The organism is Wolbachia endosymbiont of Dirofilaria (Dirofilaria) immitis (genome assembly GCF_013365455.1).
In the GTDB taxonomy this organism is placed as follows: Bacteria; Pseudomonadota; Alphaproteobacteria; order Rickettsiales; family Anaplasmataceae; genus Wolbachia.
The window spans coordinates 749,729-865,071 of sequence record NZ_CP046578.1; the positions used below are offsets into that span (position 1 = coordinate 749,729).

The following is a 115,343-nucleotide window of genomic DNA, read 5'->3' on the forward strand; positions in this document are numbered from 1 at the left end:
TAACCCAACCTCTATATATTTTTCTAAAAAAGAAAAATATTGCAGCTATAGCAAGTAAAATTGTGCTACATATAATGATTTGCCCAAATGACATTTTTGTACTCAGCTTATTGAAAGAGCCATCTATAATCATAGCCTAACTATAGAAACTTCACAATTTTTTGTAGGAAAAATGATACCAGAAAGTAACATTGAACTTCAAAAATAATACAAGTATCCAAGCAAACAAACTTGTATTTGATAAGATTTACTCCTATACTTTAAAATGCCGCTGCAACAAATATGAATTGCTATAAAACTCATACGTGCGATGAATTAAGGAAAGGCGATATAGAAAAGGAAGTCACTCTTTCTGGATGGCTGTACCATAAGCGTGACCATGGTAATCTAATCTTTATTGACTTGAGAGACTTTTATGGAATTACTCAGTTAGTATTTAATAATGACAAAGACTTTTTTGATGAAATTTCAAATTTAAAATCAGAGAGTGTAATTACTGTCACAGGAATAGTAAAAGCTAGAACTAAAGATACAGTAAATAGCTCTATCCCTACAGGAGAAATTGAGGTTATAGTTATTAATTTGCACATTGAATCGGAAGTCAAATTTCATTGTGATGAAGAAATAGCAAAAGAAGAAAAAAGCATATTAGCAAGTATTTCTGGCAAGCAAGAATACTCAGAAAATATGAGGTTAAAATATCGGTTTCTTGATTTAAGGCGAGAAAAAGTTCGTAATAATATTATTTTACGCTCACAAATCATTGCAGAACTCCGCAGACTCATGATAGAACAAGGTTTTTTAGAAATCCAAACTCCAATACTTACTGCTTCATCTCCTGAAGGAGCACGTGATTATTTAGTACCAAGCAGACTAAACCCCGGTAAATTCTATGCATTACCACAAGCTCCACAAATTTTCAAGCAATTACTAATGGTGTCAGGGTTCGATAAATATTTTCAAATTGCACCATGTTTCCGTGATGAAGATACAAGGTCAGATCGCTCTCCTGGAGAATTTTACCAGCTAGATCTTGAAATGTCTTTTGTGACTCAGGAAGATATATTTCAGGTCATTGAAACTACTTTATATAAAGTGTTCACTAAATTCTCTTGCAAGTCAGTTGACAAAAATTTCCCACGCCTCACATATAAAGAGGCAATGCTTAAATATGGATCTGATAAGCCAGATCTACGCAATCCATTATCAATTAGTGATGTTACAGAAGTTTTCCGTGATTCAGGGTTCAATATCTTCAAAAGCAATATTCAACAAGGCATGGTAGTCAGAGCTATTCCCGCTCCTAAAACAGCAAGAAAGCCACGGAGCTTTTTTGATAAAAAGATAGAGCATGCGCAAAAAGAATTCGGAGCTAAAGGTCTTGGGTATATAACGTTTGATAAAGATGGTACTATAAAGGGACCAATCGCTAAATTCTTTAATGATAATAAGCTAAATCATATAAGAGAAGTAACAAATATAAAGCCTGGAGATAGCATATTCTTTGCTTCTGACAAAGAAAATGAAGCAGCAGTAATTGCAGGAAAAGTACGTACCCTTTTAGGATCAGAATTAGGCCTAATAGATAAAAATGTTTTCAAATTCTGTTGGGTTATTGATTTTCCATATTTTATGTATGACAATAAAAATAAAAAAATCAACTTCTTTCATAATCCATTTTCTATGCCGCATGGTGGCTTGAAAGATCTGGAGGAAAAAAATCCATTATATATTCTTGCTTACCAATATGATCTAGTTTGTAATGGAATAGAATTATCAAGCGGAGCGATTCGCAATAATAAGCTAGATGTTATGTATAAAGCTTTTGCTATTTCAGGCTATAGTAAAGAAGAAGTAGATACAAAATTTAGTGCACTTGTGCGTGCATTTAGATTTGGGGTACCACCTCATGGTGGGATAGCACCAGGAGTTGATAGAATGGTCATGCTGCTTGCTGACGAGCCAAATATTCGTGAAGTAACCTGTTTCCCTATGAACCAACAAGGCGAAGATGTTTTAATGGGTGCTCCTTCTAAGATAAAAAGTGGACATTTACGTGAATTATTCTTGCAAGTTATTGATTGACAGCACCGCAGATTATATTAAACTGAAAAAGTGTGAATAATATCCAAAAAGCAATAATATCAGGTATAATCTGCAATATGATTATATGGTATGAATTGACTCTATTTGGAGTTTTGACACACATAATAAGTGATGTTCTCTTTTCATCAGAAAGTAGTGAATACGTAAAAAAAATTAAATTTCTTGGCAGTTTTGCAATTGGATTTGGATTCAGGCCACTTGGAGCATTTGTTTTTGGCTATATTGGAGATAAGTACGGCAGGAGAAAAATTTTACTGGCTTCTGTAATATTAGCCTCAATATCATCTACTGCAATCGCAGTGATACCCAGCGCCAAAAAAATAGGAATATTTTCTCCCATATTACTTCTGTTTTGCAGAATAATACAAGGAATGGCAACAGGTGGAGAAACAAGTATAAATTCAGCATTTCTAATAGAGCACTCAAGCGATAAAAAAAATCTAGGTTTTTTAGGTAGCATGAAGGCTTTCAGTGGCGCACTTGGTTCCATTACATGCTTTGTAATGATAGCTATTTGTAAAAAGCTTACAGGTGAAAATTATGAAGTTTGGGGTTGGAGATTGCTCTTCTACTTCTCCTCTATTATGGGTATAATAGGTTTTCTAATAAGATATATAATAGAGGAAAGCTTAGCATATAAAATGCACAGCCGAAATAAAGGCTTATTTCATTCACCATTTCTAGAATTGCTCAAGAAATATAAAAGAGCATTTATGATAGCAATTGGGCTTGGCATTGCTCAGAATGCAATTGTTTATTCAACAATCATGTTTTATAACATATCTGTAAAAGAGATTATCCTATCAGGCATCGATATCAAAAACGTAGTAAGGATCATGGTCGAAATTACATTTGGAGTGTCTGCAGTGTTGCTTGCAACACTATCTGATAAAGTTGGAAGAAAGAATGTGATGATTCCTACATTAATAATTTTAGCTTGTGTCAGTTTACTAGTCTTTCCGCTATTATCATACAATAATCACTACATTGTAATGCTCACTTTTCTGTTGATAAGCATACCAATAGGTGCATCTTTTGGAATATATAATTCTCTTATTTGTGAATTATTCCCAACAAAGGTTAGATGTACTGGTTTTAGTTTAGCTCACAACGTATCTGCAGGAGTCTTCGGCGGCATTTCTCCATCTATATGTATGTGGCTTATAGAAAAAACTGAAACAAAATTTGCATCAGGCATCTATCTTACTGCCTGCGCATTAATTAGCCTAGTATCTATACTTCAAATCAAAGACAAAGATAAAAAAGTCGATTGGTAAAATCTTTCTTTTGACAAGGTTTTTCATATTTTAACCACACTCTAGCTGCCATATACCCGGTTACAGCGCTGTGCCAATTCTATAATTTTATTGGCACAATGAAAATTGTTTTACTAACTTAAGTAAAAATCATTAAATAGTTTTAGTAGACAACAAGTTTTGCTATTTAGCAACCAGAACTAAAAAATATTGATTCCCCTCTTGTTTAGGAGCTAATTCTACTTTAGCAATATCTCCAGTATCTCTAATCAACCGTTCTAATTTCTCCAGACCAACTTCAGTGTTTATTAGCTCTCTACCTCTAAACTTCATTGTAATTTTGATCCTGTGTCCATGTGTAAGAAAATCTCTTGCTTGACGTAATTTTGTTTCATAGTCATGATCGCTAATATTAGGGCCCAGCTTAATTTCTTTTATAGCTAATATCTTCTGTTTCTTTTTTGCTTCACTTGCTTTCTTTTTTGCATTATACCTTTGCTTACTGTAATCTAAGATTTTACATACTGGAGGAGCTGAATCAGGAACAATTTCTACTAAATCTAAACTGACATTCTGTGCAGACTCCAAAGCTTGTTCTATTGCCATGATTCCAACCATATTGCCATTCTGATCAACCAGACGTACCTCTTTAGCCGTAATAAACTTATTAATCCTGTTTTTTTTAATTTGCAAACTTTAACTCCCTTAACCCAAGTTAATACCTTTTAGTAGAAGCTCAGCAGCTTTTTCATAAGAAAAAGACTCTTGCCTCTCTGACCCTAAATTTCTCACTGACACAGTTTTACTTGCAACCTCATTCTTGCCTATAATCCATAATATAGGCACCTTGTTCAAACTATGCAAGCGTATTTTATGACTAATTTTTTCACTAGTTAAATTCATTTTAACCCTAACACCTTGTTTTTTTAAAACGCCGCTAATTTCTGTAGCATAGTTGTCAACTTCATTTGTGACGGTTAGAATAGCAAGTTGCGTTGGAGCAAGCCATAATGGAAATTTTCCTGCATAGTGCTCTATTAGAACCCCAATAAAACGTTCAAAAGTTCCAAGAATTGCTCTGTGCAACATAACAGGATGATGCTTTTGCCCGTCTGTTCCTATATAAAAGGCTCCAAGACGTTCTGGTAAAATAAAATCCACTTGCAGCGTTCCACACTGCCAATTTCTACCTATTGCATCTTTTAGAGCAAACTCTAACTTTGGGCCATAAAATGCACCTTCACCTGGGTTGATTTCATAACTTAAACCTGTTTTCTTGACAGCTTCGAGCAGAGCTTTTTCAGCCCTATTCCACACTTCATCACTTCCTGCTCTAATATTAGGACGGTCTGAGAATTTTACAGAAACTTCGTTGAATCCAAGCTCTGAGTATACTTCCTTCAAAAGATCACAAAATTTTACAGTTTCAGAATTGACTTGTTCTTCCATACAAAAAATGTGCGCATCATCTTGTGTAAACCCACGCACTCGCATCAGCCCATGCAATGAACCTGAGCTTTCATTCCTATGACACGTACCAAACTCCGCTATACGTATTGGTAAATCACGATAGCTTCTAGTGCAAGAGTTAAAAATCTGTACATGACAAGGACAACTCATGGGTTTTATCGCTAGTTTTTCATTCTTAAGCCCATCAACAACAAACATACTTTCACGAAACTTATCCCAATGCCCAGATTTTTCCCATAGTCCCCTACCTACTAGAACAGGAGTCCTTACTTCAAAATAACCATTATCTACTAATTTTTTTCTTATATAAGACTCAAGAATGTTATATAAGATATACCCTTGTTCATGCCAAAAAATTTGCCCTACAGCTTCCTCTTGAATATGAAATAAGTCCATGTCTTTAGCGATTTTACGATGGTCGCGTTTTTCTGCTTCTTCTAGACATTCAAGATAAGTATTTAATTCATTCTTATTTCTCCACGCAGTACCATATATTCGTTGCAACATCGGACCATTGGAATCACCACGCCAGTATGCTCCTGCAACTTTCATAAGTTTAAATGCTCGAACTCTACCAGTTGAAGGAGAGTGTGGACCACGGCATAAGTCAACAAAACCTCCTTGCCTATAAATAGTTAGATCTTCATTTTCTGGTATGCAAGAAATAATATCAATCTTATATTTTTCGCCTATACTACTAAAAAAATCAATTGCTTGCTCACGAGCCCAGACTTCTCGGAAAAATCTATAATTACTTTTTATAATTCCTTTCATTTTTTCTTCTATTATGGTAAGATCATCCATAGTAAAAGTATGATCCGTAGCAAAATCATAGTAGAAGCCATCTTTAATTATTGGACCAATAGTAACTTGAGTATTAGGAAAAAGTTCCTTCACCGCTTGAGCCATTATATGAGCAGCATCATGCCTTATTATATCTAGAGCTACCTCATCACCGAACTGTATTACCTCTATCTCCGTACCAGATTCAATTTCACGTGAAAGGTCACACAACTCACCATTTATCCTTAAAGCAATAGCTTCTTTCAAAACATCTAGTTGCAATAGATCAAAAATAGTAACTATATTACTATATTTTTCTACTTTTTCTCCAGGTGAAAAGGTAATCTTTATCATCAATTTTAATAATAAGGCTTATTCTTTTTTAACCTAACTTCAATTGCTTTTTCCCAAATCTCACCATTACGCAATAATTTCTCCTTATTATATATTAGTTCCTTTTTTGTTTCTGTTGCAAATTCAAAATTAGGACCCTCAACAATTGCATCAACTGGACATGCCTCTTGGCAAAGCCCACAATATATACACTTTGTCATATCAATATCATAACGTGTAGTGTAACGGCTACCATCCTCTCTTTCTTCCGCTTCAATAACTATTGCTTGAGCAGGACAGATAACTTCACATAACTTACAAGCTATACACCGCTCTTTACCATTTGAATACCTGCGCAATGCATGTTCACCACGAAACCTTGGACTCAGATGGCCTTTCTCCATAGGATACCTTAGCGTAACCTTCGGCTTAAACATATACTTCAATGTAACAGCAAACCCCTTAATTAATTCTACAAAGAACCAATACCAGACTAATTTTTTGAACATAAAACATCCAAGACTTATGCAAGTGATTATAAATCATATTATCAGTTTTCAAAAGGCCTTTTTTCCTGTATCAACTGTGAATTACATTCGAATCAATGACCTTCATTCCTACTACATTATACCCTGAGTCAACATGCAGAATTTCCCCAGTGGTACCACTACTTAAGTCACTCAGTAAGTACAATGCTGCTTTCCCAACATCCTCTATTGTAGTGTTACGTCTCAATGGAGAATTGCTTCTGTTCCATTTCGATATGAAACAGAAATTGCTTACCCCAGAAGATGCTAAAGTTCTGATTGGACCAGCAGAAATAGCGTTGACCCTAATGTTCTGTGGTCCTAAATCACATGCTAGATACCTCACACTTGCCTCAAGTGCTGCTTTACACAAGCCCATGACATTATAATTTGGTATAACTTTTTCAGCACCATAGTAAGATAAAGTAAGTAGACTACCGACATTTGGCATCATTTTTTCAGCTCTTTGCGCCAAAGCAGTAAAAGAATAGCACGATATATGCATTGCATTAAGGAAGTTGCTTAATGAAGTATTAACATACTTACTATTTAATTCACTTTTATCAGAAAATGCAATTGCATGTACCAAAAAATCAAGAGTGCCCCACTTTTTTTTTATTACTTCGAAAACACTATCTATAGTTCCTTCATTTGTAACATCACAACTCAGTACTAACTCTACATTTAGTTCAGTTGCTATCGGTAATAATCTCTCCTTTATCGTTTCATTTTGGTAGGTAATTGCAAGTCCTGCTCCGTGCTCTGATAGGGTTTTTGCTATGCCATAAGCTATTGATCTCTTATTTATTATTCCAGTTATTAACCCCCTTTTGCCTTTTAATAAAGTCGTTGTCATAGAACCATTTATTTTTTATAATTTGGAATACTAATTAAGCAAAGTCAAGGTGTTAACTATGTCCAAAAATAACTTCTGAAGCCAAAGTGATACACCAAATCTTATAGTTAGATATGAGTTTTCAGTAAAAAATGAAAAGACAAAAGCTTCAAGTTTTCCTTAGGTTATACAAAAATAATAAACCCCTTTATTTAGAACTGAAGTTTTGCTATCTTCACATTTTAATAATTTAAAATTAATGAATATAAACAAAAACGAATTTTTATTCCTTCCACTCGGAGGAGTAGGCAGAATTGGAATGAACGTTAGCCTATATCACTGCCAAGGAAAGTGGATCATGATTGATCTTGGTATTGGTTTTGCTGATGACGAAACTATGCCAGGTATTGAACTGCTCATTGCTGACATAAGCTTCATTTCTCAAAGAAAAAATGACTTACTTGGAATAATAATCACACATGCACATGAAGACCACTGTGGTGCAGTGCCTTATTTATGGAAAGAATTACAATGTCCTATATATGCAACAAATTTTACAGTTAACTTCCTCAAGGAGAAACTAAAGGAGTTTCAATTAGAAAGTATGGTGCCTGTGAAAGAAGTAGACATAAACGGTAGCATAAATTTAGGTCCTTTCATTGTTGAGTTTATCAATGTAACTCATTCAATCCCTGAGGCACATTCAATATTAATTAGCACTAGCATAGGTAGTGTGTTCCATACTGGCGATTGGAAATTTGACCCAAAACCTATTATTGGATTAACCTCTAATATAGGTCGTTTAAAAGAAATTGGCAATAAAGGTAATTTACTTGCGGCAATTTGTGATTCAACAAACATATTGAGTAGACGTGATCCTGAATCAGAAGGTAAAATTTATAATAATATTTACAACATAACAAGGCAGTCTAAAAAGTTGGTAGTCGTATCGCTCTTCGCTTCAAATGTGGCGCGAATTGAAACAATAAGCCAGGTTGCAAAGTCACTAGATAGAAAAGTGGTTTTGCTTGGTAGATCTTTGTGGAGAATAGTAAAAGTTGCACAAGACAGTGGTTATTTAATCGATTCTGTTCACTTTTTCGAAGCAAAAGACGTGGTAGATTCGCCAAGAGAAAAGCTATTATTAATTTGCACTGGCTGTCAAGGCGAACCAACGTCAGCAACTTCAAAACTTGCCTATAAGAGGCATCATGTATTTAAAATGCAACATGGTGATACAATGATCCTTTCATCAAAAATCATTCCTGGAAATGAAACTCGTACACATAATATGCTCAATGCTTTTATTGAGATGGGCGTAGAAGTTATTACTGAAAAAACAGAGGACATCCATGCTTCTGGACATCCAATGAAAGCAGAACTAAGGGAAATGTACTCTTTAATAAAACCTAAAATATCTATTCCAGTCCATGGCGAGTATATTCATACTCACGCACACGCAAAATTTGCTAAGGAGTGTGGTGTAGAAAAAGCAATAATGATTGCACCAGGTGATATTGTTAATTTAGAGAATGGAGAAAAAATTGATTCAATTGATGTCGATTACTTCGGCATTGATGGTACATTGCTACGTTATCCAGAGAGCAGTGTTATAAAAATGCGTAAGAGAATGAGGGATGCAGGAGCTATTATAGTAACAGCAGTCGTTAACAGGAAAAATAGATTGCTAGTTAAACCAAAAGTATTTGCACCTGGTATCTTCGAAGCAACAGAAGATGCAGCTATCATACAAAGAATCATAAAAGCAGTTGAGTTAGCATTTAGCTTGCAATCAACAAGAAAAATAAGAAGTAAGATTGAGAGTTCAATATTTTCTATCTTAAAAGAATACTTACTGAAAAGACCTATAATTAAAGTACAAATAGAACAGGTATAAAATATAAATGAAGTAACTTGTTCAGAGCTAATATCACTTCTTTCGTTATTTTTTGCCTTATCTCACTAAAACTACTTTGCATAGATATGAGAAAAGCAATGTTAGTAGCCATAAGCCTATTGTATCTAAGTATACATTTAACAAGTCTAAAAAGTGAGCTAAGCGAAAATATTGCAAAAACAGCTGAGATAAATTTATCTAACTATAGCTTACTTCATTATGTAGCACATGATACAGAAACTTGAAACTATGCTATCCAAGCCTTAAAAAGATAAGGCACCAGTCACAAATCTTACAATCAGTTTAAGCTAACAAGATAGAATCTTAGAATCATCATTTCATTTGTTTGACACTACCATAAAAAGAAGCTGTTTATTCAGTCAGTTATTTTTCCAGCAAAAAAAACAGGAGAAAAATCAGTCATCTAATTTCAGACATAACATATGATAAACTAAAGCGAGAGGCACTTCAATATAAAGATAATGCACATATTGCTGAAGAAAAAGATAGTGATTATAGATCAATACGTAAAATAACCTATGAATCAAAATGAAAGTAATATAAAATACTTAACAAATAGCGGTAAATTTGTAAGATATCTAGATTTTCGCTAAATAGAATAGTTAAATACGTTTAGTAATTATTCCTGTTCTGAGATTTCTTTCTAATAGTAAATCTACTTTAATCCCCCCATTCATTTTGATGGCAAAACTAATCACCTTTAAGATTTAAGCAGTAAGCATACAAAAAAAATTACTAGAAATTTAGCTATAAATACTTCTCCTTACTTTTATCTAGACCAGAAATATGGCCTTCAGTTCTAATGTAAGTGGAAGTCAACAATTATATATCATCAATTTTACTAAAAAAGTAAAAAACCGAGGAGAATTAGTTTGGCAACGAGAAATACACTATACCTGCTTAGTCTTCAAAAGGAGATTTTGTAGCCTTTACAAAAATTCAATCAGGATTTCACATAGGGATTATAAAGCCATATACAAAAAAAGAACACCTTCTTTAGAAAAGAGATAAAATTGAACCCACAGACAGCATAGCTACCAAACAACAGAGTGATTATTTTATAAGGATAGAATCACTTAAGCACAAGCTTATAATTTAGTAAAAAAAATCTCAAAATAATTTTTATACTACAAATGCCTATAAATCAGATTGGCCTTATTTAAAACTACCAATTGCTGATTCAGCCTTTCCTGAAAAGGAGAGGATGACGGTAATAATAAAGAGTAATGCAGACAATATTAGCCATTTACTCTTATTTCACCTGCAAGTTGATATATAACGAGCATATAACTCTTTCCCACTTTCCAACTTAAAGGTATATAAACTTGTATTTACAGTATTATCATATCTAGTATTTATAGTGCGTGATTCAACTTCTGCAGTTAGGCACTTGCAAAAAATACAGTAGCTAACACGCTAAGCATTAGCTGTTGTCCTATAATTAGGAAGAATCAGCAGGCAGCAGTAATCATCAATATAATTAAAGATTAACCTCATAAGCATAGCCAATTTTTAGCAAATCTTTCAATGATAAAATAGTACTCTTATATCCTAACCACTAGCTTTAATACAACTCTTACTCTCATTAAAAAAACTACACCCATGAGACCAGGACAATGAGCAATAATAAAAACCTTTCACTGGTTTAATTAAAATTTACAGACTCACTTTAATTTTTATTGTAAGTTTTTACAGAGTATGTATCCTTAGCAAATTAGTAACAATAAAATATATTCTATACAGTAACTTTATCAAATCAATAAGCAAACGTAAAATATCTTCGTTTTAGCATTATTGATTCACTTAGAGTTTTAAATAGTCATGTTGAAAGAACAAGACAAAATATTTACGAACTTAAATGGCAAAGAAACTCCACTGCTCGAAGATGCAAAAAAACGTGGCAGTTGGCAGAAAACAAAAGCACTATTAGATTTAGGATCTGAAAAGATCATCGATGAAATAAAAAAATCTGGCTTGAGGGGACGAGGAGGTGCAGGTTTTCCGACTGGCCTTAAGTGGAGCTTTATGCTAAAAAAGCCTTCAAAAGAACAACCAGTATATCTAGTAGTCAACGCAGATGAATCAGAACCTGGTACATGCAAAGACAGAGGTATATTGAGATATGAGCCACATAAATTACTTGAAGGAATTCTCCTAGCTGGCAAAGCGATCAACGCATCAGCTGCATATATCTATATCAGAGGTGAATTTTACAACGAGTATTTAGTTTTAAAAAAAGCACTTGAGGAAGCTTATAAAGAAGGCTTAATTGGGAAAAATGCCTGCAAATCAGGTTATGATCTTGATATATTTATCCATAGGGGTGCAGGAGCCTACATATGCGGGGAAGAAACAGCTCAGCTTGAATCAATCGAAGGGAAAAAAGGCTTCCCTCGTATAAAGCCTCCATTTCCTGCAGGTATTGGACTTTTTGGCTGCCCAACTACAATAAACAACGTTGAAACTATAGCTATGGTTCCAGATATTTTGCGTCGAGGAGGAGGGTGGTTTATGTCTCTTGGTAAGCCAAATAATACCGGCACTAAGATCTTTAGTATTTCAGGACATGTAAATAATCCATGCAATGTTGAAGAAGAGCTCGGAATTCCACTACGTGAACTAATTGAAAGATACGCAGGCGGAGTGCAAGGAGGTTGGGATAATTTACTTGCTGTAATACCTGGTGGATCTTCAATGCCATTAATTCCAAAATCTATATGTGACACTGTTGAAATGGATTTTGATTCATTAAGAGCTGTACAGTCAGGGCTTGGAACTGCTGCTGTAATAGTGATGGACAAATCAACTGACATAATAGCTGCAATAGAGAGATTATCGCACTTCTATATGCACGAATCATGTGGGCAATGTACACCATGTCGTGAAGGTACTGGATGGATATGGAGAATTATGAAAAGGATGGTAACAGGAGAGATCAAACCTGGTGAAATAGATAAGCTACTCGATCTTACAACTCAAATAGAAGGGCATACAATTTGTGCATTAGGTGACGCTGCAGCTTGGCCAGTTCAAGGACTAATAAGACATTTCCGTCATTTAATTGAAGGAAGAGCAAAATTAGCAGATGTTATATAAGAACGTTGTAGCTACAGGAATAAATTAAGCACAAAAACTATTCAGTAAACTTTACTCTTATAAGTCAAATGATAAAAGTGTAACATAGTTAGCGTTTTATATTCTACTCTTTGTGCTACATGTATTCCATGTCTCTACTAATTTATCTAGAGAGCTTCCCAGGTTTTTTAGACTAAAGCACACCTATAAGTCATTTAAGGCAGCGTAAAATATCAACTTACAAGATTTTGAAAGAGAGCAAAGGTAACTACCTATAAAGTTTCTTTTAATTTCTTTTCTTATTTAGTAAATCTTTCAAATATAAAGCAACCAGTATACAAACATTTGTTTTTATAACAAGTAGCATCATTCCAGCACATGATGTTGAAGTCTAGTCTTTATCATGCATCATGCAGACACCTAGTTAAAACTAAGTTTCCTAGATTTTAGTGTCGGACTGCTCGAGGTGATATCCTCCAGACAAGTTCAAACCACAATATTTGTATGGTTATACTAGGATAACACAAAAGAAGAAACACTAGACGACCTTACACCTTTTGCCTCAAATTCACACAAATCATAGATTATGCACGTTGCACACGATGGTTTTTGTGCTTTGCAAGTATATCTACCGTGCAAAACTAGCCAACGATGAGCATAGAATAGGTATTTCTTTGGAACTCTATTTAAAAGGGATTGCTCTGTTTTAAATACATCTTTTTCTTTCACAAGTCCAACCCTATTGCTTACTCTAAAAACGTGAGTGTCAACCGCCAATGTTGGAATGCCAAGTTCCAAATTCAAGAATACATTAGCACTCTTTCTTCCTACTCCTGGCAAGGACATCAAGTCGTTGAAATTTATAGGAACTTTACCATTGTAACGCTCAACTAATATTTCACTAAGCTTAACTATGTTTTTTGCTTTAGAGTTATGTAAACCAATGCTACTTATGCGTTTCTTTAGTTCATTTTGCCCAAGAATTAGCATTTTCTCTGGCGTATCAGCAATACTAAACAGCTCCTTTGTGATTTTATTAACACTTACATCAGTTGCACGTGCCGACAAAATTATTGCAGCCAGTAATGTAAAACGATTAGTATAATTTAGTTCTACCTTCGGCGTAGGATTTAATTGCCTAAACCTTTCAAATATCAATTCTACTTTTCTAAAATCCATCCATATAGCTAAAAGCTTATACTACACTGATCATTATATAAATTCAATTCCCTGCAACCTAGATTGCTGTTCAGTGTTAACACTGAACAGCACAATTTTTATTTTACCAAAATTCCTTTCAGGAATTCACTCTAGCCACCTCCACAAAATACCTTCTAACAATAAGTATAATAATACCTCATTAATAGTTTCCGCGTGAATCATACTATTTTAATAAATTAATTCCTTTGTACTCTATCTTTTGAATCTCCTCCTAGCAAATCTTTTGCATATTTTTCAACATATACTCCCCAATCTTTTAAGAAAACATAAGAAGCCAGAATTCAGAACTTCAATAAATATCGTCATTGCCATACAAATTAAAGAGCTAAGTATACTTATACCTACAATAATCTACTAGTAATAAAATTCTCTATAAGTAGACAAACAGAAAAAGCAATGAGAGAATAGTTAAGAAAGAGTTTGCTACCTAGTCCAATATAGTTCATTTTACCCTTGAATGCATCAATAAAAATTTCACAATTTTCATACCTTTTCATAAACAAATCAGAGACTTTTTTTAATAAAAACATTAAAACCCCGAATAAATAGTAAAGTATTCTTACATTTCACGAGTTTTAATACTAATGCTCTCTACCTCTCATTAGACTTTAAACTTTCTCTTAGAGGAAAACAATACAATCAAATAATTATATGCCTAGCCTTGCCTGATACTAATTTAACTCTTGTGTCAACTTTCTAACTTCTATCACTTTCTTAAAATAACCCTAAGCCCGGACCTTACGAAAACTTCTCTATTTAATTAACAAATCAATTACATTTTTTCAAGTCCTTTCAACAAGATGTCTTTACTTTTTTAACGCATACATCAATTTTATACGATTTTTTCCAGCCACTTCCTTTCCAGTAATACTCAATTTCTCAAATAGCTTCTCCTCATAATGAAATTATAATAAAATTCACGCATTGCTATTGCTAAACCCCTCTTACTTTCAGTATTAATACTAACTTTAACGCAAGGGAACCAATAACTCTAAAAGCCTAATGCACCTCTTCAGCTTTTGATAAGCTTTATAAATTCAATCAAATCTATCCTTATCCCTGCTGCACCAGAGTAATTATAATAACTGATTCTTTATGTTACTTTATAAAAACTACTAAGAACTTAATAATTCCTACCTACAACTTGTCTAGCTTTTACTCTCGACACATTAAACAAAACATTAACTCCATAAACCTCTAGGTAATTAACTTAAACTGTCAATCTATCAGTACACCCTTATAGAATATAGCACTTAAACAGCACACAAGCGGTAAACAATAATTAAACAAAAAAACCTTCTTTCCTATCATATAAATACAACTTATCCATTCTTACTACGTCAAAGCTGTTTTCTTCAAGTCTAATTAATAAATTATTTATGTCGCCGTTTGTAATAGTCCTTCTTTCATTATTCACAATAAACCTACAAGTCACTTGATCACTTAAAGACTTTGAACTTCCCGGCCAGATTGCAAGTCCTTTTGAATATATTGCTATAACCTTTAGATTACTTAATTCAAATAATTTTATTAATCGATCAAAATCTGCTGATTTATCCCAGGCAAGTGTTATATCGCTACCAACTAATTCCCTAACTTTGTAATTCTGTTCATAATAATCTTGCGTCTCGCTCGCTTTACTATTATCTGAATCGCTGCTGACCATAAACTCAGGCAATGTGTTAGGCTTTCTTCCTAAATTACCTACAATAGCTTCTGCAAATTCTTTTGTACCAACTTTCTGTTTACTTTTCTCCCTCTTATACAAATCAACAGTATGTATTCCATCTTCTAAGGTCCTCAACCACGCATCGTAAATCAGTTTTGCAGTATCAACTTGACTTATGTAAATTAGCATATTCACTGCAGCATTTAAAAGTCCAGAAGGATTAGCTATATTCTTTCCTGCAATATCAGGAGCAGAGCCATGAATTGCTTCAAACATTGCATATTCACTACCTATATTACTACTTGCAACTAATCCAATAGAACCTGAAATTTGTGCCACTATATCTGATAATATATCGCCATATAAGTTTCCAGTTACTATAACATCAAAATTCTCAGGTTCCGTAGCAACACGTGCCATTCCAATATCAACTATATAATGTTCTGCTTTTATATCTTGGTACTTCTTTGCAATGCGATCAAATGCTGCACGGAAAGTGCCGTCAGTCATTTTCATTATATTGTCTTTAGTCAAGCAAGTCACTTTCTTTCTATTGTGCTTTTTTGCATACTCAAAAGCATATTTACATATCTTCTCTGAGCCGGATCTAGTAACAATTTTAGTGCACTGGTAAGAGTCACCAGTAAGTCTGTACTCTATTCCCGTATAAACGTCTTCTTCATTTTCGCGTATTATAATAATATCAAACTTACCAAATTTATTTTCTATAATAGGATGATACGAAATGCATGGCCTGACGTTTGCATATAGTCCAAGACTTCTTCTGAGTGCAACGTTTAAGCTTTTATGTCCTTTACCTTGAGGAGTTGTTATCGGAGACTTAAGTAATATCTTTGTTCCTTTAATAGATTCCCAGCCACTTGGAGAAATTCCGTGAGACCATTTTTTATTATAAACAAGCTTTCCTATTTCAATAATATTCACTGAGATCTTTGCTCCTGCTTCACATAATATCAACAGCACTGCTTCCATAATTTCTGGCCCGATACCATCACCATATGCAACTGTAATTGGTGTTGACATAACTTTCCTAATACTAAATGATTCAATGTTAATCTAAATAACAGAGCAGCACAAGTGGTCAATGTTATCCAGATTAGCAATACAATACCTTATATTACTCAATTATGTCTTTATATTGTACAATTACGTTACAAAGGTAAGAAGTGGATACTGAAATGAATGTTAAAATCATGTAGGTTTTTAAGGAGAAATTATAGAAAATACCTAACTTAACAACAAAAAACCCTTCAGAAAGATAAACAACTAGCAAAAAATACCACTTATAGCTTACACAGCAAGCATAACATTAATATTAACATATTTAAACGCTAATGGCAACAAAACTTAGCCCCCCTTAAGGGAGAAAACTATTGTGTTGGTACGGATATCAAAAAACACTACTCTAATGCCTAATATAAACACCAACAGGATATCCTTTCCCTAAGGAAAGCATTTAGACTATTTTAGCTTTCTGTCTCACCTGCACTACCATGGTTATACTCTTCTATATCTTCATAACTAAGCCAATTTTATTTTTGCCTACATTATCTAACCAATACAAACAAACATTCTATAATAAATTCACAAATATAGTAGTGATAAATTACAAAACCTAGTAAATACTTTATATATCGTAAAAAAGTGTTAATTTTAGTTAATAATATTTCTATCATTGCATAAAATATGCCAAATTAATATTTACAAATTTACGATATGGTAAATATAGTCCAGAAAAGTCAAGTTCACTGATTACATATCAAAATGGTACTAACTTAGAGCTCCGATGCTATAACCACATTATCTACATATTAGTCTGTGCCACGATTTTATTAAGGTTTTCTGCTAACTATACTGAGACAGAAACCTCAGGGTATAAGAAGCCTTTGATAATGTTACTAAGTATAAAAGCTAACTAAAATAATAAAGATTATTAAATAATCAAGAGAAAAGTGATAAGTTTAATATCAAAGTTGTGCAAAATTCCAACAAGAGTTTTATTATATGCTCTATTTTAGAAAGGACAAAAGGCTCCTTAAAGCTTAGAGATACCGAAAAGCAGTTATTTTTTTAACTAAGCTACTGTAAAATCCACATATCATAAAAATGCTTTAATCAGAATTAGAAACACTTATTACTCTAATAAAGAAAATACTTCAGGCAACTTTTATACACTATAAATTTTTTTGACGACAATTTTATAACACAATCCTGATCTAGGGCTAAGTAAAATGTTGAAATTACATGATGTACACAAAAACTGTGCCCTTCTATTAGGAGAAGATATTTAGGTTAGACTCACATAAAAAAGAAGGTTATACAAAGGTTAAGGAAGTATATGTCAACATTGATAGCTGCAATTTCTTCTGACCAAGACAATATTTTTATATATCTATAATCTAGCTATTACTCTAGGCAAGCTTTCAGATTTTTAAAATACCACAACATCCTACTTATAGCCTTTGAATACGGTAGCAAATCTAAAAAAATACAAGTGTGAGATACCACACACTTAATATAGAGGCAAAAACAAATTTATAAAGCTTTATATAGTACTTAACAATTCCATAAACCTTACATTATCTCAGCCATTCTAGCCAAAACATCATAAACTTAAAAAAAAGTAAATTATTATAAAGCAGTATATCTCTAAAAATACAATACAGCTAAAGTATAGCCAACAGATATTAAAAGCAACTTATCAACCTAAGTTACCAAATATGACAACAAGACAACTATAAAACCTATTCTAGGTTTCTTTAATAAATTAGACAAACTATTTTCATCTATTAAAAGGGAAAATACCTGCAGAAAATACTGAGATGCAATTTACAGATAATCAACATAATTATGCTAAAACAGATGGCTTTATAGATAATAATCAACTAACAGTGCTACTCTAATAACAAAGAGCTTAGATATATACCCAAGCAAACCTTGCTACAAAACAAGAAACAAAAAAAATAAAATGACAAGCCCATTTATGAGAAAAATAAATTTTTTCAAAGATAATAAACACAATTATGAAAAATAGATCCTTCCAAAAAAAGGTAACAATTTACCTAATAGCAATTATTACCCTATATAGAAAATGTGCAACATAATAAAGCCTATATATGAGCGCGGAAGAGTGTAAACATAGAAAAGATTAATTATTAATCAAAGCAAAAGTTCTATCTGCATATACTAAAGTAAACCTCACTGTGAAAAGATCGAAAAGGAAAATAAAATCTATAACAACTAATTTTGACACTTACCACGAATTGATAAAGGATAGAAAAAACAAATAAATATAAGTCATAAACTAATATAATAACAGGTCAAAAAGAGAAGTTGCAGACCAACACTAAAAAAACTGTTACACTATAATATAAAAGAGTAAAACAGAAAATATAAACAAGACTATATAACTTCAACACAAAAATGGAACAATTAAGAGTAGCTGTTTTTTATTAAGCAGAAATTAAAAAATGCAAGTCATTATAATAAAACATATTTACAAAGCAAATACTTTTGGTAAGTAAATGAACCTTGCATTTTATTTAGTTATTGATATTCTGAGTATAAAGAAGCCGGGGCATAGCGCAGTCTGGTAGCGCATTTGGTTTGGGACCAAAGGGTCGGGAGTTCAAATCTCTCTGCCCCGACTCTCTATACTAATTTTTGAACACCCCCAAAAGCTCTGTCAAGAGATTACCTTAATTAGGTACACACCACACCTTTTATTATATATTCATATTAGGTCAACGACTCATGATTGCCCACTAACACATATTTCATGGCATATGTTCCTAAATAATTTTACAAGATATTGACCATTAGATAACATAATCAAAACTTTTTCTTAATATTCACTATGGTTAGAGCTGTACAAATTAAAAGAACTGGAGGAATAGAAGTATTAGAATTCATTGATATAAACATAGATGATCCAAAGGATGAAGAAGCTTTAGTGCGCCACACAGCTATTGGTTTAAATCGCTATGACCTAGAACATAGAAAAGGAATTCGCAAAACTAAAAACTTGCCTTCGATACTTGGAGTAGAAGCAGTTGGGGTTGTTGAAAAGCTTGGTAAAAAAATAAGTAATGGTTTACAGATTGGAGATAGAGTTGGATACTGTACAGCCCCAATAGGGGCATATTGCGAAAGACGCATCATACACCAAAAATATTTGATAAAGATTCCAGACAAAATACCAGACGAAATCGTAGCTGCAGTGCTATTCAAAGGTATGACAGCTCACTATTTAGTTAACCAATCTTATAAAATAAAACCTGGTGCTGTTGTGCTTGTACATGGAGCTAATGGTGGGATAGGACAGATATTATGCCAATGGGCAAGTGATAAAAAAGGAATAGTAATAGGTTCCGTAAGCTCTGACGAAAAAATGAAGATAGCTTTACAGAATGGTTGCACATACGCGATAAATTACCATGATGAAAACTTCGTTTTCAAGATTATGAAGATTACACAAAATAAAGGAGTGGGTGCAGTATATGATCCTATAGGCTATGCTACAAGCAAGCTTTCTTTCAAATCTTTAGGAAAGTTTGGCATATATGTTTCCTACGGACAGATATCAGGCAACTTTTCTATTAGCTTTTCTTTACTCAGTTCACGTTCATTATTTGCCACAGGAACATCAATATATCATTATAAGCACAATAGATTTACACTACTACTCACTGCAATGGAAATCTTTGAGATGATAAGAAAAAAACTTTTGACTGTAAGGATTAACAGAAAATACAAATTTGATGAAATAATAGAAGCTCATCTTGATATGGAAAATAGAAAAGTCAGTGGATTAAATATTATAAAACTCCCTTAAGGGAAGAGATCCTATTTCAGCAATAGGCAATACTACTCTTAATTACCTCAACATTCTCTCTTGGCAGTTCCTTAATGAATCGAGAGGTATACATTGATTGCCATTGATTGTTCATTTCCCTTCTGCCTGCGCATGAAATAATTAACTTTTCTTTTGCTCTAGTTATTCCGACATATGCAAGCCTTCTCTCTTCCTCTAAAGCTCTGCCACTCTCATCTTTAAAGGATTTTTGATGTGGAAACAATCCTTCTTCCCATCCAGGTAAAAACACACACGGAAATTCAAGCCCTTTAGCTGCATGAAGAGTCATAACGTATACAGTATCGTCGCTATTCATGTTATCCACTTCCATTACTAAGCTTATATGTTCCAAGAAAGCTGTGATATTGTCAAACTTTTTTAAAGATGAAATAAGTTCTCTAACATTTTCTACCCGTGTTAAGCCTATCACTTCCTCATTTTCAAGCATTTTCATATATCCTGATTGATTTACCACAATTTTAGCAAATTTATCCAGTGGCTTTACGCTTACTATTTCTTTCCAAGCTTCAATTCTACTTAAAAAATCATTGAGTGAAAACTTAATCCTTCCAGTTACTTGATTGCCATCTACTAGTGCTCTTGCTGCCTCAAAAAAAGAAGTTTTGTTATCTTGAGCAATCGTATATATTTTTTTTAGAGTCATAGCTCCTATGCTCCGCTTTGGTCGGTTCACGATCCTTTCAAAAGCTAAGTCATCGTTGGTATTCATAACAAGTCTTAAATATGCAATTATATCTCTGACTTCTTGGCGTTCATAGAATTTTACGCCGCTTATAATCTTGTAGGGAATTGAATATTTCATAAAATACTCTTCTAGAACTCTAGTTTGAAAAACAGCCCTTACTAACACCGCAATGTCACTAAATCTATATTTGTTGAGCTTCAATATCCACTCACTTATAAACCTTGCTTCAGCTTTACCATCCCACAATTTTATCAGATTTACCTTTTCCCCTTTAGCGTTTACTGTCCATAACTTTTTCTCTAAGCGGGCTTTATTATGATTAATAATATATGATGCAGTTGCAAGTATGTGGGATGTAGATCTATAGTTACACTCTAATTTGACGGTTTTCACATTTTCAAAATCGTTAAAAAACTTCAAAATATTTCCAACTTCTGCACCACGCCAACTGTATATTGACTGATCATCATCTCCTACACAACAAATATTTGAATGCCCCTTTGCTAGGCACTTTAGCCAAATATATTGTATTGCATTCGTATCTTGATACTCATCCACCACAATATACCTGAACTTATTTTGGTAGTAGAACAAAGTTTCAGCATTTTGATTGAAAAGTTGTATATTGTACAATAGTAAATCACCAAAATCAACAGAGTTAAGAAACTTCAACCTTTCTTGATATTGGTTATAAACTTTAAGTGCAGTCACATACAAAGGCCTGAACGATTGAATATTCCCCACTTCAGATGGCAACAAACACTTCTCTTTCCATTGCTGAATAATACCCATAACAGCCCTACATTTCTCTAATAAGCAGTCATGATTCATCTCATTAATGATATTTTTTATTATCTGTAATTGATCATCCGTACCAATGATTGTAAAATTGGAGTTCAAACCCACAATCTCAGCATGACGGCGCAAAATTTTCGCTGCAATTGTATGAAAGGTACCAAGCCATGGTATATTTACACCCGTAAGTTCAAGTACTCTTGATACCATTTCACTTGCAGCTTTGTTTGTGAATGTAACCGCTAATATCCCATTAGAACTAGCGTAGCCACTTCTAATTATATGTGCTATCCTTGAAGTAATGGTTCTCGTTTTCCCAGTCCCAGCTCCCGCCAATATCAAAACCGGCCCATTTACATTAGTTACAGCTAATTGTTGCTCAGTATTCAGTAGTGAGAAATAATCTTCCATTTACAGCTCTATAGATTACAACTCCATAAAGTTAAAACTATAATCCAGATATTGCAAAGGTTTTATTGGATATAATGGTAAAAACATACTATTTTCAATCAGTATATAACGAAATATTAGCTATTTTTATTCAGTGGCATCAAATATTTGTTGAGATCAGTAACTAATCTAAACTAAAACTTTCGTTTATCAGGTAGCAAGTAAAGCTTTGAATGAGTTGAATGTATGGTTTAATTTTAGCATTCCTATTTCTCCAACTTTAACAGGAAGCTCTGAGATATAGTATCAGTTATGCACTGTAGGCCTTCTAGTGAGATTTTCACATATTTTTCAACTCCGCTCTAATATCATAATACACAAGCTTTTTCTTTAAATTCTCTCTATGATCTATCTAAACTAGCTAATATATACTGAAGTAAATTGCTTTGCAAGCTTCCTCTGATGGCGCATTGACAACTTTTCTAACAAGGCGCTATCTCATAGTATTACAGCTTCTTCAAAAACCATATATAATATAGCTTTATAGCTACATTAACTACTAATATATACCATAGGTAAAAACTAAATTATTACAATAAATCAACCTTACCATTTGTATCATATAAAATTTTTGTTTTAAACTTGTTTTAGGTAATAAAAATTATTAAAGAACATCGATAATGATACTATTGTATCTATGCCATAGTGGGATTGGTAGGACTCGAACCTACGACCAATTCGTTATGAGCGAACTGCTCTAACCAACTGAGCTACAATCCCTTCCATTAGGGTATGATAATACACATAAAAACAAATTTGTCATTAGCTTATTTTACTATCAACCCAACTTGATAAATCATTTACTATACCAATTTTACGTGCAATTTCCCTACCATCTTGAAATATGATCAAAGTAGGTATAGATTGAATTCCACATTCGCTTGGAACCTCAGTTCCTTCACTTACATTGAACTTGCAGATTTTGATCTCACCTTTTTTATCTTGAGCCAATTGCTCAATATATGGCATTAAACTTTTACACGGTCTACACCACTCTGCCCAAAAATCTACTAATACAAACCCCTTATAGTCAATGACTTCAGACTTAAAATTCCGATCATCTATTGATTTAATACCACCACCCATAAAACACTTAACTTAACTAAAATAGTTATAACATACTTACCAGTAACTAATCAATTAAATTCTTCTAAGTAGCCTGAAAAATTGTTATAAAGTCTGCATAAAGACATAAAGAAAAAAACATTACACCTGATGACTAAAAATATCTATATTCTCCCATCCCATTAGATCTAATCTAACACGAACAGGAAGAAATTCAAAGCACTTTTGTGCCAATTCTTTTCTGTTTTCACGCTCCAGCATTGAATCTAGCTTTTCCTTTATTTTATGGAGATATAAAATATCAGACGCGGCGTAACTTTTTTGTTTATCTGTTAAACTTTCATTCCCCCAATCAGAAGATTGTTGTTGCTTATTTAACTTGATATCAAGCAGCTCCAAGCATAACTCCTTTAAACTGTGGTTGTCTGTATAAGTGCGAACTAAACGTGAAGCTATTTTTGTACAATAGCATGGCAGTGCCCAGATTCCTAAATAGTAGCGTATTATGCTAACATCAAACCGTGCAAAGTGAAATATTTTAGTTATATTTTCATCACTCAATATTTTTTTTAAATTTGGAGCTGTATAACCATTTTTAAATTGAATCAAGTGAGCACTCCCATCATCAAAAGAGAGCTGCACAAGGCATAACCTATCCCTGCCATGAAGTAGCCCCATTGCCTCTGTGTCAACAGCTATAGACCTTATGTTGCCTGGTACTAAGCTAGTCGGTAAGTCATCCTCATATACAAATATCCTCATAAGGCTTTGCAGAATACTGAAAGATCAATAATAATTGAAAGTGAGTTTTAAGTACACAAATATATAGATACAGTTCTTAAATTTTTAGGACGCATAGGGTTTACAAATTGTTGTATGTACCTATAATTTAAGATCAGATTAACCGCGGAAGTAGTTCAGTTGGTAGAACGCAACCTTGCCAAGGTTGAGGCCGAGGGTTCGAGCCCCTTCTCCCGCTCTTTACCTTAAAATTACTTAATCAAAAATCCCTCAATTTCTCTTACCTTAAAAACTATTTGTTCACTTTAGCACCCTATACAAACTAGAGTATTTAGCATCCCATGTTGAAACTTTTTGTACTATATACAATTTCATATTTTTATAAAACTTCCGTATTTTTGCCTACAAAAGCTAAAATGTATCCATAAGGCACTCATGGTAGCAAAAAACGCTAAATAAACAAGAAAGTATTTGAATACTAGCTGCTCTAGATCTCCTTTGCCTTTTTTAGCTTAGCAATTTTTTAAAGTACTTATAGCTCAAAATAACTACTCAAACTATCAACAACCATCACTCTGTTATGTACTAATGGCTGAGAGATAGCATTAATGAACTGCAGCATGCCAAATAGAGAAATCTAAATAAGCTTTCAATTAATAACAGCCAAAGCCCTTTCCGAAATATCAATTTCTTCTATATCTATAACTTTATTACCTTTATCAAACAAAATCTGCAGAGATTTACTACTATACTTTCTTCTTCCTAAGAAATTAGATTGTTTTATTTTATACGAGATATAATACCAAACATTTTCATCAAACTGAGATATTAATGTTGGTGCTCCCAAAGTATGAAGCACTTTTTCTTTATCATCACCTGTTTTTATCTTGCTCCATAACTCAACACTAATACCTGGAGCTCCATGATTATAAACGGTATGTGTGCAGTTTGTTAAAAATAATAGAGCTAAGGATATCAATACTCGCATCTCTTTGATAAACCACTGTGAGAGTACAATACATTAGTAAACTACTTATAGTCAAATTTTACAAAAGTTAAATTGACTGATCTTTGGTATTGCTTAATATAATATTTACTTTAAGAAAATAATTAGGTGCCCTATGTCATTGCTAAAATCAGATCCAATATATAAGCCCTTTAATTACCCCTGGGCATATGATGCTTGGCTACAGCAGCAAAGGATACATTGGATACCTGAAGAAGTTTCACTTGCTGATGATGTAAAGGATTGGAAAACTAAGCTTTCAGGTATAGAAAAAAACCTGCTAACTCAGATTTTCAGATTCTTCACCCAAGCAGATATTGAAGTAAACAACTGCTACATGAGGCATTACACAAATATATTTAAACCAACAGAAATATGCATGATGCTTGCAAGCTTTTCCAACATGGAAACTATACATATTGCAGCCTATTCATACCTTCTAGATACAATTGGTATGCCAGAAAGTGAGTACCAAGCATTTTTAAAATATGATGCTACAAGAAAGAAGTATGAGTACATGCTGGAGTTTGAAGAGAGTAAAAAACACGATAAAAAACATGTAGCTAAAACTCTAGCAGTGTTTGGTGCGTTTACTGAGGGACTACAGTTATTTGCATCTTTTGCAATTCTTCTTAATTTTCAACGCTTTGGAAAAATGAAAGGTATGGGACAAATAATCTCCTGGTCAGTACGCGACGAAACTTTACACACTAACTCAATTATTAATTTATTTAATACTTTTATTAAAGAAAATAATGAAATTTGGAATGAAGAGTTTAAAGAGGAACTATATTCTGCATGCCGCACTATTGTTAAACTTGAAGACGAATTTATAAAGCTTGCTTTTGATTTAGGAGACGTTGAAGGATTATCTGCAGAGGAAGTGCGCAATTATATACGCTACATAGCAAACAGAAGATTAACACAGTTGAATTTGAAACCTATATATGATATTAGTAATAATCCTCTCCCGTGGCTTGATGAAATACTAAATGGTGTAGAACATACAAACTTCTTTGAAAACAGAGTAACAGAATACAGCCGTGCAGCAACTCAAGGTACATGGGAAGAAGCTTTCGCTGAAAACGATACTAACAATAAAGAGAGCTAATCAGCTTCCTTGTGCACTATCTCCCGTCATTCAAGTAGCTTTTTATATTTGTATTTAAAATTAATGAAGCATCATTATCAAAACAACTAGTCTCATAGAATAAGTGATTTATATTTTATTTATAACATATAAATCACTTATATAAACTCTAGAATACAAAATAAACTTTTAGAAAACCGTAAGTATAAAAAGGAGCATAAGTATCATTTGCTTAGATTATTTAATGACGGTAAAAATAGTAGCAACAATAGAAGCTAGCTATACTAAGTATTTTAATAGATCTTATGCTGAGCATCGCAACTTATTCCCTTTGACAATAAGTATAATTACCAGCCACATCTCTGTAATACTATTAATTGTAAATTTCACCACAATTCTTCCCCTACCAGAGATCTAAACGATCATAATATAAGCAAATTATTAAAAGCAATTATGTACTCAAGCAGGCTATTTATCATAAACATTGCACTGGAATCGGTTTTATCATATTATTACATATGATATTATCTCATAATTAAATTAAATTCTTTACTAACCTCATTGTAGCATGATACCATAATTAGGATCACTACAGAAGTAAAAAAATATATCTAACAAACCAATCACAAAGAAAGAAAGAAAGAAAGAAAGAGAGAATCTAAGCCTTCTCGACAAGGTAAAACAAGAACACCTATTGAATGAAAAGTTAAGTGAAACCAGCCATAGTAATATAAAAGACAAGCAAATCCAAGCTCCTAATTTACTAGAGTAATCGCGCCATGGCAGTGCTTATATTTTTTTCCTGAGTTACAAGGACATTTATCGTTTCTTGAGACTTTAGGAAAGTTGTTTCTTTTAGTAAAATATAATCTGTTGCCTATTTCTTGGTTATCTGATAACTTAAAATACGCCAGGCGATGAACAGTAAGCTCCTTCCATTTTTTAAGCATCGACTCAAATATCAAAAAAGCTTCACGTTTAAATTCATTCAATGGATCCTTCTGTCCCATGGCACGTAAATTTATGCTTTGTCTTAAGCTTTCTAAAATTGAAAGGTGTTCTCTCCATAGATGATCAAGTGTTATGACCATCACTTGCTTCACTACCTTATTCCATAAATCTGTAGTATACTGACTATTAAAATACTCCTCTTTTTCAGTAAAAAACTTTCGCATCTTATCATTTATATAACCCAATGCTTCTTGTTTATTCAAAAATTCTGCTAAAGCTTCTTTATTAAGTGCCATCCCATACCTTGTACAGAATTCTTTGACAATATCATCAATATAATCCTCATAATAACCACTTTGCACCACACTTTCTATTACTTCCTTATTCACTTCACTATATACTTCAAATAAATCATTAATTTCATTACCTAAGATATGATTTCTCTGTTCAAAAATAACTTTACGTTGATTATTAATCACATCATCAAACCTAAGCAGAGATTTTCGCACATCATAGTTTCGAGCTTCAACTTTTTTCTGTGCTTTCTCAAGCGCCTTATTGAGCCACGGATGATGAATCGCTTCGTTGTTTTTCAGCCCTATCCTTTGTAAAAAGCTTCTCACCCTATTAGAACCAAATATTCTCATTAAATCATCTTCAAGCGACAAAAAGAACTTAGAAAGTCCAGGATCACCTTGACGGCCAGAGCGACCACGTAATTGATCATCTATTCTCCTACTTTCATGCCTCTCGGTTCCAATGACACATAAACCACCAGCTTTTATAGCAATTTCCCTATCTTTTTTTACTCTTTCAACTATCTCTTGATATTTTTTTTCTCTTTCATCAGCATCTTTTACTTTTTTCAACTCCACTTTTGCTATCATTTCAACATTTCTGCCAAGCTGAATATCAGTTCCACGTCCTGCCATGTTAGTTGCTATAGTAATACTACCTGGTGCTCCAGCTTGTGCTATTATGTATGCCTCTTGTTCATGGTAGCGAGCATTCAATACTGAATGCTTAAGAGAGTGACTTCGCAAAAGCGCAGAAAGCTTCTCAGAATTTTCAATGCTTACTGTACCGACAAGGACTGGTTGAAGACGCTTATGGCATTCCTCTATAAATTTTAATACAGCATTAAACTTTTCTTTTTCTGTGCCATAAATCTCATCATCAGCATCTATTCTCTTTACAGGCACATTAGTTGGAACTTTTACTACATTTAGCCTATATATATCACGAAATTCTTCTGCCTCTGCTGCTGCTGTTCCAGTCATACCAGAGAGTTTATTGTACATACGAAAATAATTCTGAAATGTGACTGATGCTAAAGTTTGGTTCTCATGCTGAACCTCAAGATTTTCCTTCGCCTCAAGTGCTTGGTGAAGACCATCAGAATACCTTCTACCCTCTATGATACGTCCAGTAAACTCATCGATAATCACTACCTTGCCATCCTTTATTATATAATCTTTATCAACAGTAAACAGCTCATGCGCACGCAATGCTTGATCCACATAATGAGTCATTATCATATTATTGGTATCATATAGTGAAGAATTCTCAGGAATGAGATTATATGATTTAAGTAGCTCTTCTACTCGTGAAATACCATCTTCAGTAAGGAATACTGCTCTACCCTTTTTATCTACCTCATAATCAGAACTAACTAACTTAGTAACTATTTTATCTATGCGCTTATATATCTGATTGTTTTCTTCAACTGGACCAGAAATAATAAGCGGAGTCCGTGCTTCATCGATTAATATGGAATCTACTTCATCTACTATTGCATAATTGAAACCTCTATGAACCATATCCTCTTGAGAAAATTTCATATTGTCCCGAAGGTAATCGAAAGCAAGCTCATTGTTCGTTGAATACACAATATCTGCACCATAAGCTTCTTTCCTCTCTGCATCTGTTAAACCATTTATAATAAATGCAACAGAGACACCAAGAGAATTATATAACTTACTCATCCATTCTGCATCACGTTTTGCAAGGTAGTCGTTAACAGTTACAACATGTACACCTTTCCCCTCCAAAGAATTAAGGTATGCAGCTAAAGTTGCAACAAGTGTCTTTCCCTCTCCTGTTTTCATCTCTGATATCATACCATTATGAAGGACCATTCCACCAATTAGCTGAACATCAAAGTGCCTCATATTAAGAAACCTACGAGAGGCTTCACGTACAACTGCAAAAGCAGGCACAAGAAGATTATTTAATGTTTTTCCATTCTTTAATTCTCGTTTAAACTCTTTAGTCTTACCAGCAAGTTCCTCATCAGATAAGCTCCTCATTTTCAGCTCTAGTGCATTTACTTGTTGAACAATCTTTTTAAAAGAATTCATTAGCTTCCTGTTCGTCATCCTCCTTACAAAAAGGAGAGACAACATCAAAATGAAGAACATAATAATAGCTATTAAAATTACAGTAAAACTTGACATAAATTTAAGCAACATCTCATTTAATTATGAGATTATATTACCAAACACAGCCTACAGCAATGATATATTAGATTTAGAAACATTTACTTATATATTAAGATAATAAACAAAAATGTACTCACCAATTCTTTTTTTTTGAAATTTATTTACTAACATATAAAGAATCTGTTGTATTATCTTAGATATCTAATAATCTTTAATTCTTAAATAAAGTTTTTCATAGAATATAAGTAGAAATAACAATCTGAAAACTTAATAATCCTACATTTAAATAAAGAAGAGAATTGACTTAGGCCCAAAAACTAAAGACTACAATATGCATTGTGTCTCAAAAAATACTACTTTTGAAGATTCATTTGCTGATAGAAGTAATAGAAAGCTGCAAAAAGAAATTTTTGGCCAAGCAAAACCTGAACGTAAGAACAATAATGTTACACTTGCTATTTATATTAACATCAACGCGAATTTTCAAAAAGGTACAAAAAAGTAAGGAAGCATGATGAAATAGAAAATTTCCTACTTAAACTAAGGTTTATAGTCAATCAACACAATCATTTAGGATGATTATATCTTCTTATTAAGAAAGAAATAGAGAACATAGTTAAAATATCAGACAAAAGACATTTTTTTTACATAGTTTTTAACTCCACACTCAGAAAAGTAGAAAAGTAACAGTAAAAACGTAGGTGGCAAAGTTTTCTTATCTAACAAGAAAAGACAATCATCTAAAGAAAATTATAGAACACTTTTATAGTCTCAAACATAAAAAAATCTAGATGAATTTTGGCAAACCTCCATCTAAAGTTAGAATCCTGTTCAAAGTAAATTCTAAAAATATAAAGGAACCATTGACTATACACAACTCAAGCAGATTATTGATAAAAACGTTAAGTTATTTACCCTTAATTTTAGCATAAGCAAATACCCGTATAAAGAAGCTCATATATAAATATACCAAATTGTTTAAAATACTTCTACTTAGTGCTAATAGAAAAAGATCATCTTGGAGATTTATTAAATAAATCGATGATAGACACTCTGATTTTAGGTGATCTGAGAAAGCAAAAACGTCAATTTGAAACAGCTTCTCTAATTAAAAAGAAATAACATAAACCTAGATCATTTTGAAGTTGTTAAACCATCCACAAATTTCAGTACCGTTTACTGTTTTCTGGATAGTTTTCAAAAAGCAAAAGAACCATTTAAATGAGACTTACCTATTCTCAAAAAGCATCATATAGCTAACCACCCAGGAAGTCATTAAACTATTGATAAAACTAGATGACATTTAGTTTTTTAGCAATAATGAATTAACAAGAACTCATTGTATTATACTCCTAAAATTAATCTATTAGGATCTTCTATATAATTTTTTATTTTAACAAGAAAAGTTACTGCTCCTTTACCGTCAACTATTTTGTGATCGTAAGAAAGAGCAATATACATTGTAGGCCTAATTTCAATTGAGTTGCCTACAGCAACTGGCTTGTTCTGTATCGAATGCATTCCAAGTATTCCAGATTGTGGAGGATTTATTATTGGAGTGGAAAAAAGAGAACCGTACACTCCACCGTTTGAGATGGTGAATGTTGCACCTTCCATCTCCGATACTTGCAACTTACCTTCTCTGGCTCTTTTGCTAAGAGCAGCCAAAGCTAATTCGATTTCCGCAAATGATATCTGATCAGCACTTCGAATAACTGGCACAACAAGACCCTTATCAGTGCCAACAGCAACGCCTATGTCATAGTAATGTTTATATACAATTTCATCACCTGAAATTTCAGCGTTAACTTCAGGAATTTCTTTTAAAGCTTGTACTGCTGCTTTTATAAAAAAGGGCATAAAACCTAACTTTATTCCATATTTCTTTTCGAAAGTTTCCTTATATTTTGCTCTCAGATTTACTACACTTTGCATATCAACCTCATTAAATGTAGTCAGTATCGCAGCAGTGTTTTGTGAAGCCTTTAAACGAGCAGCAATTATTTGCCTTATTCTACTCATTTTTACTCGTTTTTCTCTTTGCTTTTCACTTGCTAAACTTTTTGGCAGTTCATACATTACAGGCTGTTTTATTTTGCTCATATAGTCATCCACATCTGCTTTCGTTATTCTGCCTCCCATTCCAGTCCCTTTGATACTCCCAGTACTGATTGCATTCTCTCCCATAATTTTATAAGCTGATGGAGCGTCTTTTCTAATAGAGGTTTTACCTTGATCTTCTTGTTGTACCTCTATCACAGAAAGCTTCGCTAACAATTGACCTGGACTTATTACATCATCTTCTTTTACAAGAAATTCAGTTATTTGCCCTGAAGCTTCTGCAGTTAATTCAAGTGCTGCTTTGTCAGTTTCAACTTCAAAGATTAAGTCATCTACCTCTACTGTTTCACCAATACCTTTCTTTATTTTGACTATACCTTCCGTGACCGATTCGCCACCAAGAGTTTCCGGCGCTCTGATTTCTATAATTTTACCCATAAAACAACCTTCCACAAAAACTTGCTATAATTTTATACATAAAAAGAAGCATACAATAAACTAATAAATTTATTTAAGATTAAAAAGAAGCCTATTACAACTTGCTTTTTACTAGTTTAGCCCATGTATGTCAATCTCACTTACAAAGACTACTCTCGGAAGAAAAAAGATCCTCTACAACTTTTAAGCAAACTTCTTCACTCAGAATTGACAATTCTACCCTTACTCACCGCCAACATTAAACACTGAGTTTTGTAAGCTTTCCTAAGTAACATATATAAAAAACATTACCTCTTGCATAGTCCAACCATATGTTATAGATCCATTGATTTGCACTAAGACATAACAAAACTCTTCTTCAAAATCAGCTATTAAATGGATAAATATAAAAAGATCTTTGATCTCCAAAGCGCCAATAGACAAGTACATACACAGTTACTCGTTCCAGGTAAGATAAAAATCCAATGAGTGCAGACTAGTTTCTTTTACCTAGCTCTTTGTTAATAACATAATTCTTAGCTAAGACCTTCTGAAAGCCCATAGTAAACTCATACTCCCAGCTTAAAATTAGGTGAATTAGAGGAAAGAAGCTATTACTTTTTAGTAAAGAATCTACTGCTATATAATCTACAAGGGCTACACAGAATGTATTTCTCCAAATTATACAATATCTTAACCGTAAAAATAATTTTACTATATAATGTTTTAAATGTTTTAAAGCTTAAGCTTTATGTTACTATAAATATAGATTTTAAAATTACAGATAATATGATAAACATTAACACGAAGAAACAAATAACAGGAGTTTTCATATATATTACTGGTCTTTTAGGTAGTGGAAGGCTTTCTACAGCAATAGAATTATCTAACACAATAGACGCACTGATTGTAAACAACAACCTCTCTAATAGTACTCAAGTTCATTCCATATACAATAATATCTTTGAATACGACCAAGTCCCTGAAAAAGTACAAGATAAAATATACAATATTGTACAAATTATGCTTCAGGTAATAGAAGCTTATCCAATTCATTCAAAAAATTATATATTTATTGATGAATTGATGGAAAATAGTGAATACAACACAAGAATATATAACTCAGTAGTAGAACTTAGTAAAAAAATAAACACAAGAATTCTTCCTGTAGTACTTAAGTGTGATTTACATACACTACAAAAGCGCATTAGATCAAAAAGGCAAAGGGAAAATAAAAAAGTAATCAACATAAACATAAGTAATATTATAAAAAAATTTAGAACTCATAATTTGTTTATACCACCTAATGCTATAGAGATAGAGAATTCAAATATGAGTATAAAAGAAGTAACTAAGGAAATAACATGTCAGGTATACAAACTTAGCCAAATTGATAGGATTTACGTCAAAGGCTAACTTATAATAAATGCATTACATATCAAAGCTCATTTTAATAGATAGCCTTAACTTCACCTAATTTCTGTTTATTTTCTAGTCTGTAATGGGCTAATAGCCCTGCATGACTAGCATTTAATACAGGTAAATTGCAATCCATACACGTAATGCAGTCATCGTTTACCATCCCAGCACCTTGATCTAAATATTGGAATTTAGCAATATCATGTACTACAATTGGGTATGACAGTGGCAATAGATTGAAACTAAATAATTGTGTATAAACCCCTTGAGCATTTTTAATTATAGCTCTAATGTTTTTTTTGCTATTTGCACAAAGCAATGATATTGCGTATGCCTGAACTTCCAGTGTACTAACTCCATATAATGGTTTATCTGTAACGAGATTTATGCCTTTCGCAGCTGATATACCAACTCTAATTCCAGTAAAACTTCCAGGCCCAACCACTACTACTAAATGATCTATCTTATCGTAGTTATAGTTATGTTTACTGAATAGAGAATCTAAAACTTGAAAAAACGACTCTGCGTGATTGTTGCTAGTGGAATTGTGTTCTACTAAACACTTACCATTATGATCAATTATCGCTATCGAACTATCAGAACCTACAGTATCGATTGCTAAAATAGACATTATTTAAGTTTACCATAGAGCTTCATAAATATCAAAGTAAAGGCACAGTTACCTATAACATAAGCTAAAGTTAACATTAAATCAAACGTTACATATAATGCAGTGATTAATGAGAGCATTTCTTGGGAGTATTCAAAACTCTTCTCAAGAATAGATAACATTACTATATTCCTCCTGCCGTAGCTGCAAAATAGTGAACTTAAACAATAAAAAAGCAACTATCCCACCAGGTAAAAACAGTAGTCGTCAGTATAACAGATAATACTATATTAGGCTGCTTTACGTCTTTTACTTCCTGTAGAGGTAAGTAGTACAGCTACATTACTAAATACCATACTCATTAAATAATAAATGCCTGGCATCATATTGCCTATACTAGTTACCTAACTTATAATCTTGAATGAAGCTGCTGTTTCATACAAGAAAAAATATAGAAATAAGTCACAGATGTTATAATAAAAAAAATTATCAAGTAATCCTTGAATGTTATAGGTAAAGTCTGATCACGCTACCTTTTAAAGGAGCAATGTTTTTTATACAGCACATTCTATATTAAATAAGCATTCTAGAGGATAAAAACACTCAATCAAACAAGCTATTAAACTTAAAGCTAGATTTAATAAGAAAATCGTTATAACAAGTAACAACATGAACCTTATAGCCGACTGCCTAAGACAGACTATCAGCACTACAAACATCAACGTAAAAGCAACAAAAATTATAAACAGCAAGACTAACCATTATAATATTCTCTGATATAACAATATTTTCAAAAGTATAATACAGTTAGCCAACCACTAAGTAAAAAAATATCTAAACCGCTATAATGCATTCATTAAAGGCTTAACTTCAACCCAGCCAAAACCATATAATTTAGATCAGTTTTAGACTTTTGATGGTCTCTTCAGCATTAGATTTTACAATATCGAATAGCACGAAGTGCCCACAAGAAAAAGAGTTTTTAATGCTCAGAGAAGCATATAATACCAATTTATTCATACTTTTATCTGCAATATCACGATAACTATCGAAACATGTTAAGCTTAATTTGTGAGAATCAGAACAATAAGTAGTACCTACATTCGTGTAATACATGCTTACTTTACAATCATACTTTTCTCCAAACTTACTACCACTAACATATAAAAAAATGCAGTTATAATCGGACACTCTTCAGAAGTTTTATCTGCACAATCAGCTGGATTTTCCCTACAAACTCACCAGTTAAAGCAGCATCTGACAGACCATTTTATAGAAAAGACTAGAAGCAACTAGATTGCCACACTGTAAGTTATTTTTCCCTGACACATAACTGAGCCCTCATTGAAAGTTAAATCACAAGAGAGATAATAGCTTATTACCTTACTGCTTTAACTTGAGCTTAAGTCTACTATAAGTACTATGAATACTTGATTTAATCTAAAGACCATATTTTTTCATATCTAATAATATCATTCTTTTTCTCATCATCATATAAATCTGCACAGTTTATCCAGTAATTATTTACCACGCAAGCATCAGTATAAATCTTTAAAGTGCTGATCAACATACTCTGGCTAACTAACTTTTTTTTACCAAACCAATCGATCCAAATTTCTGATTTTTAATGATGAAATACCATCTCCCACATTTAACCTTCCATATGGCCTAACACTCTTAGAGTTTATAGCATTAGAGCTCCTACTTTAACACAAAAGCTCTTTAGGTATGTAGATAAACTTACCGTAGACAAAAAAGTACAAGTACAAACAACTTAAAATTTTATCTTTAATCTAAATATTAAAAGAATTTTTATTAAAAAGTATAATCAAAATCTGAAATCTATTTTCCCGTCCAGTTTTGCATAAAATATTTCTTTATCCATCTTTATCCAGAATTACTCTAGCACTACACCATTTTGTAAAAACAATACTAAAAGCAGTGTGATGGATAGTAGCTTAACTTCACGAATAAATTAAAACTTTTATGCAAAAAACATAAGTTTAAACTCAACATAAACATAAAGACAACTTTCCAGAAGGCTACTTTAACTAAGCGTTGAACTCTATCGCTAGTTTTTAAGCCAATCTTCATAAGCTGTTGATATATCAGATAATTTTTGCTTCAGTTACTGCTCACTGACAGTAAAATATACATGATTAACCACTTTAGATATTCTTTTTGCATCATAATTAACCCCAAAATAAAAGGAAACCTTATTTTGCCAATACACTTAAAAGAATCATCACTGTAGCAATTTCATAAGAACACTCTATATCAATTTTTATCACACTATCTATCTCATCAAAGTAACTGCCAGATCTAATAACCCCTATAAAACCTTAACTTGATGCAGCAAGCGAAGTCTAATATAACACATAGCTCCCAGAAAAGAATTCATATCTTATATATGAAATAAGTCATGATTTTATATTTTTGCTATTAGATACTTATCCCTAAACACTTCCAATTTATAAAGTGCTAATAATATCACGTATCAATAGCTCATTCATAATCAGCTGTTTCTACACTTATAACACTGACTAGTATCTTATTAAATACTCTTATTCTTATATTCAATAAACCTCTCGCATCTTGATTAGACCTTTAAATTGATAAAGTTTTTTCCTTATCCTGATAAATAGATGTCATGATATCATTTTACAGTCATAAAATCTTCTATACTTCGTTCTATGCAGCGGACCTATAAGTACAATAGATCATAGCTAAATGTTAAAATTTATTACATAAGAAACATAAACTATAAATCTACTGCCGCTATCTTTTAATAGGAATAAAGCCTTCCAGGTTTCTATATTCTACTCAATTTACTTGACGCTCTATCAACATGAAAATCACTAATGTATAATAAATGCAACAGCTCAGATAAAAGTAGTGCAAACATAATTTAAACTAAGTTAACAAATCCAGTTATTTTATAATTTTATTGTCTTCCGCTCTACTGATAACACTTCCGAACAGAGTATTGTATTAATGAGCTTGCATAATATCTTAAGTAACAGCTGCTTATAATTCTCACTAGTCTTTTTGCCGTTTAGCATGATAAATATAAAAATTTAAAATATAAGATTATAGAACTGTAAAAGCTAGTAATCAGTTCGTTATAAGACATGTAAATATACTTTTCATCGCCTTTAAAACTGTGATGAGATACTAAAAAGCACATTTCTCATTCTGAACCCATGACACTATTAATATAGTGAATTAATTTATAGAAATAATCTTATAGCACTTTGCTATTATTTCACAGATAAATATTTCTACATTTAGTATCTTTCGAAAACTCTCATAAATTTTTAGACGTCCTCACTCTCAAAAAAACATACAATTATTATCATTACACAATTTAAAATTGTATCAACTACATGTTGCACAAAAATATACATTACAATATTATTGCAGTAAGTTAAGAATAAAGAGGTTAGTATGACTTTTACTCTACCTGAGTTACCATATAGCAAAACAGCTTTAGAGCCTTACATATCTGCAAGGACATTAAGTTTTCACTACGACAAGCACCACAGAGGATATTTAGATAAGCTCAACGAGCTAGTCGAAAATACAAACATAAAAATTGAGGAACTAATAATGAAAGTTCATGAGGATAGTAATAAAGTTAATATATTTAATAATGCAGCACAAGTTTGGAACCACACTTTCTACTGGAACTCAATGAAAAAAAATGGCGGCAGTAAGCCTAAAGATAACAGCCTTCTCACAAAAAAAATTCAAGACGATATTGGCAGTTTTGATAGATTTTATGAAGAATTTTTGAGTTACGGAGTAAGCCAGTTTGGCAGTGGATGGGTATGGTTAGTGCTCGAAAAAGGAAAGCTTAAAATCACCAAAACTTCAAATTCTAACTTGCCACTAATCTATGGCCAAGTGCCATTGCTTACTATGGATGTTTGGGAACACTCATACTATTTAGATTGTCAAAATCGTAGAGTCGACTACATAAAAGTTTTCCTTGATCATTTAATTAATTGGGACTTTGCAGAAGAAAATTTAAAAAAAAATATACAAGATGAGTGCACCACAGGTAACAAAACTAGATAATGGTCTACGCATAATAACTGAGCAGGCATGTGATGCCGATACCATAGCTTTTAACGTACGAGTTGGCGTCGGAAGCAGAGCTGAGAGCGCGAGTCAAAATGGTATATCTCATTTTCTAGAACACATGGCTTTTAAAGGAACAAAGACCAGGACTGCATTTGAAATTGCAAAAGTTTTTGATAACATAGGCGGAGTTTTTAATGCTATCACTAGCAGAGAAAGCACTAGTTACTACGCAAAAATTCTCAAGAAAGACATAAAGACTGGCATTAGCATATTAATAGATATATTAATGAATTCCACGTTTCCAGAAGACGAATTAGAGCGCGAAAAGGGTGTTGTAATACAAGAGATTTTTCAAACTAATGACTCACCAAGCGACATTATTTTTGATAGGTATTTCGAAGCAGCTTATAAAAATCAGCCATTTGGTAGGTCAATTTTAGGTACGCAGGATACTGTAAAGTCCTTTAGTCAGGAAGATCTAAATAACTATATAAACGAGCATTACTTTGGTGAGAATATACTATTTGCCGCTGTAGGAAATATTGAGCATAAGGAAATTTCTCAATTAACTAAAGACTTTCTCTCAAAGATCCACCACCTAAAGGAGATAAAGAAAAAACAAAATGCAAGCTACACCGGTGGTGAGTATTTAGAATATCGTAAATTAGATCAGATATATTTACTAATAGGTTTTCCCAGTGTTTCCCAACATGATGATAGACATCATACATTTCAAGTACTTGATTCTATACTAGGAAGTGGAATGTCATCACGACTATTCCAGGAAATAAGAGAAAAACAAGGATTAGCTTACTCAGTCTATTCTTTTAATTCTAGCTACACTGATACAGGAATGTTTTCTATCTTTGCTGGCACAGATAGCAAAAACTCAGGCAAACTCCTAAAATCCATAGCGACGGAGTTGAAAAAGTTGTCTACAGGCAACTTGAAGGAAGAAGAAGTGAATAGAGCAAAAGAGCGAGTAAAATCACAAATTTTGATGTCACGTGAGAGTGTTAGCTCTCGTGCTGAAGCGTTAGGGTACTATTATGGCAATTTTAATAGATATATCAGTAAAAATGAACTAATAGAAAAAATTAGCGCAGTTACTACTTCTGACATAAAAAAAGTGGCAAAAGAACTATTATCTCAGCATGAGAAAACCACTTTAGCTGCAACTGGAGAAATTAAGTCATTGCCAAACTACGATAAGGTAGTTTCTATGTTTAGAGCTTAGGCATCAAAGTATAGACGGTCTTTTTCTGCGGAGGTTACTTTCAAATCATAATATTTTTATAACTCTATGCTATATACAATAATTATGCAAATGTTAATTAATACAGTAAGTGAATAATTTTGATTGAAAAATAGTTTTTCTACTATATAAATGCTACTTTGAGGCAATCAAGTTGAGCAGTCAAAGTGGGAAATAATAAATATAGCTTAGGTTTAAGGATTATCCATTGGTTAATGGCTGCTTTCATTATCGGCATGCTTTGCTGTGGGTTTTATATGAAAAGCTTACCGGTTAGTAATGAAATTAAATTCAGTATATACACTGTTCATAAAGCTTGTGGGATTACTATCCTCGGATTAGTTGTAATACGCATGTTTTTCCGTGCCTTTAGTCATGTTTCACCACTTTCAGCAAATTTTTCTCGATTCGAAGTCAATACAAGCAAAGCAGTACATTTTGTTTTATATTTCCTAATGGTAATGACTCCATTATCTGGTTATGTTATGTCTTCTGCTTCTGACATAGAGATTAAATACTTCTTTTATATTCCTTTATTAATTAGTAAAAACAAAGAGCTAAGCAATGTAGCCAATAAGCTACATTCAATGTTTGCATACTTTATGATATTTTTTATAGCATTGCATATATTTGGTGCTCTAAAGCACACATTTGTAGACAAACAAAACATTTTTAAACGCATAATATAGATCATATGTTAAGCAATCTATGGAAAAAAGGAGCAAATTTTCTCGGTAGCGATTTTGCAATAATGGGCGGCGCTATGAGCTGGGTTTCAGAGAGAAGTCTAGTTTCAGCAATCTCAAACGCTGGTGGTTTCGGTATAATCGCATGTGGTGCAATGTCCCCTGATTTACTGAAAAAAGAAATCATGGAGACACAAAAATTAACTAATAAGCCATTTGGCGTAAACTTGATTACTATGCACCCAAATTTGAGTGAGCTAATAGACATATGCATTGAAACAAAAGTAAGTCACATAGTTCTTGCCGGTGGACTGCCAATGAAGTCCAGTATAGAAAAAATCAAGAACGTAGGCATAAAGGTAATATGCTTTGCGTCATCACTAAATCTTGCAAAGAGACTAGTAAAAATGGGTGTAGATGCATTAATAATAGAAGGAATGGAAGCAGGTGGACATATAGGTCCCGTCAGCACTTCTGTTCTTGCACAAGAGATATTACCTCATTTTAAAAATAAGCAAACACCAGTGTTTGTTGCAGGTGGGATAGGAAGAGGCGAAATGATAGTTAATTACCTGGAAGTAGGAGCAAGCGGCTGCCAAATAGGTACATTATTTGTCTGCACAAATGAGTCAATTGCTCATAAAAATTTTAAAGAAGTGTTTATAAAATCAGCTGCACGTAATGCAGTATCTTCTATACAAATAAGTGCTGATTTTCCTGTAATTCCAGTAAGAGCTATAGCTAACAAAGCAAGTGATGATTTTATAAAGCATCAAAGAGAAATCATTGATAAATACCAAAAAGGACAGATCTCAAAAGAAGATGGACAGCTTGAGATAGAAAAATTCTGGGCTGGAGCTCTAAGAAGGGCAGTGATTGAAGGAGATGTTGAAACTGGGTCTTTAATGGCTGGTCAAAGTGTTGGCATGGTTGATAGAGAAAAGCCCGTAAAAGAAGTAGTGAATATGTTAATTCAACAAGCAGATAGTTATATTGAAAGCAAATCTGTGGAAGTAGAAAGTCCAGTAATTAGCAAAGCAAACAGCTAATCAATAGATCTATATCTTTAGCCATAAAAATAGAACTAAAACTGCTAATAAATTTTACCAGCTTTCCAAGCACGAAAATAAAGATATATAATCATCTTCAGTTTTATTACAAATTAAAACGACAAAAGTATTATGTAATCGGCATTTCATGCTTAATTTTTCACATTATATATACCTTCATGTCTCTACGAACTTCTAGGTTTTTTACCTATATCAGCCATAGCATTTAAGATAGCATAGAACACTAATCTGTAAGATAAAACATAATTATCTATCACAAGGTTACTTTTGCCTTTTTTACTCGACAAATTCCTTAGATATTAAAGTAACTTATATACAAACACTTGTTTTACAATAAATGGTATCACTCCAAAATGCATGGACGCTGTGGAACCTATATTTTTTCTTCTCTAGATTTCAGTGTCAAGTACTGGATTATAGATAGTCTGTAGTAATCCATTATAACTTGAAGAAAAAAAAAGAACAAAAAGTATGCTTTCACTATGAAAAAAACTCACATAAAAAAACAATAATAAAGGCATATCACCTGAAAAATAACCAAATAATAAAAACATTCATATTGTACTTGCAGTAGGTTATATTCTCTCAAAATAGAGTACATCTTTACAAGAGTAAAATAACATCGAGATTGGTGGTAGGAGCCAGGGTTATTTACTTCACTTTGTTATAGCAATTGCTGAATTGCATTTAGACTTTCTATTAAGCATAGTTACTACTCATTAATGTGAATCCCATATTAATATGAGCATATTAAACAAATGACGGTAAAAATTAAATATGCAGTACTTACAGTGAACAAGTGAATACAGCTCTTGCTCATTAAGGTGAAAGTTATTATAATTAAAAATTGTTTAAGAAGTATTTAGTTGATGTATACTCAATTGAGTAGAGTTTTGATTTTTGTAGCTTTGCTGAGCCTTAGCTTTACATCATATTCTAGCAAGGCAAGTTCAGTAGATGCCGAATTACAAGATATACAAGAAACGGTAAAAAACTTTATTTCTTCATTCTCAGTCAAAGATGCTGTAGAGAGTATGAGTCCATCAACAATCATAGGGTTATGCATAACCCTAGTAATATTTGCAATAGTGTTCAGGAGCTTAATCTTTTTCATGATAATGTTTGGTGTGTTGATTATGATACTTGGTAGCACAGAAAAAGCAACTGATTACCTGAAAGAGAAATTCACCTTTTCAAAAGGTACAAGCTTGCAACCTGATAGCAAGAAAAAAGACAAAGATCATTAAATATCACTTATAGCATTTTAGTTACCTTTATTAAATACAAATAGTGTCGTATGCAACCAAAAATACTAACAATTAACCCTAAGCTTGGAGGAAAAAATAAGCTAAGCTTAGCATTATTAAAAAATATTGATTTAGATTTTATTCCTTATTCCTGCCATTATAATGAAGAAACCATACTAACAAAACAGGGAGAATTGTTAAAAATAATCAAGTTAGAAGGTTACTTCTCTGCTGATAATTATAGTGACCTTAGAACCGAGATTAGAAAAAGCATATTAAAAAACATCAATAGCTTACATTTTACTGCCTGGATTCATACTGTTAGAAAGCGTAATAAACTCCGCTTAAAATGGAACAAAACTGGAGACTTTTCTGATAAGCTACACTCAGCCTGGTTTAACAAACTCACTAGTAGTAAATTACAGTATATAAATGAGCTATATATTGTACTAGTATTTAGCAATTTTGGCAAGCATGTAAATAATGCATTTTTTCTCAGCAGAATAAAGAACAAACATAAGCTATCTTTAAGAGAAAATCATCACGAATTAAAGAAGGTAACTGACTTAATTCAAAATGATCTAGAACCTTTTGGGGCTAAAAAGCTCGGTCTTAGGTTTAGTGATGGTAAAGTATATTCTGAAATGACAGAATTTCTTCATTACATTGCTACACTAACACGTAAAGATTACCCAATATGCGAAACAGATTTATCGCAATATATTAAAGATTTAAGAATAGCTTTTGGCTTTAATACATTTCAAACAATATTTGAAAATCAACAAAAGTTTGGCTCTATCTTTTGCATAAAAGAATACCGAGAAGTTCCATTAGAAAATATAGATAGATGCTTACAGCTTGACTCTGAGTTTATTATCACGGAAATAATAATATTTATTAGTAACAATAAAGCAATCAAAGAGTTTAAAAACCAAATCAATATGCTGCAAATCAGCGAGGATAATACCCTACTTCAAAATTCAGGAATAAATGAAATAATGGAACTTGAACAAACTTCTGCTATTGACTTTTGTCAACAGAAAATTATTTTTACAATTTTTGCAGATAACAGAAATAGATTAGCTGAAAATATTACTAGCCTATCCTCAGTAATGTCATCAATTGGTTTAATGATGTTCAGAACTGATTTGCATATGGAAAATCATTTTTGGGCACAACTTCCGTGCAATTTTACCTTTGTCACACAACCGAAAAGCATATTAGCAAAATATGCTTGTAGCTTTGCTATGTTACATGACTTTACATCAGGCACACTAAAAGGAGGAAGGTGGAAAGAAGCAGTAACGATCTTTTTTTCAAAAAAAGGAAGCCCTTATTTTTTTAATTTTCATGGAAAGAAAAACAATGGCCACACTACAATACTTGGAGCTCCAAATTCAGGTAGAACTTCACTAATTAATTTCTTACTATCAGAGTCAAGAAAATTTGATCCTAGGATTATTATATTGGACAACACTGGAAAATCAATAATCTTCACTAAAGCAATGAGTGGTAAATACTACATAATCGATCCAAAATATAAAGATAAAAGCTTAAAATTTAACCCATTAAATATCGAAGATAGCGTTTCTAATCGCAATATGCTGATTGAGTTAATCAAAAGAATGGTAGACAATACAAGCCTAATAGACATAGAAGAAAAGATAAAAAAAATCGTAGATTTTATATTCACTATACCAAAAGAATCCCGCTCTATTTCTCAAATTTCTGAGGCGCTTTTACTTCTTGGTGGTCAAATAAGCAAATGGTGTGGTGATGGTGAGTTTGCTTATTTACTTCAAGACGGTAGTGAATCTTACATTGATTGGAAAACAAAAATTATATCTCTCAACACTGCAAACCTAACAAAACGAAAGGAATGTATGTCTGTAATATTTTACTATTTTTTACACTCTTTTGAAGCAAAATGTGATGGCTCACCTGTAATACTTGTTTTGGATGAAGCATGGGAAATAAGCAATATTTTCTCCACAGAGAAAGAGTTTGACAACTGGATACAAAAAATGACAAAATTAAATGTCGTAGTAATTTCAAGTACTGAAAACCTAAATCTAGCATTTGCTAGCAAATTTACTCAATATTTAGACAAACACGTTGATACAAGAATTCTTATGCCAAATTTTAATGCAAATAGATTATACATGAAAGCATTTTCTCTATCAAAAGAGGAACTAAATACAATTCTGCAAACTCCAACACAGGAAGGCTTATTCTTAATAAAGCAACATAAGGGGTTAGTAACTTTAAATTTAGATTTAAAAAATATGCAAGAAATGCACGTGCTTTCAGCCAATAAAAAGACTATAAAGTATATGTACGAAGCAATAAGAGAAAAAGGCGAAGAAGTTAATAAATGGCTACCAGTGTTTTATGAAAAGTGCAAGGTTTAATTTTTCATTGATATTTTTTTTGATATTTGGCCTGTCATATCAAGGATGTGCTGATTGTCCGCCTCTTGTAAAGAGCAATACTTGGTTTGAGGCAATACTTGGAGATAATTGGGTAAAAGAAATTAAGGTAATAGCAATAAAAGATCAGGGGATAAACGGTTACTTTAATCCTAAAATTAGAGTATGTGCTTATGATGGAAAAAGTTACTGTTATGACTTACAAAGTGGAGAATTTTGCCGTCAAATATATGGAACACAAAGTACAGGTGCTGGAGTGTCAGCAGCAGCTTTTATTGATTGGGAAGGAGATAAGACATTCGTTGGAGCAAAAATGGGGGAAGGCCTTGAATGGGAATGGGCAGAAGGTGTGATTAGTAGTGATATGTCTGATGAAGAAAAAAAGAGACTTGCTAGACTTCCCAAAATATGTGCTTGTAGTCAAAAGGGGGCTTGTAGATCCGGATTTGCAAAACTTTGGGATTTTAACATTACAGATTATAGTAACCTTTGCGACACTTGTTATCAAACAAAAGTAAAATGTGCTCCTGTACCACCTGCTCCTAGTCCGCCTCCATTTTGTGAACAATTTACGATGTCACCTCCCAAGGTCAAAATTGTCCCTATAACGAATAAAGATAATGATTACTTCGACCCTAAGGTTAAGGTAATAGTTAGCAATCTAACAATAGAAAATGGAAAAATTGAAAAAGAGTTAGATTTTCCAAAAAAGTACAAAGTAGACAAGGACGAGGAGCTCCCTACTACAGATAAAGTCAAGAAGCATTCTGTTTTAGATAAAGATGGCACCACATATTATTTCACAACATACAGAGAAAAAGGCAAACTCTGCGCTGAGTATTATGGAACTCAAGGTATAAATAAGAAAAATCTGCAGTTCGCACGTTGCTTTCCAGCACCACTAGCTCCAGAACCTGAGGTAGTAGAGATAGTACAAAGCAACATGCAAGGAGAACAGAATAACACGTTAAAGATAAGAATAAAGATGGGCAAAAAAAATTGCATGAGGCAAGTAAACAAAAAGTACGAAGATGGTTTTTGCACTTTTGATGTTAACACTAACTCTACTACAAACATTGGCCCTCTGTCTTTAACAGTAATAAAGCCGGCAATAGCAGCGAAAACAACTAGTAGTAATCACAATAAAAGCAATATTGACAATATTATAGAAGGTATACTAGAAAGTAATTCACAACAATTTAAAGTTCTGAAAAAATATAGCTATGTTCCTGATACTAAAGAAGAATGTGAAGAACTTAATGCAGAAGGTAAGTGCAAATTAGATAATTTAGGGCACCCAAAAGTAAAAGTAGAGTATAAAAAAAATATCAAAAGCAAAATGCTCTGTCTTTCCGGCTGGAAGCCAGAACCAGAGGAATACATACTTAAAAGAGAAAATGAAATAATACCACTAAAGCTCATGGAGGCAAGATATATTAAATACGATACTGTTTATTCAAAAGAATCAAATCAGTTCTATTACCTTCCAAGCAAGGAAAAGAAAATAGTTAATCTTCTACAAAAGCCTCAAGAAAAGTTGGACAGAATAATATTTAACAGGCAAGGATATATTTTCTTTCCTGATAAAAATAAGCAAAAGAAGGGAGAATGCAGCTACTGTGTAAATCAAAATAATAAGATAGACGAGGCATTTGTATCTGGTAAAGGGCTGAAAGCAGCATATAAATTAATGGATGAAAAGCATGAAGAAAAAAATTGTAATCAGGATGATTATGGTTGCATTTGCATTAATGGAATGTGTAGTCGTTCAACACAATATTTAAATAAAAAAGACAATAATCCATTCTACTTGAAGTATGAAGAAGCGGATTGTAAAGACGAGAGTACTAATGAAATACAAAAGTGCATACGATTAAAAGATCAACCGGTCAAAGTAGATAGAGCAGAGGTTTTTTATGCTGATAAGTTATGTAAGCTTGATTTGGAAGGTTTAAAAAAAAGATTAGAGGAAATAACTAAGAAACAACTGAAGCAAGAACTTGAAAAAAAGAGCGAAAAATTATATGACTCTAAAAATAGAGATATTTATACAGATGATTTATCAATAATATTTGATTATGTTGAAATAGAAGCATGGGGGAGTGGTGAAGCAGGTCATATAGCAGGTAAATCTGTTAACTGTAAACCTCATGTATGTTCTACTAAGAGTAGAGCAGGAATGCCAGGAGATTATATTAAGGCTAAACTAAGAATTGATCCCGACTATCCTCTAATTAAGATTAGAGCTACAGAGGAAGAAAGTAATAACGAAAATCGCATCTCAAGTAAAGATGCAGGGTCTACCTTCATAGAAATGTGTAGTTTAGATAAACAAGATTGTAAGAAATTAATCACCGTTGCAGGTGGAGGTAAACATAGAATATATAATTCTGAAGATACAAGTTATAAGAAAACAGCAATTGATAAAGAGCATTTAAGACTAGAAGGAAAGGTAATAACAGTAAATATATTGGAATCTATACAAGACAATCAAATTACATATATAGAAAATGGTGAAATCAAGCACAAAACGGTAAGCTGTACCGGTAGTTTCAGAAGCAGTATACCTGGTGCAGGTGGTTGTATTGACAAAAGCAGAGGAATTTATAGCAAAGGCTCTTCAGGATATGTGAAGATCAAGCCTATTATCGAGAAATTCGATAAAAAAGAAATAAATGATGCCATTGAAAAAGTGATAAAAGATCTTTATACCCTCAAGGCCATGACTAATTTTTCAGTGGGTAGCTTTAATATAAATATAAGAGAGAAAATCGAAGAGGAATTCAGAAAAGAACTGCTAGGGTTATAACATAAACCATAGTAACTTTAACTGTTACTTAGAATAGCTAAAATTCAGGCCTTGTCAATAGAGAGGGCAGCTTAATGTTTAAGTACCATGTATTACTTAGCTTAGGCTATACATAAGCGTGCTACAAGTTAAATATCCAATTTAATCATTCTTTGTTGTATCACTGATAGTGTCAATTAGAAGACTCAAATATCAAGGTATTATAAACTAATTGAACATAACAAAAAGAGGAAATTTATTATGGTAACATGATATGCATAAAAAGTAAAACAAAAAATGAAGCCAAAAAAGAAAGCAGCAAGCTTTTCAAGTTAATTACTAAGATGAATGACCGCTAAGAGAACAAAGAAATACCATACAGGAACTTTAAACTTGCCTACTAAAGAGATATCAAGTGGTTTCTATGGACAAAAGCCTAGCTACAAAAGAAAAAGATAATTACAGAAAGCTTAGAAAAATACTATTAATTCAGACCTTTTATCAATTTAATCAACTCCTCACATAAACTTTTTCTGTATCCATGCTTTGCATTCCGGAAAAGATAGCAAACACTATTCTTCACTACATTTCTCTATTCCCATCATATATAAACTCATTCATAAAATTTAAGATTAGATTGACATAAGATAAAGAGTAAATTAAAAATTGAACAGATCTTTAAATACAAAGTCAATGCCCATAGAAATATTAATGCCTGCTCTCTCACCGACAATGAGCAAAACTGGAGGAAAAATCGTAAAATGGCATAAGAAAGAACAAGATAAAATTGAAGTAGGTGATGTAATTGCCGAAATAGAAACTGACAAAGCCATAATGGACCTTGAATCTGTAGATAAAGGAGTTTTAGCAAAAACTTTAGTGTCAGAAGGAGTAAGTGGCGTGCCTGTAAATCAACCAATAGCTATAATGCTGAAAGAAGGGGAAGATTGGAACGCACTTGATAACTACGTTTTAGCTTCTATTACCAACATTGAAACCAAAAGGGAAATTGAAACCAATCTTCCAACATCATCCAACTTTTCAATGTCGCCTCAGTCCTTGACACCAAGACCTAGAAAAGAAGAAGGTACTAAGATAGTAGTAGAAGGTAGAGTAAAAATAAGCCCATTAGCTAAAAAAATAGCTCAAAGTGAAGGTGTTGATATAACGCAATTAAAAGGTACAGGTCCATATGGGCGCATCATTAAAGCTGACATATTGGAATTTTTATATGGTAGTACCCAAACCGAGAGCAACAAAAGGTCAAGCGAAGACATTGTAATCGAAGTAAGCAACATGCGCCGAGTGATAGCACAGCGTCTGATTGAATCTAAGCAGAATATTCCACATTTTTATTTAACTGTGGACTGCCAGGTTGATAATCTTATATCGCTCAAAAACGAGATTAACTCAACAGACGAAAACAATAAAGTGACAATTAATGATTTAATCATTAAGGCTGTAGCTTTTAGCATAAAAAAAATTCCTGACATAAACTCTTCGTGGATAGATAACAAGATAGTAAAATATTCAAATATAGATATCTCAGTCGCTGTAGCACTTGAAGATGGGTTAATTACTCCTATAGTGAAAAATGCTGACAAAAAAAGCATTTTATCTATATCAAAAGAAGTGAAAGCTTTAGTAAACAGAGCAAGATCAGGAAAATTGAGACCCGAAGAATTTCAAGGAAGAGGGTTCACTATCTCTAACTTAGGGATGTTCGGTATAAAAGCCTTCAGTGCTATCATTAATCCGCCGCAGTCTTGTATCATGGCTGTTGGTGCAGCCAAAAAGCAGCCAATTGTTATAAATGAAAAAGTAGAGATTGCAAAGACAATGATAGTAACACTCTCTGCTGACCATAGAACAGTGGATGGAGCAATGGGAGCAAAATTTTTAAACGCCTTTAAGCACTACATAGAGAATCCTCTAGCAATGCTTATTGAAGTTGTATAAATGCTTAATCTGCTTGGCATTATTATTATGAAATTAGTGCTGCTCCCAAATTTACAATCGTATTTATTAATAGTTTAGAAGTAAAATATGTTGATGTAAAAACATAATAATATTTAGCATACTTTTCATTACATATAAAATCAAAATCTTTAGAAAGAATTCTATAAATATGCTCTTCACCTAAAGATAATAATAAACCTCATTCAACAAACAATTCAAGTATTAAGTTTTCCAGGTGTTTATTTATATAACAGCAAGAAAAATAATGTTAAAGAAAATCCAATAAATCAAATTTAAAGAAGAAGCTAACTCTACTGCTTCAGAACAAATACTGTCAAGAAAGCTCTACTTGTATCAATACAAGCAACTATTAACGATATATTATTTGAGAATATGAATAATTTTATTTTACATCTAAAACTACAGAAAAGTCAAGTATTAATAGCTGCAGGAAGACTAAACTAAATACCAGAAAAAACCTTATATTCAACTAGAATCTAATTAATTGAGGCAAAACTTTCTAAGCGCAGGCTTAAATCTCATCTATTATATTACTATCCTATTAGCAACATAAATAATATATCTCCGGCAAACAGGACCCTAATTTAGAGAAAGAGGCAGGTACATAAAATGGTAGGAAGATTAAATAAGGATCGAGAGAAAACATAAACTACAATCAATAAGCATATAAAAGCTAACACTACAGCATGTTCTATCACTAAAGATACCATGTGAAAAAAGGTGCCAAACCTGACGTTTTATACAAATGAAAAAACCTTTATCAAAAATTCTGGTAAAAGCAGATAGCCTAATTGATCACTTTTAATAAAATGACCATAGTTACTAATTATTTATCATACTTTCGCTATGCATCTTTTAAAATAATATATCTCTTATCTGCTTTACAGCTTTACCTGCCTTTGATTCCTTTTCTATGAAAGCAGCCTCGAGAAAAATTTCAAGCCTTTCCCATTCTTTCTGACCATTTATATGACTACAAAACTGTAGGCCTGTATTTATTTTTAATTTTTTCCAATACTTTTTGATATGAAGAACCTAGTTCCTCATATGTATCAATATCCACTGACTGTAGTATCGTCAAAAATGAAAATAAACTTGGAGCAAGTAGTTCTTCCTTCGCACAATTCAGAAGACACAGTTCTATTTTTTTCATACAGTATTCTATTGTTTCTAATGATAGTAACAGACTTTCTGCATAAAATATGAAACTGTTTATAAACGGCTCTTTTGACTTTTTCGATAATTTTACATTTTTAAACAGTTCTTGTATAAATTCCTTCACCGACCGTTTCAATAAATGTAAGGAGAGATCAATAAAAGATCTAAGGCCAAAATTTTATCCAAGTATTGTACTATAGCCTTATATACATTACTCTTATCTCTACTAATAGAAATAACAAAGACAAGCCCTTGTACATTAAGTAGATACTTTATGGATTCTAAAAAATCAACGATGAACTTAGGACGGCATATATCAAGGTCATCCACCATTATATAAATGCTTTTACCTTTTCTAATCTTATTAACTACCTTCATTAATTGTGTTTTAAAATCTTTGGTGTTTTCTTTGCTTTTTTGCAGAACATTCAATTCTCTCAACACAGCACCAATATCCTTTTTATCAGCCTCTCTTGTGGCATTAAGCAGCACAGAAAGCATAGCAAGCGGAGACTTATTAATTAACCTTCCGAGTCTAAAGAAAATAGCTCCTGATTTATGTTCTTGAGCCGTTGTATAACGCTTCTCTTTATCTCATAAGATGAGAATAAATCCTCAAATAAGAAATTTAAAAAAGAAGGCAGAGGTTGGTCCAATGCACTAATGTCCCACGCACTATAATAAGCTGCTATTTCATTTTGTTGCTTTAATTCCTTCACCCACTCTTTCAAAAAAAAATGTCTTACCCCATCCATTATATCCATCTAAAGATATTATTGTAAAAGACTGATCAATTGTTTTAATTACAGTGTTAAACTTGCTTGAAAATTGCTTGTAGTTTAAGAGGTCATTTTCCCAAGCCATTATTTTAAGTAGTGATATCACTTCTTTCTTTCTAAAGGTTATTAGTGATATAAGTTTTTTAAACACATACCTAATTTCAATTCAACTCATATTCTTATCTTGAAGTTAAGAACTGCTTTTAGTGCTCCCTCATCTAAGTAATCAATTTCCCCACTATTGGTAGTATAATGCAAGCAAGGTGTGCATTCTTACATCTAACTTCTTAATAACTTAATTATATATTATACTGTAATCTGACCTTATGATGTTAGATTAATTATAATAATTACCTCTCTAATTTTAGATTCCGCACTCCTTTAGGAATAGCATTAAGGCTAAGAGCTCTTTCAGTTCAACACCATTCATTGCAGATAATCTACCAGCCAGAACTACAGTACATACTACAAAATATATGTCCCCTTCTCAAACGCCCATAGATCACCTAACTCTTCTACTACACACATTAACTTATTGTCATGTTCTAGATCAATATAAATGACAAGGCGATTTACTACTATCAGATTCCCGTAAACTTCACGCTTTACTATAAGATCGACTAGCTCTTTTAATCAAGAATACAAGTGGCAGCATAACCTTTTCTCTATTCTGAAGTAAATATATAACCAACCTATGTGATGATGACAGCCATAAACTCAGCAATTTAGAGAAAGCATGAACTAAATTTTTTACATTAATATTCATTCCACAAATTTAGAATAGACCATAAAATGGTAATATCAAATCCTTAATAAAAAAAAGCGGTAAGTTTTACTTAACCTTGCTTTGATTAGCTATAGAGAAAAACCACTCCTGCATACTTATACTATTATCATATTAAAGGTAGAGATATTAAAGAACTCAAAAACAACCACCTCTGCTTGTAGGCTTCTCTCCATTAAACAGCTAAATTCAGTAAAACACGTATTCTTTCTGTACACATAAGTGCACACATGTCCTGCTTACAGGTCTACATCTTTTCTTAAACCTTTACCTATAATAGGACCACCATATCTAGCACCCTAAACTACATTTATAATTAGCTTAAGCTTTTGACAGACTTAAGTATTAATACACATAAAAAACAGAATGAACTTATGTTTTTGCACTAACCACTTTACTAACCTATTGAACAAGCCCTATAATGTCCTCAATTTCTTTTATGCTATGATCTGCAATCTCTGCTGCTTTTTCCGTACCTCTTTTTAATATTTCATATAAATAGAACTGGTCTTTCAAGAGATTATTCATTTTTTCACGTATAGGTGATACAACACTGATAATTAAGTCAGCTAACTCTCTTTTAAAATGCTTCATATCATATTTATTCATTTCTTCACACACTTTACTTACATCAAAATTACTGAGTGCTGAATAAATGTTTAACAAATTACTTACCTCCGGGCGGCATCTTAAAGTAGCAAAATCAAAGCCTAGTATTGAGTCTGTTTTTGCCTTTCTTATCTTTTTAATAATTAATCTATCCGTGTCATCAAGGTTAATACATGAACTCTTTGAAGGATCAGATTTACTCATCTTGCTTGCACCATCCCTTAAGCTCATTATCCTTGATGTGTGATCTAAAACTAGGATCTCAGGCACAATAAAATGATCAAGCTTATAGTAATTATTGAAAGCTAACGCAATATCACGTGCAAGCTCTAAATGCTGTTTTTGATCATCACCAACAGGAACATACTTAGTTCGATATAGCAATATATCTGCAGCCATAAGTACCGGGTAACTATATAACCCTAAAGAGGCTTTTTGTTTACTACTGCCAGCCTTATCTTTAAATTGAGTCATACGGTTAAGCCAACCAACTGGTGTATAGCAGCCAAGCAGCCAACTCAGCTTAGTATGTCCACTAATTGTAGATTGACTAAAAATAATGGACTTTTCTGGATTTATTCCACACGCAATGTAAACTGCTGCCGTTTTCAAAATATTACCTTTTAATTCACTTGCAGAAAGCTTATTAGCCGTAATTGCATGTAAATCAACAATACAAAAAAGAGACTTATATTTATCCTGTAAACCTACCCATTGCTTGATTGCACCAAGATAATTACCCAAGTGTAGTACACCACTCGGTTGAATACCTGAAAAAACAATATTACACACTATTTTGTTCTGCTAATTGTTTTCACAATCAGTAGATCTTTTAGAAATAACAACCATTGCAGGACGAAGTAACCTACTTTTAATAGTATAACCAGTTTGTAAAACCTCCATGATAGTACCAACCTCTTTTTCATTATCCTCCTTCTCTATAATAGCTTGATGCAAATTACTATCAAAGAGTTCTCCAATTGGATCCATTTCCTTTATTCCGTGTTTTTTGAGATCACTCATAATTTTTTGATGAGCTACTTTAATCCCTTCATGAACAGGATCACCATCTTCCAGATTTTCCATTACCCTTTTTAAATTATCGCAAGAGTCTATTACGTCACGTGCAAATTGTGTAACTGCATAATCACTTGCATCACTGATTTGTTTTTGCATTATACGTTTGACGTTCTCATTGTCTGCAACGGCACGGCGCAAATGATCCTCAAGCTGAGCTGCGCGCTCCTTTAATGTACTAAGATTTTCGTTCAAATCATTAATTTGGTTGCTGTCGTCTTGCTGGCCTTCACTTTCCTGCTTATTTAGCATATCAGTAAATTTCTTCCTTTTTTCCCTACTATCACTTGACATATTATTACCTTTAAGAACCTAATAAATATATAGCAATTAATCTAAAAATATCAAGAACCAGCCAAGCTTGCCTTTCTATGCTCGCATTTAAAAAGTTAATCAAAGCAGTTTTATAAGGAGAATCAGAAAAAGCATCAATATTATTTTGTGCCATGCTAATATAATGCTTCGCTTTTTCTATAGAAAGCTCGACGGCATTATGGTAATTAATATAGTACAATGCTTGATTAAAATCACGTTCAGCTGAAGAAAAACATTTTTCCCAAAATTCTCGCTCCACTGTATTGCTTTTTTCATACGCTATAATAGCAGGTAAAGTTACTTTGCCCTCAAAAAAGTCTTTTCCGACTTGTTTTCCAGAAGTACTCTGACTAGCAGTATAATCAAGCATGTCATCAATTATCTGAAATGCCATACCAAAGTTAAACCCAAAACTCTTTAGTCTTTCTATCTCATCACTTGTAGCACCAGATATTACAGATGCAGCTTCACAACACGCAGAAAATAAAGATGCTGTTTTTTCTCCAATGATATCAAAATAACTTTCCCGAACAGTGTGAGGGTTAAAGTACGTCGTCATCTGCTTTATTTCACCCTTCACAAGTGAACGCGATGCCCTAGATAAGATAGAGAGAACATTTAAATTTTTGCATTCTATGAGCCATCCAAACGCCAGAGTTAACAATAGATCACCAACTAAAATACTTGATTTATCCCCCCAAATCTTATTTGCCGTCCTCACTCCATGACGCACTTCACTTTCATCAAGTACATCATCATGAAGCAAAGCAGCATTGTGTATAAACTCTACCGATGCAGCAACTTTAATCTTATCCTCTCTAGAATAACCTAGCATTTTACATATAACAAAAACAAGTTTGGGCCTAATTTTTTTTCCACCAGACTTAATAAGATGAGATATAACATCAGTAGCAAATTTAATATCTTCATTATTAACACTATTAAAGATAAAATCCTTCATAGCCAACAAATCAGAAGATACAACATTATCTAATATATCATTATTTGCTGACAGCATTAAAGAGACTTACGCCTCTTGTTCTTCTACTTTCTTCCTTCCTGCCTCTTTTAGTTCCACCTTTCTTTTTTCTGCTTCTAAAGTTAGAAGACCATTTTTGATAAACCATAACACTCTTTTAGTTGCTTGCGCACCTATACTTAGCCAATATTTTAACCTATCAGCTCTTACCATAACGCGTTTTTTATCATCTTTTGCTAACATTGGATCATACTGTCCTATTCTTTCAATAAAGCGTCCATCTCTTGGTGCACGCGAATCAGCCACAATTATTCTGTAAAAAGGGCGTTTCTTTGCACCAAATCTTGCTAACCTTATCTTAACTACCATGTTAACCTTTATTCATACGTTACTTACAACTTTACACAATAAACAGTTCAAGTCAAATAAATTATACAACTTTTACACCTCATAATAATACGCAGAGCATCTAAAGTGTATTATTGCATAATTCACGAAATAACCCTAGAATTTCAAAGTTTGTGAGGTTTTAGTATCCAACCTAATTTATCACCTAGCTAGTCTTTTATTTACAGCCACGAAAAGTAACCTTAGCTTTTAGAAAAATTGATACATATTTCAGTTTTGCAGACAAAGCACTGGTAGGTGTAGGTAAAAAGATCCATCATATGTAACAGTCAGCATACAATTGCGGAAGAAATAGTAATAAAACAAAAATAAGCATCATACCTGTATTACTTTTAATAAAGTCATTATCAGTGTCAAAATTATTATCCTCCCTAGTTATTTCTTAATAGAAATAAGAAAGTCAGATAGAGTTTTTTGTTAAAGATGTAAGCACTTTCAACTGGTAGCGAATCTAGAATTAGAAAGTGTACCCTTTCACTTAGAATCATAGCCAACATTGCACAACTTTCTTCTTTCAAGTATCTTTAGCTCATTTAACAACAACAATAAAAAAATAAAAACATAAAATTTTTAATTACTGACTCCATATAAACAATGTACAATAACAAAAATTACACTAGCACTAGACACTGCAATACAGGTCCACACCTAAGCTCATAAATTGACTTATTCTCTCTGAAACAGTATGATATTTTTTCTTTAACAGTTTGCCATATAACCAAGAAATAGATAAATAACACAGACTTAAAACTTTAGAACACATGGCAGATACGATACTGCATCTCAAGTGTTACCTAAAATAATTTGGCTCCACCATAATAAAATTGACATTTTTAAAATACTTGAAGCAGGGCTTACACTCATTGGCAACCCATTAACATTATTTCTAGCAGGCAACCTTTAATAAGGAAGTTGTCGGCAACGCTACATTTGCAGAATTAAGAGTTTTAAACCAACTCTGATAAAAGTCCAAATATTGAATAGTAGGAACAAAATATGAAAAATCTAAGGAGAGAAGTAGTTGAATGAAGCACGATTGATTAGCTATTATCATTACAGAATATCTTTACACAAAAAAGAAGTGCACCCTGAGCATTATTATTAGGAACTAAAAATAAGAATTACCAGTTGATTTTGCTGCTTCTTTAAAGCATAATAAATCCATTATTACCAGCTTCTCCAATAATCTATGGTAGAAGCAGCACACTTTTAGATGAAGAAAAGTACCCCCATATGCTGACTTTAAGCTTAAGAAGCAAAAAAAATATGGCTCAAAAAGCTATACTAATCTAAAACAGAAACTATCTTTTTTACAATATTAATAATTAAGTCTGATCACATAAAAGAGCTGAGAAAAACCTTCAATCACAGTTAAACAACGCTTTAGCAAATTCCTTGCTAGTGAATTCTCTTAGGTCCTCTATATTTTCGCCAATTCCTATAGCATATAACTTCACCTTATAAACTTCTGCAAGTCCAATCACCACTCCACCCTTAGCAGTGCCATCTAATTTTGTTATGATTAGCCCAGTCACACTCACCATCTTACTAAATGCCTCCAACTGGCTATAAGCATTTTGGCCAGTAGTTGCATCAAGAATTAAAATAACATCATGAGGAGCAGTATCATCCAACTTCTTTACCGTTCTATATATTTTTGATAGCTCTCCCATAAGGTTCACATTATTTTGTAACCTACCTGCTGTATCAATCAGAACAACATCAACGTTATCTTTCATAGCTTGACTTACAGCTTTATATGCTACACTTGCAGAATCACTACCGTATTCTCCAGTCACAACAGGACAACCAGAACGTTCTGCCCAAATATTCAACTGTTCACTAGCAGCAGCTCTAAATGTATCACATGCAACTAGTACAACTGACTTTCCCATTTCTTTATATTTATACGCAAGTTTACCTATAGTTGTAGTTTTACCATTACCATTTACCCCACATACCATTATTATATGTGGCCTCTTGTTTAAAATTAGCGGTTGTATAACAGGGCTTAATATAGCTTCTATTTCATTCATTAATTGCCGTATAACAGTATTATGTTCAACTTCGTTGTCAAACCTGATATTTACAAGCCTATCAATAATTGACTTGGAAGCTTTATGACCAATATCCATACTTATTAGAAGATCTTCCAGCTCACTCAAAAGCGACTGATCTAGTCTTTTTTTTCCAGAAAAAATACTTTTTATCCCATTGCTAAAGTGAGAAGAAGTTTTTAACAAGCCTTTATAAAGGTTACTAAATAGACTCAAGCAAATACTCCCCTTAAAATCCAAATTTAATATAAAAATACACGCACTAAGTATGCTTCAAAACAAGTATACTTGCCTATGACATGTTTTGTAAGTAAAATATACTAATCACAAGCGTGTTTTTCTTTAGTTTCTAAACTAAATGTATTATAATGAAAAATAGTAGTTTATAGGTAATTTTATGAGTTATAACGAGAAAATTTTAGATCACTATGAAAATCCAAGGAACGTTGGTTCTCTAGACAAGAATGATCCAAACGTTGGCACTGGTTTAGTAGGGGCACCATCATGCGGTGATGTCATGAAATTACAAATAAAAATTAACAATAAAGGCGTTATTGAAGATGCAAAATTTAAAACTTTTGGTTGCGGTTCAGCTATTGCTTCAAGTTCTTTGCTCACAGAGATAATCAAAGGTAAAACCATCGAAGATGTAGCACAGGTAAAGAATACTCAAATAGTGAAAGAATTATCTTTACCACCAGTCAAGATACACTGTTCAGTGCTTGCTGAAGATGCTATAAAAGCTGCTATTCATGATTATCAAAGCAAACAAACTAAAATTAATAGCTAAAAAGTTATGGGCGAGTATCAAGGATTAAATTCTGAAAAGAAAGATAAAAAACCTATCACCATCACTACAAATGCAGTAAAGAGGATAAGGTATTTACTGGATCAAAAACAGCATAATAACTTAAAAAAAACAGAAAAAGCAATAGGAATAAGAGTGCTAATTAAACAAAAAGGATGTTCTGGTTTAAAATATGATATTGAATATGCATATAATGCTCGCCCCTTAGAGTCAGTAATTGAAGAAAGATGTAGTAATGGCCAAAAAGTCAAAATATTAATCGATCCGAAGTCTATCATGTTTATACTTGGCTCTGAAATGGATTATGTAGAGGAAAAATTCTCATCAGGTTTTATTTTCAAAAACCCTAATGAAAAAGGAAAATGTGGTTGTGGGAGAAGTTTTTATGTTTAGCAACCATTTCTTACTGTTTGAAATCGAACCAGCTTTCAATATCAACTTTGATGAGCTAGAGAAAAAATATATTAAGCTAATCAAGGCTGACATAAACGAAGGAGAGTCCAAAAACATGAAAAGTATAAATAAAGCTTACCAAGTGCTAAAGTCCCCACTAAAACGGGCTGAGCATTTGTTAGATCTTCTTAGTATGAAAAGCCAAAAGAATTATACAAATTCTGAAATATTAAATGAATCAATAGAAATAAGAGAATACTTGCTAGATTGCAATGACCTGCAATTTGCAAACAAGATGATTGATGAAAAGATAAAAGATTGTACTAAAAAACTAATTAATGCTTTTGCTGCAAAAAATTTTGATGAAGCTATGATGCAAGTTTCAAGATTAAAGTATCTATATAAATCATTTGAGGAGGTAAAGAAAAGTGCAACTAACCCAAGTTTCTGAACCAAATTTAAGTGAAGTAGTTTTTGGTATAGATCTTGGCACTACCAATTCTTTAATTGCTGCAGTTAATAAAGCTGGTAATGTGGAGATATTTAAAGATGAGCAGGGAAGAGAGTTACTGCCCTCTGTCATTTCATATAAAAATAATATATTAAAAATAGGCTACGACGCTAGCTCAGATGCAATATATTCAGTAAAGCGCTTAATGGGCAAAAGTGTTAAAGATTTAAATAAAGGAGGTATCAATTTTGAAATAGATGAGGAAAGTGAAAAAGTTATTAGGATAAAATGCACAGAGAATAGGTATCTTACTCCTGTTGAGATTTCTGCTGAGATATTGAAAGCTTTGTGTGAGAGAATAAAAAAGTCTACAGGGATGAAAGTAAAAAAAGCAGTAATTACTGTACCGGCTTATTTTGATGATTCAGCACGTAATGCAACAAAATATGCAGCAAAGTTAGCTGGTATAGAGGTTCTTCGCCTAATCAATGAGCCAACTGCTGCTGCGCTTTCTTACTCAATTGAAAAGAATAATACCAGTGGAATATATGCAGTTTATGACCTTGGTGGTGGAACATTTGATATTTCAATATTAAAGTTACATCAAGGAGTGTTTCAAGTCCTTGCGGTTAACGGTGATATCGAACTTGGTGGTGATGATTTTGATCATCTACTAAGTTTAATTGTGCTATCTAAGTATAGAGAAAAGACAAATTTAAGCGAAGAACGTCCTAATGTTATTACAATACGTGATATTGGGATTTATAATGTACGCATTGCAAAAGAATACCTAAGTAAAAATGCATCAGGCATTTTTACCTTTAACATCAACGGTGAATTATTTGAATGCAAAATCATCAAAGAAGAATTTGAACAGGCAATTACCCCCTTAGTTAACAGAACTATCGATATAGTTATTCGTACTATACATGATATAGATCTTAAAATTGATAATATAAAAGGAGTAATTTTAGTTGGTGGTGCAACTAAAGTGCCATTAGTACAAAATTCACTACTGACACTCTTTGGAAATAAAATACTGAGCAACGTAGATCCAGACAAAGCAGTCGTAATTGGAGCAGCTTTACAGGCTCACGTTTTAACTTCAGGCTCAAAAGATAAGAGTATTCTTCTCGACGTCCTACCCTTATCACTTGGCGTAGAAACTATAGGAGGAATAGTCGAAAAAATTATACCAAGAAATACGCCACTACCAGTTTCAGAGACAAAAGAGTTTACAACTTATGCTCACGGGCAAACAGCAATGAAAATTCATGTTTGTCAGGGAGAACGTGAAATGATAGAAGATAATAAGTCTCTAGCGCAGTTTGAGCTAAAAGGCATACCTCCACTACCTGCAGGTTCTGCAAAGGTTGAAATAGAATTTACAGTTAATGTTGACGGGATATTAGCTGTTACTGCAAGAGAAAAAAGCACTGGCATTGAACAGACAGTTGAAATAAATTCAAGCTTTGGCTTAAGTGAAGCTGAGATTCAAGATATGGTTAACCAATCAATAAATAATTTTGATGAAGATATGAAAGCTCGCTCTCTTGCAGAAGCCAAAGTTAATGGAAATAAATTTATACATTTGATTGAAAGCAATAATAGTCTTTTTATTGACCAAAGATTAAAGAACTTACTACAAAACGCAAAAAATGCCTTACAGGAAAATGATCTAAATAAAATCAATAATGCTATCACTGAGTTAGAAAACTTTTCTTTAAAGTTACGTAAATTAACAAATAGACAAAGTTCTACATGATGCTATGCAGTATCCTATTTAACCGCAAAGCAATAGGTATTCTAAAATTAAACGGTAACCAATCAACCTTTCTCAATTTAAACGATAAACCAACTATGCTTACACGCCCAATTATATTTTCCATTGGTACAAAACTAATTTCAGGAAATCTGCTATCAAAGGAATTATTTCTATTATCTCCTAAAACAAAAAATCGATTATTAGGAACATAATAAGCTGGGCTATTATATGATAGTTCATTAGAAATACTATCTATTAAAATCTCATATTCTCTCTCATTTGGAAGTGTTTCTACGTATCTTGGTATGCTACGATTTAACTCATAGTCAAAGAAGTCTTCAACCCGTTTTCGCTTTACTTTCTGATTATTGAGGTATAGTTCTCCTTCTATCATTTGCACTTTATCACCTGGTATCCCTATTACCCGCTTAACAAACCTGATGCTGTCGTTTCTTGCAGGTTTAAAAACTATTATATCACCACGCTTTGGAGAAGTATAAAAGATTCTACTGTCAAAAACGTTCGGAGAAAACGGAAAGGAGTATCTACTGTAACCATATGAATATTTACTAGCAAAAATATAATCCCCCTCAAGCAGAGTGCTTTTCATAGAACCAGAATAGATATGAAATGGCTCAAATAAAAAACTACGTACTGATAGCGCAATTAGCAACAAAAAAAATAATGAAGATAAAAACCTTCCTGTTCTCACTACCCAATCTTTCCTTAATTCCCTCAACTTTTTCAACTTTGCTTTTCCTATAAATGAAATTTATTATACCATGTAAAAGTGGCAACGCAAAATTTACTCATGGATGTTATTTCCCTGCTACTAAATCTGAATTACATAAATTAGCTTCACTACTTACACTTTAAAAAGCTTTTGTTACCTGCTTTGAATAATAAATATTTGAAATTAATAAAAGCTAAAATATTAGCTAAAATTTATAAACTATACTTAATAAATAAGGGAATTCAATATACTTTACCTAATATAGCAAAGATTAAACTTCAGTATGTCGGTCACTTTAGGTTGCAGACATTAAAGGAATTATTCGCTTCTACAAAAAACAGAAACATTAAAGAGTTTTTTTTAGGATAACAATAAAATTAACGATAAAAGTGCAAAAAAAATCAGTTGAACTAACATATTTACTTTGCTTGAGTTAAAGAATAGCAAAATTAGTAAAAATAATAAGCTGTCTATTATAATTGCTTATGCTGGCTTACTGGTTGAATTTAGATATAACTTCATATGGGGCTGTTGCCTTACCTCCCAGCTATTTTGTGTCACTGGAGTAAAAAAACTTAGGCAAGCTTTCAAACAAAGCAGACAAAGCTCTTTATAGATTACTAAGTACTAAAATACCACTATCTTCTCTAAGGAAGTTGGCTTATATTAAATCCACCGCAATTATTCTCCTTTAGGATCGTACCCTTCATGCAAAAGAGAAAAATCAAAACTTATTACTATTCTAAATTTAGAGTAGTAATATTAATTTGCTTCAAATGTTCTGGTTTAATGTTACTTTCAACTAATAACGTATCCACTTTTTCATCTTCTCTACTGTTTGTCAACTCTAAACACAATAGCTTAATAGTGACTCGGCAAACCTGGTTCAATACTCTTTTTTTTAATAAGAGAAGAATAATAATGATAGCTAAATAACTCGCAGGAATTTGGACCTTACTTTTTGCATAACTTAAAGTTACATATTTACATTCACCCTAGCCATTTGAATAAAACAAATTATATTTTTTATATTTAAGAAACCTATTATCAAGTATATCACAAAAAGTTAGCTTACAATTATCAGATTCAACAATTTCTAGATACCATAAACCTCTAAGATATAATTACCTTTTTTTGTAATAAGATTATGCATGACTAACCCTTAATGAGGATTGTAGCAACCTACTTTTATCAGAGTAGCTATAGCATTACTATTCAAGACAATAGCTGCTACCGTAAATACAGTCTCCGGTAGTTTTTCTTTCTTTTGCAAAGAGCAAATTTCTTCTTTGCACTATTAGTATTTTTAAATGCTATCGCCTATTATTAGCACACCACATATATTTGTATATATTGATACTGACAACAATCATACGCTAGAAGAGAACTCCAACTTTCGTCTGATATGTAGATAATTTTAGAACAATCCGTATCACTATACCCTCTATATATAAAATAATAGTACCTTCTTTTTCCATAATCCTTTATAGCATAAGATCACTTTCATCATATCTTTTCACTTTTAGAAATGAATTACCATACACATAAAACCACTTTATCGCTCTTCTTCTTCAACTTTAAATCATTAGCTCTTTACCTCAATCACATAACATGTGATGCCAATAATATATAGATTAACACTTTCCTTTAACCTATAATATATATAAGTAGGAAGTTTAATTAGCTCTTTTATAGAGCAGGTTTTTATTATCTATTTCAAAAAAACAATACTATTTATTTCTACTAAAACCTACTTCAGTAATTTATTATCCTAAGTAGATAATACCCCCCCACAATTAGTAGTACTGAAATGAGTAGAAGGAGTCACAATTATAAAACTTCTCATCATATATACCACATTTACAGCAAAATTTTTCTGCTTTAAACTAAAACACACTTTTATCTTTCTCTGTAACCTACATTTTCTATACCTTAAGTGTAATTAATTTACAAATATTAATTATTTGTTGATAATGATACACAAGTATAGTTACAAGATTGTAGATAATACTGGAATATTTAAAATGAACTACATTATTAATACATATAATAGGTTTAATATTCCTATAGTCAAAGGAAAAGGAGTATACCTTTTTGATAGAGATGGTAAAAAATATTTAGACTTTGCTTCAGGTATTTCTACAACTTCCTTGGGACACTGTCATCCATATATTATAAATAAGTTAAAAAAGCAATTAGATTCGCTGTGGCACTGCTCTAACATTTTTACTATCCTTCAGCAAGAAAAGCTTGCTAAGCGTCTAACAGCACTCACTTTCGCAGATAGAGTTTTTTTTTGCTCAAGCGGACTTGAGGCAACAGAGGCCACAATCAAATTTATTCGTCGTTATTTTTATTTAAAAGGCCAAGAAAAGCGTTACCGTATTATTACAATTGAAGGAGGGTTTCATGGACGTAGTATTGCTGCAATTTCTGCTGGAGGAAGTGAGAAATCGCGCGAAGGTTTTGCTCCATTCCTTCCCGGCTTCGATAAAGTACCAAGAAATGACATCAAAGCATTAGAGAAAAAGATCAGCAATGAAACAGCTGCTGTATTTTTAGAACCTATACAAAGCGAGGGAGGAGTATATACATTAGATGTAAAGTACCTTCAAAAAGTGAGAGAAATAACAAAAGCCCAAGGGATAATTTTGTGCTTTGATGAAGTACAATGTGGATATGGACGTGTCGGTTCTTTATTTCATTACCAGAATATAGAAATTGAACCTGACATGTTAACTTGTGCAAAGGCTATGGGCAATGGATTCCCTATAGCTGCATGTTTAGTAAAAGATTATGTAGCAGAAGCAATTACTCCAGGAACCCATGGATCAACTTATGGTGGTAATCCTCTTGCTATGACTGTTGGCAACGCAGTGCTCGATATAATGCTGAAGGAAAGTTTTTTCGATCATGTTAGAAGAGTTAGTAAATACCTGAAAGAGAAACTGCTGCCTTTAACTAAAGAATTTCCAAAAATAATCTCAGAGATACGTGGAGAAGGTTTGTTGATAGGAGTAGAGCTCAAGGCACCTTTTGCTGATAAAATTGTCAGCCGATCTCTTGACAAAGGTTTAATAATGACTAGAGTTTTAAATAACAGAGTGATAAGAATAACCCCTCCACTTATTGCTGAGGGTAAGCATGTGGATGCAGCATGTGATATACTCTATAATTTATTTTTTGAGGCTAAAAATATGTAGACGTTCTAAGTATATGAAACCTAACTATACAGGACTTCAAATTTGCAAATGCTTCTTGTAGTGTATAAATAACTCTGTTTTTTGTCACAGCAATATTATATTTTAATGGACCGGTTATTGATTTTAGTATTATCAATAATTTTTGTTTTGTTGATTTTATCATTTTTATTTTCAGGTGCAGAAATAGGGTTAACCTCAATTAGCCGCTCTCGAGTTAATAAATTAAAGCTAGACGGTAACAAAAAAGCTAAGGTAATTGACCGCTTATTAAACAAAAAAGAATTAACAATAGGTACAATATTACTCGGCAATACAATTATTAATATCACTTGTTCCGCTTTACTTACAGCAGTAGTCATAAATTTTTTTGGGAACGAAGGCGTCTTTCTATTAACAGCTACAATGACATTTTGCATCTTGCTGTTTTGCGAGGTATTACCAAAAACTTACGCAATGCAAAATCCTGAGAAATTTACATCATTTTCTGCCTATTTTGTGCTATTTTTTGTCAAGATTTTCTCCCCATTGACATTAGGTATCCAGTTTATTGTCAATCTTATTCTAAAGTTATGTGACCCCCATAAGGATAGAGAGGTTATATCTGCAGCAGATGCAATGCGTAATATGATTGCTCTCCATCACAGTGAAGGTACCATACTACAGCAAGATTTAGATATGCTAAGCAGTATACTTGATCTTGCTGAAACAGAAATATCAGAAATTATGACCCATAGGAGAAATCTATTTTCTCTTGATATAAACCGAAACAAGAAGGAGCTAATAAGAGAAATTTTAACTAGTAGTCACAGTAGGGTTCCTCTATGGAAAAAAGAACCTGATAACATTATTGGAGTAGTTCACGTAAAAAACTTAATAAATGCTTTGCGTAAAAAAGACAACAGAACAGAAGAGGTTGACATTGCTCAAGTTATGTCAAAACCTTGGTTTATACCAGAAAGTACACCGCTTAGTGTACAACTGCATAATTTTCGTAAAAACAGGAACCACATCGCATTTGTTGTTGATGAGTATGGAGCATTGCAGGGAATTGTAACTCTTGAGGATATACTGGAAGAAATAGTTGGAGAAATCTCCGATGAGCATGATTTGATCACAGAAAATTTTATAAAGAAAATATCTGATAATGTATATCACATAGAAGGGAAATCTACTATTAGAAATATTAATAGGCAGTTGCACTGGAGTCTTCCTGATGAAGAGGCTATAACTTTAGCAGGCATGATTGTAAATAAAATTGAGCGTATTCCTGATGAAGGTGAAGAGTTTTCCATGTATGGTTTTTACTTTAAGATTTTGAAAAAAGATAAAAACACTATTACTGTTATTGAAGTGCGAGTAAAAATTGACAATACTGTAACAGCAATTAATTAGTTGAATTTTGTGGAAAGCACAGTAAAAATAACAGCTGATAAGTTAAAGGGCTATATAGAGAGAATCGAAAAGCTTGAACAAGAAAAGAAGGGCATACAAGACCACATTCGCAACGTGTACGTAAAAGCTGCAGACGAAGGCTGGGATATAAAAGTGATGAAACAGATTATTAGGCTAAGAAAGATGGATAGCAATGATAGAGAAGAACAGGAAATGCTGCTAGATACCTACAAACGTGCATTAGGAATGAGTTACGAAGAAGACTAAGTGAATAATAGAATTGTAATTGGAATAAGCGGAGCATCTGGTTCTATCTATGGTGTACGTATCCTAGAGACATTAAGGAAAGTTAGTAAATCTCTTAAACTTACTACAACAGATTCCAGCACCATGCGTTGGAATGACACTAAATTAGATTATGAAACTCATCTAGTAATAAGTCGTGCTGGAAAAATAACCATAGATCATGAAATTACAAAAAGACTTGAAGATATTACATCACTTGCAGATTTTTACTACTCCGAGGAAAAAATAGGAGAAAAGATAGCAAGCAGCTCATTTAAAACTTTAGGGATGATTATTGCTCCGTGTTCTATAAAGACAATGTCTGAAATTGCATCAGGCGTTACTTCTAATCTATTAACAAGAGCTGCTGATGTAACATTAAAAGAAAGAAGAAAATTAGTTCTCATGGTACGAGAATCACCATTACATCTCGGTCACTTGCAAAACATGTTAAAGCTAACAGAAATGGGAGCAATCATTGCTCCACCAGTACCAGCTTTTTACATTAAACCAAAGTCTTTAGAAAATATTATCAATCACTCTATTAGCAAGGTATTAGATTTGTTTGATATTAAATTACCTAATCTCAAAGAATGGCAAGGAGTATAGTAAAGTGGCAATTATTATTGACGGCAAAAAAATAGCAAACAGTTTACATGAAAAGTTATCAAAAAAAATTAATGTTTTAAAAAGAGAGCATAACATTTTCCCTTGCCTTAAAGTGATTCTTGTGGGAAACAACCCAGCAAGTCAGGTCTATGTTCGCAATAAACAAAAAAAAGCAGAATCAATAGGTATAAGCTCTGAAACTATTGTTTTACCTGATAATATTTCAGAAAACAAATTAATTACAAAAATTAATGAATTAAATATAGATCCATCTGTTCATGGTATTTTAGTACAATTGCCTTTACCAAAGCATATCAATGCAAGCAGAGTAATTAACATAGTAAGTGTTAAAAAAGACGTAGATGGTTTTCATGATGAAAATGTTGGAAGATTAGTTAAAGGTGAAAAAAATTGTCTTATACCTTGCACCCCTAAAGCTTCCTTATATTTGATCAAATCAATTGAAAAAAACCTTTCTAGCAAAAATGCAGTTGTGATTGGAAGATCAAATATTGTCGGTAAGCCAATGTTTCACTTATTGTTGCAAGAAAATTGCACCGTTACTATCTTGCACTCACAGAGTAGAAATTTAGCTGAGTGTTGTTCTAAAGCAGATATAGTAGTTGCAGCAGTTGGAAAGCCAAGATTCATTCAGGAAGATTGGGTAAAAAAAAGTGCAATAGTAATTGATGTTGGCATAAATAATGTAAACGTAGGAGGGCAAGCAAGGTTCATAGGCGATGTTGACTTTGATGGAATAAAAGAAAAAGCCAAAGCTATTACTCCAGTACCAGGAGGCGTTGGTCCAATGACCATTGCATTTTTGATGGTGAATACTGTTATTGCTACTTGCCTACAGAAGGGAGTTGATACTTCTGATTTATGAGTCAAGGTCTATCGCGCAGTAGTGTGGTTAGGTAGCGTAAAGGATATTAGAATAATAAAGTTAAAAATATGAATAACAATTTTTCCTTTGCTGTACTCAAGTATAACTTTCTATATTGATTGTGATCTTAATTTACCACACTATAGTCCTAGTTGTAATCTAGATTTATCATATAAAAACTTGAGCAATAAAAAATCGTTGAGCAGCAGCAAATTTATTCCACTTATACTTGATGATTAGCCACTTAACAATAGAGTAGGCAATATTATCATCAATTGCCTGAAGAACTATGAGGCAAAAGAAACCATGTGTTAGGTAGAGTAAATCTTATAAAATTAGAGTTACTACCTTAAACGCCTTATAAGCACGTTTTAACCTGTACAGATAAAAAACCAATTTGTAAATGATATAAGATGTACATAGTACAAAATCAAACATAAAGACATCAATTACGTAATACTTCAGATTAAAAATAACTAAATATCCTCAGAAGATTAACAAAACTTACAAAGTAACTTTTGCAGTTTATATGAGCTACTTAGCTTACAGTTAATGTACGTTAAAATGACATTTTTGCATCCGACTGCTATAATATTTAACACACTACCTTTGTAACACGTATAGTTATGTGTCGAAGTCTCTCGGTCTTTTTCTATCCATATCACAAAGCTATGTTTAAAGAGATCCTATGCAAATAAAAAATAAAGTTTTTAACCGCAGGGTATTTATATTAGGTGGTATTCAACTTACTATCTCTGTAATCTTTAGTTGTAGGTTATACAATTTACAAATACAAAACAGACAAAAATATGAAGCGTTATCTGACAATAATAGGACAAGAATCACCACAATTATACCTAAGCGAGGCAGAATTTTAGACAGGAATGGTATAGAGCTTGCAGTAAACAAAATTTCTTATGTTGTCTTGTTTAATGGGCAAAAGACTTTTAGCAAAAAAGTCGATTTACAAACGTTATCAGAAATCGAATCTAAGATAGTAAAGCCATCAGAAATAAAAGTAACTGCTCTTTATAAACGTTATTACCCATTTGGTTCAATATGTTCTCACACACTAGGGTACACAAAAAAACAGCAAGATATGAGTGAAATGGGAGTGAGTGGCATTGAATATACATATGATAATATATTAAAAGGTGAACTAGGAAAGTCTAAGCAGGAAGTCAATTCTAAAAAACGTGTCATACGAGAATTGTTAAGCATACCACAGCAAGACGGTCAAGATGTGCAATTGACAATTGACATTGATTTGCAAAAGAAAATTGCAGAAATATTTAAAGATCACAAGGGCTCTATAGTTGTAATGGACGTAAACAACGGAGAAATTTTAGCATTATATAATTCACCTTCTTATGATAATAATCTCTTTACTAGCAGATTATCGAATGAAACTTTGGAAAGCCTAAATACTCCTTCATTACCACTTATAAATCGTGCACTATCATTCCAAATTCCACCTGGCTCAATATTTAAAATAATAGTTGCACTTGCAGGTTTAAAAGACGGAATAATCACCCCAGAAGAAAAATTCTCATGTAGAGGCCACATGAAAATAGGTGAACGGAGATTCCACTGCTTGCAAAGTAAAGTTCATGGATACATATCTTTAAATGAAGCAATCGCTCTCTCATGTAATACTTACTTTTATAATATAGGAAAAAAAATAAGTGTAGACTCCCTAGTAGAAACAGCCAGAAATTTTGGCATTGGTAGTGGTTCATTAATTGGAACGTTTAAGGAAGAAGCTCCAGGATTATTACCCGATAGAAATTGGCGTGCACGAAAATTATACTCAGAATGGTATTTAGGCGATACCATAAACTTAGTTATAGGGCAAGGATATTTACTTACAACACCACTACAACTTACAGTTCTTGCAGCAAGAATTGCAACAGGAAAAGAAGTCATTCCTCACATTGAAGCAAATAAACCAATACAAGATTTTTCCAACATTAATATAGATTATAAGTATCTTAGAATAGTCCAAAAAGCCATGTTTGACGCAGTGAATACTAAAACTGAAGCTTATAGAAGAAGGCCCACACTTACAGGCGGTACACAAATCGCCGGCAAAACCGGTACACCAGAGATAAACTCGAGGGGTGAAAGTCATAAATTATTTATCGCTTATGGACCTTATTATAATCCACGTTATGCAATCTCCGTATTCATAGAGCACGGCAAAACCCCACGCCAAGATGTTGCTATAGCTAATGGAATATTACAACACATGTTTAAAAAGTGATTCCTGTAAAGGATTAACTTATCCGTAAACCGTTGACAATCATTTACAGTTCGCTATCATTAGTATTGTGTTAATAGCGAGAGAAAAATGTATACATCCAATGCTACACTTTCAGAGGGTAGTGCAGATCACTGGAGGCTTATTAAAACTAGGTTAACCATATTTCAACCCTTAATTACTATTTTAACATCATCTGTACTGAGTTTTATAGCTGGTCAGTATCTTCCTTGTGTCACTGCGACAACTTCCAGTTCCAGTATAACCACAGCAGCCCCTTTAATAATTTTTACTATTTCTGCAGTTGTTACACTAGTTCTAGTAACGAACCTCATCAAACTCAGCCTTTCTAGAGTTTATAACAAAAAAGAAGTAGGTCTTAGCAAAGGAGTTCTTAATAAGGAACAGCAATCAAAAAAAATGATAAAAAAATCAGTGCTTGAAAGTGAACCAATTGGAGAAAGGTTAAATAAGACTTTCAAGAAACAAGGCAGTGGGGCACAGATAGAAGTTGTCAATAGTAGCATTAATTCAAATGGTAAATCAAGTGCATCATACACCCCTATACAGCTTTCACTAACACCTAGTACAGCCGTTCAGCAGACTGATACCATAAAACCATTACATAGCGTTGTTCCACCGTTTTCTTTTGCCTCAGGTTTAAATGGAATCCCTTTATCAAAAAGGACTAATAGTTCTAACATGCTTGAAGCCGGAGTTAGTAATGATATCAATCAAGAAAATAGTAAAGATATTTTACTCGAGCAGATAAAAAAAGGAGTTAAGCTAAGGCACACTAAAAATATAAATATACAGCAAAAGCAGCCAGGTACTACTAACCAAAATCAAGATATGGTTTTAGTCCTTAACATTGCACTTGCGCAGAGAAGAATAGCAATTAAGTCCTCAGATAGTGAAAGTGAGCATTTTAGCTCTAATAGCAGCTCAGGTTGGAGTACAGATGAAGAAAGACTGAAAAAAAAACGAGGCTAATAAAACACAGGGAGAAACCTACGCCTCAAGCTTTTCCATCAGACAATGAAAAAGGAAATAGAACTCCTGAAAGTGGGTATAGATCTGGTGATGATATCAAGCCAGAATTTGCATCATTATTACACTCTAAACTGAAGGCAGACAAGCCGTCTGTATCACCAAAGCCTACTAACTTACAAACAAGATCTAAAATTTCTCTTGTAAAGGAAGAGAATAGTGAAAATCCAGTTGGTAGTGAAATACAAGACCCATCTACTCTTTCTTTCAAGGAACGTATGAGTCGATTTGTAAATTAGAAGTAAAATAGAAGAGAACACACTTTCCCATCTTTAAAATAAGTTTACTAATAAATCTGATAGTATTAAAATCATTTAATACTATCAGATTTATTAAGTGCGCTTATCTAAATATTATCTACCAACTTTAAAAGAAATCCCTGCTAGTACTGAGATCATTTCTCATCAATACTCAATACGTGCAGGCTTAGTAAAGCAAACAGCATCTGGCATTTATTCTTGGTTACCACTTGGACTTTTAGTGCTTAAAAATATCAAAGGTATTATCAGAGACGAAATGGATAAGTCTGGTGCCATCGAAGTATTAATGCCTTGTGTACAGCCAGCAAATCTTTGGCAAGAGTCAGAGCGGTATAATGACTACGGCAAAGAGATGTTGCGCATTAAAGACAGGTATGAGAATGGTATGCTTTTTGGTCCAACTCATGAAGAAGTAGCAACTGATCTGATTAGATATATGGCAAAAAGTTACAAGAATTTGCCACTTTGTTTATATCAAATTCAGTGGAAGTTTCGTGATGAAGTAAGACCACGTTACGGTGTTATGAGAGGTAGGGAATTTTTAATGAAGGATGCATATAGTTTCGACATAGATTATAAAAATGCACTAAATTCATATAATTTAATGTATAAAACCTACATAAAAATTTTTAAGCGCATGGGATTCACTCCAATTGTAGTTAGAGCAAATACTGGGTTAATTGGAGGAAATTTAAGCCACGAGTTTCATATACCGGCAAGCATAGGCGAAAGCACCTTATATTATGACAATAAATTCCCTGAACTGCTAGAAAATGAAGATGTCGAAAGTTTAAAAAGCATATACGCAGTTACAGATGATATGTATCATCCTAAAACTTGCCCTATACCGCAAGAACAGTTAAGGATCAGCAAGGGCATTGAAGTAGGGCATATTTTTTACTTTGGGAATAAATATTCAAAGCCAATGAATGCAAAAGTTACCACACAAGATGGAAAAAATGTCAATATACATATGGGTTCATATGGCATTGGAGTCTCAAGACTTGTCGGTGCAATAATAGAAGCTTTCCATGATGATAAAGGAATTATCTGGCCAGAAACAATAGCCCCCTTCAGAATCGGGTTAACTAACCTACAAATAAAAACTAATGAATGTGTAGAGATTGCAAACAAAATATACAAAGCTTTGAAAAGCGATAAAGTGCTTTATGATGACACAAAAGGAAGCATAGGAGCAAAATTTGCTAGAATGGATTTGATAGGCCTTCCATGGCAGATAATTGTTGGAAAGAAAGCAGTAAGTAAAAATTTAGTTGAAGTAAAAAATAGAGTAACTGGAGAGATGGAAGAAACTCAGATTGAAGAAGCAATAAATCGTTTTAGCATATAGAATGATACGTGGTATTGGCATTGATATAGTATGTATATCAAGAATATTGAAGATACTGCAAAAGTACGAGAAGAAATTTCTCAATAAAATCTACACTAAGCAGGAAATAGAAGTAAGCAGAAAGTACAACAGTCAAAAAACACGTGCAAAATATTTTGCTAAGCGTTTTGCAGCAAAGGAAGCTTTCGTTAAAGCGTTAGGCAGTGGATTTAGCCAGGGCATCACAATGAAAGATATAGAAATATATAGTGATGTAAGAGGAAAGCCATATCTTACCATTGACAAGAATCTCATTTCCAAAGACTGCATATTACATCTTTCTCTAAGCGATGATGGAGATTATGCTACTGCGTTTGTTATAATCTGCAGTTATAGCTAGAGTTTGCCTTCTACTATTAATTTACTATACTTATTCGGTAAGGTTGAGTTTATTTAAATGCACAAAATACTAGTAAAGAGTAGACATAAGCCCTTAGTTGGAAAAATCAAGATTAACGGTTCAAAAAATGCTATCTTGCCGGTAATGGCCGCAAGCCTATTGAGTAGTTCTCCAGTCATTTTACACAATGTGCCAAATCTAACTGATGTGTATTTGATGTCTAAATTGCTTGAAAAGCTAGGAGCAAAGGTGAACTTTATATACAATAAAAACTATAAAGCAAATCATACTTTTGAAATTGATTGTAGCAACATCAATAATTATACAATATCACATGAAACTGGAAGCAGGCTACGAGCATCCTTTTTAACGTTAGGTCCGATTCTTAGTAGATTTGGTAAAATCATAACAGTCTTCCCTGGTGGATGTAATATTGGAAAACGCCCAGTTGATATGCACATCGAGGCGCTAAAAGTAATGGGAGCTAAAATTGAAATTGATGGCTGCAATATAATTGTAACAGCAAAAGGAAAGCTACAAGGGAAAGAGATTACATTTAAGAAGATAAGCGTTGGTGCAACAGAAAATGTAATAATGGCTGCAGTCCTTGCAGAAGGAGTAACAATAATAAACAATGCTGCAACAGAGCCAGAAGTTTTAGATTTAATAGAATTTCTAAAGAAAATGGGAGCTAATATTAAAATCAGCAATAAAAAGATTACAATAACAGGAGTTGAGGTATTAAATGGATGTGTACACAAAACAATATTAGACCGAATAGAAGCTGGTACATATGCATTAGCTGCTGTAGTAACTGGTGGTGAGTTAATATTAGAGGGAATAAATCTATCCGATATAAGATGTATTGCAAATGAATTAGAGCTAATAGGAGCTAGGGTCAAGTTACTTAATCAAGGTATCATTGTTTCTAGAAAAAATTGTTCTATTAAATCCATCAACGTTTCAACAGATTCATACCCTAATTTTCCTAGTGATATGCAACCACAACTCATGTCTGCAATGTGCATTGCTGATGGGATATCGATTATTGAAGAGAATATTTTCGAGAACAGATTTACACATACAAGTGAGTTGAGAAAATTAGGTGCTAATATAAACATAAAAAAAAATAAAGCCATTATAAGTGGAATAAAGAGCTTATATGGATCTAATTTATATGCTACTGACTTGAGGTCAACAGCGGCTTTGGTACTTGCTTCTCTGGTAGCTAATGGAGAGACTACGATAAGTAATCCACATCACCTATGGAGAGGATATGAAGTAATGCATGAAAAACTCAATTCATGTGGAGCTGATATTTCCATTTTATCTTGAGGGTATGTTATGAATGATGAATATTATTTAACTAAGCGAACTACAGTAAAAGAAATAGACAAAATTCTATACAAGAAATACAAAGTATTAGATCATGGATTTATTCGAGTAATAGATTATATGGGCTCTGACAGTGCTATACTACAAGCTGCTCGTGTCTCTTATGGAAAAGGAACAAAACAGATAAATCAAGATGAAGCACTCATAAAGTACTTGATGAGACATCATCATACAACTCCATTTGAAATGTGTGAAATTAAGTTTCATGTAAAGCTTCCGATTTTTGTTGCAAGACAATGGATAAGACACAGAACTGCAAATGTGAATGAGTATTCCGCAAGGTATTCAATACTCGACCACGAGTTTTATATACCAAAACCAGAACGAGTTGCAAAACAATCTGATAATAATAAACAAGGCAGCAGTGAAGCTTTTGACTCAAATACTTCAAAAGAAATAATAGACTCCATGATAAATGACTCCAATTTAGTATATTCTCATTATAAGAAGTTTATCGAACAGGAAGTTGCAAGGGAAATTGCTCGAACTAATTTAACGCTTAACTACTACACACAATTTTATTGGAAGGTAAATCTACATAATCTTCTTCACTTTTTGAAGCTCAGAGCCGATAAACATGCCCAATACGAAATCAGGGTCTATGCAGAAGTTATGTTGGGTATAATAAGAGAATGGGTCCCACTAGCCCACAGTGCTTTCGTTGAATATTGCTTAGAGTCGGCTTATATTCCAAGAGCTAGCCTAAAAGTAATCCGTAAGCTGATTAAAGGAGAAAATGTTACTAGAGAAGAAAGTGGAATTAGTAAAAGAGAATGGGACGAACTAATGTTCATGCTTCATAAACAGCCTTGAAAATTACGCATCATTTTTCTCTATCAGCTAACTTTAGCTAGTTCATGTCATATTAGCTCATCACCTTTATAGAACATCTTATTAAAATCACTTATAGTTCCAAAATCCTAGCCTTTAATAAATAATTATTCGCAATATAAGCTTCAGAAAGAATAACCTGCCTTTCATCAAGATTAGAATCCTATATATAAACTTTATTATACAAAGCAATCACTTCTTGATCATAATCATATTTTTCAGTAATATACTGACTATTTAAGTTTTGATAAAAATTATCCATATCTTGATTTTAAGCCTTGTAAGCACTGCCTCATACTTTTCCATCCCATAAGACTTCCTACCCTGATTTTCAAATGGTTAGTTAAATCTTCCCCTATATTATTCCTTCATATTACCTATAATACTTATTATAGCAGTTTCCTTCTGTTCATCCTTATTTTCTTCAACTTCTCTTTTCTGTTTAAACTTAATTTCATTTTCTATTAAAACTTTTTTGTTTATATAGCCATCACTAAGTGTGATTTTTGCATTTACCTGATAGTTACCTTTCTCAGATTTGTCAGACAACCTTTAAGGTAACTCATTACACTAAAGTATGGCTTACCCGTTTAGATATTTATCATAGCTTAACTTAATTCACATATTAAATAAAACCAGCTTTCGAGTTCAAGATAAGAACTTTTACTGAGAACAAAAAATAAATCCTTACAGTCAAGCAGTATATCATAGCTAGAGGCAATACAATGTAAGCACTCACTGTCTTGATACTCCGCCATGTAATACTTATATCAAGGATTACCTCACCACCTCCCTTATCAAGCTGCAAAACTGCTGTGGAATGTCCGTTACCCATACCATACCATGGCCTTCTATTACTTTAAACAAGGTAATCTCACCTTTTTCTATAAGCTCTTTTAACTCTTTATTCTTTTGATTTAATTCTTCTTCTACTTTTCTTTCCCCTCTTATTAATCTTGTTTCTCCTTTAACTACTTTGCTTTATATCGTAAGAATATACCTTATGTGATTAAGCCGCTCTTGTTACTTAAAAAAGCATTTAATATATTCTAGGCGATCAATGATAATTCACCTTTGTCATCAAAACTTTTTCCTGTGCTCTATTATAGAGATTAGGGTTATAAATTGCACACAGAGGGCAAAATCCATAATCTACTATCGTTTCCTTACCTAACTATATCCCCATTGAGAATCAATAATGATTGAGTGAAGATTAGAAGTCAAATATCTCCCATTATCACCATTAATATATAGCCCACTTCTCCCATCAAGTTCACTATATTTGTTATAATAGATATAGAAATTTTCATAATTAAGATTAAAATAATCATCTAGATTATCAAACTGAACTGTACTGTTAAGCCTCTAACACAAAAGGTTTTTGCTTTCATTCGCAAGCTTTACACGCGCAGAAAAGTAACATTGGTCTATAGGCTCACCTTTTTCTATCTCAAAGTTCAAAGTAATTATATCCTTAATCATTAATGTCCTACACAAATTGCATAAACCCATTCATCATCTATGTATACATAAAAAATATGTTAAAGTTAAAATGCTCTTATACATAGGCAAGGTAACTGCAATTTTGTTATGTTAGCACGTACTGTACAACTGCATAAACACTTACTTCTATTAATATTAAGATAACTCTCCCTCTCCCATAAGCAAATGATATATCGTCTAGTGCTTATAGGCTTGTTACCTTCTAGCTCAAACAGATATTATATATTATGTGATATCATAACATTAGCAATAATTATGTAACAATATATCTATATTAATATTAAAGCTTACTATCTTTTTTAGAATTTTATCTACCTTTTTCTAAAAAATAGAGATCCGTAGAAAGAAAATAGAAAAAACTTTGAATAAATAATTAGATACAAAAACAGTATACATAGCGTGCTCACAGGTTATTACTCAGGTACTATAGTTGTCAGAATTAACATTAATGGGCAATGACAGACTTGAACTGCCGACCTTCTCGGTGTAAACGAGATGCTCTACCAGCTGAGCTAATTGCCCCTTTTAATAGTTTAAAGCAACTTTAAAACATAATTCTACAGCTCAATATCGCTATTGTAAACAAAAAGCGGAATCAAGCACAGCCTGGTTTCTAGTTGACCACTTGCTCAACTAAATGTTAGTATTGGAATTAACTTAATCAAAATACAAAAAAATGCAAAACAATATAGTGCCAGTTTCAATAGTAAAAGAACTGGAGGATTCTTATCTTTCCTATGCAATGAGCGTAATTATAAGTAGAGCTATACCTGACGTACGAGATGGGTTCAAACCAGTTCATAGACGCATATTATATGCGATGTCAAGAGCTGGATACGATGCTGGTAAGCCATATAAAAAGGCTGCTCGTATAGTCGGAGATGTAATGGGAAAATATCATCCACATGGTGATATGGCTATTTATGATTCCTTAGTTAGAATGGCCCAAGACTTCTCTCTGCTTCTACCACTTATTGATGGACAAGGTAACTTCGGTTCAATAGACGGCGACCCACCAGCTTCGATGCGATACACAGAAGCAAGGCTTCACAGAATGTCACACTTTTTATTGAATGATATTGATGAAGATACGGTTGACTTCAAGCCAAACTATGATGGGAATGAAATAGAGCCTGTCGTGCTGCCTGCAGAGTTTCCAAATTTATTGGTAAATGGTGCTAGTGGCGTTGCAGTTGGCATGGCAACTAACATCCCTTCTCATAATCTTGGAGAGATAATTGATGCTTGTATATTATATATAGATAACCCCAAAGTTACCCTAGATGAGCTACTTGAAGTTATACCTGGACCAGATTTTCCAACTGGTGGAACGATTCTTGGCAAATCTGGTATAAGATCAGCATTTGCCACAGGTCGAGGCTCAATTGCTATGCAAGGCAAAACCCATATAGAAAACCTACCACAAGATAGACAAGCAATAATTATTGATGAAATACCTTATCAAGTAAATAAAGTAAAACTAATTGAAAAAATAGGTGAGCTTGTAAAAGAAAAGAAAATTGACGGCATAACAGGAATTAGAGATGAGTCTGACAAAACTGGTATTAGGATAGTAATTGATCTTAGAAAAAATACTGCAGCAGACTTTGTATTGAATCAAATACTGGAACTTACTCCTCTAAGAAGCAGTTTCAGCGTTAATACTTTAGTCCTCAATAATAACAGACCTGCTTTAATGTCATTAAAAGAAATCATAGCTGCTTTTATTGATTTTAGAAAAGAAGCCATAACAAGAAGAACAGAATTCCGTCTAAGAAAAATTAGAGAAAAAGCTCATATATATATAGGGCTCTACATTGCAGTCTTGAACATAGATGAAGTGATAAAAGTTATTCGCGCTGCAAAAGATCCTGAAGAAGCAAGCAAAGAGCTTTTGAATAAGAAATGGAAAACTTCAGCTGAAATAAACATAATTGTTGAACTAATTTCAGATAGTATGATCTTTTTGAAAAATAGAGCATATAGATTAACTGGTCTGCAAGCGAAAGCCATTCTTGACATGAAACTACAGCGTTTAACAGGCCTTGAGAAAGATAAATTAGAAGATGAGTTAAATTTAACAGTCAACTTAATAAAAGAATACACTGCTTTTCTTGGCTCAGAAGAAAAATTGATGCAAGAAATAAAAAATAATTTACAAGAAATAAAGAACAGATTTGCTGTATCACGAAAGACTGTAATAGAAGAATCAGATACAGATATTGAAGCCGAAGATCTTATTCCACAAGAAGATATGGTAGTAACCGTAACCATGAATGGTTATATCAAACGCGTGAAGCTTTCTCACTATAGAACACAGCGTCGTGGTGGAAAAGGGAAATTAGGACAAGGATTAAAAGAAGAGGATGTAACTACAAAATTATTTGTTGGAAATACCCATACTAGTCTCTTATTTTTTTCCAATATTGGTCGAGTCTATAGATTAAAAGTTTATAAATTACCCCTAGCAGAACCAACTGCACGTGGAAGAGCACTTGTTAATATATTTCCTCTTACTGATGGTGAAACAATTACCAACATAATGCCGTTGCCAAGTGAGAGCGATGAAAATCAGAATATAATTTTTGCTACTGCTCATGGAAACATAAGACGTAACTCCTTAGCAGATTTTCACTATATTCCAAGTAATGGGAAAATAGCAATAAAACTCGATGAAGGAGATAAACTAATATCGGTTAAAGTATGTAATGAAATTGATCACGTTTTACTTTCAACAACATTTGGAAAAGGCATTAGATTCGTCGTAAGCGATGTACGTCAATTTAAAAGTCGTAACTCAGATGGCGTAAGAGGAATAAAACTTGCAAAACATGATAGCGTGATATCCATGACTATACTAAATGGTATAGGCGCTGCAACAGAAATAAAAGAGCTTTACTTAAAAGTTCCACTCGCAAAAAGGCTGGAAGCTGCAATCAGTAGCTCTATTAATTCTAAATTAGAAAAGATCCTCAATGATTTAGGAATAGATAATGAATTATTCTTAAAACTCGCAATCAACGAAGAGTTTATATTAACTATAACTGAAAATGGCTTTGGCAAAAGAACTTCTGCATACGAATATAGAGTAACCAGTAGAGGTGGTGTTGGTATTACCAATATTCTTACTACTAGTAGAAACGGTAGTGTTATTGCTAGCTTTCCAGTCGAGCAGGGTGATAATATAATGCTCATTACAGATAAAGGAAAGTTAATTCGAATTTTGGTTAATGAAATCAGAATTACAGGACGTAGTACTCAAGGGGTCACTTTATTTAAAACAGAAAATAAAGAAAAAGTGGTGTCAGCAGCAAAAATTGAAGATCATAGCTCCACTGAAGATAGCATTTCTGAAATTGAAGACTCTATTTCTTCTTAATCGTAGTAATACATAAGCACAGCTAAAAGTAAAAAATCCAAGTTTCTATTGATTAATTTACAGTATTTAGATTAAAATATAGGATGGTAGCCAAACAGAAATTAATGGACAAGAAATTAACTAAAAATAAAAACCCGCAAGTAGGAAAGGAGAACAAAAAAACATTTCCTGTTAAAGACTCTACGAAAGGTAAGAGTAGAAGGGATTTCATAACATTAACTACATGCGCTATGGCAGGCATAGGAGCTGCAAGTAGTTTTTGGCCATTGATTAAGTCTATGAGCCCTTCTGCTGAAGTCTTAGCTATGTCCACAGTCGAGGTCAATTTAACTAATATTCAAGAAGGACAAGAAAAAAAAGTAAAATGGCAAGGTAAACCAGTGTTTATTCGCAGACGTACAAAGCAGGAAATTGAGATTGCAAAAGCTGTTGACATAAGAAACCTAAGAGACCCTGAACTAGATGAGCAAAGAGTACACAAGGGGAAAAGTGAGTGGTTAATTATGATAGGAATATGTACCCACCTTGGGTGTGTTCCAATCAATCACGCTACAAAAGATGGCAACGGCTGGTTCTGTCCTTGCCATGGTTCATATTATGATACATCAGGTCGAGTAATTGGAGGGCCTGCACCAAAAAATATGGCTATACCTAATTATTTCTTTCTAAGTGAAAATGTTGTGGTGATTGGTAAGAAAGCTTAATTAATATTAACAATTGTTATATTTTAACTCCAAGTAATCTCCGTACCTCAGTTATATTGATAACTAACAGCTACACTTTTACGCATACTCTCTAGTAACAAATTGCTTTGTGTTATAATCTTTTGCTGATATATCTGCTGTTTAACTGCTTCTATATTTGTCACATTGTTTTTAATACCACACAACATTATTAATTTTATAACACTATTTTCTCTAAATCTTACTATTTCATTCATACCAGTTTTACTAAATAAAGCCTGTAAATCAGGATTCAAGCTCCTTACTTTTATTTCAAATTCCTTTGGGTTTGGCAGCTTAAGACCACCTGCAAATTCATCAAAATTTAAACAACTTACCTTTTGTCTCTTAAGATCGTTTAATAAATCTTCTGAGTCTTTAACCACAACCTGTTTCAATTTTAAAGTGCTTTCCAACAGTGCATAACCAAGCTGTACTTTATCTACCACTTTTATAATAGAATATCCTTCTCCACTGAAATTGACTGGTCCTGTTACATCACCAATTTCCAACCCTTCTAGAATACTTCTGAGATTACCTTTCAGATGACTTAAATTAACTGTTGTTTTACGCATTCTTACCGAAGATTCCGGAACAAAGTCATTACCACTATTGCGTAATTTTTCCACTAAATCCTCAGCCATGCTATAAATATTTTTGTCTCTCTGGCTAGAAACTATAAATTCCTGGAACACAACAAGATAATCTGGCTTTTCTATCTGCTCGCGTGCATCGTTTATTTCATTATCACTTATATCAATAAATGGTGCAATTTTTATTTCAATGATTTTACCCCACAACAGTTGACATTCTATCTGCTTCTTTAAAAGACTAAGGTCTATGTTATGCTTTTTTACATACTGATTAACTTCATCATCTTTAATTTTAAAGCTTTGAGTTAAAAATAATATGGTAGCGTCATCTAACTCTTCACTACTCAATTTTATATTTAATCTTTTTGCCTCATTAATAATGATAATTTCATCTACTAACTGACCAAGAATTTGAAGCTTCAGTTCCTTTCTATCTTTGGCGTTGGACAACGAATCTATCAAACTAAGGCGTTTTTCAATATCTAAATTTGAAATTGGTATACCATTTACATCTGCAACAATTTTAATCTCAATTGCAATCAACTTAATTGGCAACATCATTAACAATAAGATTAGCGCTTTACGCATAAACAAGATTATCTAGTTAACAACCAATTTTATAATAAATATTGAGTTAATACTAGCTAATAGGTACCTTCTAAAGATTACTCTTATAGTATATTCATAAATACTTTAGCTTGTTAACATACCAACATTATATTAATATAAGTTAATAGGACAAAAATTTTGAGCACTCTCAAATTGAGTATTTCAAATTTCTTATAGGAAAATCACGCTAAGAAGTAAATTAGTTCATATATGATCAATAGAGATGAAACCATTTTCGCTTTATCAACTGTATTTGGCAAGTCAAGCGTTGCAGTAATCAGAATTTCAGGTAATCATGCACTTAAAGTTTTAAGTCACTTTCAGATTAAGAAAAACATTAAGCCAAGGTTTGCTACTTTAGTAGATTTATATGACAATTCAGGTCAATTGATTGACAATGGAATAGTAATTTATTTTCCTGCTCCTAGTAGCTTTACCGGCGAGGATATTATAGAGTTACAAGTGCATGGAAGCAAGGCAGTCATAAAAATAATTCTGGAAGAATTATCAAAAATTTTTGTCATGGCTAAGCCTGGAGAATTTTCACTCAGGGCTTTTCTAAATTGCAAACTTAACTTAACACAAATAGAAGGGATCGCAGACTTGATTAATGCTGAGACAAGAATGCAAGCTAGACAAGCAATTAGGCAATTGTCAGGAGAATTAGAGAAATTGTCTAACAGTTGGAGGCAGAGATTAATAATAATACAATCCAAAATCGAAGCATATATAGACTTTCCAGAAGATATCGCAATAGAAAGAAATGAACTGGAAAAAATCAATAATGAAGTGCAAGCTCTTGTGCAGTCAATACAAGCACATCTAAATGACAATAGACAAGGTGAAAGGTTGCGTGATGGTTTACATATTGTAATAACTGGTAAACCAAATGTTGGTAAATCAACACTATTTAACTTCCTTGCCAAACGTGATATCGCTATTGTCTCTGAACATGCAGGCACAACAAGAGACGTGCTTGAAGCTCATATTGACATTGGTGGGTATCCAATCATCCTTTCTGACACTGCTGGAATTCATGAAAGTTTAGATCCAATAGAATCAGAAGGTATAAGTCGAGCAAGAAAAAAGTCTTATGAAGCGGATCTGAGAATAGAGCTATTTGCCTATAGTCCTACTGTTATTCAAACTAGAATTCAGAAACGCATTCTAATATCAACCACCCTTATGGAATCAAACCAAGATAACACTATTTACGTGTTAAGCAAAGCTGACGATATCACAAGTGATCATGATATAAAGATTAATGGCATAGATTTTTTACCTATCTCCATTTTAAAAGGAACAGGTACAGAGAGATTAATCTCTATAATCAAGGAAAAAGTAGAGAAAAAACTTGGTTATGATAGAGAAGATACGCCTGTAATTACCAGACAAAGACACAGAAATTGTATGCAGAGAGCCATAGAACACTTACAACGTTTTAGTATAAACAATCCAGTCGAGATAATGTCTGAAGATTTAAGACTTGCTGTATCTGAACTTGATACGATAACAGGAATTATTAATGTTGAAGAAATATTGAATAATATATTTAACAACTTTTGCGTGGGCAAGTGAAATTTTATAGATTGCTTGGAATCAAATATTGTGGTAAAAAAAAGAGACGGACGGATGGCCGAGTGGTTTAAGGCACCAGTCTTGAAAACTGACGTACGTGGCAAGCGTACCATGGGTTCGAATCCCATTCCGTCTGTATATTATTCGATCACTAAATTAAGGTTCCTAATTTAAAAGAAACCAATTCTTGGGAGGATAACCTTATCATAAATTTCACTATACACTTGATTATTGTCTTTAGCTTCAATGTGAGTAATAATATAGCATCTCTTGTTTTTTTTTAGTGCTATTTCTTGAAATCCTTTTCTAACTTTATCATAAAAGCAGATATCCATCTCTTCATATTTATTTTTATCCTTTGCCCTGCTTAACCCAACTTGAACATCAATATCTAGAATAAATGTAATATCTGGGTATCTAATTTTCACTAACTCATGGAGATTCTCTATCAATCTCAAGTCAATACCTAACCCATATCCTTGATAAGCAATCGTCGAGTCAATAAACCGATCACAAATCACTATCTTCCCTTCTTTCAGGGCCGGCAATATTAATTTTTTCATATGCTCATACCTCATTGAAACAAATAGTAGAAGTTCAGAGATAGAATCAATACTATCTCTCAAAAGCATTCCTCTTACCTTTTCTGCAAAGCTAGTTCCGCCTGGCTCTCGGGTTAGTATGACACAATTTTCACCACGAATTTGCTTAAGACTATTTGCAAGTAACTCAGATTGTGTTGTCTTGCCAGAGCCATCCACCCCTTCAAATGTTACAAACATAAGTTCTACAACTGAAACGCTAAAAAATATGCAAACCAGTATACATAGGAATCATTTGACATTTAAATAATAAGATTATAAACTACACATGATATATAACTCTCTTTAGCCTATGACTGCACTGAATACTCCGAAGGTAGATTTAAATTTTACTGCAAAGAGTTTTAATCTTCTAGGAATAGACAACAAATACTATACATTAAATGACTGTCGCGGTAAAAATGGCCTTATTATAATGTTTATATGCAACCACTGTCCCTATGTTCAATCAATTATTAGTGACCTAGTAAGCGACGTTGATCTATTAAAAAAAGGTTATCAAGTTAACACTGTTGCAATAATGCCAAATGATACAAATAAATATCCAGAAGACTCATTTGAAAATATGATCAATTTTGCTAAGAAAAACAAGTTTACATTTCCATATCTAATTGATAGTACACAAGAAGTAGCTAAAGAGTATGGCGCTGTTTGTACCCCTGACTTTTTTGGCCTTAACGCTAATTTAAAACTTTGCTATCGTGGACGCTTTAACGATACAAAAAAAGAAAAAGTTCAAAACTATAAAACAGGGAGTAGCGATTTATTTCAAGCCATGAAATTTATTGCGGAAACTAGCAATCCCCCAGTTAATCAAAAGCCAAGCATTGGCTGCTCAATCAAGTGGTCTGATTCCAGAGGTTAAATATCTCATGCACGGCAGCTCTCAGTATTTATTTGATATTATAATTTTACTTTCTGCTGCTGTATTTATAGTTATAGCATTTTGGAAAATGAATATTAGCCCAGTGCTTGGTTATTTCGTTGCAGGTGCATTGATTGGTTCTCATGGATTTAATCTAATACATTCAGCTAAAGCAATGGACAATTTTGCAGAATTTGGTGTAGTTTTTCTATTATTTATTATAGGCCTTGAATTGACATTCGAACGCCTTATCGCAATGCGTATTCATGTATTCGGATTTGGCTCTCTTCAAGTTATAGTTACCATGATAGCAATATGGTGCATTGCTCTTGCCTTTGAAGTGAACACAAATATGGCAGCAGTTATTGGTGGCGGGCTTGCATTGTCTTCAACAGCAATAGTATTGCAGGTCTTACAAGAAAAAGGCTCTCAAGCAAGTCAAGTTGGCAGGTTATCGATAGCAGTACTATTAATGCAAGATTTCGCAGTAGTACCTTTAATAGTATTAGTTCCCTTACTCACCAGTAATTCTGGAAATAGCCTAATAAGCTCGCTAATAGGTTCATTAATACAAGCAGCTATTGCGTTAGTACTTATATTTATAACTGGTAGGTTGTTACTTAGACCCTTATTTTCAGTTATTGCTAAAATGGAAAGCAATGAGGTTTTTATATCAACAACACTTCTAATAATACTAGGAGCAGCATTTATTACCGAGCAATTTCATTTATCAATGGCACTGGGTGCATTTGTTGCTGGGCTATTAGTTGCAGAAACAGAACATAGGCACTCAGTAGAACACGCAGTGTTACCATTTAAAGATCTATTTCTCGGCTTATTTTTCATGACTGTCGGTATGTCAATCGATATTGACCTTTTACTTAGCAAATTACCACTAATCACACTATTATCAGTCATCCTTATTGTCTTAAAAACATCTATGATATATGTATTGTGTAGGTTCTTCGGGTTTAGAAGTGCACTTGCTATACAAGCTGGGTTATTGCTTGCACAAGGAGGTGAATTTGCATTTATTCTATTTCGTTTAGCAAATGAGTTAGATGTACTACCAAGTGAAATCGCTCAGGTGCTTATGATGGTAACTACAGTAACTATGGCTTTTACTCCTCTTTTATCAGGACTTGGGGAGTGGATAGCAAACTCATTTAGCACTGAAAAAGTAATACTAGATGATGAAGCGGTTGAAACAGATACACAAGATCTTTATAACCATGTAATAGTTGCTGGATTTGGCAGAGTAGGGTATATGGTAACAAAAATGCTTACTGCAGAGCACTTAAGTTATGTTATAGTAGATATTCAATCAAAAATAGTCAAAGAAGGGAAAAGTGATAGCTTTCCTATATATCTTGGAGATGCTACAAGATATGAAATTTTGAAATCAGTAGGCATAGAAAGAGCCCAAGCTCTTGTGATCTCAATAAAGAATGAAGTAACTATAAAAAAGATAATTTCTCTAGTCGCAGCAAATTTCCCGCATGTAAGTATCATAATACGCTTACCAGATCTGAGCAATGTAGAGGTTTATAGAGGTTTAGGAGCTAGTAAAATTATTCCCGAAACATCTGAAATGGGACTGCAATTAGGTGGTGCAGCATTAAGCTTAAGTGGAATTAGTGAAAGTGGAGTCGCGTCTTTAAAAAACAGATTTAGGAAAGGCAACTACAGCATGATAAAGGATATTAGTAGCGATACAGACGAATGATATTTCTTCGATTCTCCTCTATTCATTATTCAAGTTTGTATCCAAATGAGTCTCAATATTACTATATAGCTATGCAAACATAGCAACATTAAGGGAAAATATATATTAAAAATGCAGGAACTATTTGATAAATTTGCCAGCTTTCCTAACATAATAATTAAAATATTAGTACCATCTTATGTTTTAATAAAATTTCTAGGGTGTGTTTTACAAAGATAAAATGCACCTACATAGCGCTTAAGATAGTATAGAAGCGCTAATACTAAAAATAGATACTAGTTGGTAGTTATCTTTCCCTACTTAGTAAACTCATTAAATATTTAAGCAACACTTATAAACTAGCAAAACGTGTCATTTCAATAACTTAGAAAGGTATCATAATATAGCTAAGACTGATATCCAGAAACTTGATTGCCAGCAAACACACTAAACTGATAAGCATAAAAAGTATGCTGTATCCCAATGTTAACTACTCAAATGGCAAGGAAAAGATTACTAAGATGAAGAGCAGTAATACAAGAAAATAATTGTTTTTTATAATGCTACAGAGTACAGTATTCTCTATAAGTTTTTATACACCACACTGACATTTCTAAAATATCAATTAGCACATTTATACAATATGAGACAAGCAGAAAGAATAAATTCTAAAGAGTATATAATAGAGTCATGGACTTCTCATGTAGCCATATAGTACTCCATATATAAGCAAATTGGTAAGCTCTTCGCAAAGTCAAAGCAGTATTAAAGATACTTTCTTTTAAAACACTGTATCATTAATGATGAAGATGTAAAAAAAGGATAAGATAAGTTTACTTACCCCGATCTACGTAGCAATAATATTAACATAATACATAATAAAGAATAAATGACTCTAGTTAACTCTAATCTCACAGAGCCCACTTTTTTTTAATTTATCAGACACTTATATTAGTAATAAAGATGTAGAAGTTTTAGCTATGTCAGATTGATAAACCTCGAATAGTTCAACTTACTTAATAATAAAATTGACAAGGAAAGCAAAGAAACTTTAGGAAAAATTATATAGAATCTGGCTAAATAATAATAACAATATTCTGGGATAGGAGAAAAAAAGCATCTCTACAAATAACTAACAACAATTATGCAGCTTTTAGAATTAACGATTATACTATCAAAGATATAGCAATTTTATCTATAACCCTGAGTAGATAGAAAATAATACAAATAAAATGTTAATATTTATTTATATAAAAATATAAAATCATTAGGTTATTATATCAGTTATATAGAAAATCATATCCTTTTATAAATTCTCTAAATCAGATAAATAAATACACTTAGATGACTGCATATTTTTCCTCCAGAAAAGCAATACTATTCTTGATCAGTATTTAAAAGAGAAGTTTTCAGGTATTGGAATTTAAAACTTTATCATATAGTAACAAAAAGACATTCGGAAGTGCTTGAACACCTACTCTAAAAAACATAAGAACTATCATAAAGATAATCTTAATAAGATGCAGCGACAATTAAACAAAAATTGAAATAGTATCCAACAGTCAAAATAATTTAAGTCCCTCAAATGTAGTAGTTAACAAAGGTCTACTACAAAAAAAAATAAATAGTAGCAGATTCTCTATCTAAGCCGCTTCTATGTTACCAGCAGTCAGTACGTACTATCTCAGAAAAATAGCCCATTGCTCACCTAAAAACACCAGTAGCTAAAATAGCAAGCAATCGAAGTTAATTATATCTTACTACCGCCGTAAGTATATATTATTGCAGTAAGCTTCCAAAAAGGCGCTTTTAGGCAGCAATACCTAAAATTTTGATAACGGTCAACAATTCATTGCATAAAATACATAATAACAATCAAAATATTTTTTTACTTTTTACCATATATTCCTCAACATACTATCTTTAGGTACTAATAAATAATATGGCACTATTGATAGTTGAATCGCCTGCCAAGGCAAAAACAATAGGCAAGTATTTGAGCAAAGAGTTCAAAGTAGCTGCATCTTTCGGACATGTAAGAGACCTTCCAGTAAAGAAGGGCTCTGTTGATCCAGATAATGGCTTTACTATAAAGTATGAGATTATTAAAAAAGCAGAAAAATATGTAAAAGAGTTAGCTAAAGAAGCAAGTAAGACATCGGATATATACCTTGCAACAGACCCAGATAGAGAAGGAGAAGCAATAGCCTGGAATGTGGTAGAAGCACTAAAAGAAAGAAAAGCAATCAATGACAAAAGCAACATTCATAGAGTAGTCCTTAATGAGATAACAAAAAGGGCGGTACAAGAAGCTATCAAAAATCCACGCAAAATAAATATGGACTTAGTGCATGCACAACAGGCACGTAGAGCTTTGGATTATCTAGTTGGATTTAGTTTGTCGCCACTTCTATGGACAAAATTGTCAGGAAGTAAGTCCGCAGGACGAGTACAATCTGTAGTACTTAAGCTCATATGCGAACGAGAAGATGAAATTAGCAAATTTATATCACAAGAATACTGGAACATAGAGGCAAAAATACAAAATAGCAAAGACGAAACGTTCTTTGCTATGCTAAACTACTATGATAACAAGAAGCTAGAAAAGTTTGATATTAAGAATCAAGAAGAAGCAAAGAATTTAGCAAGAGAAATTGGGTTAAAACAATACTATATAAGCACAATAGAGCGTAAGCAAATTAAAAGAAATCCGATGTCTCCATTTGTTACTTCAAGCCTTCAGCAAGATGCAGTAAATAAGCTGCATTTTAATGTGAAAAATGTTATGCGCATAGCACAAAACTTATATGAAGGCATCAATATCTGTGGTGAGAACATAGGACTAATAACTTACATGCGTACGGATGGGTCCCACATTGCAGACGAGGCTATAAGCTCAATCAGAGATTTGATTAAATCATTATATGGTAACAAATATTTATCAAAGTCTCCTCGTCAATATATAAAAAAGGTAAAAAATGCTCAGGAAGCACACGAAGCAATTCGCCCAACTGATATAAATAGAACACCAGATAGCATTAAAAGCTATTTAACACTAGAACAATTCAAATTATATGATTTAATTTGGAAAAGAACCATTGCAAGCCAGATGGAATCAGTGATCTTTGATCAGGTAGTAGTTAAGATTAGCTCTACTGACCAGAAGGTAATTCTACGAGCAAGTGGGTCAAGCATATTTTTTGACGGTTTCTACAAAGTTTATAAAGATAACGTAGATAGTGAAGGTGAAGTCCTTCTACCTACCATGAAAGAAGGTGAGGTATGCAAGCTAATTTCTATCAATTCAAAACAACACTTTACCCAGCCGCCATTACGTTATAGCGAGGCAAGTATCATTAAAAAAATGGAGGAAATCGGCATAGGACGCCCATCAACCTATGCAATAATTATTTCAGTATTGCAGAATCGTGAGTATGTTACACTAGACAATAAAAGATTCATTCCAAGCAGCCGTGGTAAGATCGTTACCATATTTTTAGAAACCTTCTTCCAACATTGTATAGAATATGATTTTACAGCACAAATGGAAGAGAAGCTTGATTTAATCTCGAATGGACGTACAGATTGGAAAAAAGAACTAAGCTACTTCTGGGTACCGTTTTTTAATCTTGTAAACTCTGTCAAGCAAATGACACATGAAGAAATTTTCAATGGCATCCACGACCTAGTAGTTGATTGGTTTTGTTCGGAGAAAGGAAAAAAAGAAATAGGTAGGAAATGTTCTGGTTGCTCTAATGGTACATTGAAACTGAATTTTGGAAAAGCTGGGGTATTCCTTGGATGTTCTAACTATCCTATATGCAATTATACAAAAGAAATTACTAGCAACAATTACAATTTAGAATACCCAAAAAGTTTAGGCATAGATAATATAACAGGGCAAGAAGTAGTGATTAAAAAAGGTCCTTTCGGGCTTTATTTAGAATTTAATAGTGAATCAGAAAAGAAAAAAACGGGATTCATACCAAAAGATATGAATATTAATGATATTGATCTGATTACTGCGACACAGTTACTTTCCTTGCCAAAAATAATTGGAGAACATCCAAAAACTGGAAAGGAAATAAAAATGGGTCTTGGACGATTCGGGTACTATATTTTTTATGATGGTAAATACTTCTCTCTTAAGAAGAGCTCCAAAGAAGTATTGGAAACACAGTTAAATGAAGCTGTGCAAATCATTGCAAACGGCTCACGAAAAGAGCTAAAATCTCTTGGATTTAATGACAAAGGAAAAGAAGTTTTCATTCGCAATGGCAAGTATGGATTTTACATAAAGAGTGGTAAAATAAAAGTCGCTTTGGGCAAAAACGCAGATATTGAAGGTATAGACCTGAAGAAGGCCCTAGACCTAATTAAGAACAAAAAGTAAATATTTAAAGAATGTATGCGCTTATAGCTTTTTCATAAAAAACACATTAAGATATCAAAATCTATAATTAGAAAAATAACCGTAAATTATTAACTGTACATAGAGATAAAATTACTTTAAATAGTATCAGAGGTTTTTATTTACATAAAATTTAAAAAAAGTATTCATAATAATAGAAATGGATTAATAGACTATGAACGTTAAGTAGGTAACATATTAAAAAAAGCGATTGAAAGAAACAATAATTGTATTAAGAAAAGAAGAGTACTATTCCTTAATAGGAATACTAATATCAGAGCCTACTAAAAATAGTGTATGGCGATTAATTTAACTCAAAAGAATATCTATGAATATCATGTAATGTCACAACAAACACAAGAAAAGATAAATAATGCAACATATCCTGTAATTAGAAAATCAACAAAAAAGTTTTATCTGGCTAGAGAAGTACCTAATAATACAAGATAAATTTAGGGATGTTCAATAAACATGGTAGATTGCTAGATAATGGCATCAACATTAATAGCAAAGGTAGCCAGAGTTCTCACACAGTGAGTAAGGTGCTGTTTCCTTGATAAAAAAAAGAACATAGTAAAATTTCTTTTTAAAGTAGTAGCCGAAATTTACATATAACAGCAAAATCTCTTTCTTTTGCTAAGAAAATAGAAATAAATAACCAGTTATAATTTAAAAACTTGCCAGCTCACTTTTCTAAGGCTACTCTACAACAGTTTTTTTAGTACTCTTTTCACTGTTTACGTAAGACGACGCAGCGTGAACTTAGTATATTCTAATATATTTGAAATGTCGTAGATAAAAAACATCCTACTTTTTACTAGTACACTTAACCCTAATTTAAAATTCATCAAAAGATGATACAGGAAATAAAAAATATCCCCCTAACACAAAAACTTTTTTCTAATTCCAAAGCTTTCACAATCAGAGCAAATTACCTGACTACGTGAAACTGACTTTAGCCCGTTTGTTGAAACTTGATTTAGGCAGAATATACATTTTATTTTGTCACTTGGGACAAGCGAGTTATTAACAGCAATCCTATTATCAAAAACAAAACATTCACCTTTCCAATTACCATTTTTATTATAGGTCTTTTCAAGGTAAGAAAGAATACCACCTCTAAGATGATAAATATCATTAAATCCAAGTCCCCTCATATATGCTGTAGATTTTTCACATCTAATTCCACCTGTACAATACATAGCTATTTTTAGATCTTTATCCTTAGGAAAAGACTTCACCCACTGAGGAAATTCACGAAAATATTGAATATTTGGATTGATTGCATCTTTAAACTTACCTAATTTCACTTCATATCTATTTCGGACATCTATCACTAAAACATCAGGTTGAGAGATAAAATCATCCCAACATTCTGGATCAACATACTTACCTTTAAGTGAAATATCAAGATTACTTACACCAAGGTTTACAATTTCCCTTTTTAATCTCACTTTCATTTTACTAAATGGTTGAAATTCCGCTGCACTTTCTTTCCACACAAGATCTTTTAGCCTATGATCAGAATGTAGAAAATCAAATATTCTATCAATTGCATTTCTTTCACCAGAGATAGTTGCATTGATACCCTCTTCTGCAAGGAGTATGGTACCCTTTAATTTAACATCATTACATTCAGCTTTTATTATATCTTTCATATCGTAGTAATTAGAGAGCTCTACAAAGTGATAGAAAGTTGCAACAACGAAGCTCATAACTATTAAATCCATCAACTTAAAGCATAATATATAAAATTATAAAAGTATTCAACAGATCTTCTCTGGATATCTTTAGCTTTTACATATAACATTTTAATATTAAGCGTGGATCGAATTTAATGCCTTTAAGAATATTTAAAAACATATTCTTATTTCTAGTAAGCATATTATTCATTTGTCCTATATTATCATTAGTATCAATTCTACTTACAGAATCAGCAAATTCAGGATGGGTTATAAGTACACTTTTCCCCGAATATATACTAAATACATTAATTTTAATGATAGGGATTGGAAGTTTATCTTTTATATTTGGAGTAGTACCGGCCTGGCTAACCATGTTTTTTTCATTTCCCGGGAGTAGAGTTTTTGAAGTTGCCCTGTTTTTTCCAACATCAATTCCTGGATATATAGTATCTTTTGTCTATGCCAATGTACTAGAGTTTTCAGGTCCAATACAAAGTTTGCTAAGGGAAATTTTTCACTGGAACAAAGGTGATTATTGGTTTCCTGAGATCAAATCTTTAGGTGGTGGAATACTGGTGATGGGATTTAGTTTGTATCCATATGTTTACATACTAGTCCGCTCAAGTCTAAAAAATGTTAGCAACTCAGTTACTATTGCATCAACACTTGGAGTTTCCTCATTACGGAGCCTATTTTCTGTTATAATACCCTCTATAAGCCCATCAATTATAGCTGGACTATCCTTAGTGCTTATGGAAGTAATCACAGACTTTGGTACACCACAGCTTCTTGCAATTGATACTTTCAGCACAGGAATATATCGCACTTGGTTTTTACTACATGATAAATACTCAGCAACTATTTTAGCAATTGCAGAATTAACCTTCATTATAGAACTAACAATAATTGAAAAAATCCTAAAAAAAAAGAGAGTATCCTATTCTGCAATCAACACTAATGCAGATTATCACAATAAGCGAAACATAAGTGGTACCTTACCATTGATCTTTGCTTATATCATATGTATATTGCCAATATTAATAGGCTTCATCTTTCCAATTATTCCACTCATGTATTGGAGTACAGAAAAAGGTTTTTTCATACACGAGTCAAGGTTCTATAACATAATAGCAAATAGCTTTAGTTTATCATTTATTACTGCACTAATCTCAATTAGCATCGCAATAATAATTGGATATACAGCACGTAAAAATAAAATAATTAATAGTATTGCACGTCTCATTTCTTTAGGCTACGCAATTCCAAACACAATTATTGCAATTAGTATAATAATATTCCTGAGCAAAATATCTTCTCTTGCTACTCAATATATTGAAGAAATCAGTTTAGTAGGAACCATTGGCGCTTTAATTTACTCATATTTATTCCGTTTTTTTGCTATATCTTTTAGAGCAATAGAATCAGGACTTAAAAAAATGCCAAACGAAATTGAGTGGACTGCACACGCTATGGGTCATGGACCTATCTCTACATGTTTGAGTATCCATATTCCTCTCATTAAAAAGAGCATAATATCAGGATTTTTACTCGTATTCATGGACACTATTAAAGAGCTCACAGCAACACTTATTATAAGACCATTTAATTTTGAGACCATATCAACTAGAATATTTGAGCTCATAAGTGATGAGCGTTACAAAGAAGCTGCCCCATTTTCCTTGATGATAGTTATAATCTGTTTAACCTCTACAATGATTTTATTCAAGCTTGACGATGAAAACAAAAAATAAACCCTCCTATAAAAATTGATGGCTTAATGTGGCCTAGCATTTGTATATGGGCTATCCAAAGAAAAAGGTGGTATCATAACCTCAAAAGTTTTCGCGCTTCCTTCATTTAGAAACTCATACTTACCTTGCATTATTCCAGATGGTGCATTCAAGTACGTTCCGCTTGTGTACTTAAATACTTCTCCAGGTCTTATCACAGGTTGCTCCCCAATAACACCAACACCTGCAACTTCATTTACCTTTCCTTTATAATCTATTATTCGCCAATGGCGGCTCAGTAATTGAACAGCTGATGAGCCTTTATTTTTTATCCTAACATTATACACCCAGACATAGCAATTCTCATAAGGGATAGATTGTTCCTCAATATAAACTGGCAGAACTGTCACTTCAACAGAGTTAGTAGTAAGTGTATATTCTAGAGTCATTATCACAATAAGGAAAACAACACTTTATATTTGTACATTATTCTCATGGACTTTTCAAGTACATTGTCATATTCTAATTCAGCTGCAATAATACGAACAGACACTTGGTAAAAGGATGATAGGAATAATAGGCAGTGGACAGTTAGGCAAAATGATTGCTATCGCTGCAACAAAGCTTGGACAAAAAACACATATCTTTGCCAACGCTAAGGATGATCCAGCTTGCTCTGTTGCTAATAATTTAACAATAGCAGGTTTGTCTGACAAAAAGGCACTTGAATCTTTTGCACGGAACATAGACTTAGCCACTATTGAATCTGAAAATATTCCATGTGATGCAGTTGATGTTATATCACAACATGTGAACTTCTATCCTAGTAAAAAAGCACTATATATTTCACAAAACAGACTTAGGGAGAAAGATTTTATTAGAGGTCTAGGTATAAAAACTGCTGGTTATAAAAGCATACAAAATTATGATGAGCTGTTAGAAAGTAGTAGAACTCTTAACTATCCAACAAGACTGAAAACAACAGAAATGGGTTACGACGGAAAAGGACAATATGTGATCAGGAACGATTCTGAAGCAAGACAACTCGCTTCTTTTAATTGGAATACACAGTACATTCTCGAAGCAAGTATTGACTTAATGAAAGAGGTTTCAATAGTTGTTGCAAGAGATAGAAACGGTAAAGTAGCTTTTTTCCCTATAGCAGAAAACCATCATGTTAATGGAATACTTGACACTTCAGTTGTGCCAGCTAAAATAGACAACGAGTTAACTCAAGAGATACACCAAGTTACAAGGAAAGTAGCAGGTGCGCTTAACATAATAGGAATTCTAGCCATTGAATTTTTCATTACTAAAAACAATGAGCTGCTAATTAACGAACTCGCTCCAAGGCCTCACAACTCTTGCCACTGGAGTTTAGATGCATGTAACATTAGTCAGTTTGAGCAGCTAATCAGAGTAATATGCGGATTACCTATGCAAGAAATAGTATTACGCTTTCCTTGCATGACAAAAAACATAATAGGTCATAATATATATGATTTTAATAGGTATTTAACTGACAAAAAAGCTAGCCTAACAATATATGGGAAAAAAGAGGTTAGAGATAAGCGCAAAATGGGACATGTTAATATAGATTTAAGTTATTAATCTACAAGTACCCCCTTACAAGTATCCCCTAGTTAAAATCTCTAGAATCTGCACTATATTTAGTGCTGCACCTTTACGCAAGTTATCAGCTACTATCCACATATTTAACCCATACTTGACTGTATTGTCTTGCCTAATACGTGATATATATACTGCATCTTCCTGTACAACGTCGATTTGAGTTATATATTTGCCATCTTCACGCCTATCATACACTAAAATTCCATTACCCTCAGCCTTACTCAGTATTTCACGAGCTTGCTCCTCAGTAATGTACCTACAAAACTCAACATTTACTGCTATAGCATGACCAATAAAAACAGGCACCCTAACACAAGTTGCAGTTACTTTTATATCCTCTCCTAAAATTTTTTTTGTCTCCTCCTGCATTTTCCACTCCTCTTTCGTAGAGCCATTTTTCATAAACTCTCCTATATGAGGAATACAATTAAATGCTATTTGCTTAGGGAATATCTCAGGTTTTTTAGTTTCATTCATGAAGACTTTCTTTGTCTGGTTGTAAAGTTCATCCATTGCTGCCTTGCCTGCACCAGAAGTTGATTGATAAGTTGAAGCAATAATCCTCTTTATTTTCGCTTTTTGGTGTAACAGATGCAGTACTAGTAGCATCTGTATTACAGTACAATTTGGATTGCATATTATGTTGTGATTCCTATATTCTATGATTTTTTCCTTATTAACCTCTGGAATAATTAGTGGCACGCCCCCTTCCATTCTAAAATGTGAGCTATTGTCTATTACGATACACCCTGCCTTTGTTGCAACTGGTACGTACCTTTTAGAAACATAACATCCAGCGCAAAAAATAGCTATATTAACCCCAACAAAGTCATAGCCCTCAAGACACAAAACAATTAATTCTTTATCATAAAAACTTACCTTTTTTCCTTCTGATTTTTTAGATGCAAACGCAACAACAAAATCTATCGAAATTTTTTTTTCGCCATGAAATTCAGCTAGTATCTTTAGTACTTCACGCCCTACTCTTCCGGTTGCTCCAATAACAGCAATCTTATGTCCCATGCAGATAAATTTCTAACTTTGAATGCATATTATATTCCCACTGATAAAATTTACAATTATTTTAATATTTTTACCTTGAAATTAATTGTAATTCAGTTATTATTACATAATATTGACAATATTGCATAACAAAGCAAGAGATGAATAAAGAAAATAATGAAATTGTAAAGCCCACATCATCTACCCCTCAAGAAACTGAGAAAATCAATGAACCAAGAGTTCAAAATGTTCTTTCACAAAAAAAATATAAGATAAATTTTGATGATAGAAAGTATGCTGTAAAAATTATTAAAACACAATTTACAAAAATAGAACAGCAGCCTTTAAAACCAAAAGGCTTTTTAAAATCAATACCAGTAATAGGAAAGCTCTTAGCAAAAATTTTCACATCTGAAGGGGAGACATACAAACTAAGATTGCAAACAGACCACTTCAGTAAAGCAAAAAACGAGACTTGCATAAACAATAAATACACAGAAGGAGTAGGTAGTAAGCTTAAGAAAAGCAATGTTGAACAAGTAGATAAAGAAGAGAAAAACATAAATATCGACCATTTAAAGTTTTAGCTATCGAATTATGAAGAAACTTTACGATACCAAAACAAGTAAAGAGGTGTACCGCTTACAGTAAATAAGCTTGAGATTAGCAAGGTATTAATAGGAGTTTCACATATTATCCAGCAGCAAAAGGTTGTTGCTATAACACCAACTAAAAGCTTGCAATAATTCCTTTCTTCTATAATAACCTTTAAAAAAGCAAGGCTGCACGTAAGGTAAATAAGTAAAAAGGAAATTACAGAAAAATCAATAATTGATGTAATTTGCTTAGCAAAATTATTACTTGAAGTGAGAATTAACAAAATTGCAGTTCCAATTGAGCTTGTTACTATTCCCAAAAAAGGAGAACCATGCTTATTTCTTTTCGCAAAGAATTGTGGCATAAGTTTATCTTCCGCAAGACCAAAAGCAACTTGTCCACTAGATAAAACCCATGAGTTTAAACTGCCAACACAGAAGATAAATGCAATTATAGAAATAATCAAATGCCAACTACCAGAAAACATAACCCTTATCGCATCAACATATGGTGCTTTTGAATTCGCCAAATCGTTGCCATTAATTAGTCCCATAATTGTAAAACTATTAATAAAATATATAATAGCAACACAGATTGTACCAAGTACTACAGCTTTTGGTATAGTTTTAGCTGGATCATTTATTGACCCTGCAGGTGCTGTTGCCAATTCAACTCCAACAAAACACCATACAGTCAGGAGTGTAGAACGTGCAAGAATTTGTGATATTGTAAGATTTGAGATTTTTTCACTTATAATAAAGTTGTTTCTATCAAAAAAACACAATGCCACCATAGGTATTGCAAGTAACACAGAAACTTTTATAACTGTGAGTAGGAGCTCAACACGTCCAGCAGCAGCTATTTCTCTTAAATTTATTAACGTAATAACTGTAAGCAATAGTAACCCTAAAAGTAACCGCACACTTTGAACGTCTTCATAAAAAAATGGCGTAAGATAACCAACACCTACAATTACTAGAGCTGTTGTACTAACCCAGGAAATTACCCAATAAGTCCAACCAACAAAAAAGGCCACTGTAGAACCAAAAGCATATTTTGTATAAATATGAGGGCCTCCGGTTTCTGGAAACTTTGCACATAGTGTAGCGAACACTAAAGAAAGAGACACAGCACCAGTCCCTGATATTATCCAACTTATTAGGCTATAAATACCATATGGTGCAATGCTAACTGGAAGCATAAAAATCCCAGAGCCAATCTGGCTACTGATAACTAAAGCAAAAACTGTTAAGAAACCTATTTTATTTGACACAATACCCCTGATCTATTAACATAGGCTAGCAGTATAACTTAACCACAAGAACCTTAACAAAGAAAAAATTATGTTTTTAAGTTAAGCTTTTAGAAAGGTCACCTTATAGATTTGCGGTACCAAAGCAGATAAATAGGTGTTACGCTCAGGGGAAAGAGACTTGACATCAATAATGTCCTGATAGGAATCTCATATATTATCCAGCAACAAAAAAGTATAGCCACGCCTCCAATCAGTAACTTGCAATATATCTTTTCTTGCATAGCAATCTTAAGAAAGGCAAAACTAGATACTAAGTAGATAAATAAGAATGAAACCACAGAGACATCAATTATTAAAGTTACTTGCTCAACAAAATTTTTGTTTGACGTTAGAACAAGCAAAACTATTACTCCTAAAGTACTTAGCATTATTCCATAAAAAGGAGCATCGTACTTATTTCTTCTAGTAAAAAGCCTTGGCATTAACTTGTCCTCTGCAAGACCTAAAGCAATTTGTCCATCAGCCAAGAACCAAGTATTTAAGTTACTTACAGAAACAATAAAAGCAACAACAGAAACGATTACATGCCAATTACCTTGAAACATAATTTTCACTGCATCAGCATATGGTGCCCTTGAATCAGCTAGGTCATTACCGCTTATTAATCCCATAATTGCAAAATTGTTAATAAAATATATAACAGCAACACAGATTGTACCAAGTACTATGGCTCTTGGTATTGTCTTACCTGGATTATTAACAGATCCTGCAGATGCTGTTACTGATTCAAGTCCAACGAAACACCATAGAGCAAGAAGTGTAGAGTGAGCAAGAATCTGCGATGTTGTAAAGCTTGACAGTTCCTCACTTATAATAAAGTTATTTCTATCAAAAAAAAACAAAGCCGCCATAGGTATTGTAAGTAGTGCAATTATTTTAATAATAGTTAATAGAAGTTCAACACGTCCAGCAGTAGTCACCCCTCTTAAATTTATTAGCATAATAGCTAAAATCAATACCACTTCTAAAAGCAAACGTATATTTTGCATATCACTATAAAAAAGAGGAGCTAGATAACCAATACTTGCAATTGTTACAGCTGTTGAACTAACCCACGAGCTTATCCAATAAGTCCAACCAATAAAGAAAGCCACTGTAGAGCCAAAGGCATATTTTACGTAAACGTGAGGACCTCCAGTTTTTGGAAACTTTGCACAGAGAAAAGCAAAAACTAAAGCAAAAAATATAGCACCAAGCCCCGATATCATCCAGCTCATAGGACTATATATGCCATATGGAGCAAGACTAATTGGAAGCATGAAAATTCCAGAGCCAATTTGACTACTAATAACTAAGGCAAAAACAGTCAAAAACCCTATTTTATCTGACACAACGTTTTCTGGTTTTAGCAAACAGATTAATAATTATTCTTGCCGCTCATGCAAGGTATTCTGTTCCTCAGTAGCTAATTTGTGTTATAGCGGCAAATTTTACTCACTAACAGTAGAGATATTTAGAAAACTTAAAACCTATCTACAGTCTTTTCCATAAAAGAATTAACCTCAACAAAAAAATATATTTACAAGTAGTGTGAAGATGCATACTTAATTTCATCTTGCATGCAGTACACTTTTCTAAGTCTTTTTTATAAATGAAATTTCATGCCTAGATTTCAGACACCTAACTTTTTCTCTTCAGCCAAGAGCTCTGACTGTCAATAATTCTTACATTTATCTTAGTAATCAGAGTTTAGTTAAATAAGATATACTTCATACTAAATCTAATATTTTAAACCTAACATTTTCAGTAATACCACCTGGCATAACTGAAACCTTCACACCCTTGTTTATTCTCAAGTAGTTTATTAATTCATCAACTAATATATTAGGAGCAGAACCACCTGCAGTAATCCCTAACTTTTCTATGCCCTGTAACCAACTCCTATTCACATAGTTATAGTTATCAATTAAATAAGCCCTTCTTCCTCTTGCAGTACACAGATCTAATAAGCGGTTTGAGTTCGCACTATTTTTGCTTCCTACAATTAATACTATGTCTACAAACTCAGCTAGTTTTTTTGATAGCACTCTGCCTATTTTGTGTTGCATAGCATATATCTTTTAAATTAGGACCTATAATGTTTGGAAATCTAAGCTTTAGGGCAGTAATAATTTTGCCAGTATCATCAACGCTTAGAGTGGTTTGTGTGATATAAGATAAATTATCTGGATCTTTAACTTTTAAATCGTATACATCTTCTACAGTTTGTACTAAAGCAATAGGATTATCTACTCTTCCTCTAATTCCCTTAACCTCTGGATGAGTTTCATTCCCAATTAGAATTAATTCTTTACCATTATCCTCATATCCTTTTGCTTCTTTATGCACTTTGCTAACTAGAGGACATGTTGCATCAACCACTTGGATACCCTTCCTTTTTACTTCCTCTTCTATATTTTTTGACACTCCATCTGCACTAAAAACTAATATCCCACCATTATCTTTAATATCCTTAATACTGCTTACAAAAATCATTCCTTGTCTTTTAAAATCCTCTACCACATATGTTATTGTGAACAATCTCATGTAGTACATAAACTCGACGATTACCTTTGTATTTTTCTAAAGCAATAGCCCCAACATAGCCATTGCTCTTTTGACTCCCGCACAAAGCCCGCGTGGTTCAGTTAAAATAATTTCCATTTTTTCCAAATTAGATTGGTATACAAGCATTACTCAAAAATAATGCTCAGCCCATTATGTCTTATAGTACTATTATTTTATATAATAGTCATTTTCATATATTTTCTTTAATACTTAATCAGCTGGGTGTCACAGGAAGCTTAAAAAAGCATACTAAAAATACAGACAGCCTAACATTTCGATAAAAATGGAGCAGTAAATATACTAATAATATTCATTGCATATAAGTTCAATAAAAGTAAGAAATCCAGAGAGTATAACAGTACAACTGTATTCTATCTTAGATGGATATATAAAGGTTTATATAAAATGCTTACTTCAAAGAATTATCTGAATAAAAGAAAACTTAACCTTAAAGAAGCTATTGACAATAAAAAACACAGGTGTGTAAGGAATAGTTTTATGTGAAAACATAATTCTCATAGCAATTTGTTTTCACACGTGCTCAGCTGTACTTATATAGATGGAGGAAGCATTACCAGAATTGAAGTGTATATAAATAAAGCTAGATCACAACGCTATGTTACTCTGATACCACTAGGCAATCATGTTTAGCCATCTTTAGATCTACAAGTACAAAGTATAAGCACATGAGAAATTAGCTAAAACTATAAACAGGCATCAAGCTCCCAGTAGAGTAAGAATTGTTTTAAATGGGAAAACATAAGATTATTTCGATAGTTAGAGTCCATGTAGTTTTAACCCTAATCTACAGAATAAAGCAAAAGATGCATAAAAGTTTAACCACACTAGTCTATAAGGTACACGTCATGTAGACTATATACTAAAACTCTTTATAACAGAGCTGCAGCATTTGATGCATACGTTATAAAAATTAGTGATTTCACAATATATCAAAGTCAATACCTATTAGAGAATATATAATCCACGATCTTTATAAGCTTACCCCCCACCAACATTAGTGCAGCAAAAAATCGCTGTCAAATTAGGTATTAACAAATAAATAGAACACCTTAAAGATGCGAAGTTATTTTCACTTTTAAAAATAGAAATGCCAGAAAATTTATACCAACACCCTAACCAAATAGAGTGAAAGCATTTTAATAACATTATCTTATAGTTAGAATAGCTGTAACTCTCATACACATTATATAAACTGCAGCAAAATTAGGCAACAGTAGAACATTCCACAACATAACTTCAATATTTAATAAAGAAAGCATTAGAGAACAGATTATTACAAGAAGCCCTCTAGGGGAGATAAAAAAACTACTATACACAGCAGTAAGCTGAATCAAATATGATAAAAACATGAATATAGCACCGTTTATAGGAAAACTATACGCTTAACTAGATATATATTACCGATAACCTCAGAGTATCATTATATCGAAGAGTGATTGCTGCACTCAGCTAAAAATGGTTATAAATAAAATATCACTTATACTAAGTGCTATACTTGAGGTGTAAATTGTATTTTCTTTATCAAAAACTTAAGTCTATAATTTTGTTTATCTTTATTGATACAAAGAAACCCATCTTCTGTTACTTTACAGTTCTCAGCGGCAATATCTAAATTGATTTTTTCACCACTTTCATTCATACTAAAACGAACCCTTGGCTCAGAAAAATCAACCACATCAACCCCAACTTTCTTTATTACCTTCCCATCTAGAGAAATCAAATCAAACTCCCAAATATTATTTAGATCAATGTTCCCTATATAATAATTACACTTACCATCTGCGCAGTATGAACTTTCAACTACATAACCTTCACTAGGAAAGTCAATGAAAAAACCCCACAAATCATCTGACATATATAGAGTACCTTTACACCTACTATCAAAAAGCTAAGTATACTTAAAAGTATACTTAGCTATAATATACCTCAAAACGTAAAGTCCAACAATTAGTTATGCAAGACAATTACTTAATTCCTCTTGTTAACTTTTTTACCATACTATCAATCATATGCTTTATTCCTTGATATACAGAATACACTCCTTCATCGCTACGTATGTAAGCAGAACAGGAAAACACATTATACTTTTCATCTTCTATTGATAACTCTGTATCACACTTTATATGCTCACCACCTAACTTTTCTATCAACTTTTCTCTATCATCTCCTATTGTCACCTTAATTCTATCCTTTCCTTTACCAATTTTACCACTTAGAATAAAAGCAACTATTGCTGGAGATATACATATTGCCCCTATTGGTTTTTTTGCAATAAAAAATTCAGAGACTAACCTTTCAAACTCAGGTAGTACTGTTACTATATCTTTGTTCTCAGCTAAGTCAGATAAATTCTTAGCAACCCCATATCCACCTGGTATAACTAACATATCAAAGTCTTTAACTTTTGCTTCTTTAAGGTCACATATCTCACCTCTCGCGATTCTTGCTGCTTCTATAAGTACATTCCTTTTTTCTTTCACTGCTTCCTTTGCTCTATGGTTCATGACCTGTGCAACATCGATATCAGGAGCAAAACATTTAACTTCAACTTCTTGCTGATCAAGAACCAGCAAACTTAAGACTCCTTCTCTTACCTCAGTGCCGTCAAGGTGACCACACCCTGATAAAACTACAGCAGCTTTTAATTTTTTCTCACCCATAGAATACCTTATTTTCATATAATCTAGGTATTGTAATACAAATTCTATATTTGGGAAGAATTAATTACTTATATTAACTATATTATAATTAATAATCAATTATGAATAAAATGCAGCACCTAGCTCAAGATTTAGCCTTAACTAAAGCGGAAGAATATACTTAATTCATTAAGTAATAATAAGAGCAGGAGGTAGTTGTTAAAAAACAATATTAAAAAATTAATAGAAGTAAAAAATTCAAAAGATTAGCTAAATAAGTCAGTAAAGATCGGGTAACAATGAAAAAAAACTGTAATTTTAAACAATCGATCGTTAATCCAAAGAAAATTATAATGGAACACAGTATTTAGTAACCGGTTTAATCATAGTAGCTATAGAACTTTATAGGAGAGCCACATATAAACACAGAGATGAAATAAAAAAAAGAGACAATTGGTACAGGAAGAAAATTAATGTTTTTAAAAAATTGATAAAATTCTTAAAACTTGAATCTTAAAAAGAAAGAATAACTTTGATAAATTAAATCAGGAATTATCTAAATTTACTAGAGATAATTATGTATTAGGAAAAGAGAAAAACCAAAAGCCATCAGAAGCATGTTTCACAATGAAAAGCAACGGTAATTATAAAGGGGGGGAGTAACAAAGAATGAAATTACCCAAAGCTTTTCCAAAAAAAGAATATGGAAAGGCTTATAGAAAAGTGCATTATACTAATGGAAAAGATATAGAAACACTTAAGGAAGCCCGTGGACAAATTTCAACTGCAATTCGGTCATTAGTAAAAATGAGAAAAAAGCAGAAAAAAAGGCCAACAAAAAAGTGAAGTGCATTCCAGATTCTCAAGTAGGCGATCCAAGTTTTCAAGAAATTAATAGGTAAGGAAAGGTAATCAGCCTCAAATAATTTGCCATAGCATAGTACTAATACAATTTTTCTCTAAAAGAAGCCGCTTTACTTCCTACTTAACATATCCATTAAATCAGATTCTTTAAGTCTGCTGTGACCAACTTTACCAAATTTATTAACCATTGCGTTCATTTGATCATACTGTTTAATTAAAAGATTAATATCTGATACTCTCGTTCCAGAACCTTTAGCAATTCTAAGCCTTCTCCTACCATTTAAAATATCCGGATCTAGCTTTTCTTTTTTAGTCATTGAATTTATGATAGCTATATATTTTTTTACTTTATCATCATCTGGCACTCCACTACTTAGCTTTTTTGCGAACGAGCTTGGGATGAATCTTATTATATTGCTGATACTATCCATTTTTTTTAGGGTTTTTAGCATCCTTACCAGGTCATTTAAATCAAATTTACCTTTTCTTATTTTCTCTTGCAATTTATCAATTTCTTCCTGACCAACTATCTCAGCAGCTCTTTCAACTAATGAGATAACGTCACCCATGCCGAGTATTCTTTTTGCTATTCTATCAGGATAAAAGTCGTCAAGGTCGCTTAATCTTTCACCACAAGCAATGAACTTAATTGGACAATTAGTTGTCATTTTCATAGAAAGGGCAGCACCGCCACGTGCATCACCGTCAACACGGGTAAGAACAATACCAGTTACACCTATTATTTCATTAAATGATTTGACAATGTCTACTGCACTTTGGCCAATCATTGCATCAGCTACTAAAATAATTTCTGCAGGTGAAGTCATTTTCTTTATAGCTTTCAACTCATTCATCATATCATTGTTGATGTGAAGCCTACCTGCAGTGTCTAGTATTAACACATCATAATTGCCACTTTTTGCTACTGACAATGCTCTTTTTGTAATTGTAATAGGCTCCTCACCTGTAACTATAGGTAAAGTTTGTATACCTATTTGTTTTCCTAGTACTTCGAGCTGTTTTTGAGCAGCAGGCCTATAAATATCCAATGAGGTAAGCATTATTTTTTTCTTCTGTCTCTTTAGCTTTAAAGCAAGCTTTCCTGAGGTAGTTGTTTTACCCACACCCTGTAAACCTATCATCATAATCACAGTAGGAAGCTTAACTGTTAGATTTAACTCACTTTTTTTTGATCCAAGAATCGTAACCAAGTTATCCTGCACAATTTTAATTATCATTTGTACTGGAGAAATACTTTTTATAACTTTCTCCCCTACTACCTTATCTTTAACGTCATTGATAAATTTTTTTATAACTTCTAGGGAAACGTCAGCTTCAATTAGGGCTATGCGTATTTCACGCATAGCAAGATTGAAATCATCCTCAGAAATGATCGATTTTCCTTTAAGTCTATTAAATACAGAATTTAAACTTTCAGTTAATGATTTAAACATAACAACACTAGTAGAATACTCATTAAAAAAAGAGAAGAAGCTGAAACAAAACTCACTGAGTTATAACTTAGCACTTCCTTGAGTTTAACAGCACTATTAAAGCATAAACCAATAAGTGAATCAGTCAAGTTTTGCAGTGTACCAGCAGATATTTTTCTCACTCTAAAAACTAATTTATTAAGTAATAAAGCAATATAGGGTATGAGAGCTCTAAAAGTCCAATCGATATCCATTTTAAAACTTATTCTTGGCAAAAAGAACTTGCGTAAAGGAATAAACAACAAAGTAGTACATAGTAGTAAATTAAATTGTGACCAGATATTTTCAGCATTGTACACAAAATTAAAGATTAAAGATTGATTGTAAATAGGTAAATAAGGGTTACCAATTATTACACATATAGATGCCAAAAAAATCATTACTATTTTACTATCCTTTTCCTTAGAAAGAGTCAACTTACTTTTAGTAATAAATACATAATAGAGAAACTTAAGTCCCACACTTAAATAAATTAATAAGTTAAGAACTTTATATAAGTTCTTATATAATCTTAAATTAACACCATTCATTTCAATTTCAGCTACAATGCATAACTTACTGATAAACCCAGCAGTTCCAGGAAATCCAGCCATTGTAAGTACTGCAATTAAAGCACATATACCTTCAGCTGATACGAGTTTACTCAATCCACTAAAACTAATCATTTTTGTTTGTGAAATAATCGCATTAGCAATTACAAACAGTAATGATTGGTAACTAAGAGAGAAAATTATATGTAGTATTAAAACTGGTACTGCTTTTTCCGAAGAGCTAAGCAAGCTTCCTGCAATGATAAGTAAACCCATCTGCCCTATGATGTTATAGCATAAAAATCTGCGAATATTTTGCTCAAGAGAAGCAAATATTATGCTATAAATTACAGTTATAGAGCCAAAAAAAGCTAAAGTTTTAGTATATACGGTATAACTGTGTAAAAGTATAGCTAAAAAAGAAACTTTAGTGGCAAATAAAGAAAGATATGTAGTGCCATGTAACGATGCAGCAGGGTATGCATCAACAACCCAAAACGAGAAAGGAAAACAAGCACAATTTATTAGTAAACCTACGATTACTAAATTAGAGTTTTGAGTTGCCAACCCTGCTGTTAATATAACCCCAGCAAAAAAGTGTATACAAGCATATCTTACTGCAGGCCCATTGTCTTTGCTGCCAGCGATCATAAAAGATGCACTAACAGCCATCAATTCATAGAATATTATAACCAATATTATCTGCTTAGATAATATTGCACACAATGAACTAACGGTATAAGCAAGAGAAGACAACATCTCCGAAAATCTCAGGTTTCTTGCTGGTAGAACAATTAGAAATGCAGTCAACAAAAAAGATATTAATATAACGCGAAAAGACAAATCAAAATTTAGAACTGGATACAACCAGTTTAATGTCATACCCAAGCTTTCAGGTAACATTAGTACTATGATCACTAACACAGCTAGCAGAAGCAATAGTGAAAATTTATAAAACTGCATGATAACTTAAGCTAAGATAGCTCATTCTATCTAAATGAATAGATAAAAATCAATCTTTATGCAATTACCTTTTAACTACTAGTTAAACTAATCACCATATAATTCATCAGTGTACAAAAAAATCGGTCAGATTAGCTCTAATCTGACCGATAGCTCTAATAGTGAGGTAAGCTTCACTATAACATGTTCATTCTATAGTACTACATCCGTACACAATTTATTTTAAATTTATACACAAGCATTAGTAAATTATTTACTTCTTAAAAACAAAGTTTAGCATTGCTTTTTTTATAGCAGTACAAAGTTAACTGTTCTCTCAGCTTTACGCTATCATATTAAAATGGTTATTGTAATACAAAGTTACTAATAATATATATATAGAATAATAGGTAAAGTACTGAGAAAATAGCAGTATAACAATTGTAATCTCACACTAGCTAGAGTGAAGAAAACTCTAAAAAGGGAGTTGAGTAACAGAAATTAAACTATAAGATCTTCTGAAAACTGTACAGTATATGTTAACATTCCTTTGTGTTACATTCTAAGGAATTGCACAGAATGTTGTTACGTTTCCTTATATTTTACCTTCAGCCATAATAACTATGGTAACAAAATTACATTTATCTAGCATACTTAAATACCCTATCGTGTAAATACTTTTTACCATAGTATTCCCTAAAACACTGTTTACACAGTCTGCACTATCAACACCAAAAAGCTTTTTACATATTCCTAGATCTTTAACTGCACAGTGTTACATAAGCTTAAATTTATCACCGCCATCTTCACAAAAAGAAAATTTCCTTTTTTATTCACTACTACAGTTATAAGTCTATTACTTCTTTATCTTTTACTCAAAACTTACTACTACCTTTGCTTATGAAATATTATTCCTTTGAAAGGATAAGTAGTAAACAATATATTATAAAACTACCTAATAAAAAGAGTCACTATAATATTAATTATATTAATATTATACATTATAGAATAACTAATGTAAAATAGATCTAATAAACTTCAGTAGGACACCCAGTTGGACCCATAAGAACTATCTGCTCACCTTCTTTAAGGAATTTACATAAATTAGTAGAACCACCGGTTTCAAGCACAATCGTAGAAATAATTCCTTTTTTTCTATCTACTTCGGCGCCAGTTACAGCTATACTTTCCATAGCAAGGTCAGCCTTTTTACTATTGGTCTCAAAGTTTTGTAACTTAAAGAATTGTCCAGGCTGAAAATTTTTTGCAGCAAGAGGTGCTTTAATCATTATCTCTACCACCCTATCAGTTAAATACTGAATTTTTATGACCCTTGCAGTAAATTGCTCTCTAATCTTATTAAAAAACTCTTCACGATATCGGTCTCCAAATCTTTCTTGAATCCCAGTACCAGCTACTTGAATAATACTACGCTCGGTAGGAGTTCCCCCTATATTACAACATCCATGCAATTGTGTACTTAACGCTGAAACCTGCATTGGAGCAACATCAACTCCACTCAAAAGCTGAGAAATGATAGGATAGCCGTTTTTAACACTTGCCATGGCTTTTACAACACTGCCTCTATACGAAGGGTGAAGATCACCAAAGAAACTAATCGTTCTACCACCTTGTTTATACACTAATATTCTATCCTTATCTTGCATCTTAGGAGAAAATATCTGACTTACTTCTTTCCCTAATGAGTTTAGGTGAGTAAAATACCCATTACTTAATTTAAATTTTTTTTCATCCTCTGTTGCAACAATTATATTTGGTTCAGTACCTACTGCTATAAAGACAGAGCGCGCTTTTATATGTTTTACTTCTCCAGATTTCGTATTTTTTAGTTTTATCGACTCAGCATGGTTATATTTATCCGTTACAATTTCAACTGGCTCCAGATTCTCAATAAAGTAAACTCCTTCCAATAATGCATTTCGTACCTCCTCACTATTCAGTCGATAACTTGGTGAATCTTCCAGATGTTTTCTATATATAACTTTCACTCCCCCAAAGCTCTGTATTAACTCCAATATTTTTGCTTCCCTATTCTCTTTTTTTGCTAACTCTTGTTCTTCTCGAATCAGTTGTGCATGTGATATGAACTCATCTGCAATTTCATATTCCTCTTCCGTCCAATCTTTTTCAATGTAGTTTTTTCCATATCTAGCAACTAACGTTTCATAGCGAAGAAGAAATTTTTCTATTTGAACCGGATAATATGATAAAGCTTCAGTGGCAGTATCAATTGCAGTGAGTCCTGCACCTATAACAACTATTGGCATACGAACTTGTAGATTTGCTACGGAACCAAATTTAAGAGCACCAGTAAGCTGTAATGACATCAGAAAATCTGATGCCATACGCACTCCGCGAGCTAACACATTTTTTACTTTGATCATTTTTGGCTTGCCAGAGCCAAGAGCTAGGGCAATGTGATTAAACCCTAAATTGAATGCATCACTAACAGTTACTGTACCACCAAAGCGAATACCTCCATAAAGAGCAAAATTCTTACGTCTTTCCAGCAATAATCTGATAACCTTCAAGTAATTCTTATCCCATCTGGAAGTAATGCCATATTCTGCTACTCCACCGAACCCACTGGCAGAACGCTCACTTAACTTTTCATGTTTAAAATCTTTAATTGGCTGAAAACTGTCCATCAAAGGTTCGATCTTCAATCCATCGATAGCAATAACGTTATGCCCATCATTTAATAAATGATAAGCTAAACTAAATCCTGCAGGGCCAAGACCTACAACTAGAATATTTTTGCCAGTGTCTTCTTTCGGTAGTGGCCGCTGAAAATTTAAGGGATTCCAACGACTAAGTAGAGAATATATTTCAAAGCCGAATGTTAAACTAAGCACATCATCCAAAATTTTTGTTTCAATCATTGGCACGTTCACAGGCTCTTGTTTTTGATATATACAAGAATTTGTACAGTCATTGCATATTCTGTATCCAGTAGCTGCACATAGTGGATTGTCTATCATTATAATTGCAAGACTAGCTATACTGTACCCTCCACTTTTTACCAGATTCATCTCCGATATTTTCTGCTCTAGTGGACAGCCATGAAGTTCAACTTTAAGTGGAGAAATTTTGAAGGTCATATCATCATCCATTAACCCTTTCGAACAGCTATCCTTATCCTGTTTATGACAAAGTATGCAATAGTGAGCGTTATCTAATCCTTCATCCAAACTTACTTTTTCACTTGTTAAATCAAAACCATATCGTCTTTTTATTTCTTTTGAATATATCACCTCAACTTCTTCTACTTTTTTCCTAGAGAATGACACGAGATTTCTGTAGTCAACTCTTCTATGAACACTAAAGAGTATACTCTGTTTACTCTTTACTCTCCATGCTGCATACTGAGCTGCAAGCTCTATTTCTTCTTCATGACTTCCTCTATCCTCTAACCAGTGCATCACCTGCTCAGCAAAGTTTTTTTCTGTTACTGGTAAAGTAAAAAAATGATTTAGTCTACTAGTAACACAATCGATGTCAATATTTGCTATATCAGCATACTTCTTCAATGCATAGCGCTGAACAAATAATCTTTTACATTTATATATTACAGCAAAGTCATCATGTTTTCTTTTTAGCTCTTCTACTTCTCTCTCAATACTAAAAAGCTTTGTGATAAACTCATCAAGCAAATATGAAAGGTCTATAATCAATTGACTACCCGTCACTTGAATAGTTGATACTGGTTGTTCCCTAGATCTTAGGGTCAAGCATTGAGATAACGCCAAAGAAGCAGATATTTTTTTTCTCGCTTCAATCAACGAACAAAATAAATTTTCATTGCATAATTTAATGTAATCCAAAAATACTTCATCTAATTTTATTAATCCATCGCGAGTATATAGATCTGAAAACGAGATGTTAAAATTTAGCTGCATTATCATATCATACAATGCATACACTACTTCTTAAAGACGGAAATTCTATATATTTTTCAACATAGCTAAAATTATTGCTTCAGTAACCTTTTCTTCACCAACATATGCAATACACTCAAATTTACATGCACTTAAACGTACATTTTTAATATTAGCTTGAAGAATCAATGTATCTCCTGGAGTAACTGGCTTTCTGAATTTTGCACTTTCAATAGACATAAAGTAAACAACCTTATTTCCTGTGATGCTTTGACTTTCTTTAGCTAGAACACATACTGCAGATGCCTGAGCTAGAGACTCAACTATTAAGACTCCTGGCATCATTGGGCGACTGGGAAAGTGACCAACAAAAAATGGTTCATTGAAAGTTACGTTCTTGATCGCTTTGATATTTTTACCAGGATTACACTCTACCACCCTATCTACTAAGAGAAATGGATGAGAATGTGGCAGTATTTTTATAATATCACTGATATTAAGCTGCATGTCACCCCCTAAAAGCAAATCTAGTTAATATCTTTTAAAGTACACTCACATACTTCCTTGTTTATACTTCTTAACAAGATATCTGATAAATCAACTTTATCTATAGAGTATAAAATTTGATTTTTCTTTGGAAGAAAAAGTACTAAATCTATGCTATTTTCTTCTGCAGTTTTTCTAGCAACTTCTTTCACCTTATTAAAAATATCCTCTATTGCATCTCTGTAGCTTTCTTCTAAATGTGACATTTTTTTAGCATAATCATCTTTAACACTTACAGCATGCTTATTAAATTGATCCGCTTTTTCTTTCTTTGCTTCCTCCGATAAAAGTTCAAATTCTTCTTTTGAGGATTTAAACTTTTCTAGCTCATTTTCAAACTCTTGCTGAAGTTTAGAGCTTTGCTCTTTTATTTTCTGTTGTATATTTCGCAGAGCAAGAGACTCATTGATAACTTTATCGCTATCAACAATCACAACTTTTGTGTTAAATGCATCTTGAGGTCGCTGTTTTACAGCTTTATAACTCGAAAACACCGAAATAACTAAGGCAATAACTGATATAAGCAACTGTGTATATTTCATTCAAACCCCCGTTTCAATAGAAAACTTGATATTTGATGACGGTGTTATATCATAGGGCTCTTTAACTAAAGGAAAGCCAAAATCTAATCTAAACCTACCACCAAAAGGAGAAGGTGCTGAAAAGCCAAAGCCAGGTGATACTCTCACAAGCTTACTATCATAATAGTCCTTCTCATATCCATATTTCTTACTTTTATCATCTAGACCAAAAAGCGTTGCATAGTCAACAAACAATGACCCTTTAACAATAAAATAATCATATAACTTTAGTAGCGGAAAATCCACTTGCTGTGTTAAGTTGAAATAAGTTTTACCTCCTAAGCTTTCATTTTTATCTTTTGTCCTCGGTCCAATACCAGAAAGGTCAAACCCTCTAATTTCATTACTACCCTTAAAAAAGTGCTGGCTAATATTCAGATTTTTACTAGTATAAGAAAAAATGTGTCCTGCAGCCATCTTAAAGCGTAGTATTGTATCATTATTAATATTACTTAATATAGGATGTACATAAAAAGACAAAAATTCAGACTTGAGGAAATTTACGTTGCCCCCCAGCCCTGAAATATCCTGGCTCAAGCTTAATAAATATCCTTCCCTCGGAGCATAGAGGTTATCCAGCTTACTATATGCTAATGTGTACCCCAGTGATGAAATATGATGCTCACCTTCTCGATCCCACATCATTTTAGAAATATCACTATTTTTTCCGCCCTTATTATCCGTATGTGTATAGCTATACTTATAATAATAACGGAGGAAATTAGTTAAGTTTTCTGTAACTTTATGTGATACTTTTGTAAAAAAGCCCATATTGCAACTATTGAAAGTAGTGTTTAGTCTATCTTGCTTTTCATAAAATATACCTACACCTAGTGTAGTATCGGAGTCATTAAAGTTATTCTCAATTACTTCTAAATCAGTTGAAAATACATATTGGCTTTTCTCAAGGGCAAAAGAAAGCTCTTTCCCGCTACCAAACAAATTACGGTCCTTAAAATCAGCCTTTAAAAATGCTCCGCCAGGAAAAGATACTCCCCCTCCTAAGTATAACAAAGTAGTGTTTTTTTCTCTGACATTTAAGTCAAGATTCACTGCATTATCATTAATTACGTAGCTATCTATTTTTACTTCCTCAAAAAAATCACTACTAATTAATTTTCTATATGACTTCTGAATTTCCAATGTGTTATATGCATCACCTTCTACTATACTAAGCTTACTTCTAATTACTTGATCTAAAGTATGGTCATTACCATCAATTGTAATTTGATTTACATAAATCCTCTTGCCTGGCAGTATTTTATAAGTCACATCTACAATATTATCACGCTGTGTATATTCTGGATTAACCTTTGCAAATATATATCCTCTCTCATTCAAACACTTGTTTATTTTTTCTACTACACTATTAACCTTAACCCTATCAAACACTTTATTATCTTCTCTAGTTATCAGACCCAATATCTCCTCTTTTAGGTTTAAGTCCTGGATTTTAGCTTTAATACTAACTTCATTATTTCCAAATAAGTATTGTTCCCCTTCATCAATCAAAAAAGTTAGAATAACTTGATTATTGTTACCAATTTCAACAATTGGCTGGATGTTATTTTTAATATAGCCATTGGAAGAATAAAAACGATCAAGCAATTCTTCATTAGTCAACAAATACTGCGGTGAATAATGATTTTTACCTTTAAAAAAGGCCCTAAATAATTTATTAAACACATCATCATTTTGCATTTTAACAACTCGCTCTAGCTCACTTTCAGAGAAATTTTTATTGCCTATAAACCTTATATCTCTAATCCTAGAT

At 32.8% G+C, this 115,343-nt stretch carries 83 protein-coding genes, 5 tRNA genes and 1 pseudogene (2 of these 89 running past the window's edge); 45 read left to right on the forward strand and 44 right to left on the reverse strand.

All coding sequences use genetic code 11. From position 1 onward, the window contains the following. On the reverse strand, positions 1-133 hold the beginning of the coding sequence (locus tag GOY12_RS02975; RefSeq protein WP_246214371.1) for a hypothetical protein. Its footprint begins 335 nt before the window's first position; 133 of the gene's 468 nt are visible here — the first part of the coding sequence; its start codon is at positions 131-133; its stop codon lies beyond the left edge, outside the window. 149 nt (positions 134-282) lie between these two features. On the opposite strand from GOY12_RS02975, the gene aspS reads away from it, so the two are divergent. Together aspS and GOY12_RS02985 are read left to right on the forward strand one after the other, a co-directional pair. After that, positions 283-2,085, forward strand: coding sequence for an aspartate--tRNA ligase (aspS, locus tag GOY12_RS02980; protein ID WP_175818568.1), 1,803 nt, complete (start codon positions 283-285; stop codon positions 2,083-2,085). Between the two features lie 32 nt (positions 2,086-2,117). Continuing rightward, positions 2,118-3,383, forward strand: a complete 1,266-nt coding sequence (locus GOY12_RS02985) for an MFS transporter (protein WP_175818569.1) — start codon at positions 2,118-2,120, stop codon at positions 3,381-3,383. Positions 3,384-3,545: 162 nt separating this feature from the next. On the opposite strand, the gene infC is transcribed toward GOY12_RS02985, so the two are convergent. From infC to GOY12_RS03005, 4 genes are all read right to left on the reverse strand, one after another. Continuing rightward, on the reverse strand, positions 3,546-4,055 hold the full coding sequence (infC, locus tag GOY12_RS02990) for a translation initiation factor IF-3 (RefSeq protein ID WP_175818570.1): 510 nt from the start codon (positions 4,053-4,055) through the stop codon (positions 3,546-3,548). A 12-nt stretch (positions 4,056-4,067) separates the two neighbouring features. Then, positions 4,068-5,969, reverse strand: a complete 1,902-nt coding sequence (gene thrS / locus GOY12_RS02995; protein ID WP_175818571.1) for a threonine--tRNA ligase — start codon at positions 5,967-5,969, stop codon at positions 4,068-4,070. Between the two features lie 5 nt (positions 5,970-5,974). Next, the gene (nuoI, locus tag GOY12_RS03000; protein ID WP_175818572.1) at positions 5,975-6,457 is read right to left on the reverse strand and encodes an NADH-quinone oxidoreductase subunit NuoI; all 483 of its coding nucleotides are present in this window, start codon (positions 6,455-6,457) and stop codon (positions 5,975-5,977) included. A 70-nt stretch (positions 6,458-6,527) separates the two neighbouring features. Beyond that, the gene (locus tag GOY12_RS03005) at positions 6,528-7,331 is read right to left on the reverse strand and encodes an enoyl-ACP reductase FabI (RefSeq protein WP_175818573.1); all 804 of its coding nucleotides are present in this window, start codon (positions 7,329-7,331) and stop codon (positions 6,528-6,530) included. Between the two features lie 238 nt (positions 7,332-7,569). Between GOY12_RS03005 and GOY12_RS03010 the strand changes: the two genes are divergently transcribed. Both GOY12_RS03010 and nuoF read left to right on the forward strand, forming a co-directional pair. Beyond that, the gene (locus GOY12_RS03010) at positions 7,570-9,207 is read left to right on the forward strand and encodes a ribonuclease J (protein WP_175818574.1); all 1,638 of its coding nucleotides are present in this window, start codon (positions 7,570-7,572) and stop codon (positions 9,205-9,207) included. A 1,842-nt stretch (positions 9,208-11,049) separates the two neighbouring features. After that, positions 11,050-12,324 carry an NADH-quinone oxidoreductase subunit NuoF gene (gene nuoF / locus GOY12_RS03015; protein ID WP_175818575.1) on the forward strand — a complete coding sequence of 425 codons (1,275 nt, stop codon included), beginning with the start codon at positions 11,050-11,052 and terminating at the stop codon, positions 12,322-12,324. A gap of 492 nt (positions 12,325-12,816) precedes the next feature. On the opposite strand, the gene nth is transcribed toward nuoF, so the two are convergent. Both nth and icd read right to left on the reverse strand, forming a co-directional pair. Beyond that, the gene (gene nth / locus GOY12_RS03020) at positions 12,817-13,482 is read right to left on the reverse strand and encodes an endonuclease III (protein WP_175818576.1); all 666 of its coding nucleotides are present in this window, start codon (positions 13,480-13,482) and stop codon (positions 12,817-12,819) included. A gap of 1,324 nt (positions 13,483-14,806) precedes the next feature. Then, complete coding sequence (gene icd / locus GOY12_RS03025) at positions 14,807-16,237, reverse strand: isocitrate dehydrogenase (protein WP_175818577.1); 1,431 nt, start codon at positions 16,235-16,237, stop codon at positions 14,807-14,809. A 2,550-nt stretch (positions 16,238-18,787) separates the two neighbouring features. Between icd and GOY12_RS03030 the strand changes: the two genes are divergently transcribed. Both GOY12_RS03030 and GOY12_RS03035 read left to right on the forward strand, forming a co-directional pair. Further along, a tRNA-Pro gene (locus GOY12_RS03030) sits at positions 18,788-18,861 on the forward strand. A 209-nt stretch (positions 18,862-19,070) separates the two neighbouring features. Further along, a complete protein-coding gene (locus tag GOY12_RS03035; protein WP_175818578.1) occupies positions 19,071-20,048 on the forward strand; it encodes a quinone oxidoreductase family protein in 978 nt (325 codons plus the stop codon). 16 nt (positions 20,049-20,064) lie between these two features. Here the strand turns inward: GOY12_RS03035 and GOY12_RS03040 are convergent, their stop codons facing one another. The 4 genes from GOY12_RS03040 to GOY12_RS03055 all read right to left on the reverse strand — a co-directional run bounded on the left by GOY12_RS03040 (position 20,065) and on the right by GOY12_RS03055 (position 23,847). After that, complete coding sequence (locus GOY12_RS03040; protein WP_175818579.1) at positions 20,065-21,981, reverse strand: ATP-dependent helicase; 1,917 nt, start codon at positions 21,979-21,981, stop codon at positions 20,065-20,067. 685 nt (positions 21,982-22,666) lie between these two features. Further along, positions 22,667-22,740, reverse strand: a tRNA-Ile gene (locus tag GOY12_RS03045). Positions 22,741-22,782: 42 nt separating this feature from the next. Beyond that, positions 22,783-23,106, reverse strand: coding sequence for a thioredoxin (trxA, locus tag GOY12_RS03050; RefSeq protein ID WP_175818580.1), 324 nt, complete (start codon positions 23,104-23,106; stop codon positions 22,783-22,785). A gap of 120 nt (positions 23,107-23,226) precedes the next feature. After that, positions 23,227-23,847: a ribonuclease D gene (locus GOY12_RS03055; RefSeq protein WP_175818581.1), complete on the reverse strand. Its 621-nt coding sequence runs from the start codon at positions 23,845-23,847 to the stop codon at positions 23,227-23,229. A gap of 144 nt (positions 23,848-23,991) precedes the next feature. On the opposite strand from GOY12_RS03055, the gene GOY12_RS03060 reads away from it, so the two are divergent. After that, positions 23,992-24,064 (forward strand) — tRNA-Gly (locus GOY12_RS03060). Between the two features lie 411 nt (positions 24,065-24,475). Here GOY12_RS03060 and GOY12_RS03065 read toward each other — a convergent pair. Then, positions 24,476-24,814, reverse strand: coding sequence for an outer membrane protein assembly factor BamE (locus GOY12_RS03065; protein ID WP_175818582.1), 339 nt, complete (start codon positions 24,812-24,814; stop codon positions 24,476-24,478). A 133-nt stretch (positions 24,815-24,947) separates the two neighbouring features. Here GOY12_RS03065 and GOY12_RS03070 point away from each other — a divergent pair, with 133 nt between their 5' ends. Further along, positions 24,948-25,943, forward strand: a complete 996-nt coding sequence (locus GOY12_RS03070; RefSeq protein ID WP_175818583.1) for a ribonucleotide-diphosphate reductase subunit beta — start codon at positions 24,948-24,950, stop codon at positions 25,941-25,943. 734 nt (positions 25,944-26,677) lie between these two features. Here the strand turns inward: GOY12_RS03070 and secA are convergent. Then, positions 26,678-29,278: a preprotein translocase subunit SecA gene (gene secA, locus GOY12_RS03075; RefSeq protein ID WP_175818718.1), complete on the reverse strand. Its 2,601-nt coding sequence runs from the start codon at positions 29,276-29,278 to the stop codon at positions 26,678-26,680. Positions 29,279-29,282: 4 nt separating this feature from the next. Here secA and GOY12_RS03080 point away from each other — a divergent pair, with 4 nt between their 5' ends. Continuing rightward, positions 29,283-29,432 (forward strand): hypothetical protein, encoded by a 150-nt coding sequence (locus GOY12_RS03080; RefSeq protein WP_175818584.1) that lies wholly within the window; start codon positions 29,283-29,285, stop codon positions 29,430-29,432. 213 nt (positions 29,433-29,645) lie between these two features. Further along, positions 29,646-29,819, forward strand: a complete 174-nt coding sequence (locus GOY12_RS03085; protein WP_175818585.1) for a hypothetical protein — start codon at positions 29,646-29,648, stop codon at positions 29,817-29,819. Positions 29,820-30,658: 839 nt separating this feature from the next. Here the strand turns inward: GOY12_RS03085 and odhB are convergent. Together odhB and GOY12_RS03095 are read right to left on the reverse strand one after the other, a co-directional pair. After that, entirely contained in the window at positions 30,659-31,813 is a 1,155-nt protein-coding gene (odhB, locus tag GOY12_RS03090; protein ID WP_175818586.1) for a 2-oxoglutarate dehydrogenase complex dihydrolipoyllysine-residue succinyltransferase, read from the reverse strand. Between the two features lie 264 nt (positions 31,814-32,077). Continuing rightward, positions 32,078-32,242, reverse strand: a complete 165-nt coding sequence (locus GOY12_RS03095) for a hypothetical protein (RefSeq protein WP_175818587.1) — start codon at positions 32,240-32,242, stop codon at positions 32,078-32,080. A 339-nt stretch (positions 32,243-32,581) separates the two neighbouring features. On the opposite strand from GOY12_RS03095, the gene GOY12_RS03100 reads away from it, so the two are divergent. Continuing rightward, positions 32,582-33,208, forward strand: coding sequence for an AAA family ATPase (locus tag GOY12_RS03100; protein ID WP_175818588.1), 627 nt, complete (start codon positions 32,582-32,584; stop codon positions 33,206-33,208). A gap of 34 nt (positions 33,209-33,242) precedes the next feature. On the opposite strand, the gene tsaB is transcribed toward GOY12_RS03100, so the two are convergent. Continuing rightward, on the reverse strand, positions 33,243-33,842 hold the full coding sequence (gene tsaB / locus GOY12_RS03105) for a tRNA (adenosine(37)-N6)-threonylcarbamoyltransferase complex dimerization subunit type 1 TsaB (protein WP_175818589.1): 600 nt from the start codon (positions 33,840-33,842) through the stop codon (positions 33,243-33,245). Positions 33,843-37,268: 3,426 nt separating this feature from the next. Between tsaB and GOY12_RS03110 the strand changes: the two genes are divergently transcribed. The 8 genes from GOY12_RS03110 (at position 37,269) to GOY12_RS03145 (ending at position 49,341) form a co-directional block, all read left to right on the forward strand. Further along, a complete protein-coding gene (locus tag GOY12_RS03110) occupies positions 37,269-37,901 on the forward strand; it encodes a superoxide dismutase (protein WP_175818590.1) in 633 nt (210 codons plus the stop codon). Beyond that, a complete protein-coding gene (locus tag GOY12_RS03115; protein WP_175818591.1) occupies positions 37,870-39,144 on the forward strand; it encodes a M16 family metallopeptidase in 1,275 nt (424 codons plus the stop codon). Before GOY12_RS03110 ends, GOY12_RS03115 begins: the two co-directional genes overlap by 32 nt. A gap of 185 nt (positions 39,145-39,329) precedes the next feature. After that, on the forward strand, positions 39,330-39,851 hold the full coding sequence (locus GOY12_RS03120) for a cytochrome b (protein ID WP_175818592.1): 522 nt from the start codon (positions 39,330-39,332) through the stop codon (positions 39,849-39,851). Positions 39,852-39,856: 5 nt separating this feature from the next. Continuing rightward, positions 39,857-40,897, forward strand: coding sequence for an NAD(P)H-dependent flavin oxidoreductase (locus GOY12_RS03125; RefSeq protein WP_175818593.1), 1,041 nt, complete (start codon positions 39,857-39,859; stop codon positions 40,895-40,897). A gap of 890 nt (positions 40,898-41,787) precedes the next feature. Further along, a complete protein-coding gene (locus tag GOY12_RS03130) occupies positions 41,788-42,165 on the forward strand; it encodes a hypothetical protein (RefSeq protein ID WP_175818594.1) in 378 nt (125 codons plus the stop codon). 50 nt (positions 42,166-42,215) lie between these two features. Continuing rightward, complete coding sequence (locus GOY12_RS03135; protein ID WP_175818595.1) at positions 42,216-44,576, forward strand: VirB4 family type IV secretion/conjugal transfer ATPase; 2,361 nt, start codon at positions 42,216-42,218, stop codon at positions 44,574-44,576. Continuing rightward, on the forward strand, positions 44,557-47,403 hold the full coding sequence (locus GOY12_RS03140; protein WP_175818596.1) for a hypothetical protein: 2,847 nt from the start codon (positions 44,557-44,559) through the stop codon (positions 47,401-47,403). Before GOY12_RS03135 ends, GOY12_RS03140 begins: the two co-directional genes overlap by 20 nt. 672 nt (positions 47,404-48,075) lie before the next feature. After that, complete coding sequence (locus GOY12_RS03145) at positions 48,076-49,341, forward strand: pyruvate dehydrogenase complex dihydrolipoamide acetyltransferase (protein ID WP_175818597.1); 1,266 nt, start codon at positions 48,076-48,078, stop codon at positions 49,339-49,341. 994 nt (positions 49,342-50,335) lie between these two features. Here GOY12_RS03145 and GOY12_RS03725 read toward each other — a convergent pair. The 8 genes from GOY12_RS03725 to ftsY all read right to left on the reverse strand — a co-directional run bounded on the left by GOY12_RS03725 (position 50,336) and on the right by ftsY (position 57,744). After that, positions 50,336-50,644, reverse strand: a complete 309-nt coding sequence (locus tag GOY12_RS03725) for a hypothetical protein (RefSeq protein WP_246214374.1) — start codon at positions 50,642-50,644, stop codon at positions 50,336-50,338. Between the two features lie 8 nt (positions 50,645-50,652). Then, positions 50,653-51,012 (reverse strand): P-loop NTPase fold protein, encoded by a 360-nt coding sequence (locus GOY12_RS03730; RefSeq protein WP_246214376.1) that lies wholly within the window; start codon positions 51,010-51,012, stop codon positions 50,653-50,655. 29 nt (positions 51,013-51,041) lie between these two features. Beyond that, entirely contained in the window at positions 51,042-51,275 is a 234-nt protein-coding gene (locus tag GOY12_RS03735) for a hypothetical protein (protein WP_246214377.1), read from the reverse strand. A gap of 1,210 nt (positions 51,276-52,485) precedes the next feature. Then, positions 52,486-53,484 (reverse strand): tryptophan--tRNA ligase, encoded by a 999-nt coding sequence (gene trpS / locus GOY12_RS03155; RefSeq protein WP_175818598.1) that lies wholly within the window; start codon positions 53,482-53,484, stop codon positions 52,486-52,488. A gap of 12 nt (positions 53,485-53,496) precedes the next feature. After that, complete coding sequence (locus GOY12_RS03160; protein ID WP_175818599.1) at positions 53,497-54,063, reverse strand: nucleotide exchange factor GrpE; 567 nt, start codon at positions 54,061-54,063, stop codon at positions 53,497-53,499. A gap of 10 nt (positions 54,064-54,073) precedes the next feature. Further along, positions 54,074-55,102 carry a polyprenyl synthetase family protein gene (locus GOY12_RS03165; protein ID WP_175818600.1) on the reverse strand — a complete coding sequence of 343 codons (1,029 nt, stop codon included), beginning with the start codon at positions 55,100-55,102 and terminating at the stop codon, positions 54,074-54,076. Between the two features lie 9 nt (positions 55,103-55,111). Next, positions 55,112-55,432, reverse strand: a complete 321-nt coding sequence (rpsP, locus tag GOY12_RS03170) for a 30S ribosomal protein S16 (RefSeq protein WP_175818601.1) — start codon at positions 55,430-55,432, stop codon at positions 55,112-55,114. Between the two features lie 1,400 nt (positions 55,433-56,832). Then, the gene (gene ftsY, locus GOY12_RS03175; RefSeq protein ID WP_175818602.1) at positions 56,833-57,744 is read right to left on the reverse strand and encodes a signal recognition particle-docking protein FtsY; all 912 of its coding nucleotides are present in this window, start codon (positions 57,742-57,744) and stop codon (positions 56,833-56,835) included. 181 nt (positions 57,745-57,925) lie between these two features. Between ftsY and iscU the strand changes: the two genes are divergently transcribed. Genes iscU through hscA form a run of 4 tightly spaced genes read left to right on the forward strand, consistent with a single transcriptional unit; the run spans position 57,926 to position 60,945 of the window. After that, positions 57,926-58,318 (forward strand): Fe-S cluster assembly scaffold IscU, encoded by a 393-nt coding sequence (gene iscU, locus GOY12_RS03180; protein WP_175818603.1) that lies wholly within the window; start codon positions 57,926-57,928, stop codon positions 58,316-58,318. A gap of 6 nt (positions 58,319-58,324) precedes the next feature. Further along, on the forward strand, positions 58,325-58,729 hold the full coding sequence (locus GOY12_RS03185) for a HesB/IscA family protein (protein WP_175818604.1): 405 nt from the start codon (positions 58,325-58,327) through the stop codon (positions 58,727-58,729). Continuing rightward, positions 58,722-59,180, forward strand: a complete 459-nt coding sequence (locus GOY12_RS03190; protein WP_175818719.1) for an iron-sulfur cluster co-chaperone HscB C-terminal domain-containing protein — start codon at positions 58,722-58,724, stop codon at positions 59,178-59,180. The genes GOY12_RS03185 and GOY12_RS03190 overlap by 8 nt, the downstream gene beginning before the upstream one ends. After that, entirely contained in the window at positions 59,158-60,945 is a 1,788-nt protein-coding gene (gene hscA / locus GOY12_RS03195) for a Fe-S protein assembly chaperone HscA (RefSeq protein WP_175818605.1), read from the forward strand. The genes GOY12_RS03190 and hscA overlap by 23 nt, the downstream gene beginning before the upstream one ends. Here hscA and lepB read toward each other — a convergent pair. Further along, positions 60,938-61,684, reverse strand: a complete 747-nt coding sequence (gene lepB / locus GOY12_RS03200) for a signal peptidase I (RefSeq protein WP_175818720.1) — start codon at positions 61,682-61,684, stop codon at positions 60,938-60,940. The two genes, hscA and lepB, sit on opposite strands and share 8 nt — an antisense overlap. Before the next feature lie 2,018 nt (positions 61,685-63,702). Here lepB and GOY12_RS03205 point away from each other — a divergent pair. The 7 genes from GOY12_RS03205 to GOY12_RS03235 all read left to right on the forward strand — a co-directional run bounded on the left by GOY12_RS03205 (position 63,703) and on the right by GOY12_RS03235 (position 71,306). Then, entirely contained in the window at positions 63,703-64,881 is a 1,179-nt protein-coding gene (locus GOY12_RS03205) for an aspartate aminotransferase family protein (protein ID WP_175818606.1), read from the forward strand. A 105-nt stretch (positions 64,882-64,986) separates the two neighbouring features. Continuing rightward, positions 64,987-66,273 carry an HlyC/CorC family transporter gene (locus GOY12_RS03210; RefSeq protein ID WP_175818607.1) on the forward strand — a complete coding sequence of 429 codons (1,287 nt, stop codon included), beginning with the start codon at positions 64,987-64,989 and terminating at the stop codon, positions 66,271-66,273. Positions 66,274-66,282: 9 nt separating this feature from the next. After that, the gene (locus tag GOY12_RS03215) at positions 66,283-66,540 is read left to right on the forward strand and encodes a DUF2312 domain-containing protein (protein ID WP_175818608.1); all 258 of its coding nucleotides are present in this window, start codon (positions 66,283-66,285) and stop codon (positions 66,538-66,540) included. Beyond that, positions 66,541-67,167, forward strand: a complete 627-nt coding sequence (locus GOY12_RS03220) for a UbiX family flavin prenyltransferase (protein ID WP_175818609.1) — start codon at positions 66,541-66,543, stop codon at positions 67,165-67,167. Positions 67,168-67,171: 4 nt separating this feature from the next. After that, positions 67,172-68,053, forward strand: a complete 882-nt coding sequence (gene folD / locus GOY12_RS03225) for a bifunctional methylenetetrahydrofolate dehydrogenase/methenyltetrahydrofolate cyclohydrolase FolD (protein WP_175818610.1) — start codon at positions 67,172-67,174, stop codon at positions 68,051-68,053. 688 nt (positions 68,054-68,741) lie between these two features. Then, the gene (locus GOY12_RS03230) at positions 68,742-70,316 is read left to right on the forward strand and encodes a penicillin-binding transpeptidase domain-containing protein (protein WP_175818611.1); all 1,575 of its coding nucleotides are present in this window, start codon (positions 68,742-68,744) and stop codon (positions 70,314-70,316) included. Between the two features lie 87 nt (positions 70,317-70,403). Continuing rightward, positions 70,404-71,306, forward strand: a complete 903-nt coding sequence (locus GOY12_RS03235; RefSeq protein ID WP_175818612.1) for a WH2 domain-containing protein — start codon at positions 70,404-70,406, stop codon at positions 71,304-71,306. Positions 71,307-71,331: 25 nt separating this feature from the next. On the opposite strand, the gene GOY12_RS03240 is transcribed toward GOY12_RS03235, so the two are convergent. Beyond that, positions 71,332-71,574 (reverse strand): hypothetical protein, encoded by a 243-nt coding sequence (locus GOY12_RS03240; protein WP_175818613.1) that lies wholly within the window; start codon positions 71,572-71,574, stop codon positions 71,332-71,334. A gap of 125 nt (positions 71,575-71,699) precedes the next feature. Between GOY12_RS03240 and proS the strand changes: the two genes are divergently transcribed. From proS to thyX, 4 genes are read left to right on the forward strand one after another with little or no spacing between them, the layout of a single operon-like run. Then, the gene (proS, locus tag GOY12_RS03245; protein ID WP_175818614.1) at positions 71,700-72,974 is read left to right on the forward strand and encodes a proline--tRNA ligase; all 1,275 of its coding nucleotides are present in this window, start codon (positions 71,700-71,702) and stop codon (positions 72,972-72,974) included. A 1-nt stretch (position 72,975) separates the two neighbouring features. Then, entirely contained in the window at positions 72,976-73,353 is a 378-nt protein-coding gene (locus GOY12_RS03250) for a holo-[acyl-carrier-protein] synthase (protein WP_175818615.1), read from the forward strand. A gap of 57 nt (positions 73,354-73,410) precedes the next feature. After that, complete coding sequence (gene murA / locus GOY12_RS03255; RefSeq protein ID WP_175818616.1) at positions 73,411-74,688, forward strand: UDP-N-acetylglucosamine 1-carboxyvinyltransferase; 1,278 nt, start codon at positions 73,411-73,413, stop codon at positions 74,686-74,688. Positions 74,689-74,697: 9 nt separating this feature from the next. After that, positions 74,698-75,561 carry an FAD-dependent thymidylate synthase gene (thyX, locus tag GOY12_RS03260; protein ID WP_175818617.1) on the forward strand — a complete coding sequence of 288 codons (864 nt, stop codon included), beginning with the start codon at positions 74,698-74,700 and terminating at the stop codon, positions 75,559-75,561. Between the two features lie 378 nt (positions 75,562-75,939). On the opposite strand, the gene GOY12_RS03265 is transcribed toward thyX, so the two are convergent. Beyond that, on the reverse strand, positions 75,940-76,128 hold the full coding sequence (locus tag GOY12_RS03265) for a hypothetical protein (protein ID WP_175818618.1): 189 nt from the start codon (positions 76,126-76,128) through the stop codon (positions 75,940-75,942). A gap of 1,403 nt (positions 76,129-77,531) precedes the next feature. Continuing rightward, positions 77,532-77,604 (reverse strand) — tRNA-Val (locus tag GOY12_RS03270). 154 nt (positions 77,605-77,758) lie between these two features. Between GOY12_RS03270 and gyrA the strand changes: the two genes are divergently transcribed. Both gyrA and petA read left to right on the forward strand, forming a co-directional pair. Beyond that, positions 77,759-80,461, forward strand: coding sequence for a DNA gyrase subunit A (gyrA, locus tag GOY12_RS03275; protein WP_175818619.1), 2,703 nt, complete (start codon positions 77,759-77,761; stop codon positions 80,459-80,461). A gap of 104 nt (positions 80,462-80,565) precedes the next feature. Beyond that, positions 80,566-81,165, forward strand: a complete 600-nt coding sequence (petA, locus tag GOY12_RS03280; RefSeq protein ID WP_175818721.1) for a ubiquinol-cytochrome c reductase iron-sulfur subunit — start codon at positions 80,566-80,568, stop codon at positions 81,163-81,165. Between the two features lie 47 nt (positions 81,166-81,212). Here the strand turns inward: petA and GOY12_RS03285 are convergent, their stop codons facing one another. After that, positions 81,213-82,364 carry a SurA N-terminal domain-containing protein gene (locus tag GOY12_RS03285; RefSeq protein ID WP_175818620.1) on the reverse strand — a complete coding sequence of 384 codons (1,152 nt, stop codon included), beginning with the start codon at positions 82,362-82,364 and terminating at the stop codon, positions 81,213-81,215. 231 nt (positions 82,365-82,595) lie between these two features. Between GOY12_RS03285 and mnmE the strand changes: the two genes are divergently transcribed. Together mnmE and GOY12_RS03295 are read left to right on the forward strand one after the other, a co-directional pair. Continuing rightward, a complete protein-coding gene (mnmE, locus tag GOY12_RS03290) occupies positions 82,596-83,963 on the forward strand; it encodes a tRNA uridine-5-carboxymethylaminomethyl(34) synthesis GTPase MnmE (protein ID WP_175818621.1) in 1,368 nt (455 codons plus the stop codon). A gap of 48 nt (positions 83,964-84,011) precedes the next feature. Continuing rightward, positions 84,012-84,099 (forward strand) — tRNA-Ser (locus GOY12_RS03295). Positions 84,100-84,133: 34 nt separating this feature from the next. Here GOY12_RS03295 and tmk read toward each other — a convergent pair. Then, positions 84,134-84,745 carry a dTMP kinase gene (gene tmk / locus GOY12_RS03300; protein WP_175818622.1) on the reverse strand — a complete coding sequence of 204 codons (612 nt, stop codon included), beginning with the start codon at positions 84,743-84,745 and terminating at the stop codon, positions 84,134-84,136. A gap of 112 nt (positions 84,746-84,857) precedes the next feature. Here tmk and GOY12_RS03305 point away from each other — a divergent pair, with 112 nt between their 5' ends. The 3 genes from GOY12_RS03305 (at position 84,858) to topA (ending at position 91,528) form a co-directional block, all read left to right on the forward strand. Then, complete coding sequence (locus GOY12_RS03305) at positions 84,858-85,430, forward strand: thioredoxin family protein (RefSeq protein ID WP_175818623.1); 573 nt, start codon at positions 84,858-84,860, stop codon at positions 85,428-85,430. A gap of 7 nt (positions 85,431-85,437) precedes the next feature. Beyond that, positions 85,438-87,156 carry a monovalent cation:proton antiporter-2 (CPA2) family protein gene (locus GOY12_RS03310; protein WP_175818722.1) on the forward strand — a complete coding sequence of 573 codons (1,719 nt, stop codon included), beginning with the start codon at positions 85,438-85,440 and terminating at the stop codon, positions 87,154-87,156. A 1,921-nt stretch (positions 87,157-89,077) separates the two neighbouring features. After that, positions 89,078-91,528, forward strand: coding sequence for a type I DNA topoisomerase (gene topA, locus GOY12_RS03315; RefSeq protein WP_175818624.1), 2,451 nt, complete (start codon positions 89,078-89,080; stop codon positions 91,526-91,528). An 899-nt stretch (positions 91,529-92,427) separates the two neighbouring features. Here topA and trhO read toward each other — a convergent pair. Next, a complete protein-coding gene (gene trhO / locus GOY12_RS03320) occupies positions 92,428-93,261 on the reverse strand; it encodes an oxygen-dependent tRNA uridine(34) hydroxylase TrhO (RefSeq protein WP_175818723.1) in 834 nt (277 codons plus the stop codon). Between the two features lie 122 nt (positions 93,262-93,383). Between trhO and GOY12_RS03325 the strand changes: the two genes are divergently transcribed. Then, positions 93,384-94,982 (forward strand): ABC transporter permease, encoded by a 1,599-nt coding sequence (locus GOY12_RS03325; protein WP_175818625.1) that lies wholly within the window; start codon positions 93,384-93,386, stop codon positions 94,980-94,982. Between the two features lie 23 nt (positions 94,983-95,005). Here the strand turns inward: GOY12_RS03325 and apaG are convergent, their stop codons facing one another. Then, positions 95,006-95,410 carry a Co2+/Mg2+ efflux protein ApaG gene (gene apaG, locus GOY12_RS03330; RefSeq protein WP_175818626.1) on the reverse strand — a complete coding sequence of 135 codons (405 nt, stop codon included), beginning with the start codon at positions 95,408-95,410 and terminating at the stop codon, positions 95,006-95,008. A gap of 115 nt (positions 95,411-95,525) precedes the next feature. Here apaG and GOY12_RS03335 point away from each other — a divergent pair, with 115 nt between their 5' ends. After that, positions 95,526-96,572, forward strand: a complete 1,047-nt coding sequence (locus GOY12_RS03335; RefSeq protein ID WP_175818627.1) for a 5-(carboxyamino)imidazole ribonucleotide synthase — start codon at positions 95,526-95,528, stop codon at positions 96,570-96,572. Positions 96,573-96,587: 15 nt separating this feature from the next. Here the strand turns inward: GOY12_RS03335 and GOY12_RS03340 are convergent, their stop codons facing one another. Continuing rightward, entirely contained in the window at positions 96,588-97,616 is a 1,029-nt protein-coding gene (locus tag GOY12_RS03340) for an aspartate-semialdehyde dehydrogenase (RefSeq protein WP_175818628.1), read from the reverse strand. Positions 97,617-97,756: 140 nt separating this feature from the next. On the opposite strand from GOY12_RS03340, the gene GOY12_RS03345 reads away from it, so the two are divergent. Beyond that, on the forward strand, positions 97,757-98,182 hold the full coding sequence (locus tag GOY12_RS03345; RefSeq protein WP_175818629.1) for a hypothetical protein: 426 nt from the start codon (positions 97,757-97,759) through the stop codon (positions 98,180-98,182). A gap of 8 nt (positions 98,183-98,190) precedes the next feature. On the opposite strand, the gene GOY12_RS03350 is transcribed toward GOY12_RS03345, so the two are convergent. From GOY12_RS03350 to elbB, 5 genes and pseudogenes are all read right to left on the reverse strand, one after another. Beyond that, complete coding sequence (locus GOY12_RS03350) at positions 98,191-99,465, reverse strand: APC family permease (protein ID WP_175818630.1); 1,275 nt, start codon at positions 99,463-99,465, stop codon at positions 98,191-98,193. A gap of 98 nt (positions 99,466-99,563) precedes the next feature. Next, a complete protein-coding gene (locus GOY12_RS03355; RefSeq protein WP_175818631.1) occupies positions 99,564-100,838 on the reverse strand; it encodes an APC family permease in 1,275 nt (424 codons plus the stop codon). A gap of 378 nt (positions 100,839-101,216) precedes the next feature. After that, positions 101,217-102,150 (reverse strand): annotated as a pseudogene (gene ispH, locus GOY12_RS03360) (4-hydroxy-3-methylbut-2-enyl diphosphate reductase). A gap of 1,414 nt (positions 102,151-103,564) precedes the next feature. Continuing rightward, positions 103,565-103,930: a hypothetical protein gene (locus GOY12_RS03365; protein ID WP_175818632.1), complete on the reverse strand. Its 366-nt coding sequence runs from the start codon at positions 103,928-103,930 to the stop codon at positions 103,565-103,567. Between the two features lie 109 nt (positions 103,931-104,039). Then, positions 104,040-104,735, reverse strand: a complete 696-nt coding sequence (gene elbB, locus GOY12_RS03370) for an isoprenoid biosynthesis glyoxalase ElbB (protein WP_175818724.1) — start codon at positions 104,733-104,735, stop codon at positions 104,040-104,042. Between the two features lie 648 nt (positions 104,736-105,383). Between elbB and GOY12_RS03375 the strand changes: the two genes are divergently transcribed. Further along, complete coding sequence (locus tag GOY12_RS03375) at positions 105,384-105,560, forward strand: hypothetical protein (protein ID WP_175818633.1); 177 nt, start codon at positions 105,384-105,386, stop codon at positions 105,558-105,560. A 128-nt stretch (positions 105,561-105,688) separates the two neighbouring features. On the opposite strand, the gene ffh is transcribed toward GOY12_RS03375, so the two are convergent. The 6 genes from ffh to bamA form a co-directional block, all read right to left on the reverse strand. Next, positions 105,689-107,032, reverse strand: coding sequence for a signal recognition particle protein (gene ffh, locus GOY12_RS03380; RefSeq protein ID WP_175818634.1), 1,344 nt, complete (start codon positions 107,030-107,032; stop codon positions 105,689-105,691). After that, the gene (locus GOY12_RS03385; protein WP_175818635.1) at positions 107,017-108,564 is read right to left on the reverse strand and encodes a proton-conducting transporter transmembrane domain-containing protein; all 1,548 of its coding nucleotides are present in this window, start codon (positions 108,562-108,564) and stop codon (positions 107,017-107,019) included. The genes ffh and GOY12_RS03385 overlap by 16 nt, the downstream gene beginning before the upstream one ends. A 1,007-nt stretch (positions 108,565-109,571) precedes the next feature. After that, complete coding sequence (locus GOY12_RS03390; protein ID WP_175818636.1) at positions 109,572-112,463, reverse strand: FAD-dependent oxidoreductase; 2,892 nt, start codon at positions 112,461-112,463, stop codon at positions 109,572-109,574. Positions 112,464-112,508: 45 nt separating this feature from the next. Beyond that, positions 112,509-112,949, reverse strand: a complete 441-nt coding sequence (gene fabZ / locus GOY12_RS03395) for a 3-hydroxyacyl-ACP dehydratase FabZ (protein WP_175818637.1) — start codon at positions 112,947-112,949, stop codon at positions 112,509-112,511. A gap of 20 nt (positions 112,950-112,969) precedes the next feature. Continuing rightward, positions 112,970-113,530 (reverse strand): OmpH/Skp family outer membrane protein, encoded by a 561-nt coding sequence (locus GOY12_RS03400; RefSeq protein WP_175818638.1) that lies wholly within the window; start codon positions 113,528-113,530, stop codon positions 112,970-112,972. After that, positions 113,531-115,343, reverse strand: partial view of an outer membrane protein assembly factor BamA gene (gene bamA / locus GOY12_RS03405; protein WP_175818639.1) — the 3' portion only. Its footprint extends 530 nt past the window's final position; only the last 1,813 of its 2,343 coding nucleotides appear in the window; its start codon lies beyond the right edge, outside the window; its stop codon occupies positions 113,531-113,533.

Bases quoted from the DNA above. Each gene is read 5' to 3' on its own strand.
- aspS (WP_175818568.1), top strand. From the start codon at position 283: ATGAATTGCTATAAAACTCATACGTGCGATGAATTAAGGAAAGGCGAT.
- thrS (WP_175818571.1), bottom strand. From the start codon at position 5,969: ATGATAAAGATTACCTTTTCACCTGGAGAAAAAGTAGAAAAATATAGT.
- nuoI (WP_175818572.1), bottom strand. From the start codon at position 6,457: ATGTTCAAAAAATTAGTCTGGTATTGGTTCTTTGTAGAATTAATTAAG.
- GOY12_RS03005 (WP_175818573.1), bottom strand. From the start codon at position 7,331: ATGACAACGACTTTATTAAAAGGCAAAAGGGGGTTAATAACTGGAATA.
- GOY12_RS03010 (WP_175818574.1), top strand. From the start codon at position 7,570: ATGAATATAAACAAAAACGAATTTTTATTCCTTCCACTCGGAGGAGTA.
- nuoF (WP_175818575.1), top strand. From the start codon at position 11,050: ATGTTGAAAGAACAAGACAAAATATTTACGAACTTAAATGGCAAAGAA.
- nth (WP_175818576.1), bottom strand. From the start codon at position 13,482: ATGGATTTTAGAAAAGTAGAATTGATATTTGAAAGGTTTAGGCAATTA.
- icd (WP_175818577.1), bottom strand. From the start codon at position 16,237: ATGTCAACACCAATTACAGTTGCATATGGTGATGGTATCGGGCCAGAA.
- GOY12_RS03035 (WP_175818578.1), top strand. From the start codon at position 19,071: ATGGTTAGAGCTGTACAAATTAAAAGAACTGGAGGAATAGAAGTATTA.
- GOY12_RS03040 (WP_175818579.1), bottom strand. From the start codon at position 21,981: ATGGAAGATTATTTCTCACTACTGAATACTGAGCAACAATTAGCTGTA.
- trxA (WP_175818580.1), bottom strand. From the start codon at position 23,106: ATGGGTGGTGGTATTAAATCAATAGATGATCGGAATTTTAAGTCTGAA.
- GOY12_RS03055 (WP_175818581.1), bottom strand. From the start codon at position 23,847: ATGAGGATATTTGTATATGAGGATGACTTACCGACTAGCTTAGTACCA.
- GOY12_RS03065 (WP_175818582.1), bottom strand. From the start codon at position 24,814: ATGCGAGTATTGATATCCTTAGCTCTATTATTTTTAACAAACTGCACA.
- GOY12_RS03070 (WP_175818583.1), top strand. From the start codon at position 24,948: ATGTCATTGCTAAAATCAGATCCAATATATAAGCCCTTTAATTACCCC.
- secA (WP_175818718.1), bottom strand. From the start codon at position 29,278: ATGTTGTCTCTCCTTTTTGTAAGGAGGATGACGAACAGGAAGCTAATG.
- GOY12_RS03080 (WP_175818584.1), top strand. From the start codon at position 29,283: ATGAAGAACATAATAATAGCTATTAAAATTACAGTAAAACTTGACATA.
- GOY12_RS03085 (WP_175818585.1), top strand. From the start codon at position 29,646: ATGCATTGTGTCTCAAAAAATACTACTTTTGAAGATTCATTTGCTGAT.
- odhB (WP_175818586.1), bottom strand. From the start codon at position 31,813: ATGGGTAAAATTATAGAAATCAGAGCGCCGGAAACTCTTGGTGGCGAA.
- GOY12_RS03095 (WP_175818587.1), bottom strand. From the start codon at position 32,242: ATGTACTTGTCTATTGGCGCTTTGGAGATCAAAGATCTTTTTATATTT.
- GOY12_RS03100 (WP_175818588.1), top strand. From the start codon at position 32,582: ATGATAAACATTAACACGAAGAAACAAATAACAGGAGTTTTCATATAT.
- tsaB (WP_175818589.1), bottom strand. From the start codon at position 33,842: ATGTCTATTTTAGCAATCGATACTGTAGGTTCTGATAGTTCGATAGCG.
- GOY12_RS03110 (WP_175818590.1), top strand. From the start codon at position 37,269: ATGACTTTTACTCTACCTGAGTTACCATATAGCAAAACAGCTTTAGAG.
- GOY12_RS03115 (WP_175818591.1), top strand. From the start codon at position 37,870: ATGAGTGCACCACAGGTAACAAAACTAGATAATGGTCTACGCATAATA.
- GOY12_RS03125 (WP_175818593.1), top strand. From the start codon at position 39,857: ATGTTAAGCAATCTATGGAAAAAAGGAGCAAATTTTCTCGGTAGCGAT.
- GOY12_RS03130 (WP_175818594.1), top strand. From the start codon at position 41,788: ATGTATACTCAATTGAGTAGAGTTTTGATTTTTGTAGCTTTGCTGAGC.
- GOY12_RS03135 (WP_175818595.1), top strand. From the start codon at position 42,216: ATGCAACCAAAAATACTAACAATTAACCCTAAGCTTGGAGGAAAAAAT.
- GOY12_RS03140 (WP_175818596.1), top strand. From the start codon at position 44,557: ATGAAAAGTGCAAGGTTTAATTTTTCATTGATATTTTTTTTGATATTT.
- GOY12_RS03145 (WP_175818597.1), top strand. From the start codon at position 48,076: ATGCCCATAGAAATATTAATGCCTGCTCTCTCACCGACAATGAGCAAA.
- GOY12_RS03735 (WP_246214377.1), bottom strand. From the start codon at position 51,275: ATGGATGGGGTAAGACATTTTTTTTTGAAAGAGTGGGTGAAGGAATTA.
- GOY12_RS03160 (WP_175818599.1), bottom strand. From the start codon at position 54,063: ATGTCAAGTGATAGTAGGGAAAAAAGGAAGAAATTTACTGATATGCTA.
- GOY12_RS03165 (WP_175818600.1), bottom strand. From the start codon at position 55,102: ATGCTGTCAGCAAATAATGATATATTAGATAATGTTGTATCTTCTGAT.
- rpsP (WP_175818601.1), bottom strand. From the start codon at position 55,432: ATGGTAGTTAAGATAAGGTTAGCAAGATTTGGTGCAAAGAAACGCCCT.
- iscU (WP_175818603.1), top strand. From the start codon at position 57,926: ATGAGTTATAACGAGAAAATTTTAGATCACTATGAAAATCCAAGGAAC.
- GOY12_RS03185 (WP_175818604.1), top strand. From the start codon at position 58,325: ATGGGCGAGTATCAAGGATTAAATTCTGAAAAGAAAGATAAAAAACCT.
- GOY12_RS03190 (WP_175818719.1), top strand. From the start codon at position 58,722: ATGTTTAGCAACCATTTCTTACTGTTTGAAATCGAACCAGCTTTCAAT.
- GOY12_RS03205 (WP_175818606.1), top strand. From the start codon at position 63,703: ATGAACTACATTATTAATACATATAATAGGTTTAATATTCCTATAGTC.
- GOY12_RS03210 (WP_175818607.1), top strand. From the start codon at position 64,987: ATGGACCGGTTATTGATTTTAGTATTATCAATAATTTTTGTTTTGTTG.
- GOY12_RS03230 (WP_175818611.1), top strand. From the start codon at position 68,742: ATGCAAATAAAAAATAAAGTTTTTAACCGCAGGGTATTTATATTAGGT.
- GOY12_RS03235 (WP_175818612.1), top strand. From the start codon at position 70,404: ATGTATACATCCAATGCTACACTTTCAGAGGGTAGTGCAGATCACTGG.
- GOY12_RS03250 (WP_175818615.1), top strand. From the start codon at position 72,976: ATGATACGTGGTATTGGCATTGATATAGTATGTATATCAAGAATATTG.
- murA (WP_175818616.1), top strand. From the start codon at position 73,411: ATGCACAAAATACTAGTAAAGAGTAGACATAAGCCCTTAGTTGGAAAA.
- thyX (WP_175818617.1), top strand. From the start codon at position 74,698: ATGAATGATGAATATTATTTAACTAAGCGAACTACAGTAAAAGAAATA.
- gyrA (WP_175818619.1), top strand. From the start codon at position 77,759: ATGCAAAACAATATAGTGCCAGTTTCAATAGTAAAAGAACTGGAGGAT.
- petA (WP_175818721.1), top strand. From the start codon at position 80,566: ATGGACAAGAAATTAACTAAAAATAAAAACCCGCAAGTAGGAAAGGAG.
- GOY12_RS03285 (WP_175818620.1), bottom strand. From the start codon at position 82,364: ATGCGTAAAGCGCTAATCTTATTGTTAATGATGTTGCCAATTAAGTTG.
- mnmE (WP_175818621.1), top strand. From the start codon at position 82,596: ATGATCAATAGAGATGAAACCATTTTCGCTTTATCAACTGTATTTGGC.
- tmk (WP_175818622.1), bottom strand. From the start codon at position 84,745: ATGTTTGTAACATTTGAAGGGGTGGATGGCTCTGGCAAGACAACACAA.
- GOY12_RS03305 (WP_175818623.1), top strand. From the start codon at position 84,858: ATGACTGCACTGAATACTCCGAAGGTAGATTTAAATTTTACTGCAAAG.
- GOY12_RS03310 (WP_175818722.1), top strand. From the start codon at position 85,438: ATGCACGGCAGCTCTCAGTATTTATTTGATATTATAATTTTACTTTCT.
- topA (WP_175818624.1), top strand. From the start codon at position 89,078: ATGGCACTATTGATAGTTGAATCGCCTGCCAAGGCAAAAACAATAGGC.
- trhO (WP_175818723.1), bottom strand. From the start codon at position 93,261: ATGAGCTTCGTTGTTGCAACTTTCTATCACTTTGTAGAGCTCTCTAAT.
- GOY12_RS03325 (WP_175818625.1), top strand. From the start codon at position 93,384: ATGCCTTTAAGAATATTTAAAAACATATTCTTATTTCTAGTAAGCATA.
- apaG (WP_175818626.1), bottom strand. From the start codon at position 95,410: ATGACTCTAGAATATACACTTACTACTAACTCTGTTGAAGTGACAGTT.
- GOY12_RS03335 (WP_175818627.1), top strand. From the start codon at position 95,526: ATGATAGGAATAATAGGCAGTGGACAGTTAGGCAAAATGATTGCTATC.
- GOY12_RS03340 (WP_175818628.1), bottom strand. From the start codon at position 97,616: ATGGGACATAAGATTGCTGTTATTGGAGCAACCGGAAGAGTAGGGCGT.
- GOY12_RS03345 (WP_175818629.1), top strand. From the start codon at position 97,757: ATGAATAAAGAAAATAATGAAATTGTAAAGCCCACATCATCTACCCCT.
- GOY12_RS03365 (WP_175818632.1), bottom strand. From the start codon at position 103,930: ATGTCAGATGATTTGTGGGGTTTTTTCATTGACTTTCCTAGTGAAGGT.
- elbB (WP_175818724.1), bottom strand. From the start codon at position 104,735: ATGGGTGAGAAAAAATTAAAAGCTGCTGTAGTTTTATCAGGGTGTGGT.
- GOY12_RS03375 (WP_175818633.1), top strand. From the start codon at position 105,384: ATGAAATTACCCAAAGCTTTTCCAAAAAAAGAATATGGAAAGGCTTAT.
- ffh (WP_175818634.1), bottom strand. From the start codon at position 107,032: ATGTTTAAATCATTAACTGAAAGTTTAAATTCTGTATTTAATAGACTT.
- GOY12_RS03385 (WP_175818635.1), bottom strand. From the start codon at position 108,564: ATGCAGTTTTATAAATTTTCACTATTGCTTCTGCTAGCTGTGTTAGTG.
- GOY12_RS03390 (WP_175818636.1), bottom strand. From the start codon at position 112,463: ATGCAGCTAAATTTTAACATCTCGTTTTCAGATCTATATACTCGCGAT.
- fabZ (WP_175818637.1), bottom strand. From the start codon at position 112,949: ATGCAGCTTAATATCAGTGATATTATAAAAATACTGCCACATTCTCAT.
- GOY12_RS03400 (WP_175818638.1), bottom strand. From the start codon at position 113,530: ATGAAATATACACAGTTGCTTATATCAGTTATTGCCTTAGTTATTTCG.